The sequence below is a fragment of the Bradyrhizobium sp. SZCCHNR1043 genome (genome assembly GCF_032489675.1).
Lineage (GTDB): Bacteria > Pseudomonadota > Alphaproteobacteria > Rhizobiales > Xanthobacteraceae > Bradyrhizobium.
In genome coordinates, this window is sequence record NZ_JAUEYN010000004.1 from 340,735 (window position 1) to 456,077 (window position 115,343).

Consider the following 115,343-nt stretch of genomic DNA (forward strand, 5'->3'; position numbering starts at 1 on the left):
CTCGGGTTCTCCGGCAGCATGGCCAGCAGCGCCATGCCGGATCCGAGCATCACCAGGCCGATGCCGCCGAGCAGGCCGGCGGGAAAGCGGTCCGACAGCCGGCCGGCGATCGGCGCCATGATCGTCACGGCGAGCGGCCAGGGCGTCATGAAGAACCCGGTCTCGACCTGCGAGCGTTGGAGAATGTCCTCGAAGTAGAACGGCAGCGACACGAAGCCGAGGCCCTGGACCGAGAAGGAGCATACGGCGGTCGCCGCCGAGAGCGCGAACACGCCGCGGCGGAACAGGTCGATCGGCAGCATCGGCGCGGGATGATCGGCCTGGCGGCGGGCCAGGATGACGCCGAGCACGAGCGCTGCGACCAGCTCGGCCACCACCATGGCCGGCGTCGCGCCATGCGCGGCGCTGCCGATGCCGGTGATGAACAGGCCGAGGCAGAGCGCAGCGAGCCCGGCGCCGAGGAAGTCGAAGCCGTGGTCGGCGCGCGGCGTGCGCGGCAGCATCTTCAGGCCGATGGCAATCGCGATCAGGCCGAACGGCAGGTTGATCGCGAACAGCCAAGGCCACGAGCCGAGCGAGAGAATGGCGGAGGCGATGGTCGGTCCGAAGGTGAAGGAGATGCCGACGACGAGCGCGTTGTGGCCGAGACCGCGGCCGAGCATCTTGCCGGGATAGACGTAGCGCACCAGCGCGGTGTTGACGCTCATGATGCCGCTGGCGCCCAGGCCCTGCAACGCGCGGGCGACGACCAGGGTCGGTAGCGACCACGCCAGCGCGCAGCCGACCGAGGCCAGCGTGAACAGCAGGAGGCCGCCGAGATAGATGCGCTGATGGCCGACGATCTCGCCGAGCGCGCCGAGCGGCAATAGCGTCGCCACCAACGCGATCTGGTAGATGTTGACCACCCAGACCACCTCGGCCGGGGAGACGTGGAGATCGGCCGAGATCGACGGCAGCGCGATGTTGGCGATGGCGACGTCGAGCGAGGCCATCGACAGCGCCGTGAAGATCGCGGCGATCGCCCAGGGCCGCTTGCCAGGCGGCAGGCCGTCGGCCGTGCCGTTGCCGGCGAGCTTCGAAGCGTGGTGGCGGTTGGACATGGAGACCTTTGGGGACCTTCGGCTCGCGGGGCGCGTCCGGATCAGCATGTACACTCGAACAGACGGGCGCCCCAGCCGTCGCGGGCGCATGGCGGTATGCGCCCGGTCGCAAGGAACGGGTTGAAGCCGGCTACACGCCCGGCCGCGCCAACCGCTCGATCGTCTGGTTGTGCCGCGTCAACAGCTCGCAGGCGTGGCCGATCTGGCGGGCGCGCAGGGCCTGCAGGATCAGGCGGTGATCCTGGTTGGTGCGCGGACGCCAGCCGGCATTGCGCGCCATCGCCAGCACCAGCCGCGAATTCGCGAGGCGTAGTCCGTCGAGGCTCGCCAGCAGCCGCGGCATCGCGCAGGGCGTGACCAGCGCGCGGTGGAAGGCGCGGTTCGCTGTCTCGAACTCCTGAATGGTCTCGGCATTGTCGGCTTCGATCAGCGCGAGCTCGATCGCGGCGAGATGCGTCGGCGTATAGCGCGGCGCGGCATTGCGCAGCGCGATCACCTCGAGCGCTGTGCGCATCTCGACGATCTCCCTGGTCGACTTCGCATCCAGCGGCGCCACCCGCACGCCGCGTCGCGGTGCCGCGACCACCAGATAGAGCGCTTCGAGCTGCCGAAATGCCTCGCGCACCGGCACGTGGCTGGAGTTGAACTCGCGCGCGACGTGGTCCTGCCGCAACGGCGCGTCGGGCGGCAGCGCACCGCTGACGATGCGATCGGTGATGGCTTCGGCGATCCGCTGAGCGGTGGTGAGATTCTCGTCCGGCATAGTCATAGATTATCTATCGAAAAAACCAATGCAGCGGAAGCTCTCGTCCGATACGGTGCTCAAATACAGAGAAATCATAGATAATATCTATTATAATCTATAATTTGGTGTGGAGCGAGCATGATAGATCGAAGCGGTGCGGGCCCTGATCGAATGGTGGTTGGCAATGCCATCCGTCATGACTGGACCAGAGACGAGGCCGAGGCGCTCTACCGCCTGCCATTTCCGGACCTGATGTTCCTGGCGCAGTCGGCGCATCGTCGGCAGTTCGATCCCACCCGCGTCGAGACGGCGAGCCTGCTCAGCATCAAGACCGGCGGCTGCCCGGAGGATTGCGGCTACTGCTCGCAGAGCGCGCACTACGACACCGGGCTCAAGGCGACGAAGCTGCTGGATCGCGACGAGGTGGTCGCCACCGCGCGGCGTGCCAAGGCAGCGGGAGCCGAGCGCTTCTGCATGGCCGCGGCCTGGCGCAGTCCGAAGGACCGTGACCTCGATCAGGTCTGCGACATGGTCAGCGCAGTGAAGGGTCTCGGCATGGAGACCTGCGTCACGCTGGGCATGCTGACCCCGCCGCAGGCGGAGCGGCTCAAAGCGGCCGGGCTCGACTTCTACAATCACAATGTCGACACCTCGCCCGAATTCTACGACCGCATCATCACCACGCGCACGCTGCAGGACCGCATCGACACGCTCGCGCATGTGCGCCAGGCCGGCATCAAGGTGTGCTGCGGCGGCATCATCGGCATGGGCGAGGAGGTCGACGACCGTCTCGGCATGCTGGTGTTGCTGGCCAATCTCGATGAGCATCCCGACAGCGTACCGATCAACATGTGGAACGAGGTGAAGGGCGTGCCGGTCAACGACACGGCCGCGCGCCCCGATCCGATTGCGCTCGTGCGATTGATCGCGGTCGCGCGGATCCTGATGCCGGCCAGCGTGGTGCGGCTGTCCGCGGGCCGGCAATATATGAGCGACGAGCTGCAGAGCCTGTGCCTGCTCGCCGGCGCCAATTCCATCTTCATCGGCGACGTGCTGCTGACCACGGCCAATCCGCAAGCCGACCGCGACGCCGATCTGCTCGCGCGTCTCGGCATGACCTCGTCGCTGTCGGCGCGCCCGGCCGTGCCGGCCGCCGCCAGAGAGAGCGCGGACGCGCCGTCCCCAGCCTGATTCGAGCCTGATCGCGATCTCGGGGCGACCGCGCCCACGGAACTGCCTTGTCGTGCCCGGTCCACGCCTGCGGCTGACCGAAACAGAGCGGAGCCATGTCCATGCCGTCCGACAGATTGGCGATCTATTCCGACGGTCTGCAGAGACTCGCGGCCGATGACCGGTTGCGGCGCCTCAGTCCACGGGCCGGTCTCGATTTCTCCTCCAACGACTATCTCGGTCTCGCACAGGCTCCGCGGATGAAGCGCGCGGTCGCCGCGGCCATGGAGGCCGGCACGCCGGTCGGTGCCGGCGGCTCGCGCCTGCTGCGGGGCAATTGCGAGGAGCACGAACGGCTCGAGGCGGAAGCGGCGCGCTTCTTCGGTGCCGAGAGCGCGCTGTTCTTCGGCTCCGGCTACATGGCGAACTTCGCCGTGCTCACCACGCTGCCGCAGCGCGACGACCTGCTGGTGCTGGATGCGCTGGTTCATGCCAGCACCCATGAAGGCGCGCGCGCCGGCCGTGCCGAGACGTGCCAGTTCAGCCACAACAACGCCCAGTCGGCCGAGGACGCGATCCTGATCTGGCGCAGGGGCGGCGGGGTGGGCCGGCCCTGGATCATCGTCGAAAGCCTCTACAGCATGGATGGCGATCTCGCGCCGCTGGCGGATTTGATCGCGATCGCCGAGCGCCACGATGCCTTTCTGCTGATCGACGAGGCCCATGCGACCGGGGTCCATGGCGCGCAGGGCCGCGGTCTTGCCGCAGCCTACGAGGGACGCGAGAGCATCGTGACCGTTCACACCTGCGGCAAGGCGTTGGGCGTCGCCGGCGCGCTGGTCACCGCAAGCCGCGTGCTGTGCGACACGCTGATCAATCGCTGCCGCCCCTTCGTCTTCAGCACGGCGCCGTCGCCGCTGATGGCGGTGGCGGTGATGGAAGCGCTTGCGATCCTGCGCGAAGAGCCGGAGCGGCAGCGGAGGCTGGCGCAGCTCGTCGCCTTCGCCCATGGCGCGATCGCCGCGCGCTTCGGTGAAAGCTGGTCGCCGTCGCAGATCATTCCCTGCATCGTCGGTAACAATGCGCGCGCGATGAACCTGGCTGCAGCGCTGCAGGCGCGGGGCTTCGACGTCCGCGGCATCCGCCCGCCGACGGTGCCGCCGGGCACGGCGCGGCTCAGGCTGTCGCTGACCTTGAATATCGACGAGGCGGCCATCGCGGCGCTGCTCGATGCGCTCTCCGACGAGATCGGAGGGCTGCGGCCATGACGCTGCGCATCGTGGTCACCGGGACCGACACCGGGATCGGCAAGACGGTGTTCGCCGCCGGCCTCACGGCGCTGCTCGGTGCCTGCTATTGGAAGCCGGTCCAGGCCGGCCTTGCCGAGGAGACGGATGCCCGCCGTGTCCAGCGGCTCGCCGAACTCGCCGACGACCGCGTGTTGCCTGAAGCCTATCGGCTGGCCGAGCCGGCCTCGCCGCATCGCGCGGCGCGCCTCGCAGGCATCAGCATCGATCCGCTCCGCCTCCGTCCTCCGCAGGCCGTCGGCCAGCCTGTCGTGATCGAGGGGGCCGGCGGGGTCATGGTGCCGCTCGATTCCGGAACGCTCTATCTCGATGTCTTCGCGCGCTGGCAGCTCCCGGTCGTGCTCTGCGCGCGCACCAGTCTCGGCACGATCAATCACTCGCTGCTGTCGCTGGCGGCGCTGCGCAGTCGCGGCATCGACGTGCTCGGCATCGCCTTCATCGGCGACGGCCACGACGACAACGAAGATACGATCTGCCGGTTCGGCGAGGTGAGGCGCCTCGGCCGGTTGCCCTGGGTCACGCCGCTGACGGCGCGATCGCTGCAGCACGTGTTCGGTACTCAATTCCAGCGCACGGATTTCGAAGGATGACGCGCAACGCAGCCTCGCCGATCTGGCATCCCTTCACGCAGCATGCCCTCCAGCCCGAGATGACACCGGTCGTGCGCGGCGAGGGCGCCTATCTCTTCACCGCCGACGGCAGGCGGATCATCGATGCGATCGCGTCGTGGTGGGTGGTCACGCACGGCCATTGCCATCCGCATATCGTGCGCGCGATCCAGGATCAGGCCGAGCGGCTGGATCAGGTCATCTTCGCCGGTCATACCCATGAGCCGGCCGAGCAGGTTGCCGCCGGGCTGCTCGCGCTGGTGCCGCCGAGCCTCACGCACGTGTTCTTCTCCGACAGCGGCGCCACCAGCGTCGAGGTCGCGCTGAAGATGGCGCTCGGCTATTTCAGGAACATCGGCGAGTCGCGCACGCGCATCGTGGTAATGCAGCATTCCTATCACGGCGACACCATCGGCGCGATGTCGGTCGGCGCGCGCGGCGTGTTCAATGCGGCCTATGAGCCGCTGCTGTTCGACGTCGCCGTCGTCCCGTTTCCAGCGCAAGGCAGGGAACAGGCGACTCTGGATGCGCTCTCTACATTTTGCGAGAAGGACCGGCCGGCCGCCTTCATCGTCGAGCCCTTGGTGCTCGGCGCCGGCGGCATGCTGATGTATCCGGCCGCGGTGCTGCGCGAGATGCACCGGATCTGCAAGGCGTTCGGCGTGCTATTCATCGCCGACGAGGTGATGACCGGCTGGGGCCGCACCGGCACGTTGTTCGCCTGCGAGCAGGCGGACATCGCCCCCGATATCGCCTGCTACGCTAAAGGACTGACTGGAGGCGCGATGCCGCTTGCGGTTACGCTGTGCAGTCCCGCCATCTTCGAGGCGCACTATTCGACCGACCGCGCCTGCACGTTCTTTCACTCCAGCTCCTACACCGCCAATCCGATCGCCTGCGCGGCGGCGAGCGCCAATCTCGAACTGTTGCGGCAGCCGCAGACGCGCGCCCGGATCGCCGCCGTCGCGGCCGCGCAGGAGCGCTGCCTCGACCGCTTGCGTTACGACGAGCGATTTGCCGACCTGCGGCGCTGTGGCACCATCACCGCGCTCGATCTCCACGCCGACGAGCCCGGCTACCTCGCCGAGGTCGGCCCCAAGCTGCAAGCCTTCTTTCGCGACCGCGACGTCCTGCTGCGTCCGCTTGGCCACACGATCTACGTCATGCCGCCTTACTGCGTCACCGCCGGGGATGTCGAGACGGTCTATGCCGCCATCGACGAGGCCGTCGATCACGTGCTCTGAGGGGCTGTTCTGCGGACCGCGATTTGCGCTCCGCGATCCCGCGCACTAGCATCGTGCCAACGTCGTTGCGGAGGAAGCGGTCATGAACGCGCCGGTCAGCGGAGATGGCACCAAGGAGTGCAAGGAGGCCAGCGCAGCCGTGGGCGCGGCGCAGCAGGCTCTGCTGGAGGCGCTGCCGTTCGGCGACACCGCCGATTTCGATGATGCCGCCCGCGGCTTTCTCGGCACGATCGATCAGGCCAAGGTGGCGACGGCGCAGGGGCGCACCGTCTGGAGCCTCGCGCCTTACGGCTTCCTCGACGCGGAGCAGGCGCCGCCGACCGTCAATCCCAGTCTGTGGCGGCAGGCAAAGCTCAACATGCATCACGGCCTGTTCGAGGTCGTGCCCGGCGTGTACCAGGTGCGTGGGCTCGACATAGCCAACATGACGCTGATCGAGGGGGACACCGGCGTGATCGTGGTCGACACGCTGACCTCGATCGAGGGCGCGCAGGCTGCATTGGAACTGTACTACCAGCACCGCGGCGTCAGGCCGGTCACGGCGGTGATGTTCACGCATACCCACACCGATCATTGGGGCGGCGCGCGCGGCGTGGTCGACGACGATGCCCTGACCAGCGGCCGCGTGCCGCTGATCGCGCCGAACCTGTTCATCGAGCATGCGGTCTCCGAGAACATCATCGCCGGTCCTGCGATGCTGCGCCGGGCGCAATATCAGTTCGGGCCGCTGCTCGCGAAGGGTCCGAAGGGCCATGTCGATTGTGGGCTCGGCAAGACCATGGCGGCGGGGGCCGTTGCGCTGTTGCGGCCGACCGACCTGATCATGGCAACCGGTGACACCAGGACCATCGACGGTCTCACCTTCGAATTCCAGATGGCGCCGAACAGCGAGGCGCCGGCGGAGATGCATTTCTTCGTGCCGCGCTATCGCCTGTTGAACCTCGCGGAGAACTGCACGCACAACTTCCACAACCTGCTGCCGTTTCGCGGCGCCGACGTGCGCGACGCGCTGGCGTGGTCGAAATATCTCGGCGAGGCGCTGCAACTGTGGGGCGGCAAGGCGGAGGTGATGTGCGGCCAGCATCATTGGCCGATATGGGGCGCGAGCCGTGTCGACGGCATGATCCGCGAGCAGCGCGACCTCTACAAGTTTGCCCACGACCAGACGGTGCGGCTGATGAATCATGGCCTGACCGCAAGCGAGATCGCCGAGCAGATCAGGCTGCCCCGGAGCCTCGAAGGGGCATGGCATGCGCGCGGCTATTACGGCCACATCCGCCACAACGTGAAGGCGATCTACCAGAAATATCTCGGCTGGTATGATGCCAATCCGGTCAATCTCGATCCGCTGCCGCCGGTCGAGGCCGGCCGGAAATACGTCTCCTATATGGGCGGGGCCGAGGCGCTGCTGGCGCGGGCGAGCGCGGACTTTGCCAACGGCGAATTCCGCTTCGTCGCGCAGGCCGTGGGTCATCTCGTCTTCGCCGAGCCGGACAATGCCGAGGCGCGCGCGCTGCTGGCCGACACGCTGGAGCAGCTCGGCTATGCCGCCGAGAGTGCGACCTGGCGCAATGCCTATCTGTTCGGCGCGCAGGAGCTGCGCCAGGGTATGCCGGAGGTTCCGGCCCGGCCCGGCCTGCCGCGCGAGACGCTGGCGGCGCTGCGCACCGAGCAGCTATGGGACGTGCTCGGGGTCAGGCTGAACGGGCCCAAGGCGGAGGGCAAGCACATCGTGCTGAACTGGACGTTCACCGACACCGGCGAGCGCTTCGTGCTCACCTTGCAGAATTGTGCGCTGACCTATGCGGTCGGCGTGCAGGCGTCGACCGCCGATGCGGGGTTCACGCTGGCGCGTTCGACGCTTGATGCGGTCATTGCCAAGGCCACGAGCTTTCCGGAAGCGGTCGCCGCCGGAAAGATCAGCTTCGCGGGCAATCCGATGCGGCTGGCCGAGCTGATGTCGCTGATGGATGAGTTCCCGCGCATGTTCGAGATCGTCGAGCCGAAGCGAGGCGCCGTGACCTGAGTTGAGGCGGAGGCCGGGCTGCCGACTTGCCCGGCCTCCTCGTGCTATTCGGCGCTGCTGACCAGCCGGATGCGCGGCTTCGCGATGTCGATCAGGCTGCGATACGCGGCGAGATAATCGAGCGCCATGCGGCGCGCGGTGAAGCGGCGCTCGAACTGCTCGCGCACGCGGGCGCGGCTCAGGTCGGGCAGGCGATTGACGGCCGCGACCGCGCTGAGCTCGTCCTCGACGATGAAGCCGGTCACGCCGTCGTCGATCACTTCTGGAACCGAGCCGCGGTTGTAGGCGATCACGGGCGTGCCGCAGGCCATCGATTCGATCATCACGAGGCCGAACGGCTCCGGCCAATCGATCGGCAACAGCAGTCCGAGCGCGCCAGACAGGAACTCCGGCTTCTCACGATCGCCGATCTCGCCAATGAACTCGACGAGCGGATTGTCGTGGATCAAGGGACGGATCGTCTGCTCGTAATAGTCTTGGTCAGCGCGATCGACCTTGGCCGCGATCTTCAGCGGAATCCCGCAGCGCATGGCGATCTTGATGGCACGGTCGACACCCTTTTCCGGGGCGATGCGTCCGAGCACGGCGAGATAGCTCGGCGTCACCGGCTTGGGCATCAGGAGCGTTGCGGGCAGTCCATGCAGCACGGTGCGCACCCAGTTCGCATTCGGCACTGGCCGGCGCTGTGAGTCCGAGATCGAGACGACGGGAACATCCTTGAAGACCGAGAACACCGGCTGGTGCTCCGGAAGATCGAGCCTGCCGTGCAAGGTGGTCAGGAACGGTGTGGGTTGCCGGTGGAACAGGGAGAACGGGTAGTAGTCGAGGTGGAAGTGCAGAATGTCGAACTGTTCGTCGTCGCATTGCTGCCGGACGTTTTCGAGCATCACCATGTGCAGCGCGTTCGGATCCCTCACCGATCCGTCGAGGCGCAGAGCTTTCGGCCATGTCGGAGAGAGCTTCGCCGAGGTCTGAGAATCGCCGCTGGCGAATAGGGTGACGTCGTGTCCGAGGGCAACGAGCTCTTCGGTCAACCAATGAACGACCCGCTCAGTGCCGCCGTAGAGCTTCGGAGGCACGGCCTCCGTCAATGGAGCTATTTGCGCAATGCGCATCTCGTCGTCTCCTGTTCGTGACCGATCATGGATGAATCCCCAATGGCGCCGGCACTGCCACAGCGGGAACGTTGTCGCATGTGCGAAGTTCCATTCACGCGATCACTCTTTCTTCGACACAACGTGTTCCGCGCCGTCTTATTGATGCCATCCCCGCTCTCCAACGCTGCCCGCCGCGGCATCACCGGAGGGCAGGGTTGCGCTGCGAAGGCGCACGGAACCGGAGAAATGGTTCATCGTTCATCTGGCCCCATCAGGTGTCGCCACGACCTCGCTCATCAAGGGGAAGACCATGGATCAGCTTTCAGGCTACGCGCACCGACCCTTTCCCTTCGTGATGCGCTATCTGCGCAAGCGTCCCACCGCCCATCTCGTTATCCTGATGGCCGTCATCGGTGCGGTTGCCTGTTCGGTAGGCACGCAATATGGCGTGAAATCCCTCGTCGACAGCCTCTCCGCCGGGCCTGCGGGGGGCGGCAACGTCTGGGCCGCGTTCGTGCTGCTGATGGCGCTGATCGCGACCGACAACATTCTGTGGCGCGTCGCCAGCTGGATCGCGAGCTTCACCTTCGTCCGTGTCACCGGAGATCTCCGGCGCGACATCTTCCGTCATCTCACCGGGCATTCGCCGAGCTATTTCGGCGACCGTTTGCCCGGCATGTTGTCGAGCCGCATCACGGCGACGTCGAACGCCGTGTTCACCGTCGAGAACATGTTCGTCTGGAACGTCTTGCCGCCATGCCTCGCCACCGTCGCGGCGATCTGTCTGATCGGAACCGTGAGCGGCCCGATGGCCATCGGCCTGCTGCTGATCGCGGCGATGATGGTGGCGGCGATGTTCCGTCTGGCGGCAGCCGGCAAGCCGCTGCATGACGATTTCGCCGACAAGGCGGCCATGGTCGACGGCGAGATGGTCGACGTGATCTCGAACATGCCGCTGGTGCGCGCGTTCTGCGGCCTGCGCCACGAGCATGACCGATTCGATGCGACGGTCGACAGGGAGCTGGAGGCGCGCGGGCGCAGTCTTCGCTACCTCGAGAAGCTGCGCATTCTGCACGCGACGGTCACGATCGTGCTGACGGTCGCGCTGATGGCTTGGGCGATCTCGCTGTGGCAGCGGGGCGGGGCGACGACGGGCGACGTCGTGCTGGTCTGCACGCTCGGCCTCTGCATTCTCAACGCGACGCGCGATCTGGCGGTGGCGCTGGTCGACGTCACCCAGCACGTGGCGCGCATGAGCGAGGCGATCGCGACCCTGCTGCAGCCGCACGAGCTGCGCGATCACCCCGAGGCCGAGCCGCTGGTCAAGAGCGGTGCGGCCATCGCCTTCGACAACATCACCTTCCACTATCCAGGCGGCCACAAGCTGTTCGACAATTTCACGCTGCGCCTGCAGCCGGGCCAGCGCGTGGGCCTGGTCGGACAGTCCGGCGGCGGCAAGTCGAGCCTGTTCACGCTGCTGCAACGGTTCTATGATCCGCAAGCCGGGCACATCAGGATCGATGGTCAGGACATCGCCAAGGTCACCCAGCAGAGCCTGCGTGAGGCGATCTCGGTGGTTCCGCAGGACATCTCGCTGTTCCATCGCTCCATTCTGGAGAACATTCGCTACGGACGTCCGAGTGCGACCGACGACGAGGTGTTGCGGGCGGCGATCGCGGCGCGCTGCGACTTCGTCGAGACACTGCCGGAAGGACTGCAGACGATGGTCGGGGATCGCGGCGTCAAGCTGTCGGGCGGGCAGCGCCAGCGCATCGCGATCGCGCGGGCGTTCCTCAAGGACGCGCCGATCCTGCTGCTCGACGAAGCCACGGCTGCGCTCGACAGCGAGTCCGAGGAGGCCATCCGCGAGGCGTTGAGTCGGCTGATGCGCGGCCGCACCGTCATCGCGATCGCGCATCGGCTCGCGACCTTGCGGAATTTTGACCGCGTGGTGGTGCTGAAATCGGGCAGGATCATCGAGGACGGCGCACCCGACCGGCTGATGCAGGACGAGGGCCCGTATCGGGATCTCGTGACCCAGGAGATGAACCGGCTCGCCAAGTTCGCCGCCTGATCGTAGCGTCGGGTCGCGTCGAGAACGTGCACTCTCGGTTGTCTGGGCACTTCAACATCGCATGAGGCCAACATGTCCGCCGAAGTCGCAAGCACACTGTCGTCGATCACCCAGACGGACGAGCCCGCGGAGCAGCCGTTCTATATTCCCATGACGGGGCCGGCGTCCCGGCCGCGGCGCTCGCTCAAGCACGACGATACGTTCATCGTCCTCGACGGCCACGGCGACATCGGCGCCTCGGCCGGCGGACCGGACGGTCTCTTCAACGCTGATACGCGCTATCTCGCGCGGCTCGAATTGACGTTGGACGACGTTCAGCCCCTGCTGCTCGGCTCGAGCCTGCGCGACGACAACTCCGCGCTGACCGTCGATCTCACCAATCCCGACATCTACAGCCAGGGCCGCCTGGTGCTGCCGAAGGATATGCTGCACATCGTGCGCACGATCTTTCTGTGGCATGGCACGGCCTATCAGCGCATCGGGCTGCAGAACCATGGCGATCGCCAGGCCAGCTTCGATCTCAAGCTGACATTCGACAATGATTTTGCCGACCTTTTCGAGGTGCGAGGCACCGTGCGGCCGCGGCGCGGCATCAGCGCGAGCCGGCTGGTGGACCCGTCCGAGGTCGTCCTGCGCTATCGCGGCCTGGACAACGTCCTGCGCACCACCGACGTGAGCTTCGATCCGCGTCCGACGCATCTCACCGTCAATGCCGCAACCTATCATTTCGATCTTGCCCCGCAGGAATCGGCCTCGCTGTTCGTGGCCGTGATGTGCAACGCCAAGGCCGGCGAGCGGCCCCGGCGCTTCTTCCGCAGCCTGCTCGCCCATCGCCGCGAGATGCGCCGATGCACCGTAGGCGCCGCCAGCATCGAGACCTCCAACGACATCCTCAACGAGGTGCTGTGCCAGGCAGCGGCCGATCTGAACATCCTGATGACGGATACGCCGGAGGGGCGTTATCCCTATGCCGGCATTCCCTGGTATTCGACGACATTCGGTCGCGACGGGCTGATCACCGCGCTGCAGATGCTGTGGGTCGATCCGCGCATTGCCCGCGGCGTCCTGCGCCGGCTCGCCGTGCATCAGGCGCGCACGACCGATCCGCTGTCCGATGCCGAGCCCGGCAAGATCCTGCACGAGATGCGCGGCGGCGAGATGGCGGCGCTGCGTGAGGTGCCGTTCGGCTGCTATTATGGCAGCGTCGATTCCACGCCGCTGTTCGTGCTGCTCGCCGGCCTCTATATCGAGCGCACCGGCGACATCGACACCCTGAGGGAGCTATGGCCGGCGATCGAGCTGGCGTTGCGCTGGATCGACGGCCCCGGCGATCCCGATCGCGATGGCTTCGTGGAATATCAGCGCGCCTCCGAGCAGGGTCTCGCCAACCAGGGCTGGAAGGACTCCTACGACGCGGTGTTCCATGCCGATGGACGTCTCGCGGAAGGTTACATCGCGCTTGCGGAGGTGCAGGGCTATGTCTTTGCCGGCAAGCAGCTGGCGGCGCGTTGCGCCCGTCGGCTCGGCAAGGCCGAGATGGCGGACCGGCTCCAGGCCGAGGCCGCTGATCTCGCGGAACGGTTCGAGGACGCCTTCTGGTGCGAGGATCTGAACACCTATGCGCTCGCGCTCGACGGCCACAAGCAGCCCTGCCGCGTCCGGACGTCCAACGCCGGGCAGCTGCTGTTCAGCGGCATGGTGCGCGAGGATCGCGCCCGCAAGCTTGCCGCCGAACTGCTGCGGCCGCATTTCTTCTCGGGCTGGGGCATCCGCACCGTCGCCTGCGGCGAGCCGCGCTACAATCCGATGTCCTATCACGACGGATCGATCTGGCCGCACGACAATGCGCTGATCGCGCTCGGCCTGTCGCGCTATGGCCTGAAGCATGCGGTCGAGCAGGTGTTCGGCGGCCTGTTCGAAGCAGCGTCCTACATGGATCTGCGCCGGCTGCCGGAGCTGTTCTGCGGCTTCCGGCGCGAGAAGCATCGGGGCCCGACGCTCTATCCGGTGGCCTGCGCGCCGCAGGCCTGGGCCAGCGCAACCCCATTCACCTTGCTCGAAGCGGCGCTCGGGCTCGAGTTCGACGCCGCGCGCGGCGAGATCCGCCTGCGCAATCCGCGGCTGCCGGCGTTCCTGGACTGGGTGGTGCTGCGCGATCTCAGGCTCGGCAACTCGACGATCGACCTGCGGATTCGCCGCCATGGCGAGGACATCTCCATGGAGGTGCTGCGGCGGCGCGGTCAGATCCAGGTCTCGCTGGTGCTGGCGCAATGATGACGCTGAAACGCGCCCTCCGCCGAGCTGCTCGCAGCTGCCTCCTCATGCTGCCGCTGCTGATCGGTCTGCATGCGACTCATGGGCATGCGCAGCAGCCGTCGCCGACACCGCCTGCCAAGGATGCGGCGGCGCCCGCGAAAGAGCCGGCACCACCCCCTTCGGTCACGATCCTCGGCGCGCGCGATGCGCATGGCGTGCTCGGTCGCGACGTGCGCAGCTCGACCGGCGAGGACATGGGCCACATCGTCGACGTCATCGTCGATCTCACCGGCACGGTGCGCGCCGCGGTGATCGATTTCGGCGGCTTCCTCGGCGTCGGCAGCCGCAAGATCGTGGTCGACTGGACCGCGCTCGATTTCAAGCACATCGCCGAGAAGAGCGACCAGGTCACGCTCGACCTCACCAAGGAGCAGGTGAAGGCCGCGCCCGAATACAAGGAGGACAAGCCCGTCGTGGTGCTCGGCGCGTCCGGCAAGCTGTCTCCCTGGGATTTCGATCATTGAGTTGATGCGTGAGATTGCCGGTCCGGCCTGCGCGTGCAGCGGAACACGGTGGGGATGTTCTGTCCCGTCAGCCTCATGAGTTGAGATGAGTTGAGATGTGAGAGCCATGCCGATTGCACGGCCGTCGAGATCGCCTGACCGGGAGTCCGAGCCTGACGGCGCGGCAGAGGCGGGCGCGCGTCCGGATACCGGGGAGGATCATGGCCAGACTTCAAGACCAGCGCCGTCGCGGCAGAGCCTGCGCGGGCTGGACTGGTTCATCTTCTTCCTGGCCGACGTGCAGACCGGCTTCGGTCCCTTCATCGCGGTCTATCTGACGACGCAGAAATGGACGCAGGCGCAGATCGGCCTGGTGCTGTCGATCGGCGGCATCGTCGGGCTGATCGGGCAGATGCCGGGCGGCGCGATCATCGATGCGGCCAGATCCGAGCGCCGCGTCGCCGGCCTTGCCATCGCGGCCATCGGCGGCTGCGCGCTGGCCTATGCGGCTTGGCCGATCTTTCCCGTGGTCGCGGCTGCCGCAACGTTGCATGCGGCGGCGAGCTGCGTGCTGGGACCCGCGATCGCGGCGATCAGCCTCGGCCTGGTCGGGCCGCGCGGCATGGCGGAGCGGCTCGGCCGCAATGCGCGGTTCGCGTCGCTCGGCAATGGCGTGGCCGCGGCCGTGATGGGCACCTGCGGCTATCTGCTGTCCAGCCGCGCCGTGTTCCTGGTCACCTTCATTCTCGCCTTTCCGACGCTGATCGCGTTGTCGCGAGTCCGCGAGCGCGAGATCGACGTCGCGCGGGCGCACGGCCGGGCCGATCACGAGGACAAGGAGGTCGCGCGGCTGTCGAATCTGCTCGGCCTGTTGCGTCAGCGCGCGCTGCTCGTCTTCGCGCTCGGCGTGTTCCTGCTGCAACTCGCCAATGCGGCGATGCTGCCGCTGATGGCCGGCGTGGTGACGACGAAATCGAGCGAATGGGCGCCGATGCTGATCGCGTTCTGCATCGTGGTGCCGCAGGCGATCGTGGCGCTGACCTCGCCCTCGGTCGGCGCGGTGGCGCAGCAATGGGGCCGCAGGCCGCTGCTGATGCTGGGGTTTGCCGCGCTCGCGATGCGCGGCGCGCTGTTCGCGGTCGTGCACGATCCCTACGTGCTGGTGGCGGTGCAGATCTTCGACGGCGTCACCGCGGCCGTCTTCGCCGTCATGATTCCACTGACGGTGGCCGACGTCGCCTTCGGCAGCGGGCATTTCAATCTGGCGCAGGGAATTGTCGGGACAGCGTCGGGGATCGGCGGATCGCTGTCCACCGTCGTCGCCGGCTTCGCCAGCGACCGCTACGGCAGCGCCACCGCCTTCATGGGTCTGTCGGGCGCGGCGCTGACAGGTCTTCTTCTGATCGCGCTGCTGATGCCCGAGACCGGGCACCGCCGGCGCAGGGCGTGAACGGGCAGAACGCCTCAGGCGTCCATGCTGCGCAGGCGCTGGCGGTTGCGCAGCACGATCTGGCGGGCACCGGAGAAGCCGAGAACGCCCTGGCTGTGCAACTGCGACAGCGCGCGCGATACGGTCTCCAGGGTCAGGCCGAGATAGTCGCCGATATCGCGGCGGCACATCGGCAGCGCCATCATGCCAGCGACGGCGAGGCGGCGGTCCATCTCGAGCAGGAAGGTGGCGACGCGCTCCATCGCGGTCTTGCGGCCCAGCAGCAGCATGTGGTCCTCGGCATGGCGAAGATCGCCGGCCGTCATGGTCCAGAGCTTGCGGGCGACCGTGACGTCGACGCCTGCGGCCTGTTCGAGGCTGCGGCGTTTCACCAGGCGCACGGTGGTGTCGATGATGGCTTCGGCGGCGAGACGGTGCATGGAGCCGAATTCGAGGCCGAAAACGTCCCCTGGAAGATGGAAGGCGCCGATCTGGCGGCGGCCGTCGGAGAGCAGCTTGTAGCTGCGAACCGCGCCGGAGATCACCTGGTAGACGTACTCGGCCGGCTCATCCTCGCCATAGATCTCCTCGTCCTTCTTGTACGAGAACTCGCTGGCGATCAGCCCGGTGTGGCCGGTGATCTCGGCAAAGGGATTGGCCGCAGGAGAGGGGACGGTGTGGGGAACGTTGGTGCTGACGACCGAATTGATAATCGACTGATTGAGCATGACCATCTCCTTGCGGCGGATGGCGATGTGGTACACGGCGGCTCCCGTTAAGGACATTTCGCGCGATATCTTAAGGGGGGCCCCTTACGTAGATATACGTAGGCCGGCCGGGTCAGGAGACGCGCTGTGCGGTACCCGAATGGTCGTTGGCGATCGCTTTGCGGATCCGCTTCACCAGATTGTCGTCGAGCAGCGGCTTGAGCAGGAAATCCTGGATCCCGACGGCCGCCGCGCGCGCCGCAAGCCTGTCATCGTAATGGCCGGTGATCAGCACCACCGGAGCGGTGGCGCCCTGCTTACGCAACCGTTCGGCGAGCTCGACCCCGTTGATCTCCGGCATCTTGTAGTCGACCACGAAGCAGTCGACGGGCGCGTGGTCGGAGGCCTTGAGCAGCGCGGTGCCGCTGCGAAACGTGCGCACGTCGAAGCCGTCAGCCTCCAGCAGGAAGCGCAACGAGCCGAGGACGTCAGCATCGTCGTCGGCTACGTAGACCGTAAGTTTTGTGTGAGCCGACATCGCACGTGCCGCGAGAATGTGATGTTGAACCGAGGCACAACATAACACTCGATTCTGTCAAGGTATCTTGATCTAGCTCAATCCTTCAGCGCGCCTGCGCGCATCGCCAGGCGCACCAGCTCGGAGAGGCTGTTCGCTCCCATCTTGGTCATCACGTTGGCCCTGTAGACCTCGATGGTGCGCGGACTGATGTCGTATTCGCGCGCGATCAGCTTGTTGGAGAGCCCGGCCATCAGTCCATCCATCACCTGTCGCTCCCGGGGGCTCAGGCTGGCGACGCGTGCCAGGACATCCTGCGTGACCGATTCGTTCTTCGCGGCCGGCTCTGCCTGCTGGATGGCCGTTTCGATCATGGCAACCAATCGCTCGTCCTCGAACGGCTTCTCCAGAAAATCGACCGCGCCGAGCTTCATCGCCTCGACCGCGAGCGGCACGTCGCCATGGCCGGTCATCACCAGGATCGGAAAGCTGCTGCCGGCGGCCTTCATGCGCTTGAGCAGCTCGATGCCGTCGATGCCGGGCATCCGCACGTCCGAGACGACGCAGCCGAAAGGGAGCGTCGGCAGTCGGCCGAGGAAGACCTCCGCGTTCTCGAACAGCGTGACGTCGAAGCCTGATGAATCGAGCAGGAAGTTGAGCGAATCCCGCATCGCCTCGTCGTCGTCGATCACATAGACCTTGGCCCGTTCAGCCATCGTGCTCAACCCTGGTCGAGGCCGCCGGCAGGGTGAAGCGGAACGTCGCTCCGCCCGCCTCGTTGTTCTCGGCCCACATGCGCCCCCCGTGGGCCTCGATGATGGACCGGCTGATCGAGAGGCCGACTCCCATTCCAGTGTCCTTGGTGGTGAAGAAGGTCTTGAAGAGGTTGGGCATGACGTCGTCGTGGAATCCCGTTCCGGTATCGGAGACCGAGACCTCGATCAAGTCGTCGCCGAGTCTGCGATTTGTCGCACTGAGCTCGCGGCGGGCGGAATGAGACATCGCCTCGAGCGCATTGCGGAACAGATTGACCAGGACCTGCTGGATCTGGACCCGGTCGGCCAGCACGAGGTCGGCCTCCGGATTGAGCTGGAAGCGCAACTGGACGTTCTGCTCGCGGGCGCCGGAAAGGCCGAGCGCGCCGGCTTCCTCGATCAGCTTCGACAGGCTCTCGACCCGCTTCTCCGATTCGCCGCGCGAGACGAAGTCGCGCAGACGGCGGATGATCTGGCCGGCGCGAATCGCCTGCTCGGCGGCGCGGTCCATCGCGCTCTCGATCTTGGGCGTGTTCGGATCGCCGCTGCCGGCCAGCAGCCGGCGCGAGCCTTTCATGTAATTGCTGATCGCGGCGAGCGGCTGGTTCAGCTCATGCGCCAGCGCCGAGGCCATCTCGCCCATGGCGCTGAGGCGCGACACGTGGACCAGCTCCGACTGCAATTCGCGCAGCCGCGCCTGGGTCTGCTGATGCTCGGTGAGATCATGGGCGAAGCCGGTGAAATAGGGCTTGCCGCCGGACTGCATCTCGCCGATCGACAGATGCATCGGGAATGTCGTGCCGTCGCGGCGGCGGCCGGTCACGATACGGCCGATGCCGATGATACGGCGCTCGCGGCTGGCGTGGTAGCGGGTGAGGTAGCCGGCATGGCGGGAGCGGTCCGGCTCGGGCATCAATTCGCTGACGTCGAGGCCGACCGCCTCCGCCTCGGTGAGGCCGAACATGCGCTCCGCCGCGGAGCTGAAGAACTGGATCGTACCGCTGCCGTCGATCACGATCATCGCGTCCGGCACGGTGTCCAGGATCGAGCGGAAATGCTGCTCGCGCAGCCGCAGCGTCTCCTCCAGCCGCTTCTCCTGGTCGATGTCGAGGGCGATGCCGCGCAGACGGTGCGGTGTGCCGGCCTCGTCGGGGACCACGCCGGCAAGCACGCGAATCCAGTGGCCGCTGCCGGACATCTTGAACGACATGTCGAACCCGGTGCTCTGACGGCGCGAATCCTCGATCGCGGCCTCAACCGGCGCGCGATCCTCGGGCGCCAGCAGCGCCAGGAAGGAGCCGTAGGTCACCGGCTCGTCGGCCGCCACGCCGAACAGCTTCCGCGTCGTCACCGACCAGTAGAACTCGCCCGAGGCCAGATCGAGATCCCACGCGCCGAAGCCCAGCGTCCGAGCGTCGTCGGGTCTGGCGGATGCATCCGGGAAGGGTTGGGTGAAGCCGCGCAATTCGAAGCCTTTGATCGATTCGCCGTTGTTCGATTCGCCGTTATCGCCGCAGCCGGGAGGCCGACCACCGCGGTATCCTATACCAGATTGCGCCCCTGCAACCCGGCCCGACTTAAACTTTGGTTCGACAATTCAAGGCTTTCTCCGATCGTGGGCCGGGTTCCAACGGTGTCCTGCCGCCCGTGCTTTACCGCCGCACCTTGATCTATCTCATCACGGCAGGTGATTTCACCTCTAAGAGCTGCATGGAAGCAATGTTTGGAGAGACGGGATGACGTTCGCGACTGTGATGGTGAGCCTTGCGCTCAGTCAGCCGAATGAGGCCCGCCTTCAGGTCGCGGCCGACCTTGCGGCGCGCTTTGACGCGGGTGTCATCGGCGTGGCGGCTGCGGAATTCGCGCCGCCGCTCTACTTCACGACCGGCGAGCAGGCGCAGGATCTGATCGAGCAGGGCGAGGCCGCGCTGCGGAATCGACTGGCCGAGCTCGAACAGCAGTTCCGCACCGCCGTTGGTGACCGGGCTGCGTCGTTGAGCTGGCGCGGCGCTGTAGATTTTCCCGCGCGCCATGTGCTGGCGCAGGCCCGTGCCGCCGACATTCTCGTCACCGGCAGCGTGCCGCCCGGGATGTCCGATGCGTTCGCGGTCGCCAATCCCAAGGATCTCGTCATGCAGGCCGGGCGCCCGCTGCTCGTGGTGCCGGACAACGCCAGTTCGCTCGATCTTGGGACCGTGCTGGTGGCCTGGAAGGAGACATCGGAGGCGCGCCGGGCCCTGACCGATGCCCTGCCGCTGCTCGCCAAGGCGAGCGGCGTCGTGGTCGTCGAGATCCTGGAGAACACCTCGGAATATGACGCCTGCACAGCGCGTCTTGCGGACGTGGTCGCATGGCTCGGCCGTCACAAGATCGCCGCATCGGCGCGCGTCGCGGAGCCGGGGCAGGGACGGAACGTTGTGGCCACGCTCGACGCCGTCGCTGCCGATCTTTCGGCAGGCCTCGTGGTGGCCGGCGCCTATGGCCATTCCCGGTTCCGCGAGCTCGTGCTCGGCGGGGTTACCGAGCATCTGATGACGCGCAGTGAGCGTTGCGTTCTGCTGTCGCACTGAAATTCGACCCGCTCCATCCGAGAACAGGATTGCCGCCTTGTACAGATTTCTCGAGGAAACCGCCGGCAACTACATGACGCGCAACGTCACGACCGTGAGCCGGGAGACGACGATCCGCGAGCTCGGCGAGATGTTCGACCGCGACGATTTCAACACCTACCCCGTCGTCGAGAACGACGAGGTGATCGGCATCGTCACCAAGTTCGACGTGCTGAAATGCTTTGCCTTCACGCCGAATCAGATGCTGCCGCGCTACAGCGACCTGATGAACCGGACGGTCGCCGACGTGATGACGTCCGAGTTCATCTACGTCAGGCCGGATACGAAGCTGACGCGCGTGCTGCAGCTGATGGTCGAGCATCGCATCCGCAGCCTTCCCGTGACCGATGCCGACAACCGCGTGGTCGGGATCGTCGCCCGCGAGGACATCGTGCGAGCGCTGGCGGCTGCCGCCAAGGATTGAGCGCGGCGCGCTGAGTCCGAAGCCTGCTACGAACGTCTAATGACGGCCGGCATGCATTGCTGCATGCCGGCCGTCGCCGTGTCTGCGACCGAAACCGCGTCGTCGTGCAACACTCCGCCTGTTTACCGGCGAACCGGTCGCAAAGTTGATTTCGATCAATTCCACGTGTGAACGATTGTGGTTGCTGGGCTCGTGTTCTTTCAGCGAGATTCCGCATGAGCGCGTCCTCATCCACAAAATCCATGACCATCGGCGAAAGTGGCTTGTCGCTCACTTTTGCCGTCACCGCCTTCCTGTGCGTCTTCGCTGCGGCGAAGGCACTGGATACGGCCTTCGCGTTCCACGCCTCGCTCGCGGCTGCCGCCAGCGCGGCGTCCGTCTTCTTCATCCTCAACCGCTACTTCGAGCGCGGCGAGCTGCCTCCGCAGGAGATCAATGGTCGGCCGAACTACAATCTCGGTCCGATCAAGTTCGCCTCGTTCATGTCGATGTTCTGGGGCATCGCCGGCTTCACGGTCGGCCTCATCATCGCCTCGCAACTGGCCTGGCCCGCGCTGAACTTCGACCTGCCATGGACCAGCTTCGGCCGCCTGCGGCCGCTGCATACCTCGGCGGTGATCTTCGCCTTCGGCGGCAACGTGCTGCTGGCGACGTCGTTCTACGTCGTGCAGCGGACCTGCCGCGTGCGCCTCGCCGGCGATCTCGCGCCCTGGTTCGTGGTGATCGGCTACAACTTCTTCATCCTGATCGCGGGCACGGGCTATCTGCTCGGTGTCACCGAGGGCAAGGAGTACGCCGAGCCCGAATGGTACTCGGATCTTTGGCTGACGATCGTCTGGGTGGTCTACCTGCTGGTCTTCCTGACGACGATCATCAAGCGCAAGGAGCCGCACATCTTCGTGGCGAACTGGTTCTACCTTGCCTTCATCGTCACGATCGCGGTTCTGCACCTCGGCAACAACCCGGCGCTTCCGGTGTCGCTGTTCGGCTCCAAGTCCTACATCGCCTGGGGTGGCGTGCAGGATGCGATGTTCCAGTGGTGGTATGGCCACAACGCGGTCGGCTTCTTCCTGACCGCCGGCTTCCTCGCCATCATGTACTACTTCATCCCGAAGCGGGCGGAACGGCCGGTCTATTCCTACCGGCTGTCGATCATCCACTTCTGGGCGCTGATCTTCCTCTACATCTGGGCCGGCCCGCACCATCTGCATTATACGGCGCTGCCGGACTGGACGCAGACCCTGGGCATGACCTTCTCGATCATGCTGTGGATGCCCTCCTGGGGCGGCATGATCAACGGCCTGATGACCCTGTCGGGAGCGTGGGACAAGCTGCGGACGGACCCCGTGCTGCGCATGCTGGTCGTCTCGGTCGCCTTCTACGGCATGTCGACCTTCGAAGGTCCGATGATGTCGATCAAGGTGGTCAACTCGCTCAGCCATTACACCGACTGGACCATCGGTCACGTGCACTCCGGTGCGCTCGGCTGGGTCGGCTTCGTCTCCTTCGGCGCGCTGTACTGCCTGGTGCCGTGGATCTGGAACCGCAAGGGTCTCTATAGCCTCAAGCTCGTGAACTGGCACTTCTGGACGGCCACGCTGGGCATCGTGCTCTACATCTCCGCGATGTGGGTCTCGGGCATCCTGCAGGGTCTGATGTGGCGGTCCTACACGGCGCTCGGCTTCCTCGAATACTCGTTCATCGAGACCGTCGAGGCGATGCACCCCTTCTACATCATCCGTGCCGCTGGTGGCGCACTGTTCCTGATCGGCTCACTCATCATGGCCTACAATCTCTGGATGACGGTCCGTGTCGGTGAGGAAGAAGTTCAGTCGCCCGTCGCCCTTCAGCCGGCGGAGTGAGGTATCAACCATGTCTTTCTGGCAACGACACCAAGTCTTCGAGAAGAACTCGATCATCCTGGTCATCGGCATCCTGCTGGTGATCGCGATCGGCGGCCTCGTCGAGATCACTCCGCTCTTCTACCTGAAGAGCACGATCGAGGCGGTCGACGGCGTGCGTCCCTATACGCCGCTCGAGCTGGCCGGCCGCAACATCTACGTCCGCGAGGGCTGCTATCTCTGCCATTCGCAGATGGTTCGTCCGCTGCGCGACGAAGTGGAACGCTACGGCCACTTCTCGCTCGCCGCGGAGAGCATGTACGACCATCCGTTCCAGTGGGGCTCCAAGCGCACGGGTCCTGACCTTGCCCGCGTCGGCAACAAGTACTCCGACGACTGGCATGTCACCCACCTGACCAACCCGCGCGCCATCGTCCCGCAATCGATCATGCCCGGCTATCCCTTCCTGAAGGAGACCGAGCTGAACGCCGACAACGTCGCCGATCACCTGAAGACGCTGCGGGCGGTGGGTGTGCCCTACACCGACGACCAGATCGCCAACGCCGCCGCCGACCTCAAGGCGCAGGTCGATCCGGACGGTGCCGGTGCCGAGGCGCTCACCAAACGCTATCCGAAGGCGGTGGTGCGCAACTTCGACGGCAAGGCGGGTGCTCCGACCGAGATGGATGCGCTGGTTGCGTACCTGCAAATGCTCGGCACCTTGGTCGACTTCAAGATCTACAACGAAAAAGCCAATCTGCGCTGAGATCAGAGGCGAACATCATGAAGCCCATCATTGCAGTCGAAAACATCGCGTCGTCACTCGTGACGACGCTGTGGACCCCGATCTTCGTCGCGATCTTCATCGCGATCGTGACCTATGCCCTCTGGCCTCGCAACAAGGCCGCTTTCGACGAGGCGGCGAGCATGCCGTTGCGGGAGGATTAATTCATCATGGCTGACCATACCGAAGTCGACAGTGTCTCCGGCACCCCCACCACCGGCCACGCCTGGGACGGCATCAAGGAGCTCAACACCCCGCTGCCGCGGTGGTGGGTGATCACCTTCTACATCACCATCGTCTGGGCGATCGGCTACTGGATCGTGTATCCGGCCTGGCCGACCATCTCCAGCAACACTCAGGGCCTGTTCGGCTACTCGTCCCGTGCGGACGTGGCGGTCGAGCTTGCCAATCTCGAGAAGATCCGCGGCGCCAAGATGGCGGCGCTCGCGACCGCCTCGCTCGCCGACATCGAGAAGGATCCGGCGATGCTGGCCCTGGCGCGTGCCAAGGGCAAGACCGTGTTCGGCGACAACTGCGCCGCCTGCCACGGGACCGGCGCGGCCGGCGCCAAGGGCTTCCCGAACCTGAACGACGACGACTGGCTGTGGGGCGGCTCGCTGGAGCAGATCCAGCAGACCCTGCTGTACGGCGTGCGCTCGGGTCACCCGAAGACGCGTGAGGGCCAGATGCTCGCCTTCGGCAAGGACGGTGTCCTGAAGCCGGCTGAGATCGTCACGGTCGCCAACTACGTTCGGGAGCTGGCGGGCCTGCCGACCCGGCCGGGTTATGACGCCAAGGCCGGCGCCAAGGTCTTCGCCGAGAACTGCGCGGCCTGCCATGGCGACAACGCCAAGGGCAATCCGGACCTCGGGGCGCCGAACCTGACCGACAAGATCTGGCTCTACGGTTCCGACGAGGCGACCCTGATCGAGACCATCACCAACGGTCGCGCCGGTGTCATGCCGGCCTGGGAGGGCCGTCTCGACCCGACCACGATCAAGGCGATGGCCGTCTACGTCCACTCGCTGGGCGGAGGAAAGTAACGGAAATCCAACGGAACCTTTCCTTCAATTGAGCTGAATCAACTGCGCGGCCGGAGGTGGGAATACCTTCGGCCGCAACTGCGAGAAGACCCCCCAGCCATGACCCGCCAGCCATGAACCAGACGGTAAGACCGGACGACCTGAAGCCTCAGGACCTGCAGCCGGTGGACGATTACGGTCCGCTCTATGCCGCGCACAGGAAGGTCTATCCGCAGAGCGTCTCAGGAACCTTCCGCCGGATCAAATGGGGCCTGATGGGCTTCTGTCTCGGTGTCTATTATTTCCTGCCGTTCGTGCGCTGGAATCGCGGCTTCGGCGCGCCCGACCAGGCGGTGCTGATCGACTTCCCGAACCACCGCTTCTATTTCTTCTTCATCGAGCTATGGCCGCAGGAGGTGTACTACTTCACCGGCCTCCTGATCATCGCCGCCATCGGCCTGTTCCTGATGAACGCGATCGGCGGCCGCATCTGGTGCGGCTATCTGTGCCCACAGACAGTGTGGACCGACCTGTTCTACGCGGTGGAGCGCCTGATCGAGGGCGACCGCCGCGAGCGCATGAAGAAGGATGCCTCCAGCGACCCGATGAAGCTGGAGCGGATCTCGGAGCTCTTGCTCAAGCATTCGATCTGGCTGATGATCGCGTGGTGGACCGGCGGCGCCTGGGTGCTGTATTTCAGCGATGCGCCGACGCTCGTGAAGGATCTCATCACCTTCCAGGGGCCGATGCTCGCCTATGTCTGGATCGCGATCCTGACCGCGACGACCTACACGCTCGCCGGTTTCATGCGCGAGCAGGTCTGCGTGTATATGTGCCCGTGGCCGCGCATCCAGGCGGCACTGACCGATGAATGGGCGCTCAACGTCACCTACCGCTACGACCGCGGCGAGAGCCGCATGTCGGTCAAGAAGGCCGCCGAATTGCGCGCGCTCGGCCAGCCGGCCGGCGACTGTATCGATTGCAAGCAATGCGTGGCGGTGTGCCCGACCGGCATCGACATCCGCGACGGCGCCCAGATGGACTGCATCCAGTGCGGCCTCTGTATCGACGCCTGCGACACCGTCATGACCAAGATCGGCCGCCCGACGCGGCTGATCGGCTATGACAACGACATCAACATCCATCGCCGGCAGGAAGGCAAGCCGCCGATCTACAAGCTCGTGCGCCCGCGGACCATCGTCTATGCCGCGATCATCGCCGCGGTCGGCGGCGCCATGGCCTACAAGCTCGCGACCCGGTCGCTGCTCGAGGTCAACGTGCTGCACGATCGCAATCCGATTGCGATCAAGCTGTCCGACGGCTCGATCCGCAATGCCTATACGGTGCGCGTCCTCAATAAGCACGGCTTCGATCGCGTCATCGCCATCGACATCGAGGGGCCCGTCAATTCGACCGTTCACGTCGTCGGCGCCGACTCCGTCACGCCGGATCGACCGATGATCGTGGTCGGCCGCGACCAGACCGAGGAGCTGCGCCTCCTGGTGACTGCGCCCGAGGAGAGCAATCCTGCGAAGTCCATCCCGGTGAAGTTCCACGTGACGGATATCGGTCTTGGCGTCGTCGCCTCCGCCACCGACAATTTCGTCAGCCCGTAAGCTAGGAGCCTGTCAATGGCCAGCCGTTCCAATCCTTCTTTCCAGCTGACCGGAGGCATGGTGCTCGCGATGCTCCTTGCCTTCTTCGGGACCGTGATCGGCGTCAACGTCTACATGATGAAGATGGCGATCTCGACCTTGCCGGGCACCGAGGTCGACAGCGCCTACAGCGCGAGCCTCGGCTACGAAAAGGAGATCGCGGCGGCGCGCGCCCAGGAGGCGCGGCGCTGGCAGGTCGAGGCGCATATCGAGCGTGGCGCCGGAGGCGCCGCCATTCTGCAGGTCAACGCGCGCGACGCGAGCGGCAATCCCGTCTCGGGCCTGACCTTCCAGGGCCGGCTCGAGCGTCCCGCCGACAAGCGCGCGGATCAGGAGGTCGCGCTCGCCGAGGTCGGCATCGGCATCTATCGCGGCACGGCGGAGGCGATCGCGCCGGGCCAGTGGGACCTCGTGCTCGAAGGCGATTCCAGCGGCCGACGCCTGTTCATGTCGAAGAACCGCGTGCTGCTGAACTGAAGGGATTTCGATCATGCATGCGACGCGTGACTTCTCTCACTACGTCAAGGATCTCGGGGCAGGGCTGAAGCATATCGACCTCGCGGTCGAAGGCGTCAGCTGCGCCGGCTGCATGGCCAAGATCGAGCGCGGCCTCTCCGCGCTGCCCGACGTGACGCTGGCGCGCGTCAATCTCACCGACCGCCGCGTTGCGCTGGAATGGAAGCAGGGCACGCTCGATCCGGCCAAGTTCATCGATCGGCTCGCCGAGCTCGGCTACAAGGCCTATCCGTTCGAGAAGGCGAGTGCAGAAGCCACCGAGGCCGAGGAGTCGCGCTTCCTGCTGCGCTGCCTTGGCGTCGCGGCGTTCGCGACCATGAACGTGATGATGCTGTCGATCCCGGTCTGGTCCGGCAATGTCAGCGACATGCTGCCCGAGCAGCGCGACTTCTTCCACTGGTTGTCGGCCGTGATCGCGCTGCCGGCTGCGGCCTATGCCGGCCAGCCGTTCTTCCGCTCCGCCTGGCGTGCCTTGAAGACCGGTAACGTCAACATGGACGTGCCGATCTGCATCGGGGTGATCCTGGCCTTGGGCATGTCGATCGTCGAGACGTTTCATCACGCCGAGCACGCCTATTTCGACGCCGCGATCATGCTGCTGACCTTCCTGCTGGTCGGCCGCTATCTCGACCAGAACATGCGGCGGAAGACCCGCGCCGTCGCCGGCAATCTGGCCGCGCTGAAGGCGGAGACCGCGACCAAGTTCATCGGCCCCGACGAGATTTCGGAGGTGCCGGTCGCCGCCGTTCGCGCCGGCGATCTGGTGCTGCTGCGTCCCGGCGAGCGCTGCGCGGTCGACGGCGTGGTCGTCGAGGGCCGCTCCGAGATCGACCAGAGCCTGATCACCGGCGAGACGCTCTACGTGCCGGCCGAGCAGGGCACCGCGGTCTATGCGGGTTCGCTCAACATTTCCGGCACGCTGCGCGTCCGGGTCTCGGCCGCCGCCGAGGGCACCTTGCTCGCCGAGATCACGCGCCTGCTCGACAACGCGCTGCAGGCCCGCTCGCGCTACATGCGGCTGGCCGACCGCGCCTCGCGGCTGTATGCGCCGGTGGTGCATGCGACCGCAGCGCTCACCGTGCTCGGCTGGGTGCTGATGGGGGCGAGCTGGCACGACGCCATCGTCACCGGCATCGCCGTGCTGATCATCACCTGTCCCTGCGCCCTCGGGCTCGCGATTCCGACGGTGCAGACCGTGGCTTCTGGCGCGATGTTCAAGTCCGGCGTGCTGCTCAATGCGGGCGATGCGATCGAGCGCCTCGCCGAGGCCGATCACGTCATCTTCGACAAGACCGGCACCTTGACGCTGCCGGAGCTCGAGGTCGTCAACGCCGCCGACATTCCTGCAGACGTGTTCGCACTGGCCGGCCAGCTCGCGCTGTCGAGCCATCATCCGGTGGCGGCGGCGGTGGCCCAGGCTGCCAATGCGCGTTCGCCGCTGATGGGCGCGGTCGAGGAGCCGGGGCAGGGTGTCCGCGCCGTCGTCGACGGCGTCGAAATCAGGCTGGGGCGTCCGGCTTTCTGCGGCGCGGAGGCGCTGGTTGCGCAGACCAGCAGCGTCGATCCCGAGGCTTCGGTGGTTGCCTTCAGCCGCGGCGATAGCAAGTACCTGTTCTCGGTGCGCCAGGGCCTGCGCCCTGACGCCGCCAAGATCGTCGCCGGCCTGCAGCGGCGCGGCATCAAGGTCGAGATCCTCTCGGGCGATCGCGAGGCGGCGGTGGCCGCCGCCGCCATGGCGCTCGGCATCAACGAGTGGCGCGCGGGCGTGACGCCGGCCGACAAGATCGCGCGCATCGAGGAGCTGAAGCGGGCCGGGGTCAAGGTCATGATGGTCGGCGACGGCATGAACGATGCGCCGTCGCTCGCCGCCGCGCACGTTTCGATGTCGCCGATTTCGGCCGCGCATCTCAGCCAAGCCACCGCCGATCTCGTCTTTCTCGGTCGTCCCCTGGCGCCGGTGCTGGCTGCGATCGACTACGCGCGCAAGGCGCTGCATCTGATGCGGCAGAATCTATGGCTCGCGGTCGGCTATAACGTCCTGGCGGTGCCGCTTGCGATCAGCGGCGTCGTCACCCCGCTGATCGCGGCAGCCGCGATGTCCGGCTCATCGATCATCGTCATGCTGAATGCGCTGCGTGCCCGCAAGGTGGCTGGGGAGGCCGTGTCATGGAAGTGATGATCATTCTCGTTCCGCTCGCTTTGGCGCTCGGCCTTGCCGGTCTGGTCGGCTTTCTCTGGTCGCTGAAGAGCGGCCAGTACGACGATCTCGAAGGGGCGGCTTGGCGCGCGATCGCCGACGACGATGAGCAGGCCCCGCCGGCTCAATCCGAGCCCGCGCCGAGCCGGTCCTGAACGCCCGGCAGCGTCAGCCAACGCGCCAGACATCCCACGACCGCGAGCGCGGCGGCGATGCCTGCTCGGCGCACTTGCTGGCATATTCGATGGTCTCGCCCTGCTGAACGAGGATCAGCGTCGCTATCGATAGGCAGGCGCTATCACCGCGATTGGACAACGGCATTTCTCAAGCAGCGCAGGCCGCGCGTGCAATGCGAACGCCCGATGACGGGCGACGGCATTCATGAGGACGAGAGCCACGACCCGCCCGTGCAACATCCTGGAGCGCAGGCCCTGGTCGGGCGAGCACGATCCGCTCTCCGGCGAGGTGTTACGCGATTCGTCGGTGACGCTCGCAGCGGCTGCGGAGTAGAGGGGCCGATGAGCTGAGTCGATCCGATTAGTGCGGCATCTCGGCATTCCGATACCGCTCGGATCAACTCAGTTTAAGGGATTAGTCGCCATTCGTTCTTAATCATTATGGCGCGGCGGCGTCGCCGCGATCCTTGTTTGCCGACCGTGCGAAGACGTCGCCGGAGGGCCGCTGCGCAAGCGCGTATCGGCCGATGCGAGCGTGACCGGCCGGGCAGCGGTATTTGATTGGGATTGGCCAATGTCCGAACGCGCGGTGCTGCAGAATGAGACGGTTGAGCCGGAGACCGGTGCGGTCAGCCTCAAATGGAAGATTCTCGCCGGCAATCTGCTGACCGGCTTCTTCGCGATGGCCTTCGCCTTTGCGCTCGCATGGAGCGGGTGGGGCGACTTGCGCAAGCGCGAGCAGGCGGCACGGGTTCTGGACGCCTTCGAGCTGGCACTGAAGGTCAATGCGCAGATCCCGCTCGAGCGCGGCCAGTGGAATCTGCTCGCGGCGGCCGGGTCCGCCTCGGCGGATGATGTCGCCAAGCTCGACAAGGCCATCGCCACGACGGACGAGTCGCTGGTCCAGGCCAAGACCGCCGCGCAAGTAGCGGGACTGCCGACCACCAATCTCGATGCCGCAGCGACGACATTGCGCGGCGTCCGTTCCGCGGCGCGCAGCGCGGCACCGCTTCCGGCCGCGCAGCGTCCGGCGAACATCCAGGCGACGACCACGGATGGCCTCGGTCGCGCGGCCGAGTCTCTGAATGCCGCCATCGACGAGTCCGCGATCGAGCTGTCGCGGGCCGGCGGCGAGATCGAGAACCTGTTGCCGTCGGCCCAGCTTGCGCAATTGGCGCAATCGATGCGCACGATCAACGGCGCGCGCTCCGCCGTGTTGCGCTTCTTCATCCAGAACACCAGCTGGACCCCGGCGCGTCTTGCCGAGGTGACCGAGCAGAGCGGCCAGGTGACCCTGCTGTGGCAGCAGATCGAGCTCGCGGCGCGCAGCGTTCGCAATACGCCGGAAGTGTCCGCAGCGCTCGAGCACGTTCGCACGACCCTGATGGGCGCGGGCGAACAGCGCTACCGTCAGATCGTCACCGCGGGGCGCGACGGACAGCCGTCGCCGGTCACGGCGGAGGAGTGGGGCCGCTGGACGACGCCGATGCTGAACAACGTCATCGTGCTGCGCGATGCGGCGCTCAAGTCCGCGCATCAGGCTATCGATCAGGCCATTGGCGCGGCGCGGCTGCGGCTGTTCATCGCGCTCGGCGTTCTGCTGCTGGTGGCGATCGTGTCAGTCGCCGTGGTCATCGGCATCGTCCGTGGCGTCGTCGGCCCGCTGGTCGGACTGACCGGCGTGACCCTGCGGCTCGCCAATGGCGAGCTGAGCGCCGACATTCCGAACGAGTCCCGCAAGGACGAGATCGGCGCGATGGCGCGCGCCCTGAAGATCTTCAAGGACGCGCTGATCGCCAAAAAGGCCTCGGACGAGGCCGCGCAGCGCGACGCGCAGGCGCAGATCGATCGGGCCCGGCGGCTGGATGCGCTGACGCGCAACTTCGAGTCGACGATCGCCGACATCGTCAACACCGTGTCGTCGGCGGCCTCGGGCCTCGAAACGTCGGCGGATATGCTGACAAACACCGCCAACCGCTCGCAAGAGCTCAGCACGGTGGTGGCGGCTGCGTCGGAGGAAGCTTCCGCCAACGTTCAGTCGGTCGCCTCCGCCACCGAGGAGCTCTCCTCGTCGGTGACCGAGATCAGCCGTCAGGTCCAGGCGTCGGCGCGCATGGCCGGCGACGCCGTGCAGCAGGTGCGCCAGACCAATGGGCGCGTCGCAGAATTGTCGCAGGCCGCAGCCCGCATCGGCGACGTCGTCGAGCTCATCAACAGCATTGCCGGACAGACCAATCTCCTCGCACTCAACGCCACCATCGAGGCGGCGCGCGCGGGCGACGCCGGGCGCGGTTTCGCGGTGGTCGCGACCGAGGTCAAGGCGCTGGCCGAGCAGACGGCGAAGGCGACCGAGGAGATCTCGCAGCAGATCTCAGGCGTGCAGGCCGCGACGCAGGAATCGGTGAATTCGATCCAGGCGATCAGCTCGACGATCGAGCGGCTTGCCGAGATCGGCGCGGCCATTGCGGCGGCGGTCGAAGAGCAGGGGGCTGCGACGCAGGAAATCTCCCGCAACGTGCAGCAGGCCGCCCACGGCACCCAGCAGGTCTCGTCCAACATCACGGACGTGCAGCGCGGCGCCTCGCAGACCGGCTCGGCCTCCGCCGAGGTGCTGTCATCGGCCAAGTCGCTCGCCGGAGATTCCAACCGGCTCAAGCGCGAGGTCGGCAGCTTCCTGGAAGCGGTCCGCGCAGCGTAAGAAGCCCGCCTTTCAAGCGCACAAGAAAAAGCCCGGACGACGTCCGGGCTTTTGTTGTTTGACCGTAGCCCGGATGAGCGAAGCGATATCCGGGGCCTGTTCGACAGGACGAGATGAACCTGGATGTCGCTTCGCTCATCCGGGCTACGGGAGCGGGCTACGACGCCAGCATCTTCCGGTACAGCGCGTTGTAGCAGGCGGCCGACAGGTTCCAGCTGAAGGAGCGTGCCATCGCTGACAGCCGCATCTCGTTCAGCCGTTCGGTGCTGGTGAACGCCGAAAACGCGCGCTTCACCCCGCCGAGGAAGGATTCCGCCGACGGCTTCTCGAACAGGAATCCGGTCTCGCCATCGGTGATGGTCTCGGCGAGGCCGCCGGTCTGGTGGCCGATCGGCAGCGAGCCGAAGCGCTGGGCATACATCTGGCTCAGGCCGCAGGGCTCGAAGCGCGACGGCATCAGGGTGAAGTCGCTGCCGGCGAAGATGCGCCGCGCCTGCGCATCGTTGAAGCCAATGGCGACCCCGATCGCGTCCGGCCGGCGGCGGTGAGCCTCCAACAGCGCGCGCTCGATGGCGGGCTCGCCGGTGCCGGTGACCACGATCTGGCCGCCGGCGCCGACGATCTCGTCGGCGGCTTCCAGCACCAAGTCGATGCCCTTCTGATGGACGAGGCGCGCGACGATGCCGAACATCGGACCGCGCGACACGGCGAGGCCGAACTGTTTGCGGACGTAGTCGGCGTTGGCCTTCTTGCCCTTCCAGTCGCCGGCGGCGAAGGGCTGCGCCAGCTGCTGGCAGTAACGGGGATCCCAGCTCTCGTCGATGCCGTTGAGAATGCCGGTCAGCTCATGGGCATTGGAGCGCTGCCGGAGCAGGCCCTCCAGCCCGCAGCCGAGCTCGGGCGTCGTGATCTCCTGCGCATAGGTCGAGCTGACCGTGGTGAGATGCGACGCATAGACCAGGCCGCCCTTGAGAAAGGACAGCTTGTCGTAGAACTCCAGACCGTCGATGTGGAACGAGGATTCGGGGGCGCCGATCCGGCGCAGCGACTCGCGCGGGAACAGGCCCTGATAGGCGAGGTTGTGGATGGTCAGGATCGAGGGAACCTCGACCCCGCGCCATGCCAGATAGGCCGGCACCAATGCGGCCTGCCAATCGTTGGCGTGCACGAGATCAGCTGCCCAGTTCTCATCCAGCGTGCCCGCCGCCAGCTCGGCGGCGGCGGCGGCGAGACGGCCGAAGCGGATGTCGTTGTCCGCCCAGTCCTGCCCGTTCTCGTCGCCGTAAGGATTGCCCGGACGGTCATAGAGCTCGTCGCAGAGCAGGACGTAGACCGGCAGGCCGTCGCGGGTCGAAGACCGTCCCAGCGCGCAGGCTGGCATCTCTGCCAGAGGAGCGCATTGGCCGACGATCTCGATGTGAGTGAGTTGCTCGATCACGTCCCGGTAGCCGGGCAGCATGATCCTGACGTCGGTGTGTGAGCGTAGTGCCCGGGGAAGTGCCGCCGAAACGGCAGCCAGTCCGCCCACCCGGACGAAATCGTCCATTTCGGTCGTAACGAACAGAACCCGCAAGAGATGTCCTCGATCAAGCCCCATGTTCGTCCTATGCAAGAAAAGGTCCAAATTCAGTCGTGAAGAAAAGCGTCGCCCCACCGCGGCGGAAGGCCAAACGCTTTCGACATCGAATGGTTCGAACTAGACTCCCCGCGCACCGCATCCGATGGCTTACGCTTCGTGAATCGGCGAAGAGGAAGTGGATCATGCCGGCATCGGCGTGCGGAAAAGAGAACTCCACCAGGGAGCTGCGCTCGTGAGTCTAGTTGGAAACGATGAGAGCCGTTTGACAGGATGCTTCGCGGGGCTGCGCGTCCTGGATTTTTCGACCACGATCGCCGGCCCGCATTGTGCACGCATGCTTGCAGACATGGGTGCGGAGGTGATCAAGATCGAGTCAGCTGAAGGTGAAACGATGCGCATCCGGCCTCCGATGCGCGGCGGCTGCTCCACCGCCTTCGGTCAGCTCAACGTCGGCAAGAAGAGTGTCGTGCTCGATCTGAAATCGCGCGATGGCGGCGACGCGGTGCGTCGGCTCGTCACAGGTGCCGACATCCTGGTCGAGAATTTCCGCCCCGGCGTGATGCAGCGGCTCGGGCTCGACGATGCGACCTTGCGCAAATTGAACCCGCGGCTGATCTACTGTTCGATCTCCGGCTACGGCCAGACCGGCCCCTCGGCGGAACTCCCGGCCTATGCGCCGGTGATCCACGCGGCCTCGGGCTATTACATGGCGCATCTCGCCTACCAGCCCGGGCGCAGCCGGCCTGACTATTGCGGCATCTATCACGCCGACGTGGTGACGGGGACCTATGCCTTCGGCGCCATCGCCTCCGCCCTGTATCAGCGCGAGCGCACCGGCCGCGGCCAGCACATCGACTGCTCGATGCTGGAATCGATGCTGAGCCTGACCTTGAACGAGATCCAATGGTCGCAATTTCCCGTCGCGCAGCCGTCGCGGCCGACCTTTGGCCCGGCGGAGTGTCGCGACGGCTTCGTGATGATCGCCATCGCCAGCGAGAAGACGTTCCAGAACCTGATGACGGTGATCGGACATCCGGACTGGGTCGATGATCCCAGATTCGCAAAATATTCCGACCGGCGGGCAAACTGGGGCGCGCTGATGGATGGCGTCGAGGCTTGGTCGCGCCGGCTCAACGTCGCCCAATGCCTGGAGGCATTGAACGCGGGCGGCGTGCCCAGCTCGGCCTACCGCAGCGTGGCCGATGCGCTGGCTGATCCGCAGATCGCGCATCGTGGCGCGCTGGCCGACGTGGAGGATGCCGCCGGGACCTTCAAGGTCGTCAACCTGCCGTTCCGGATGTCGGAGGCAAAGGTTGCGGCGGGCCCGCGGGCTGCAAGCCTCGGAGAGCACACCGTGGAAATCCTGCGGGGGGCTGGCGTAAGCGACGCTGCAAAACCTTGAGCTCGTGAGCCAAACCGCTGCAGGGCTGCCATGACCGCACATGCTGCGCGCAGCCTTGCCGCTCCACGTGTTTCCAGCCAATGTCGCGATATCGCAAGAACAGTCCGGACCAGCCGGACGCGCTCATGCCGGGAGGAGGTCCAAGGCGACGTTGCCGCGCGCAGCCTCGCCGCTCGTCCCGTCGATGCGCCGTCCGGGCCCGCCCGCATCGGACTACGGGAGTGAAAGCATGAAGAGCTTCAAGGTCACCGATTTCAATGCACCGCTGACCGAGGTCGACGAGCCGACACCGCAGCCCTTCGGCAAACAGGTGCTGATCAAGGTGAAGGCGGCCGGCGTCTGCCATAGCGATCTGCACATCTGGGAAGGCGGCTATGATCTCGGCCACGGCCGCAAGCCGCTGTCCCTCAAGGATCGCGGCGTGTCGCTGCCGCGGACCATGGGCCATGAGAGCGCCGGTGAGATCGTGGCGTTCGGGCCCGAGGTCACCGAAGCCGAGAAGGGCGGGCTGAAGGTCGGCGACGTCGTGCTGGTCTATCCCTGGATCGGCTGCGGCAAATGCGCCACGTGCCTGGCCGGCGACGAGAACATGTGCCTGAAGCCGGCCTCGCTCGGCGTCTATTGCGACGGCGGCTATGCCGACCACATGACCGTGCCGCATCCGCGCCACCTGATCGACCTCAAGGGCCTCAATCCGGTGACGACCGCGCCCTACGCCTGCTCGGGCGTGACGACCTACAGCGCGCTCAAGAAGGTCGAGAAGGATTTCGACACGCCGATCGTGATCTTCGGCGCCGGCGGGCTCGGGCTGATGGCGCTGTCGCTGTTGAAGGCCATGGGCGGCAAGGGCGCGATCGTGGTCGATATCGACGCGCGCAAGCGCGAGGCCGCGTTGGCGGCCGGCGCGCTGGCGGCGGTCGACGGCAAGGCGCCGGATGCGCTCGAGCAATTGAACAAGGCCGCAGGCGAGCCGATCCGGGCCGTCATCGACCTGGTCGGCAATGCCGCCACCGCGCAGCTCGGCTTCGACTGCCTGACAAAGGGCGGCAAGCTGGTCATCGTCGGCCTGTTCGGCGGCGGTGCGCCGTGGGCGCTGCCGCTCATTCCGATCAAGGCGGTCACCATCCAGGGCAGCTATGTCGGCAATCTCCGCGAGACGAAGGAGCTGCTCGACCTGGTCCGCGCCAAGAACATCGCGCCGATCCCGGTGACGCCGATGCCGCTTGCCAAGGCCAACGATGCCCTGCGCGAGCTGCAGAAGGGCCAACTCGTCGGCCGCGCCGTGCTGACGCCGTAACTCCCAGCCACTTCCGTCATTGCGAGGAGCGAAGCGACGAAGCAATCCAGAGTCTCAACCTGAGCCCTGGATTGCGTCGCTTCGCTCGCAATGACCGAGCTAACTCACTCGTATTGTGAAGAAAACATGCCCTCCACCAACGCACTCCACATCGCAGTCCTTCCCGGCGACGGCATCGGGCCGGAGGTCATGGCGCCAGCGCTCGAGGTGCTGCGCAAGGTCGAGGAGAGGGCCGGCCTGTCGTTCCGTTTCACCGAGGCCCAGGCCGGCGCCACCAACTATCTTGCGACCGGGGTCTCGATCGCCGACGCCACGATCCGGCTGTGCGAGCAGGCCGACGCGATCCTGCTCGGCGCCTGCGGCCTGCCGTCGGTGCGCTATCCCGACAACACCGAGATCGCGCCGCAGATCGAGCTGCGCTTCCATTTCGATCTCTATGCCGGCGTGCGGCCGGCGCGGCTGATTCCGGGCGTGCCGAGCCCGATCGTCGGCGCCGCCGAGCACGGCATCGACTTCGTCGTCATCCGCGAGTCGACCGAGGGCCTGTTCGCCTCGATGGGCAAAGGTGTGGTGACACATGAGGAGGCGCGCGAGACGCTCGTTATCACCCGCAGGACGTCCGAGCGGCTCTTCAACTTCTCCTTCAAGCTCGCCGCCCGCCGCAAGGATCGCGGCCGCTCGGGGACATTAGCCTGCGTCGACAAGGCCAACGTCTTCAAGGCCTTCGCCTACTTCCGCAAGATTTTCGACGAGGTCGCTCAGCTTCATCCGGATGTGAAGGCAGATCATCTCTACGTCGATGCGTGCGCGTTGATGCTGGTGAAGCGCCCCTGGGATTTCGACGTCCTGGTCACCGAGAACATGTTCGGCGACATCCTCTCCGATCTCGCCGCCGGCCTCGTCGGCGGCATGGGCATGGCGCCCTCGGCCGACATCGGCGACCGCCATGCGGTGTTCCAGCCCTGCCACGGCACCGCGCCCGACATCATGGGGCAGGGCAAGGCCAACCCGACCGCGATGATCCTGTCGGCCGCGATGATGCTGGACTGGCTGGCGGACACCCATGGCATCGAGGGCGCAGCCGAAGCGGCCCAGCGGATCGAGCAGGCCGTCGACCAGGTCTATGCATCCGGCCTCAAGCCGTTCGAGTTCGGTGGCAATGCCGGCACGATCGACGTGACCAAGGCGGTGCTGGAGGCGCTTTAGAGCATGATCCGGAAAAGTGGGAACCGGTTTTCCGAAACGATCATGCTCAAACAATGAGAGATAGGATCATGATGCGTTTTCTTGGAAACGCATCATGATTTAATTAGCGTCCCTTGAAGGCCGGCTTGCGCTTCTCCATGAAGGCGCGGCGGCCCTCGCGGAAATCCTCCGAATCCATGCAGGCATCGCCAATCCGCTTGATCGCGGCTGTGTCGCGGCGGCTTTCGTCCTTCAGCACTTCGGCGATGGTGATCTTGGCGGCCTTAACCGCCAGCGGCGCATTGCCGGCAATGGTGCGGGCGATCTCCAGCGTGGCCGGCAGCAGCTCGTCGATGCTCATCATCCGATCGACGAGGCCGATCCGCAGCGCCTCCGCGGCATCGATCCGCAGGCCCGTATAGAGCAGCAGCCGCGCCTGCGACGGGCCGACCAGGGACACCAGATTGCGGAGACCGTCGTAACCGTAGGCGATGCCGAGCCTGGCGGCGGGGATGCCGAACTGGCTGTCCGCGGCGGCGAAGCGCATGTCGGTCAGCATCGCGATCTGCAGGCCGCCGCCGAGGCAGAAGCCGCGGATGCAGGCGATCGTCGGCTTCGGGTAGCCGGCGAGCAGCGCCCGCTGGGCGGCGCTTCGCTCGGCATAGGCCTCGGAGGCTGCGGCATTGTGGCGGCTCTGCTCGAACTGGCTGATGTCGGCGCCGGACACGAAGGCCTTGTCGCCGGCGCCGGTCAGCACCACGACCCGGATCGCCTCGTCGTCGCGCAGCGCCACCAGCGCCTGGCCGAGCCCCTCCCACATCTCCAGCGACATCGCATTGCGTTTGTCCGGGTTGTTGAAGGTGATGATGCCGACGCCATCGCCCGCTCTGGTCATGAGGATCTTGTCCCCGGCGAAGGTGGTGGGGAGCTCGGAGATGATCGGCATGGAGGGTCCGTCGGCAGGAGGGCAGGCGGCCGGCATCGTTCACCGCGCCGGTGACGGCGTCAATGTGGGTTCAGGACATGATGGGCAGGCAAGGGACGTCCGGGCCGATGCTCTCGACCTGTGCACGGATCGTCCAGGAGAGAACGCGAGCCCTTCACGATCAGCGTCGGCCGGACGGGACCGAAACGCCGGCATGCCGCCACTTCCTATGACGGCAGGGGAGCACGAAAAAATAAAGGCGACGAAGCCTCAGACCGCGCAGCGATCGCTGGGCGGACGAGAAGGGCCGGTGTGTCGGCCACGCCGATCGCTCGGCCTTGAGCCGAGGCAGTGAACTCGCCCGAGCTGGCAGATCGCCTGGCGCCCCCAAGTTGCGCCCTCGAGCGAAGATGGCCCATAACCATCACGGGCAGACCTGTCTGACGGATCAGACAGCCTTGCCTATTCTTCGTTCGCTGCGATCGATTCCATCAAGGATACCAGCTGACGTTGTACCGTCTGGTCCTTGATCTTGCTGTAGGCGCGCAGCAACCGCAGGCTGAAGGCGCTGTCCAGGAACAGGAGGCTCTCGACCTCACGGGCCTTGCTGTCGCCGTCGTAGAAGAACGTCACGGGCACGTCGAGCGCGGTGGCGATCTGCTGCAGACGCGCAGCGCCGACCCGGTTGACGCCCTTCTCGTACTTCTGGACCTGCTGGAAGCTCACGCCGAGCTTCTCGCCGAGCTCAGCCTGCGAGATCTTCTGCTCTACACGCCGCAGGCGAATCCGCTTGCCGAGCTCGATGTCGGGCTTGCCCGCACTGCGCTGCTTCATTTTCTTTGCCGCTGATTTGTTCATACTGATTTTACCGTCCTTCCATCGGAAAGCCCCCGAAAAGATGGGTCAGGGGTTCACCCATATATACTGTTTTAAGTTGCTGTGGATGGATGAATTCGTCCTTAAACCACGGGTATTTGCCAGGGTTAAAGGCCTCCACCAGCCAGTCGATCATGTGACGCACCCTAGGGATGCGTCCAGTGGTGGCATGGTAAGACAGCCAGATGTCGTAGGACCACTTGAGATCAACCTCAAGCGGTATGATCTTCCCGCCCAGGGCACTCGCGTAGGTTGGGAAGACTCCAATACCGGCGCCGTGCGCCACCGCCCAGTAATTGGCGCTCGAGACATTGGTGGTCATCGCGATCAGGTCCCGCTGCTCAAAACCGGGAAAGATGGTGGCGAAGGCGGCGTTGGCGGCGGCTTCGTCCGCCACCTGCAGAACCAAGCGATGTTTGACGAGATCGTCAATCGTCTTTGGGATGCCAAATATCTCCAGATATTTCTCGCTCGCAAAGCACATCAGGTGCATGCGGCCGAGCCGGACCAGCTTGACGTCGAGCGCCGCCGGCCGGGTGAGGTGGATGGCGACATCGGCCTCGTGACGCGACACATCGGCCGAGCGCATCGCGCAATAGAGGTCGACCATGACGTTGGGGAAGCTCTGCTGAAATTCGACCAGCCGGGGCGCCAGCCAGAACGTGCCGAGCCCCTCGGTCACCGCGACCCGGACCTCGCCCGACGCAGCGCCGGCGAGACCATCGCCCGCGCGCAGCAGCTCGAATGACGCGGCCTCCATGTGCTCGACGGCGGAGACCACCAGCGCGCCTTCGTCGGTCAGCCGAGCGCCGTGGACATCGCGCGTGAACAGCGTCGCGCCGATCTGCCGCTCGAAATCATCGATGCGCCGCCGTACGGCATTGATCGAGAGCGTCAGCCGCTCGGCCGCGGAGCGGAAGCTGCCGGCCCTGACAACCTCGAGGAAGATCCGCGCTGCATCCCAGTCGGTGAGACTTGCCAGCGCCGATTTGCTCACGGTTGACTTGGCCGGGGCGGTCCGGCCCGTCACAGTTCTTGCCGGCTTGCTCGCCGCTGCGCCCCTGGCGCCGCCACTCTCTCGGCTCAGTTCGATGCTCGATCCTGCCGCAGCAGACGAGTCGCCGTGCTCCCCTGGCGCCAGCGTCGCAGGGGTCTCGGCTAGGTCCTGGCGTTCCTTCTGAGGAACGCCCCGTTCCGCCGCAACGCGCATACAAGCTCTCTCCGCCTGCTAGAGTGATTCCGATAAATTACGGGCAAGACACGTTCGTGCCATGATTTGGTTGAGCGATCGAGGGTCGATGAGTCTGCTACCTTCAGTTCTCTGCAGCATGGTCTTACCGCCAGCAGACGCGCGGTCTGACACATCATGTAGGACAAGGACACGCTTAGCGCGAGTCGAATCTAAGATCGACGGTTTTTGCCTCGACCGCAATGAAATGGTATTCGAAGATGGTCCGTTGTCATGCTATCTTGATGAACGGATCGTGGCGCTGACTCATCGAATGCCGGGAAGCGGTGGCGTGTCTTCACCCTGCGTCATGCCAGGACTGAGCCGCATGGGCAAAGCGCAGGGGAGCAAGGACATGACGTATTTGGAAGCCATCCGCGAGTCGGGAGTTGCTCGGCTCCATCTCGTCGCACGCTAGAACGGAAACGACGCCTGTGGCCAATTCAGACGAACAAATGCTTGCAGTGCTTGCATCCCTGGAGCAGTGCCGCGCCATGCTCGCGGCAACGGGCAATCGCGAATCGGCACATTTGGTCTCGGTTGCCATCCTCGACCTGCGTATGAAGCTGAACCGTCTGAGCGAAGACGATCTGAAATCGCTCTGCGATGAGATGGTTCAAGCTGACAATCCCGACAAGCTGCGCGATGCGAAGCTGCAGCCGGGTCAGCGCCGGCCACCGTTGCTTCGAGTGGTGAAATAGCACAGTTCGATGTGCGCACAAGGGTGCATTTAGCGCATTTGTGATATGTCGTGATCCCACAGTGAGCGCGCACCGGCTCGCAGACGAGCCGGTTGGAACGAGGCGGACACTCCCATCGGGGCGGGGGACTTCGCCAATGAGGCCCCCGATCCGGGGATGTCGGGCTCTGTCCTCGCGAAAGCCCGCAGGCGGTGATCACCGGTGACCGCCGTAACTTCGGCACGTCTGTTGCGTATTCCCGGCATCGGCGGCAAGAAGCGTCGTGCCCCGGCTTGCGCCTGGAGGGGCGTATCGCGGGACTCGCATGATCCAGAACGTATCGATTCCGGCCGCGTTCATTGCTGGCCTGGTCAGTTTTCTTTCGCCCTGCGTGCTACCGCTGGTTCCGCCTTATCTGGTCTATCTCACCGGTGCCACGATCGAGCACATCGAGAGCGAGGAGCCTCCGGCCGCGTCGCGCCGCGCCGTGATGATCTCGGCTGCACTGTTCGTGCTGGGCTTCTCGACCGTGTTCGTGATGTTGGGGGCGAGCGCTTCGCTGATCGGCGGCCTTATCCGGGCCTGGTCGGAGCAGTTGTCCATTCTCGCCGGCATCGTCATCATCGTGATGGGCCTGCACTTCCTCGGCCTGACCCGGATCTCGTTCCTGATGCGCGAAGGTCGGCTGCCGATCCCCAAGCCGGTCGGCCTGTGGGGCGCCTACGTCATGGGGCTCGCCTTCGCCTTCGGCTGGACGCCGTGCATCGGGCCGATCCTGGCGGCGATCCTCTCGATCGCAGCCGCGGAGACGACAGTCGCCAAGGGGGCCGGGCTTCTTGCCGTCTATTCCGCCGGCCTCGGCATTCCGTTCCTGGTCGCGGCGTTCATGATCGAACAGTTCTCGGCGCTGTTCATCCGCATGCGTGGCCATCTCGTGAACATCGAGCGCGCGATGGGCGTGCTGATGATCGCCACCGGCATCGGCTTTCTCACCGGCGCGGTCTCGACCTTCAGCATCTGGCTGCTCGAGACGTTCCCGGCGCTGCAGAGGTTCGGCTGACGCGGCTCAATCGTCGAGCTTGCAGGTGATGGTGTAGACCACGCCCGGCGGCAGGAAGTCGACCGTGGCCTCGCCGCCGAGCTGATCGCGCGCGCTGCGCTCGATCAGGCGGGAGCCGAAGCCGCGCTGGATCGGCGCCGAGACCACCGGGCCGCCGGTTTCCTGCCACACCAGCCGCAGCCGTGCCGGCAGCTTCTTCGCCGCGTCGGCCGCGCTCGCCAGCTCCCAGGACAGATCGACCGTGCCGGTGTCGTCGGAGAGCGCACCATACTTGGCGGCGTTGGTTGCGATCTCGTGCACGATCATCGACAGCACCACGGCGAGCCGCGGCGACAGCGCCACCTTCGGGCCGGAGATCCTGATGCGGTCGGGCGTGTTGAGGCGGTAGGGCTTGAGCACGCGCTCGATCACGTCCTGCAGCTCAGAACCCTGCCATTTCTCCTTGCTGAGCAGATTGTGCGCCTCGGCGAGCGCGCCGAGCCGGCCCTCGAACTTCTCACGCTCATGGCGGCTGGCGCTGCGGAAGGTCTGCACCGCGATCGCCTGCAGGATCGCCAGCGTGTTCTTGACCCGGTGATTGAGCTCCTCGATCAGCAGGTCGTGCAGCATCTCGGCGCGCGCGATCGTCGTCGCCATCCGCACCGCGAAGGCCAGACCGATCGCCAGCATGATGCCGCCGAGCAGGCTGGTGACGGCGAGGTTGCGCCACAGCGGCGCCACAAGCGAATCCTCGGCGATGCCGGCGCCGATGGTCCATCCGGTGAGGGTGGAATGGGTGAAGCTCGACAGCAGCGGCACGCCCTCGAGCGATACGCTCGACAGCGTCGCCTCCTGCTCGCTGCGCATGCGATCAAACACCGAGGGCGAGGCCTGCTTGCCTATCGTGTCCGCCGGATTTGGCACGCGTGCGAATACGGTCGCCTTGCGGTCGAGCAGCGACAAGGTCCAGTCCGGGTTCGGCCGCTGCTTTTCCAGGATGGTCTGGAACATCTCGATCGGCGGGCTGAACGAGATGTCATAGACGACCTCGCCGTCGCGAAAGACGGGCACCTCGACGGTGACGATCAGGCTCTTCTTCACGACGCCGTAGAAAAGGTCGGAATATTGCGGCTGCCGGGTCTCGAACACGCGGCGGGTGATCTCGCGGTTGTTGCGCGTCGGCAGGTGAGCCGTATCCGTCGTCGCCGACGAGAACAGCTGGCGTCCGTTGCGGTCGGCGACCACGATCGTGCCGTTCTTGCCGTACTGCTCGAGGAAGCCCATCGCGATCGGCCGGAAGCGTTCGAAATCGCCGGTGGTCAGGGCATCGGTCAGCGCCAGCACCTGGACGCCGCCAGTCATGCGCTGCATTTCCGCATCGAGCGTCAGCCGGATGCTGCGCACCGTCTCCAGCACGCGCTGACGGGCGTCGCTGCGGTCCTGCATGTAGTTGTGCAAGACGATCCCGCCTGCGAACAGGATGAGCGGCAGCGTGGTCCCTGCGACCAGAAGAGCAAGCCGGATCGGCAGGGAGAGTTTTGGCACGGATGCCCCGTTTGAGCTGGCGCTGCTGATCGCCGTTGGGACTGACGCAGGCGGAGGTGCGTCGGGCGGAGGCGAACTTGTGCAGCGAGCGCATTTCAGGCTGGAGCGGCTGCCTCCGCAAGGGCTCGGCGGTTGCAACCGTTCACATGACTGTCAGCATAGGAGAGCGCGGCGTGCACGCCAAGCGCAACGCGCGGCGATCGCCGGTTCCCTGAGCGGCTCTACCGCCACAGCGCCTCTCCTAGACGTTGCTCTCGCTGATGGCCGCATACACCATCGTGCGTAGTTCGCGGCGGATCGGATAGGCGCTCGACGGCAGCACCTGGGTCATGAAGATCGTGATCAGCTCCTCGGCTGGATCGATCCAGAACGCGGTGGAGGCCGCACCGCCCCAGGCATATTCTCCGGCGCTGCCTGGAATGAGCGTCTTGGCCGTATCCATCGTCACCGAGAAGCCGAGACCGAAGCCGATGCCGTTATAGGCTGCTTCCGCGAACATCGAGCGCGACAGCGCCGGCAGGTCGACGCCGCCCGGCAGATGGTTCGAGGTCATCAGCTTCAGCGTCTTCGGGCCGAGCAGCCTGACCCCGCCGAGCTCGCCGCCATTGACCAGCGCGCGGCAGAACGTCAGATAGTCCGCCGTGGTCGAGCACAGACCGCCGCCGCCTGAGATGAAGTCGGGCGGGCTCAAGAAAGAGCTGGTGGCGGGATCGTCCTGCAAGGTCAGGCCGCCCTTGCGATCGGCGGCGTGGAACGACAAGGCGCCGCCGGCATCGGCCGAGTAGCACGCCGCCAGCCGGTGCGCCTTCGCGGCGGGGACGTGGAAGTCGGTGTCGTTCATGCCGAGCGGATCGAAGATGCGCTCTTTCAGCACTTGCTCGAACGGCTTGTCGGCGATCTTGCCGACGAGATAGCCGACCACGTCGGTGGAGACCGAGTAGTTCCAGGCTTCCCCCGGCGAGAACTCCAGCGGAATGCGCGACAGGTCGTCGATCATCGACTGCAACGTTCCTGCCTTTTCGACCGCGCCGATCTTCGCGTCGCGATACGCGGCATCGACGTTCGAGCGCTGCTGGAAGCCGTAGGTGAGGCCGGAGGTGTGGCGCAAGAGGTCGACGATCAGCATCGGCCGCGCCGGCGGCCGGCTGACAAAGGCCGGCGCGGTGCCGGCGACGAACACGCCCAGATTCTTCCACTCCGGAATGTATTTTGCGACCGGCTCGTCGAGCGCGACCTTGCCTTCCTCGACCAGCATCATGAAGGCGACCGAGGTGATCGGCTTGGTCATCGAATAGATGCGGTAGATCGTGTCGTCCCTGACCGGGACCTTGCGCTCGACGTCGGCATAGCCGAGCGAGCTCGCATGCACGATCTTGCCGCGGCGATAGACCATCAACTGCGTCCCGGGAAAGCGGCCGGCCTCGATATAGCGCTGCCGCAGATGGGCATCGATGCGATCGAGCGCGGCTTTCGACATGCCGACGGTTTCGGGCGAGGCGGGTGTCGGGGCGAGCATCGGGCGTCTCCGCTATGATCGGTTTCTGGCGGCCTGCGCGAGGATCGGCCGCACATGCCGTTTGTTCCGGGTGATAGCCGAAAAACGCGCCGCGTCCAATGGCAGGCCAGGGATGCGTCGTGTACCCTTTGCGCCGGGAGGAATTGGCAATGACACAATTCAACGAGGCCGAGCTCACGGAGGCCGTCGTCGCGAGCTTCGAAGGGACACCCGATCCGCGCGCGAAATTCCTGCTGCAGGAATTGGTGAAATCGCTGCACGATTACGTGCGCCGGACGGAGCTCACTTTCGACGAGTGGGCCGCCGCCATCGACTTTCTCACCCGCACCGGACAGACCTGCACCGCGAGCCGGCAGGAGTTCATCCTGCTGTCCGACGTGCTCGGCGTGTCGATGCTGGTCGACGCCATCAATCATCGCGACCGGGCAGGGGCGACGGAGACGACCGTGCTCGGCCCGTTCTACGTCGGCGAGCACAAGGTGACGCCCCACGGCACCGACATCTCGGCGGATCTCAAGGGCGAGAAGATGTTCGTCCAGGGACGGGTCACCGATCTGTCGGGTGCCCCGCTGGCAGGCGCCACGGTCGATGTCTGGCATGCCGACGACGAGGGCTTCTACGATTCGCAGCGGCCGTCCTACGCGAGCGATGGTCCGTCGTCGCGGGCGCGCTTCATCACCGATGCGGACGGTCGCTTTTTCTTCCGCACCATCCTGCCCTGCAGCTATCCGATCCCGACCGACGGTCCGGTGGGACAGATGATCCTGAGCACCAAACGCCATCCGATGCGGCCGGCTCATGTGCATTTCCTGGTGGACGCCAAGGGCTACGAGCCGCTGATCACCCACGTCTTCGTCGGCGGTGACGAATATCTCGACAGCGATGTCGTGTTTGGCGTCAAGAACGACCTCGTCGCCCAAGTGGAGCGGCGCAGCGACGCGGTGATGCCGGACGGCAAGCTGGCCGTCGGGCCATGGCACTTCATGACCTATGATTTCCGCATGAAGCCGGGAGCGGGCGCGGCGCCGAGACCGCTCGGCGCGATCGCGCCTGAACCCGCCTGAGCTGTGGCGGCCGGCAGGCCCGCCTACCAGCCGCCGTGGCGAGCCGCGAGCAGGATGACGACTGCGATCGCGAGCAGCGCAGTCGTTGCTTTCCAGAACAGCAGCGGATTGCGCTCGATCAGGGGCGTCCGGTTGCCGCCGATATAGGCGGGATTGGGGTGCCGAAGGTCGAAGACGAATTCGGAGAGGCTCTCGTAACGTTTGGCGGCGACGGGATGGACGGCGCGTCGAAGTGCGCCGTCGATCCAGAGGGGGACGGCCTGGTCATCGCCGGAGGCCGGCAGATAGCGGACCTTGCGAAACTGTGCCCGGGTTCTTGCGCGCGCCATCTGCGCGCCGTAGGGCAATCGCCCCGTCAGCATCTGGTAAGCGATGACCCCGAGTGAGAACTGATCGGACCATTCGGAGCCGCCCTCGCCGAGAAAATATTCCGGCGCCGTATACTGTTGGGTGCCGAGGATGCTGTCGTGGTCGGCAGCCGGGTCGGCCTCGACCACGCCGCTGACGCGCACCGATCCGAAATCGATGATCTTCACCGTTCGGGTCCGGTCGATCATGATGTTCTGCGGCCGCAGATCCTGGTGCAGCATTTCCTTTCGATGCAGCGCCTGCAGCCCCTTGGCGATCTGCTCGATGATGTCTCTGATGGCATCGAGATCGGCTTTGGGATGGTCGATCATCCATTGCGCCAAGGTCTGGCCTTCGACGAATTCGGTGACGACGTAGAGATGATCGCGGCGCCGCGTCGATGGGAAGGCCTTCAGCACATGCGGGTTATCGATCCGCCGCGCGATCCAGTCTTCCATCAGGAACCGTTTGAGATAGGCGCCGTCGCCGCGCAGGTCGATCGAAGGCACCTTGAGGGCGACGGCGAGCTCCGTCTCGACGTCGATGGCCAGATAGATGTGGCTGCGGCTGCTGGCATGGATCTCGCGCACGATCCGGTAGCCCTCGAAGATCGTCCGCGCGTCCAGCAGCGGCGCCGGCGGCAGCTGCTCGGCCTGGACCGGGATCTCGGCGGCATCGCCGGCGCCGAGTTCGTCGATCCGCACGATCTGGATCGTGAGATTGTCCGCACTGCCCTGCGCCAGTGCCTCAGCGACGATGATGCGGGCCGCCTGATCGAGGTCGTGGGAATTCTCCTTCAACACGTTGGCGACAAAACGCTTGCCCACGTGCTCGTGAACGCCGTCCGTCGCGAGCACGAAGATGTCGCCGCGCTCGATCCGAATGGCCTGATAGTCGATTTCGACCTCGGGATTGACCCCGAGCGCACGCCCCAGATAGCTCTGCTGCGACGAGATGATGACGCGATGATCGTCGGTGAGTTGCTCGAGCGAATGGCCTGCGGGGCGATAGATGCGACAATCGCCGATATGGAAGAGATGCGCCGTGGCCGCCTTGATCACGATCGCGCTGAGCGTGCAGACATAACCTTTGTCGCGATCATAGGCGTATTGGCTGGCTCTGGTCTGGGCGTAGAGCCAGGAGTTGGCCGCGGCGATCACGCGTCGCACCGAGGTCTTCACCGACCAGGCATCCGGCGTGCAGTAATAGTCGGTCAGGAAGCTCTTGACCGCCGACTCGCTCGCAATGTGGCTGACCTCGCTGCTGCTGATCCCGTCCGCGATCGCGATCGCGATGCCCTTCAGGCTGAGCGCCGGCTCATCGGGAATCAGAGCGCCGTGGAAGTCCTGGTTGCCCGGCTTCTGCCCTTTGTCGGAATGCGCTCCGATTGTGATCCGCAATGGCATTTGGGCTGTCGGGCGAAATGAAGGGAGCCCGACCTTACCGGGGCCGGGCTCTCCGAGGGAAACGGAATCAGGCCGCGGCGCGAGCTGCGATCTTGGCATCACGCTTCGGCTGCGTCCTGATGTGGGTGGCATAGAGCGTCAGGCCGGTGAACGAGAGGCCGCCGACGAGATTGCCGAGCACGGTCGGGATCTCGTTCCAGACCAGGTAGTCCATGATCGAGAACTTCGCATGGAGCATCAGCCCCGACGGGAACAGGAACATGTTCACCACCGAATGCTCGAACACCATGTAGAAGAAGACCAGGATCGGCATCCACATCGCCAGCACCTTGCCCGGGACCGTCGTCGAGATCATCGCGCCGACCACGCCGGTGGAGACCATCCAGTTGCACAGCATGCCGCGGATGAACAGCGTCGCCATTCCGGCCGCGCCATGCGCCGCGTAGCCGAGCGTCCGGCCTTCACCGATATTGCCGATCACAGCGCCGATCTTGTCCGGCTCCTGCGTGAAGCCGAACGTGGTCACGAATGCCATCATGAAGGCAACGGTCAGTGCTCCGGCGAAATTGCCGATGAAGACAAGTCCCCAGTTGCGCAGCACGCCTGCGATGGTCACGCCCGGACGTTTGTCGATCACGGCCAGCGGCGACAGCACGAACACACCCGTTAGCAGATCGAAGCCCAACAAATAGAGCATGCAGAAGCCGACCGGAAACAACAGGGCGCCGATGATCGGCTGGCCGGTGTTCACATTGATGGTGACGGCAAACCAGGCCGCGAGCGCCAGGATCGCGCCAGCCATGTAGGCGCGGATCACGGTGTCCCGGGTCGACATGAAGATCTTGGACTCGCCTGCGTCCACCATCTTGGTGACGAATTCTGAAGGCGCGAGATACGACATTCAAACGTCCTTTGCTTGCTCTCGGGAGTCGATTGCGCGCTGCCTTGCGAGAGGTTCTGGCTCTCGAGGGACATCGCCACGGGCAGGCGGATCGGATGTCGAATGCGGGAAGGGCGTCACGACGACCGCGCCGAGGAGACCTCGGTCGCGTGCGCGCATCCGTCCCGGAGATCAGCGCCATAGGCGTCGACAGTCCGGCGAACCGCAGTCATCGTTGACTTGCAGAACCAGAAGCAATGCGTGTGCCAAATTTGACGCCACCGAGAAAGTCAGTGATTTCAAGCGACTGCGCTGGAGTTTCTCTGCTGCAGCTGCCTGAAAGGGCTCTTTTGGTGCCCTGATGCTCACGGAACAATCTCTCCATGCTTATTTTGTGTGCGCCGCACACAAAGTGTGCGAATCGCAAATTTTGGATGCGGCCCGCTGCCTCTGATGGATTGTTGTGCAACGCTAAAGGGTTGAATTTGCCTGACAAATCCAAATCGGCGTGTTGGCACGAAGCTTGAAAGAGCGTGTCCGACGCCATCGATGCCGTCCGCGCAACCCTCATCCGAATCGTGACGCTGCCCCTTCCGAGGCCTCCTCGGAACGCGCCTTTGTGCGTGGTGCAGCGACCCGCAACGGACGGCCATTCACCATCGAGCGCTCTTCAGCCAAAGGACGACAGCACTCATGACGAAGACTGCCAATCCTGCTCGCCGCAACGGCCTCAGCCGTCGTCAGCTTCTCAAGGCCGGCGCAGGGACGGCTGCGCTGCTTGCAGCCGCGAAGCTGAACTTGCCGGGCGGAGCTTTCGCCCAAGGGGCGGGGCCGGAAGTCACCAGCGCCAAGCTCGGCTTCATCGCGCTCAGCGATGCCGGCCCGCTGTTCGTCGCCAAGGACAAGGGCCTGTTTGCGAAATACGGCATGCCTGATGTCGATGTGCAGAAGCAGGCCTCATGGGGCACGACCCGCGACAACCTCGTGCTCGGCTCCGAGGGCAACGGGATCGACGGCGCGCACATCCTCACGCCGATGCCGTATCTGATCTCGTCCGGCAAGGTGACGCAGAACAATCAGCCGACCCCGATGTACATCCTGGCGCGGCTCAATCTCGATGCGCAGTGCATCTCGGTCGGCAAGGAGTACGCCGACCTGAAGCTCGGTCTCGATACCGCGCCGTTCAAGGCCGCGCTGGAGAAGAAGAAGGCCTCCGGCAAGTCCGTGAAGGCAGCGATGACCTTCCCGGGCGGCACCCACGATCTCTGGATCCGCTATTGGCTCGCCGCCGGCGGCATCGATCCCGACAAGGACATCGAGACCATCGTGGTGCCGCCGCCGCAGATGGTGGCCAACATGAAGGTCGGCACCATGGACTGCTTCTGCGTCGGCGAGCCGTGGAATGCGCAGCTCGTCAACCAGGGCATCGGCTACACCGCCGTCACGACGGGCGAGATCTGGAACAAGCATCCCGAAAAATCCTTCGCGATGCGCGCCGCCTTTGTCGACAAATATCCGAAGGCCGCGAAGGCGTTGACGATGGCGGTGATGGAAGCCCAGCAGTGGGCCGACAAGATGGAGAACAAGCAGGAGCTCGCGACCATCATGGCCAAGCGGCAGTGGATCAACTGCCCGGTCGAGGACGTCGCCGGGCGCTCGGCCGGCAAGTTCGACTACGGCACCGGCAAGGTCGTCGAGAACTCGCCGCACATCATGAAGTACTGGAGCGACTTCGCATCCTATCCATTCCAGAGCCACGATCTCTGGTTCATCACCGAGGACATCCGGTGGGGCAAGTATGAGGCCGGCTTCGACGCCAAGTCGCTGATCGCCAAGGTCAACCGCGAGGACATCTGGCGCGAGGCCGCCAAGGAGATGAACGTCGCCGCCGCCGAGATTCCGACCTCCAAGTCGCGCGGCAAGGAGACCTTCTTCGATGGCAAGGTGTTCGATCCGGAAGATCCCACCGCCTACCTGAAGTCGCTGTCGATCAAGCGCGTCGACGCCTGATCAGGACTCTCGCCGCGCGCGGAAAGCGCGCGGCCCCTCTCATTGCACGGAGAAAGGTTTCCGATGTCCATGCCAGCGTTGAGCAACGATAGTGCTCCCCAGGTCGTGCCGACCGCGGCGGCGTCCACCTCGGCGTCCATCGTAACGATGACGCCCAAACAGCCGCCGAAGGCCGAGCGCTATGTAAAGATGGCACGTGAGGCCGCGGTGCGCGTGGTGCCGCCGCTGATCGTGCTGGCGCTGTTCCTGCTGATTTGGGAGCTGGTCTGCCGCCGGGCCGGCTCGGCGCTGCCGCCGCCCTCCCGGGTCTTCAGCGACACCCGGGAGCTGATCTTCGATCCGTTCTTCGATCATGGCGGCATCGACAAGGGCTTGTTCTGGCATCTCGAAGCCAGCCTCCGGCGCGTCGCCTTCGGCTACGCGATTGCCGTCGTCGTCGGCGTCGGTGTCGGCACGCTGATCGGCCAGTCGGTGTGGGCCATGCGCGGCCTCGATCCGATCTTCCAGGTGCTGCGCACGATCCCGCCGCTCGCCTGGCTGCCGCTGTCGCTGGCGGCCTTCCGCGACGGCCAGCCGTCGGCGATCTTCGTCATCTTCATCACCTCGGTGTGGCCGATCATCATCAACACCGCGGTCGGCATCCGCAACATTCCGCAGGACTACCGCAACGTCGCCGCGGTGGTGCAGCTCAATCCGCTGGAGTTCTTCGCCAAGATCATGATCCCGGCGGCCGCGCCCTACATCTTCACCGGCCTGCGCATCGGCATCGGCCTGTCGTGGCTCGCGATCGTCGCGGCCGAGATGCTGATCGGCGGCGTCGGCATCGGCTTCTTCATCTGGGACGCGTGGAACTCCTCGCATATCAGCGAGATCATTCTCGCGCTGTTCTATGTCGGCATCATCGGCTTCGTGCTCGACCGCATGATCGCGGTGGTCGGCAAGATCGTCACCCGCGGCACTGCGACGAATTGAGAGGTAGAGATCATGGCCTATCTGAAGCTCGACCACGTCGACAAGACCTTCACCCGCGGCACCGCTACCACCGAAGTGCTGAAGGACATCAACCTCTCGATCGAGAAGGGCGAGTACGTCTCGATCATCGGCCATTCCGGCTGCGGCAAGTCGACGATGCTCAACATCGTGGCGGGGCTCACCACGGCCACGACCGGCGGCGTGCTGCTGGAGGAGCGCGAGGTCAATTCGCCGGGACCTGACCGCGCGGTGGTGTTCCAGAACCACAGCCTGCTGCCCTGGCTCACGGTCTATGAGAACGTGCGGCTCGGCGTCGACAAGGTGTTCGCCAAGACCAAGACCCGGGCCGAGCGCGATGCCTGGACCATGCACAATCTGAACCTCGTGCAGATGGCCCATGCCAAGGACAAGCGTCCGAACGAGATCTCCGGCGGCATGAAGCAGCGCGTCGGCATTGCCCGTGCGCTCGCCATGGAGCCGAAGGTGCTGCTGCTCGACGAGCCGTTCGGCGCGCTCGATGCGCTGACCCGGGCGCATCTGCAGGATTCCGTGATGGCCCTGCATCAGAAGCTCGGCAACACCATCCTGATGATCACGCACGATGTCGACGAGGCCGTGTTGCTGTCCGACCGTATCGTGATGATGACCAACGGTCCGAGCGCACGGATCGGCGAGGTGCTCGAGGTCGCGCTGCCGCGTCCGCGCAAGCGGCTCGAGCTCGCGACCAACGCGACCTACGTGAAGTGCCGCCAGCGCGTGCTGGAATTCCTCTATGAGCGCCATCGCTACGTCGAGGCGGCGTGACGATTCGAACGCGGAGGACGGATCGAACCGCCCTCCGCCTCGGGCGACTAACGGGTTCTCGTCTCCATCATCGAAGGATTTCCCATGACGCCGTCTCAGATCGCATTGGTTCAGGACAGCTTTGCCAAGGTCGCGCCGATCTCCGACCAGGCCGCGGGCATCTTCTACGATCGCTTGTTCGAGGTCGCGCCGCAGGTGCGGCCGATGTTTCCAGACGATCTCACCGAGCAGCGCAAGAAGCTGATGGCGACGCTGGCGGTCGTCGTCAATGGATTGGCGAACTTGCCTGCGATCCTGCCAGCGGCAAGCGCGCTGGCCAAGCGCCACGTCGATTATGGTGCCAAGCCCGAGCACTATCCGGTGGTCGGCTCTGCGCTGCTGTGGACCCTGGAGAAGGGACTGGGCGAGGCCTGGACGCCCGAGGTCGCCGAGGCCTGGACCGCGGCCTATGGCACGCTGTCCGGCTTCATGATCGCGGAAGCCTACGGCAAGGCGCAGGCTGCGGAGTAGCATCGTTGAGTGAACCGCTCGTCATCGTCGGCAATGGCATGGCCGCTGCAAAGCTGGCCGAGGAGCTGTCGCAGACCGCGCTCGGCCGCTACGCGATCGCCGTCATCGGCGAGGAGCCGCGTCTGGCGTACAACCGCGTGCTGCTGTCGTCGGTGCTGGCCGGCGAGGCCGCGTCCCACGAGATCGAGCTCAAGCCAGCCACCTGGTGGCGCGAGCGCGGCGTGACGCTGAAATACGGTGCGCGCGCGACCGCCATCGATGTCGGCCGCCGCGAGCTCCAGATCGAGAACGATGAGAACGTGGCGTTCTCGCGCCTGGTCCTGGCCACCGGCTCGCTGCCGCTGCGGCTTCCCGTGCCCGGCGCCGATCTGCCGGGCGTGCATACGTTCCGTGACAGCCGCGATACCGACGTGCTGTTGGCGCTCGCGGCGAAGAAGGGGCGCGTGGTGGTCGTCGGCGGCGGCCTGCTCGGGCTGGAAGCGGCCTATGGCCTGGCGCGTGCCGGCGCCAGGGTGACGCTGTTGCATCTGATGGACCGGCTGATGGAGCGGCAGCTCGATGCGCCGGCGGCCGCGTTGCTGAAGGCGCTGGTGGCGCGCAAGGGGATCGAGGTTCTGCTCAATGCCAGCACCGCGGCCATCCATGGGGACGGGCGGGTCGAAGGAGTCGAACTGGCCGATGGACGGCGCCTCGCCACCGACGCCGTGATCTTCGCGGCCGGAATCCGGCCGAACGTTGCGCTGGCGAAAGAGGCGGGGCTCGCCGTCAACCGCGGCATCGTCGTCGATGACGCCATGCAGACCTCGGCCCCCGGCATCTTCGCGCTCGGCGAATGCGCCGAGCATCGCGGCACCTGTTATGGGCTGGTCGAGCCTGCCTACGAGCAGGCGCGGGTGCTGGCGCGACATCTGGCCGGCCGCCAGGCGGCCTATGGCGGCAGCGTCGTGTCGACCAACTTGAAAGTGTCCGGCGTATCCGTGTTCTCGGCGGGCGACTTCATCGGCGCCGAGGGCAGCGAGGCGATCGTGCTCAACGATGCCAAACGCGGCATCTACAAGAAGCTCGTCATCACGGAGGGGCGCCTCACCGGCGCCGTGCTGATCGGTGAGACTCAGGACGCGTTGTGGTATCGCGAGCTGATCCGGAGCCGCGAGCCGGTTGCAGCGATTCGGACGGCGATGATGTTCGGCCGCGCGGGCGCGCGGCCGCAGGCAGCGTGAGAAGGGGCCACGCACGACGATGACGACGGTCGATCCGAAGCTGCTGACGGTGCGCACTGCGTGTCCTTACTGTGGTGTCGGTTGTGGCGTGCTCGCCACGCCCGACGGCCGCGGCGGCGCTGCCATCTCCGGCGATCCGATGCACCCCGCCAATCTCGGCCGGCTTTGCTCCAAGGGCTCGGCGCTCGGCGAGACGCTCGGGCTCGAGAGCCGGCTGCTGTACCCGATGATCCGCTGCAAGGGCGGCATGCAGCGGGTGGCGTGGAGCGATGCGCTCGATCACGTCGCGACCCGCCTGAAGCACATCGTCGCCCGCGACGGCGAGGATGCGGTGGCGTTCTATCTCTCCGGCCAGATGCTGACCGAGGACTATTACGTCGCCAACAAGCTGATGAAAGGCTTTCTCGGCTCGGCCAATGTCGACACCAACTCGCGGCTGTGCATGGCCTCGTCGGTCGCCGGCCACCGCCGCGCCTTCGGCGCCGACACCGTGCCCGGCACCTATGAGGATCTCGATCAGGCCGATCTGCTGGTCTTCGTGGGCAGCAATGCCGCCTGGTGCCATCCGGTGCTGTATCAGCGCATGCTGGCCAACAAGCAGACGCGCGGCGCCAGGTTCGTGGTCATCGATCCACGTCGCACCGACACGTCGAGCGACGCCGATCTGTTCCTGGGATTGAAGCCTGGCACTGATGCGGCGCTGTTCTCCGGCCTGCTGGTGCATCTCGCCGACAGCGGTGCGCTCGATCACGACTACATCAACGCTCACACCAGCGGCTTCGACGAGACCCTGGCTCGCGCCCGCAGCCTCGCCGGCAGCGCCGCGGCGACCGCGCTCGCCACCGGCCTGTCCGAGGTCGACGTCGTCGCCTTCTTCAAGCTGTTCCGCGATACTCCCAAGGTCGTCACCCTCTATTCGCAGGGCGTCAACCAGTCGGCGCAGGGCACCGACAAGGTCAACGCGATCCTCAACTGCCATCTCGCGACGGCGCGCATCGGCAAGCCGGGCATGGGGCCGTTCTCGCTGACCGGCCAACCCAATGCGATGGGCGGCCGCGAGGTCGGCGGGCTCGCCAACCAGCTCGCGGCCCACATGGGCTTCACGCCGCCAGACATCGACCGCGTCCGCCGCTTCTGGAAGGCCAAGGACATCGCCACCCATGAGGGTCTCAAGGCGGTGCAGATGTTCGAGGCGATCGCGCGCGGCGAGATCAAGGCGTTGTGGGTGATCGGCACCAACCCCGCGGTGTCGCTGCCGGACGCCGATCTGGTCCGCGCCGCGCTCAAGAAGCTCGAGCTGTTCGTCGTGTCCGAGAACGTCCGCTCCAACGACACCGTCGATGCCGGCGTCCACGTGCTGCTGCCGGCGCAGGCCTGGGGCGAGAAGTCGGGCACGGTCACCAATTCCGAGCGCCGCATCTCGCGCCAGCGCGCCTTCCTTGCGCCGGCCGGCGAGGCCATGCCGGACTGGTGGATCCTGAGCGAGGTCGGCAAACGGCTCGGCCACGCGGGCGCCTTCAACTACAACTCTGCGGCCGACGTGTTCCGCGAGCATGCGGCATTGTCGGCGTTCGAGAACGACGGCACGCGCGATTTCGACATCGGCGCGCTGGCCTCGCTCACTGACGACGAATACGAGACGATGGCGCCGGTGCAATGGCCGGCGCGCGCGGGCAAGCCGCCCGAGCCGCGCTTTTTCGCCGACGGCGCCTTCTTCACCAACGACAGCAAAGCGCGCTTCGTCGCGCCGGAAGTGCCGGCGCTGCGCGGTGAGACCACCGCCGCCCGCCCGCTGCGCCTGAACACCGGGCGCATCCGCGACCAGTGGCACACGATGACGCGCACGGGCTTGAGCCCGCGGCTATCAGCGCATCTGCCGGAGCCGTTCGTCGAGGTGCATCCGGACGACGCGCTGAAATACGGCCTGATGCATGACGGCTTCGCCAAGGTGACGACCGAGCACGGCCAGTGCATCCTCAAGGTCGTGGTCAGCGAGCGCCAGCAGCGCGGCATGCTGTTCGCGCCGATCCATTGGAACGCCACCAACGCCTCGCATGGCCGCGTCGGCGCGCTGGTCGCCTCCCACACCGATCCGTTCTCCGGCCAGCCCGAGGCCAAGGCGACCCCGGCTGCGATCAGTTCTTATGAGTACGTATTCCGCGGCTTCATCCTGTCGCGCAACGAGCTCACGCTGCCGTCCAACCTGTGGTGGGCACGCGCGACGGTGCAGGGCGGCTTGGGCTATCTGTTCGCCGATAACGGCGATCTGTCGCGCTGGCCGGCCTGGTTCAAGGCGCGCGCCACCGACGACGTCACGGACTACATGGATGTCGGCGGCGGCGTCTATCGCGCCGCGTCGTTCGCCGGCGATCGCATCGAAACCTGTCTCTTCGTCGGCCCCGGCCATGATGCCGGCGACTGGAACGTCGTGAAGACGATGTTCGCCGCCGATCGCCTCGACGACGACCAGCGCCGCGTGCTGCTGTCCGGCCGCGCGCCCGACGGCGTCGGCGGCGGCCCGATCGTCTGCGCCTGCTTCGGCGTCGGCCGCGATACCATCTGCGACGCCATCGCCGGCGGCGCGCGCACGCCCGCCGCCATCGGTGCGCAGCTCAAGGCCGGCACCAATTGCGGCTCGTGCATTCCGGAGATGAAGCGGCTGATCGCGCAGACGGCCACGGACGCCCCGCCCATCGCGGCGGCGAGCTAGCCGAGAACACTGTCATTCCGGGGCGAGGCCAACGGCCTCGAACCCGGAATCTCGACATGGTGGAAATGAAACAGCGCAAGACGAGCTCGGGATTCCGGGTTCGACGCTGACGCGTCGAACCGGAATGACGTGGGTGTGGAGGCGCGTCAGATGCCTTGAGCAGGGAGGCACCCAATCGACGTCGTGCGCCTCATCCACTATGCTCCCGCGCATGAAGCACAAGACATTCGGAACCGGCGGAGCCAGCGTCTCCGTCATCGGGCAGGGCACCTGGTATCTCGACCACGCCGATCGCAGCCGCGCCATCGCCACGTTGCGGCGCGGCCTGGATCTCGGCATGAGCCACATCGATACCGCGGAGATGTATGGCGATGCCGAGCTGGTCATCGCCGAGGCCATCGCCGGCCGGCGTGACGACGTATTCCTGGTCTCGAAGGTGCTGCCAAGCAACGCCTCGCGCAAGGGCACCATCACCGCCTGCGAGCGCTCGCTGAAGCGGCTGAAGACCGACCGGCTCGACTGCTATCTCCTGCACTGGCCGGGCTCCTATCCGCTCGCGGAAACGGTGGCGGCGTTCGAGGAGCTCAAGGCCGCCGGCAAGATCGGGTCCTGGGGCGTCAGCAATTTCGACGTCGACGATCTCGATGAACTGCTGAAGGTCGCAGGCGAGGGCAAGATCGCCTGCAACCAGGTGCTCTACCATCTGCAGGAGCGCGCCATCGAGCACGCGGTGATCCCGTGGTGCGGCCAGCATGGCGTCGCCGTCGTCGCCTACTCGCCGTTCGGCCATGACGACTTTCCGGAACGCCGCAGCGCCGGCGGCGAGGTGCTGCAGCGCATCGCGGAGCAGCATGGCGCAACGCCGCGCCAGATCGCGCTCGCCTTCCTGACGCGGGCGTCGTCGCTGCTCGCGATCCCCAAGGCGTCGCGGCCCGAGCATGCCGAGCAGAATGCCGCGGCCGGCGACATCGAGCTGACCGCAGCCGAGATCGCCGCAATCGATCGCGCCTTTCCGCGCGGGCCGAAGCCGCGCGGGCTGCCCATGCTGTAATGCAGCATCACGGAAAATTACGGATGTTTGCTACTCCGGCGCGTGGCAACGCATAAGTGCTGCCCGCTTCGATGGGTTGTCGCGGCGTCGCGATTGGCGTTTTGTCGCCACTCACCGAATCGTCCCCGTTCCAAAACTCCCGAGTTCGACCGTGACCCCGCCACCGAGTGCGGCCGCAGCCGCGCGCCTCGACGACGTGCCGACCTCCGTGCAGGAGAAGCCGCAGGCCACGCGCAAGCGCGCGCCCGCGCGGGCCGACCGGCCGTTCCGCGGCATCGCGCTGATCCTGCTGTCGACCGTGTTCCTCGGCACCTCGGACGTCACAGCGAAATATCTCTCGAAGACGCTGCCCTCGATCGAGATCACCTGGATCCGCTTCGTCATATTCGCAGCGATCATGGTGCCGGCGATGATCCCGGGCTCGCCGCTGTTCGCGATGCGCACCGAGCGGCTCAAGTTCCAACTGCTGCGCGGCGTTGCGCTGCTCGGCTCGTCGCTGATGTTCATCACCGGTTTACGCTATCTGCCGATCGCCGAGGCTTCCGCCACCGGCTTCGTCGCGCCGCTGTTCGTCACCGCGTTGTCGATCGTGTTCCTCAGCGAGAAGGTCGGCCTGCGCCGCTGGATCGCGACCGCGGTCGGGTTGTTTGGCGTGCTGATCATTCTCCGCCCCGGCACCGGCGCGTTCCATCTCGCCGCCTTGTTCCCGATCGCCTCGGCCTTCGCCTGGGCCTGCACGCTGATCATGACGCGGATGATGAGCGGGCGTGAGCACGCCATCACGATCATGACCTATTCGTCGATCGCCGGCCTCTGCGTGCTCACGGCAATCGTGCCGTTCGTCTGGACCACGCCGTCCTGGCAGGACATCGGCTTCGGCGTGCTGGTCGGCGTCGCCTCGACCATGGGGCAGTGGATCGTCGTGCTGGCGTTCCGCTATGCCGACGCCTCGGTGCTGGCGCCGTTCTCCTACACCCAGCTCCTGTGGGTCAGCATCCTCGGCTTCCTGGTGTTCGGCGAGGTGCCGGACGTCTGGACCATTGTCGGCGCCGCCTTCATCGTCTCCAGCGGCCTCTACACCGCCCATCGCGAGCGCGTCCGCCGCTCGCAACTGCTGCAGGTCGCCGGCGAGAGCTCGCCGAATCCGTGAGCCCTCGCTCGCGCATCCCTGGCGAATACGGGGGTGTGAATTTTTGGGCGGATGCGTTGCGCGATCGCCACAACCGGTGCGAAACGCGTAATGATCTGAAATCATTGGAAAAACGCATTCGCATCCCGTCCCGACCACCAAGTCTGAGCTGCTAGGTCTTGGACTGCACGAGAACGTGCAGAGCAGGGCTTGGGAGTGTCGGAGTGGGGATGTCGGGCGACAACACGGCTGTCCGCTGGCGGGTTGGCGGATTGGTGCTCGTGGTCGGGCTCGGGCTGACGACGGCCGCGCAGGCGCAAACCGACTACACCTGGGGCGGTCCCGGCGCCACGACGACGACCTCCGACTACAATCTCTCGACCAACTGGGAGACCCCGCCGGCCGGCGCGCCGCCGGCATCGGGCGGCCAGGAGGCGCTGTTCGGGGCCACCGGCGCATCGACCATCACGGTCACCGCGCCGATCAATCCGGATTCCTGGATCTTCCTCAGCAACGCCCAGTCCTATTCGATCGGCGGCGCCGACGTGAATTTCGGCGTCGCCGGCTCCGGCTGGGGCTTCATCAACAACGCCAATTCCGGCCAGACCATCACCATCGGCAACAACCTCGGCGAGACCGTTGCCGGCGTGCGCGCCGAATTGCTCGGCAACAGCACCACCATCCTGCTCGGCACCAATTCCTACTCCGGCGGCACCTTCATCGGCAGCGTCGCGACCCTGCAGCTCGGCGATGCCACCCACACCGCCCGGATCGTCGGCGACGTGTCGAATTTCGGCATCTTCAACATCGTTAGGGCCGACACGTCCGGCATCGTCTCGCTCACCAATGATGGCGGCACCACCAACTTCCTCGGTGCGAGCTCCGCCGGCACGATGACGATCGTGAACCAGTCGATCGCCACGACCGCGTTCGGTGTCGCCGGCGGCACGGACACGGCCACGGCCGGCAGCGCCGTGATCACCAACCATCAGGGCCGTACGCTGTTCAACGCCAGTACCAGCGCCGGCAACGCGACGATCACGAACGACACGTTCAGCATGCTGGCGTTCGTCAATGCCGCCACGGCCGCCAATGCGGTCATCACCAATGGCGGCAATTCCTACGTGATGTTCGGGATCGGCTTCGGCAGCGACACCCCGTCGGCCGGCAATGCCACCATCACCAACAACATGAACGGCCAGGTCCAGTTCAACGCCCATTCCACCGCGGCGAACGCGACCGTCACCACCAATGACGGCGGCTCGACGCTGTTCTTCGATCACGCCAGCGCCGGCTCCGCCACGATCATCACCAATGATGGCGGCCGCACCCGCTTCCTCGACAATACGACCGGCGGCACCGCCCAGTTCGTCACCAATGGCACCGGCGTGGTCGATTTCTCCGGTAGCACGGGTGTCAATGGCGACGGCCGCATCACCGCCGGCTCGCTGGCGGGCTCCGGCAACTACTACATCGGCGCCTTCAACACGCTGGTGGTCGGCGGCAACAATCTCTCCACCGAGGTCTCCGGCGTGATCGGCGACACCGATCCTTGCGGGTGCGGCACCATCGGCCCAGGCTCGCTGACCAAGGTCGGCAGCGGCAAGCTGACATTGTCCGGCGTCAATACCTATACCGGCACGACCACGATCGACGGCGGCATCCTCGCCGTGAACGGCTCGATCGCCGGCAGCAATGTCGTGGTGAATTCCGGCGGCGCGCTCGGCGGCAACGGCATCGTCGGTAGCACGCTGGTCAATGGCGGCGCACTCGCGCCGGGCAATTCGATCGGGCTGCTCACCGTGCAGGGCAACCTCGTGTTCACGACGGCTGCGAGCTACATGGTCGAGGTATCCCCGGCCAATGCCGATCGGGTCAACGTGACGGGAACGGCGACGCTCGGCGGCGCCACCGTGCAGGCGAGTTTCGCGCCCGGCAGCTACGTCAACAAGCAGTACACGATCGTCAATGCGACCGGCGGCGTCAGCGGCACCTTCAATGCGCTGGTCAACACCAACCTGCCGGCCAATTTCACTTCTCGTCTGAGCTACGACGCCAACAACGTCTATCTGAACCTGACGCTTGGCTCGACCGGCACCAACAACACCAACCAGCAGAACGTCACGGACACCACGACCGGCTATTTCAATCGCACCGGCGGCATTCCGCTCGCCTTCGGCGCGCTGACCCCGGCCGGCCTGACGCAGGTCTCCGGCGAGATCGCCACCGCTCCGCAGCAGGCGATGTTCGACTCGATGAAGATCTTTCTTGGCCTGATGACCGATCCTTTCGTCGCCGGTCGCAGCGCGAACGCATCTAGTCCGGCTGCAGCGTTCGCCGACGCAGGGAAGGGCGCCGCGCCGCGCGATGCCTTCGCGCGCATGCAGGTGAAGGCCACACCGGCCCAGCGCTTCGATGAGCGCTGGAGCACCTGGGCCGCGCCGTTCGGCGGCGGCTCGTTCACCGATGGCAACGCCGCGCTCGGCTCGAACAACGCCACGATCCGCGAGGTCGGCTTGGCCGCCGGCGCCGATTACATCGTGTCGCCGAGCTGGCTGGCCGGCTTCGCGCTGTCCGGCGGCGGCACCAGCTTCGGCGTCAATGGCGGCGGCAGCGGCCGCTCCGACCTGTTCCAGGCTGGCGCCTTCGCCCGCTATCGCAACGGCCCGAATTATCTTGCCGCCGCGCTCGCCTATGGCTGGCACGACGTGACCACCGACCGCACCGTGACCGTCGCCGGCGTCGACCAGCTCCGCGCCCGCTTCAATGCGTCGGCCTATTCGGCCCGCCTCGAGGCCGGCCGCCGCTATGCCACGCCGTGGGGCGGGATCACGCCCTATCTCGGCGGCCAGGCGACGGCTTACGTGCTGCCGTCCTATGCCGAGCAGGTGCTCTCCGGCGCCGGGACCTTCGCGCTGACCTATGCCGGCAAGACCGTGACCGATGCGCGCATCGAGATCGGCGCGCGTTTCGACCGGGCTTTCGTGCTCGCCGATGGCGTGTTGTCGCTGCGCGGCCGCGCCGCCTGGGCGCACAATTTCAACCCGGATCGCACCATGACCGCCGGCTTCCAGCTGCTCCCGGGCACGAGTTTCGTCGTCAACGGCGCTGCGCAGTCGCGCGACCTTGCGCTGACCACGGCCTCGGCCGAAATGGCCTGGCGCAACGGCTGGTCGGCGGCTGTGACCTTCGAGGGCGAGTTCTCGTCCATCAGCCGCTCCTACGCCGGCAAGGGCGTGCTGCGCTACAGTTGGTGATTGCGCGACGTCGTGTGGCTTGGAGCCGGCGTGCACCGATGCTAGGGGTGCGCTGAGCAACAAGAACAACAGGGAGCACGACGCCATGATCAACCTGACGCCCGAGACCGTCCTGCCCGACGACGGCACCAGCGGGACGCTGGTCGGCCGGGTCTGGCGCCCCGACGTGGACGGACCGGCCGTGGTCGCGGTGCGCGATGACGGCGTTTATGACGTCACCTCGGCTTTCCCCACCGTCAGCGCCCTCTGCGAGCACGACGATCCGGCGGCGGCCCTGCGCGCGATGAAAGGCGAGCGCATCGGCGATCTCGCCGCCATCCTCGCCAACACGCCGCCGGATCGCCGCAATCCGGCCAAGCCGTGGCTGCTGGCGCCGGTCGATCTGCAGGTGCTGAAGGCCGCGGGTGTCACCTTCGCGATCTCGATGCTGGAGCGTGTCATCGAGGAGCGCGCGCGCGGCAACCCGGCCTCCGCCGAGGCGATCCGCAAGGAGGTGGTGCGTCTCGTCGGCGACGATTTCTCCAAGCTCAAGCCGGGCTCGGACCAGGCGATGCACCTGAAGCAGGTGCTGATCGAGCAGAACGCCTGGAGCCAGTATCTCGAGGTCGGCATCGGGCCCGATGCCGAGGTCTTCACCAAGGCGCCGACCTTGTCATCTGTCGGCACCGGCATGGATGCCGGGCTGCATCCGAAATCGACCTGGAACAATCCGGAGCCGGAGGTGGTGCTGGCGGTGTCGAGCCGCGGCCGCATCGTCGGCGCGATGCTCGGCAATGACGTCAACCTGCGCGACTTCGAGGGCCGCTCGGCGCTGCTGCTGTCAAAGGCCAAGGACAACAACGCCTCCTGTGCCATCGGCCCGCTGCTGCGGCTGTTCGACAAGAGCTTTTCGCTCGACGACGTCAGGCAAATGGATGTCGCGCTGACCGTGACCGGCAGCGACGGCTTCGTGCTCGACGGTCATTCCTCCATCAGCAAGATCAGCCGCGATCCGACCGATCTCGTCGCCCAGACCATCGGCGCCGTGCATCAATATCCCGACGGCTTCGCGCTGTTCCTCGGCACGATGTTCGCGCCCGTCAAGGACCGCGACGCGCCGGGCCAGGGTTTTACGCACAAGCGCGACGACATCGTCACCATTTCAGCGCCGCAGCTCGGCCGCCTCGTCAACCGCATGCGCAACAGCGACGAATGCGAGCCGTGGACTTTCGGCGTCGGTGCCTTGATGCGGAGTTTGGCGCGGCGCAAGCTGATCTGAGGCTTGCTTAGTCGTTATTCCGTCATGCCCGGGCTTGTCCCGGGCATCCACGTCCTCCCACGTATGCCGAATGACGTGGATGGCCGGGACAAGCCCGGCCATGACGACATGGAGATAGACGAGGACGGCGCTCTGGTCCTCGTATGCGGTCGCCCTGTTGCGGATACCCGGCCGCAGTCCTCACACGTGCCCCGACGCCATCTGCCCGGCGGCGCGGCGGGCGCGCTCCTGCAACTGCGTGGGATCGCCCAGCGCGGCACGCTCTCGCACCACCGACAATGCATGGTCGCGCTCGGCCGCCGCGCTGCGGCGCGGCTCGGGGCGGCGCAGGCCGAGATCATCCTCGATCGGATCCTTCGGCACCAGCGATAGCGCCCGCTCGAACGGATCGAGCGAAGCCTCACGGCCCTTGCCGCTGTCGCGGCTCGGCTCGGGCTCCGGCGGCCGCCGCGCCACCAGCGTCTTGATGCGTCCGATCAGGCCGGACGGCGCTTCCGGCGGAGCTGGGTCGAACGGATCGGCATAGAAGGTCGCGCCGGCCTTCTCGACCATGCCGGCGAGCGCGCTGACCATGCGCGGCGAGCCGCAGGCATAGACGACGTCGGAGGCGGTCAAGGTCGGCATGTGCGGCTCGATCCGTCCGGTGCGGATCGAGGGATGATTGATCGGGCCTTCCTCGACGGTCGGGATGATCGTGACGTTGGGCAGCCGCGCGAGCTGTGCCAGGATCGGCGTCATGTAGAGCTGCGGCAGCTTCTTGGCGCCGGCGATGATCACCATCGGCCGGCCGCGCTGCTCGCGCAGCGCCATCGCCGCGATCGCCCAGATCGGCGCAAAGCCGGTGCCGCTGCCGACGAGGATCAGCCGGCCGGTCCCGCCGGGGCGCAGGAACGCATGGCCGTAGGGCCCCTGGATGCGCAAGCGATGGCCGGGACGGATGCCGCTGCCGAGCGCCGTCGTCACGCGGCCGCCGCGCACGCGCTTGATGTTGAGATGGATGACGCGGCCGCCGATGCGGCCGTCGAACGAGGCGGTGGGGCTGTAGGCGCGCGCCGGATAGCCGTTGAAGGTGAACTTGAAGTACTGCCCCGGCAGATAGCTGATGCTCTTCTCCGGGGCGATCATCAGCTCCATGATGTCGGGCGCGACCTCGCGCAGGCCGACCAGGCGCGCCTTGCTGGTGTCGATCTCGGGCACGTCCTCCATCTCGACGTCGAGGTCGGACACGACGCGCGCCTGGCAGGCGTAGATCATGCCCTGCGTATGCGTCTCGCCGCACACCGTCTGGCCCTTGGAGACATGAACCATGCAGGTGCCGCAGGTGCCGGCGCGGCAGTCGAACGGAATCTCGACGCCGTTGGCCAGCGCGCCATCGAGCAGCACGTCACCCGCGCGGACGCGGAACTGGCGGCCCTTGACGGTGACGGTCCTGAAGTTCGACATGGTTCACTCCTCGATCGAATACGCTGTGACAATGTGGGCTGAAGGACGCCGCGGGATCACGCCCTGTCGGGTGAGACGCGGATGAGGTTCTTGTTGGCCGTGCTCTCGAACCGGCTCGACCAGTAGTTCGAGGCCATCACCGGCCGCTTCAGCCAGCTCACCTTCGGCGAGCGCAGCACCAGGAACCAGAAGAAGAACGGCGTCGTGACGAGGTGCGAGACCAGCGGAAACCAGTCCGGCAGCAGCGACGCCGGACCGGGCAGGCGATACCAATAGTAGGTGCTGACCGCCGTCGCGGCGAAGATGCGGTGCATCCGGGTGCGGGTGGCCGGCTTGTAGCGCAGCATGTGCTCGCCGATCCTGAACACGATGTAGCTGATGACGGCCGCGCCGAACGGCCAGACATAGGCAGTGATGATCTCGGCACTCCCGACCTGCTGCGGCGGATAATCCGGCACCTGGAACCAGCCCCAGACGAAGCCGGGAAAGCTGCCGATCAGGAAGTTGCCGAGGAACTGCTGCACCTTCGTCGGCACGCCCGCGGTCGGCGTCAGCTCCGGCGTCGAGTCCGGGCACGGATTGCTGCAGGCCTCGCAGATATTGCAGCGGGCGTTCTTGAAGGTGAGAGCGGGGTTGGTGCCGTACAGACGCTCGACGGGGTGGATCGGGCACAGCGAGGTGCACCAGCCCGAGCGCATCTCGAACACCGAGCCCATCGCGAACGCCATGACCGCAGCCGACAGCAGCATGAGCGCCGTCAACGGCCCGTCAACATTGAGTCCGATGCGCCGCATCGGCACGACGATGAAGAGCGAGGTTACGCTGATCACCGCTAAGGTCGCCGCGCCCCATTCCGGCATCCGGATGTTCTGCGAGATGCCCATCTTGTTCGGCAAGAGATGAAAGGTCGCCATCGGACAGATGTTGCGCCACAGGCCGGGCGAGATCGTCACCAGCGCCGGCGCGACCGGAATCAGCAGATTCCACATCAGGGCGATGCCGAGCGCAGGGAAGAACAGCAGCAGATTCACCAGCAGCACGCCGACGACCAGCATGACCGTCTGCATGGTCAGCCAGAATCGCCGCTCGGCCCGGCCGGTGCTGCGGCTGCCCGGCTGCGCGGCCGGCTGATACCTGGCGGGAGCCACCTGCACGGCCACGTGTGTGAGCGGCCGGGCCTCTCGACGGTGCGAAGCGTAGTCGTATTGGGACGAACGTTGAGCGCTGTTGTTTCGCATTGCTTTCCAGGACGCTGGTTACTTGGCACGGCGCGCTGGTGTGACGAGGCCGGGCCAGACGTGCTCGTCCGCCAGGCCTGTTAGTTCGCGTCATCAGCGCATGCTGTGCCGCGGAATCTGCCGACGAGATGTGGCGCTTTTTGACGGCCAATATGGACGTGTCTGGGCCATGCTGCGGTGGGCCTGCGGCCGTTTGATCTGGATCAAATCGAGGAGCATCAAGCATTTGATCTGGATCGAGGTTTGTTTTCGAGTGCGTTTGATCTGGATCAATGACGGCCTTCACCGTGACAGATCGCAGGCGCAATGAAGGCGCGTGTGCGTGGGATGCGGCATGCGAAAGCTGCCCGTCGGGCAAATCGGGGCGTGCGCGAGAAATCCTGTCCAGCCCTGTGCGGAAAAATAAATCGCTTGTCTATTTCGTAAAATCAGCATTAGAGTCCCGCCCGTTCCGTTGCGTCGGAGGGGACGTATCGCGGTCGTCATGGACGTCGGCAGCGGAATGCGATGGGCGTGTGTCGTTGCAGCGTGATCATTCGCGCGGACGAACAGCGATGCACGCACGGTCAAGTCGCGCGGTCCTGGCACCCCGATGCTGGTGTCCCGCGGCGGAGCGCGCAAAGCGCATCGTCGCGCACGGTGGCCAAAAGCCGGCGCACCGGGGAGAACGCGAAGCAGCCGTCAAAACCATCGCGCAGGGAGGGCCGGGCGTGTTCGGCCAGACCTGTGGTACCTGCCGCCTGCATTTTTTTTTCGCAGGCGGGCCACGGGCGCGGCCAGCGCCCGGCCTTCCCTGCGCCCTCTGTTGTCGAGGAGGGTGAAGCGATCAGCATAGCTCGGGCGCAACCCGCCGCGGGACTGCGAACGCATGTGGCGATAGATCGCCGGCGTTGGGGGACGAGCGCTCTCGCCCAGGATTCCAGTGTCGTCCCGGCGAACGCCGGGACACATAACCCCAGGGAGATGTTGTTGCGCACGATGTCGACCCAGTCTTTCTTCACAATAACTGCCGCGGAGTATGGGTCCCGGCGTTCGCCGGGACGACAGCTGAGATTGCTGAGGCAGCTGGCCTCACACCGGCAGCGCGATCGAATACTTCACCTGGCTCAGCGCAAAGCTACTTTCGATCGAGGCGATGCCGTCGAGACGAGTCAGCTTGGTTTTCAGGAACGCTTCATAGGAGGAGAGATCAGCCGCGACCACGCGCAGCAGGTAGTCGCGATTCCCCGTCATCAGATAGCACTCCAGCACCTCGGGCCAGGCCGAGATCGCCTTCTCGAACCGCTTCAGATCCTCCTCCTTCTGCCGCGCCAGCTTGATGGAGATGAAAACGGAGACGTGCAGCCCCAGCGCCTTCTGGTCGACGGTGGCGATGTAGCGGGTGATGACGCCGCGCTCCTCCAGCAGCTTGACGCGGCGGTGGCAGGGCGACACCGACAGTCCGACCTTGTCGGCGAGCTCCTGCATGGTGATGCGGCCGTCGGCCTGGAGATGGGCGAGGATCTTGCGGTCGATGGCGTCGAGGTCGGGCATTGGGATGGCATCCCTAGAAGTGGTGATCGGATGGAAAAATATCCCAATAATGGCCCATGATGCGCGAAAATTTGAGAATTATGGTCTCGTCGACAGGATTAGGCTTGCAGAATCCAAACAATCCCCCGGGAGCCGCGCCATGGCCACGCCATCCGCACCGTCAGACCGTCTCGACATGCTGAACGCGCTGGCCCGCAAGGCGCTGTGGCTGTCGTCCTGGACCATTCATCACGCCAACCACATCCGGCCGAATATTGACGGCCTCAAGGTCGGCGGCCACCAGGCCTCCTCGGCCTCGCTCGCGACCATCATGTCGGCGCTGTACTTCTCGGTGCTGCGCCCGGAGGACCGCGTCGCGGTGAAGCCGCATGCCAGCCCGGTGTTTCACGCCATCCAGTATCTGTTCGGCCGGCAGACCCGCGAGAAGCTGGAGAATTTCCGCGGCTTCAAGGGCGCGCAGTCCTATCCCTCGCGCACCAAGGACATCGACGACGTCGATTTCTCGACCGGCTCGGTCGGCCTCGGCGTCGCTCAGACGCTGTTCTCGTCGCTGGTGCAGGACTACGTCAAGGCGCATGGCTGGATGAAGGACCGCCGCGAAGGCCGCATGATCGCGCTGGTCGGCGATGCCGAGATGGACGAGGGCAACATCTTCGAGGCGCTGGCGGAGGGCTGGAAGCACGGCCTGCGCAACACCTGGTGGATCGTGGACTACAACCGCCAGAGCCTGGACGCCGTCGTGCGCGAAGGCCTGTGGGAGAAGTTCGAGACCATGTTCCGCAATTTCGGCTGGGACGTGGTGATCGTGAAATACGGCAAGCTGATGCGCGAGGCGTTCGCCGAGCCCGGCGGCGAGGCCTTGCGGCGCTGGATCGACAACTGCCCGAACGCGCTCTATGCGGCGCTGTGCTTCCAGGGCGGCGCCGCCTTCCGCAAGCACATCCAGGACGACATCGGCGATCAGGGCGACGTCACGCGGCTGCTCGACAAGCGCAGCGACGACGAGCTGCTGGCGCTGATGTCCAATCTCGGCGGCCACGACATGGCGAGCATGCTGGAGGCGTTCGAGTCCATCGATCACGACCGCCCGGTCTGCTTCATCGCCTACACGATCAAGGGTGTTGGCCTGCCGTTCCAGGGCCACAAGGACAATCACGCCGGCCTGATGACCGTCGCGCAGATGGAGAAATGGCGCGCCCAGCAGAACATCCGCCCCGGCCATGAGTGGGACAAGTTCGAAGGCCTGAAGCAGGACCCGGCAAAGCTGGAGGCGTTTCTCGCCGCCGTGCCGTTCAATCGCGACGGCCGCCGGCTTGACGATGCCGTGTTCGACGTGCCGGAGCGGCTGACCTTTACGGCCGCGGCGCAGATGTCGACGCAGCAGGGCTTTGGCCTGATCCTCAACGATCTCGCGCGCAGCGACACCGCGATGGCCTCGCGCATCGTGACGTCGTCGCCCGACGTCACCGTGTCGACCAATCTCGGCGCCTGGGTCAACCGCCGCGGCCTGTTCGCGCGCGCCGAGAAGGCCGACCTGTTCCGTAGCGAGAAGATCCCGTCGACCTTCAACTGGGCGGCATCGCCGAAGGGCCAGCACATCGAGCTCGGCATCGCCGAGATGAACCTGTTCATCATGGCCTCCGCGCTCGGCCTGTCGCACGCCATCAATGGCGCCCGGCTGCTGCCCGTGGTGACCTTGTACGATCCCTTCATCGAGCGCGGCCTCGATGCGCTGAACTACGCCTGCTATCAGGATGCGCGCTTCATGGTGGCGGCAACGCCGTCGGGCGTGACGCTGGCACCGGAAGGCGGCGCGCATCAGTCGATCGCAACGCCGCTGATCGGCATGGCGCAGGACGGGCTGTCGTCGTTCGAGCCGGCCTTCGTCGATGAGCTCGCCGCGATCATGAAATGGGGCTTTGCCCACATGCAGCGCGAGGCAGGCGAGGGCGGCTCGCTCTATCTGCGGCTATCGACGCGCACCATCGATCAGCCGCAGCGGATCATGACGCCGGAGCTGGAATCCGACATCGCCGCCGGCGCCTATTGGCTGCGCAAGCCGGGGCCGAATGCGGAGGTGATCGTCGCCTATACCGGCGCCCTTGCTCCAGAGGCGATCGAGGCGACCGGCCTGATCGGCGAATCCCGGCGCGACGTCGGCCTGCTCGCGATCACCTCGGCGGACCGGCTGCATGCGGGATGGACGGCGGCGCGCAGCCTGCGCCGGCATCGCCGCGGCGTGCAGCATCTCAGCCATATCGAGCAGTTGCTGGCGCCGCTGCCGCGCGACTGCGGCATCGTCACCGTGATCGACGGCCACCCGGCGACGCTCGGCTGGCTCGGGTCGGTGCGCGGCCATCGTGTCGAGGCGCTCGGCGTCGAAAAGTTCGGCCAGACCGGCACGATCGACGATCTCTATCGCCACAACGGCATGGATGCCAACGCGATCATCGATGCGGCCGAGAGCCTCACCGGCGCTCCGGTGCGGCATCGCAAGATGGCGGTGTGAGGGCGGGGGGAAGAGGGAGCTGAAAACAGCTGCGCCGTCTCCCCCACCTGGATGAAGGAGACGGCGTCGCAACTTGGAGCAAAAGGGCTAGGTGCTGAAAAGCTACGCAATAAAAACTGGCGAAGTCATTCGTTGTGAAATGTTTTCCAGCGTCCTTTCGAGATGCTGGGCTGTCTATGAAGGAGAGAGTAATCGGCACGACCGGGCCACGATGTGAAGCAGTTCACATGTTGAAAATGAATCTGCAGGACTGGGAATTCTGCCATCCGGAATGATCGCCGCAATCGCATTTGCTGCGATGCAAAATGGAGCGGCGACGAAACGCAGGTCCGTCGGCTTGCGCCGGTCGCGGCCTTGCTCCTATATCCGCGGGACGCAACCCCGGTCCCCGCATGTGGCGGGTTCATCCCGCGGATCGCGCGTGCCAGGATGCCGGCCGCGTGCTGCCGCCCCCTCCAGATGCTTCCACGTGAAGAGGTTTTCCGATGGTCAATCGCCTGCAATTCTACATCGACGGCGCCTGGGTCGATCCGGTCGTCAAGAAGTCCACGCCGGTCGTGAATCCGGCGACTGAAGAGGCGATGTACGAGGTTGCGCTGGGCTCCAAGGCCGATGTCGACAAGGCGGTCGCCGCCGCCAAGCGCGCCTTCGAGACGTTCTCGCAGACCTCGCGCGAGGAGCGCGTCGCGCTGTTCGAGAAGATCATCGCCGTCTACAAGGGCCGCATGAAGGAAATCGGTGCTGCCGTCTCCGACGAGATGGGCGCGCCGCTGCCGATGGCGGAGAAGCTGCAGGCGGGCGCCGGTCTCGGCCATCTGATGTCGACGCTCGATGTGCTGAAGAAATACGAGTTCGAGGAGACGCTGCCGGCGTCCGTGGTGGTGCGCGAGCCGGTCGGCGTTGTCGGCATGATCACGCCGTGGAACTGGCCGCTCAACCAGATCGCCTGCAAGGTCGCCCCGGCGCTGGCCGCGGGCTGCACCATGATCCTGAAGCCGTCGGAGTTCACCCCGACCTCGGCGCTGATCTTCGCCGAGATCCTGCACGAGGCCGGCGTGCCGAAGGGCGTGTTCAACCTGATCAACGGCCTCGGGCCGGAGGTCGGTGCCGCCATGAGCGAGCATCCGGACATCGACATGATCTCGTTCACCGGCTCGACCCGCGCCGGCATCGACGTCGCCAAGCGCGCCGCGCCGACCGTGAAGCGCGTCAGCCAGGAGCTCGGCGGCAAGTCGCCGAACGTGATCCTGGAGGGGGCCGATCTGGTCAAGGCGGTGACCGGCGGCGTCATGCACATGTTCAACAATTCCGGCCAGTCCTGCAACGCGCCGTCGCGCATGATCGTGCCCGCCGCGCGGATGAAGGAAGTGGCTGCCATCGCGAAGGGCGTTGCCGACAAGACCAAGGCCGGCGATCCCCGCGGCGAAGGCACCACGATCGGCCCGGTCGTCAATCGCGGCCAGTGGGACAAGATCCAGGCGCTGATCAACAAGGGCATCGAGGAGGGCGCGACCCTGGTCGCCGGCGGTCCCGGCCTGCCCGAGGGCGTCAACAAGGGCTTCTACGTGCGGCCGACGATCTTCGCCGACGTCAAGCCCGAGATGACGATCTCGCGCGAGGAGATCTTCGGGCCGGTGCTGGTCATCATCCCCGCCAAGGACGAGGCCGAGGCGGTCAAGATCGCCAACGACACGCCCTATGGTCTCGCCGGCTACGTCACCGCGCCGACGATCGAGAAGGCCCGCGAGGTCGGCCGCAAGATCCGCGCCGGCAACGTCAATCTGCAGGGCGTGCCCAACGACCGCACCGCGCCGTTCGGCGGCTACAAGCAGTCCGGCAACGGCCGCGAATGGGGCAAGTTCGGTCTCGAGGAATACCTCGAGGTCAAGGCGGTCGCAGGCTACAACGCGGCTTGATCGCGTGAGGGCGCGTAGGGTGGGCAAAGCGCAGCGTGCCCACCACTCACGCCGACAACGAAGCTGGTGGGCACGGCGCTCCGCGCCTTTGCCCACCCTACCAATTGGACACTCAGCCGCCCAGCGCGCCCTGCGTGTTGACGTAGAGCGCGTAGATCGACTGGCTGGCGGCCATGAACAGGCGGTTGCGCTTGAGGCCGCCAAAGCAGACGTTGGCGCAGCGCTCGGGCAGGGCGATGCGGCCGATCGGAGCTCCGTCAGGCGCGAACACCATGACGCCGTCGAGCTCAGGGCTGCCCATGCCCCAGCCGCACCAGAGATTGCCGTCGACGTCGCAGCGCATGCCGTCCGGCGTGCCCGGGCCGGCATCGATGTGGATGCGCTTGTTGGTAAGCTTGGTACCGTCGCCGGAGACGTCGTAGGCGAGGATCTTGCGGGTCGGCGCGCCGCGGGATTCGACGACGTAGAGGATGCTCTCGTCGGGCGAGAAGCACAGCCCGTTCGGTCCCAGCACGCCCTCGGCGACGATGGTCGCCCGGCCGGTGGTGCCGTCGATCCGGTACACGTTGGCGTCGATCTCGGGCTCGGCCTTGTAGCCCTCGTAATTGCCGAGCAGTCCGAAGGTCGGATCGGTGAACCAGATCGAGCCGTCGGATTTGACCACGACGTCGTTCGGCGAATTCAACCGCTTGCCGTCGAAGCTGTCGATCAGCACCGTGATCGAGCCGTCATATTCGGTGCGGGTGACGCGGCGGCCGCCATGCTCGCAGGTGACCAGCCGGCCCTGCCGGTCGCGGGTGTTGCCGTTGGCGAAGTTGGAGGGCTTGCGGAACACCGAGACCCCCCCGGTCTCCTCCTCCCATTTGAGGATGCGCTGGTTGGGAATGTCGCTGCACAAGAGATAGCGGCCGTCGCCGAACCACACCGGCCCTTCGGCCCAGCGCAGGCCCGTCGCCAGCCGCTCGACGGCCGACAATTTGAGCCAGTATTTCTCGAAGCGCGGATCGAGCGTCTGGATCGCCGGATCGGGATAGAAGGTGGCAGGGCGAAAGCCCTGGGCGTGAGCGTTTCCGTCGGACATCTGGCCGGTCCTGTTATTGCACCGTTACGATCTCTGCTATCATCCGCAAGCAATGACCGCAAACCTGCGGGCCGAACACGAGGGATGAAATGCCACATATCTTGATGACCGGAGCGAGCGGTGGAATCGGCACTTCCTTGCGGAAGCTGCTCCCGCCGATCTATCCGGACCTTCTGCTCAGCGATCTCCGACCGCCTGCCGATCTCTCCAGCCAGGAGACGTTCAAGGCGGCCGATCTTGCCGACCTCTCCCAGGTCGAAGCACTGTGCGATGGCATCGACGGCATCATCCATTTCGGCGGCTATTCGGTCGAAGGTCCATGGAATGACATCCTGCAGGCCAACATCATCGGCGGCTACAACCTGTTCGAGGCGGCTCGCCGCAAGGGCGTCAAGCGCGTGGTGTTCGCGTCGTCAAACCACGCGGTTGGTTTCTATCCGCGCCATCGCAAGATCGACAACGACGTGCAACCGCGTCCCGACGGCCGCTACGGCGTCAGCAAGGTGTTCGGCGAAGCGCTCGGCTCGCTCTATGCCGACAAGCACGGGCTGAAGGTGACGTGCATCCGCATCGGCAATTTCGGCGACAAGCCGCTCGACCGGCGCCGGCTGTCGATCTGGCTGAAGCCGGAGGATCTGGTCGAGCTCTGCCGCATCGGCCTCGAGCATCCGGACATTCATTTCGATGTGCTCTATGGCGCCTCGTTGAACGAGCGCGCCTGGTGGGACAATCAGCGCGCCTACGATCTCGGCTATCGCCCGACCGGCCGCGCCGAGGATTTCCGCGAGCATGCTTTTGCGGAGCAAGCCAAGCTGCCCGCCGATCCGATCGGCGACTACTTCCAGGGCGGCGCTTTCTGCACCACCGAGTTCGATGGCGACACCAGCCGGATCATCGACTGGGGGTAATTGGGCGTCGTCATTCCGGGGCGCGTCCGCAGGACGCGAACCCGGAATCTCGATGTGAGAGCGCAAGACAACTTCTGGATTCCTGGTTCGCGCTTCGCGCGCCCCGGAATGACGTTGAGAATGAAAGAAGAGAAGACCATGACCGATGGCCTGCGCAAGGGACTGACTGCCTACGGCGATGCCGGCTTCTCGCTGTTCCTGCGCAAGGCCTTCATCAAGGCCGCCGGCTATTCGGACGACGCGCTCGACCGGCCCATCGTCGGCATCACCAACACCTACAGCGACTACAACCCCTGCCATGGCAACGTGCCGCAGATCCTAGAAGCGGTGAAGCGCGGGGTCATGCTGTCCGGCGCGATGCCGTTCGTGTTTCCGACGATCTCGATCGCCGAGAGCTTCGCGCATCCGACCTCGATGTATCTGCGCAACCTGATGGCGATGGAAACCGAGGAGATGATCCGTGCCCAGCCGATGGATGCGGTTGTCGTCATCGGCGGCTGCGACAAGACCTTGCCGGCGCAGATCATGGCGGCGGTGTCGGCCGACCTGCCGACGGTGGTCATCCCCGTTGGTCCGATGGTGGTCGGTCATCACAAGGGCGAGGTGCTCGGCGCCTGCACCGATTGCCGCAGGCTGTGGGCGAAGTATCGCGCCGGCGAGATGGACGGCAGCGAGATCGAGGCGGTCAACGGCCGGCTGGCGCCGTCGGTCGGCACCTGCATGGTGATGGGAACGGCCTCGACGATGGCCTGCATCACCGAGGCCCTCGGATTGTCGCTGCCGATGAGCGCAACGATTCCGGCGCCGCATGCCGAGCGCTTCCGTTCGGCCGAAGCCAGCGGACGCGTCGCGGCCGAGATGGCCAAGGCCAAGGGGCCGAAACCGAGCGAGCTGCTGACGCCGGCCGCCTTCAAGAATGCGCAGGTGGTGCTGCAGGCAATCGGCGGCTCGACCAATGGCCTGGTGCATCTCACCGCGATCGCTGGCCGGACCCCGCACACAATCGATCTCGATGCATTCGACCGCATCGGCCGCGAGGTGCCGGTGCTGGTCGATCTCAAGCCATCCGGCGATCACTACATGGAGCATTTCCACCACGCCGGCGGCGTGCCGAAGCTGATGAAGCAGCTCGGTGATCTCATCGATCTCGATTGCCGCTCGATCACCGGCCAGTCGCTGCGCGACATCGTGGCCGCCGCCGAGGACGTGCCGGGGCAGGACGTGATCCGCTCGCGCGGTGACGCGATCAAGCCGGAGGGCGGGCTCGCGGTGCTGCGCGGCAATCTCGCGCCGCGCGGCGCGGTCATCAAGCATTCGGCGGCAAGCCCCAAGCTGCTGCAGCACACCGGGCGCGCCGTCGTGTTCGAGTCGATCGAGGACATGACCCTGCGGGTCGATGATCCCGATCTCGACGTCTCGGCGGACGACGTGCTGGTGCTGCGCAACGCCGGACCCAAAGGCGCGCCGGGCATGCCGGAGGCCGGCTATCTGCCGATCCCGAAGAAGCTCGCGCGCGGCGGCACCAAGGACATGGTGCGCATCTCCGATGCGCGCATGAGCGGCACCGCCTTTGGCACCATCGTCCTTCACATCACGCCGGAGTCCGCCGTCGGCGGGCCGCTGGCGCTGGTGCGGACCGACGACATGATCCGGCTCGACGTCGCCAAGCGCAGCATTGACCTGCTGGTCGACGACGCCGAGCTGGACCGGCGCCGAGCTGCGCTGAAGCAAGCCCCGACGCCGGAATGGGCGGAGCGCGGCTATGCGCACCTCTTTCATGAGACGATCCTGCAGGCCGACGACGGCTGCGATTTCGACTTCATGCGCCGGAAAGGGAAGGGGTGAGCGCAGTCCTACTTTCCTTTGCTGGTGAACCGCTTCACGGCGGCGCGGAATTCATCCGTGTGCATGCAGTTGATGATTGCGTCGCGCTCGGCGGCGAGCTGATCCTCGACCGCGCTGGTCGGTGCGCGATGGATCAGCGCCTTGGTCGCCGCGAGCCCAGCTGGCATGTTCTGCGCCAGCCGCGCAGCCAGCGCGTCGGTAGCTGCGACGAGCTCGGAGGCCGGGACGATTTTCGCGACCAGTCCCCATTCGTATGCCTGCGCCGCCGTGAAGCTGTCCTCGGCCAGGAATATCTGCAGCGCGCGCCGCACACCGACGGTCGTAATGACACCGACCGTGCCGCCGCCGTCGGGCGAGACGCCGAGCTTGGCATAGGCCGGCGTGAAGCGCGCATCCTCGGCCGCAATGCAGAGATCGGCCGCGAAGGCCAGCGACATCCCAGCACCGGCGGCGGAGCCGTGAACGCTGGCGAGCACGATCTTGTGCATGCGCCGCAGGCTCGCGATGAAGGCGTGGTAGTGGTGCAGCAGCTCGCTCACGACAGGCGTGATGGTGTCGGCCTCGGCGGCAGCGCCGATCGTCTGCAGGTCGCCGCCGGCGCAGAAGGCGCGGCCTTCGCCCTTGAGGACGAGCACCCGGATGGTCGGGTCCGCCTCGACCTGCGCCGCGAGCTGTTCCAGGCGCTGCGCGATGGCGAGGTTGATGGCGTTGAACGCTGCCGGTCGGTCCAGCGTGATGGTCGCGATCGGGCCGTCAATGCTCAGGCGAGCGGGGTCCGCGGCTGCGTCCGACATTCAATCCTCCCTTGCATGGTCGTTGCCGCATTTAAAGCGCACAGCAGGCCGGTGACAATGCCGGGGAAGTCTGCGACAACCCGGCTCGGCTGGCATGACGGGAGGTAAACCCGCAGCAGACATGGCGTGCAAACACGGGATATGGACAGAATGGGGCAGGACGCAGTGACGAAGGGACCGGTTGTGATCGTGGGTGCGGGGCATGCGGGTTTCCAGCTCGCGACCTCGCTGCGTCAGGCAGGCTTTGCCGATCCCATTCACCTGATCAACGACGAGCCGCATCTGCCGTATCAGCGCCCGCCGCTGTCGAAGGCGTATCTGAAGGGCACCGGCGGTCCCGAAACCTTGATGTTTCGGCCGCAGAAGTTCTATGCGGACCAGACCATCGATCTCGTCTATGATCGTGCCGTCTCTGTTCAGCGCGATCAGCGCAAGGTGTTGCTCGCCTCCGGCAGGACGCTCGACTATGGGCACCTCGTGTTCGCGACCGGTGCGCGCAACCGCCTGCTCGACATTCCCAATGCCAGCCTCCCGGCGGTCCGTTACTTGCGCATCCTCGACGACAGCGAAGCGCTCAGGACCTTGCTGGGCGATGCCAAGCGGGTCGTCGTGATCGGCGCCGGCTTCATCGGTCTCGAATTCGCGGCGACCGCACGCATCAAAGGGCTCGAGGTCGACGTGCTCGAGCTCGGCGCGCGGGTGATGGCGCGGGCCGTGACCGCCGAGATCTCGGACTACTTCCAGAGGCAGCATGCGGAAGCCGGCGTGCGCATCCATCTCGGCGTGCAGGCCACCAGCATCGAGGCCGACGGCAACAAGGTCACCGGCGTCAGCCTCAGCGATGGTCGGCACATCCCCGCTGACCTCGTCGTGGTCGGCGTCGGCGTGCTGCCGAATGTCGAGCTCGCCGCCGAGGCTGGATTGCAGGCCGTCTCCGGCATCGTTGTCGACGAATATCTGCTCACCAGCGATCCGCACATCTCGGCCATCGGCGACTGCGCCCTGTTCGTCAGCCAGCGCTTCGGCGGCACGCTGCGGCTGGAGTCGGTGCAGAACGCCACCGATCATGCCCGCTGCGTCGCGGCGCGGCTGACGGGCGACGTCAAGCCCTATGACGGACAGCCGTGGTTCTGGAGCGACCAGGGCAACGACAAGCTCCAGATCGCGGGGCTCACCACCGGCTATGATCAGGTGGTGCTGCGCGGTGATCCCACGCAAAAGGCATTCTCCGCATTCTGTTACAAAGAGGGCAGGCTGGTCGGCATCGAGTCCGTCAACCGTGCCGGCGACCATATGTTCGGCCGCAAGTTGCTTGCTGCGGGCGGCACCTTGGATGCAGCCAAAGCCGCTGATCCCAGCTTCGATCTGAAGAGCGCTCTCGCTTAGAGCAGCGCGCGCACCTCCTCTGCGGTCGGCATCGAAGGGCCGGCACCCATCCGCTGCACCGAGATCGATGCGGCGATGTTGGCATAGCCGATCGCATCCGCGATCGCCGCGCCCTGCGACAGCCGCGCGGCGAGCGCGCCGACGAAGCAGTCGCCGGCGCCGGTGGTGTCGACGGCCTTGACCGCGCGGCCTTCGACCAGCCGGGCCTCGGCGCCAGAAACCGCGACCGCGCCACGCGCGCCGAGCGTGACGCAGACCGTCTGGTCGTCGCGAGGCTTGAGCGCGCGAACCGCCTCATTCACCTGCTGCGGCGTCGGCGCGTTGCCGAGTTCGATCCCGGCCAGGAAACTGAGCTCGGTTTCGTTCAGCACGAGCACATCGACCAGCGCGAACAGCGTGCTGTCGAAGGCGCTCGCCGGGGCGGGGTTGAGGATCGTGGTGGCGCCGGCCGTTTTGGCACGCTGGAAGTACGCGGTAATGGTCGCCTGCGGAATTTCGAACTGGCTGACGGCCACGTCTCCCGAGCCAAGAGACACCTGCGCCACATCGTCGGCGCTGACCTCGGCGTTGGTGCCTGATATCACCACGATCGTGTTGTCGGCTTGTGCGAGCGTGATGATCGCCGTTCCGGTCGACGCGCCCGCGCTGTCCTTCACGGCGGTGAGATCGATGCCCTGAGCCGTGAGAAATGCGCGCAACTGCTCGCCGAAGGCGTCGCGGCCGAGCCGGCCGATCAGCGCCGTCGGCGCGCCGAGCTTGGCTGCGGCGACCGCCTGGTTCGCTCCCTTGCCGCCGGGAAAGTACATCACCGACCGGCCGGCGACGGTCTCGCCGATGCGCGGATGGCGCTCGGCCGTCGCCACCACATCCATGTTGATGCTGCCGGCGACGACGACCCGCCCCATCCGCTTGCTCCCCACAACCGCTAGACGCGCGCCTCGAATTCCTGCCTGACCAGCTCGATGTCGGCGAGGGTCGGCAGGCCGGCCTCGTTGCCGAGCTTCTGGATCTTGAACGTCGAGGCCGCGCGCGCGAACTCGAAATGCTCCTTCCAGCCCTTCGCCGGATTGGCGAGGTACGAATACACATAGGCGCCGTGGAAGACGTCGCCGGCGCCGTTGGTGTCGATCACGCGCTCGCGCGGGATCGGATAGGCCGGCAGCGTATGCACGGCGCCGACCTCGTCATACCAGAGCAGGCCCTTCTCGCCCTGGGTGACGCCGCCAATGCGGCAGCCGCGGCTCTTCAGGTAGTCGAGCATCTTCTCCGGCGTGAGATCCATCTGCTCGCACAGCCGCTCGGCCACGATCGCGACGTCGATATATTCCAGGAGCTCATGGGTGTTGGCGCGCAGGCCGCCACCGTCGAGCGAGGTCAGGACGCCGGCCTCGCGGCACAGCTTGGCATAATGCAACGCGGCGTCGGGCTGGTGGCCATCGACATGCAGCGCCCGGCAATTGCCGAGATTGAGCAGCGGGAACGGGTGGATATGCGCATCGTCGCGGCAACGCACGATCGCGCGCTTGCCGTCCTTCGGCATGATGAAGGACAGCGAGGAGGCATTGACCTTCCGGGGGTGGACGGAGATGCCGTATTTCGCGGTCATGTCCTGGAACATCCGCCCGAGCCAGTCATTCGCGACGGTGGCGATCAGGTCGGGCACGATGCCGAGCTTGGCGCAGCAAAATGCCGCAGTCACCGCATTGCCGCCGAACGAGACGGCATAGTCGGAGGCCACGTGCTTCTCGTCCCCCGTCGGCATGTGGTCGGTGATGAACGTCACGTCGATGTAGGTCTGTCCGATGAAGAGGGCCTGCATTGCCATTTCTGTCTCACTAAGGGGTGATTGCGGCCCCGGCGCCGCAGATTAGCAAGCGGTCAAAGCGGATCAACGCTGAAATTCTTCGTCAAATCGTCACCATGGTGGTTGAGATCGGCCCTCTGCTACCGGTGGCCCCCTGCCGCCGGCGCTCGGGTCGCGCTATGGTTGCCGGCCTGCAGAAACGCAGATTCGGGAGTGGAATATGACTGTCTATGCGGGTCCGGTCTTCGAGATGGCCACCAATCAGTTCAACGTGATCGCCGACCATCTTGGCATCCCAGCCGACGAGCGGGACCGGCTTCTCTTGCCGAAGCGGGCGATCACCGTCTCGTGTCCGATCCACAAGGATGACGGCACGATCGCGGTCTATGAAGGCTACCGGGTCCAGCACCTCCTGACCATGGGACCGACCAAGGGCGGCACGCGCTTTGCTCCCACCGTCGACATCGGCGAGGTGGCGGCGCTGGCGATCTGGATGAGCTGGAAGTGCGCCCTCGTCGGGTTGCCTTATGGCGGCGCCAAGGGTGGCGTCAACGTCGATCTGTCCAAGCTGTCCCGGCGCGAGCTCGAATCGCTGTCCCGCCGCTACATGCAGGAGATGATCCCCTTCGTCGGCCCGCATACCGACGTGATGGCGCCCGACATGGGCACCAACGAGCAGGTGATGGCGTGGTTCATGGACACGTATTCCATGTACCAGGGGCAGACGGTGATGGAGATCGTGACCGGCAAGCCGGTGTTCTCCGGCGGCACCTTGGGTCGCCGCGAGGCGACCGGCCGCGGCGTCGCCCATGTGTCGAGGCGGGTGATGGATGAGCTGGGCATCGACCCGACCAAGTCCACCGCGGTCGTGCAGGGCTTTGGCAATGTCGGCTCCTATGCCGCGCTCGGCTTCCACCAGATGGGCATGAAGGTGATTGCGGTCAGCGATCACACCGGCGCCCTCCATGATCCCCGTGGTCTCGACATCCCGGCCTTGATGGCGCACGCCGCCAGGCACGGCAGCATTGCCGGCTTCTCCACCGAGCTCGCCTTCGATCCGCGGGAGATCCTGACCCTGGCCTGCGACATCCTCGTGCCGGCGGCTGTCGAGCGCGTGATCGACGCCAAGGTGGCGGCGAACCTGAAATGCCGCGTCATTGCGGAAGCCGCCAATGGCCCGACCACGCCGGATGCCGATCTGGTGCTCGACCAGCGCCGCAACGAGATCTTCCTCATTCCCGACATTCTCTGCAATTCCGGCGGCGTCATCGTCAGCTATTTCGAATGGGTGCAGGATCTGCAGCAGCTGTTCTGGGAGGAAGAGGAGGTGATGCGCAGGGAGTACCAGATCCTCGACCGTGCCTTCGAGCGCATGCTGACGCGCGGCAAGGCCGACGGCATCTCCCACCGGACCGCGGCGATGGCGATCGGCGTGGAGAAGGTGCGTGCCGCCAAGAACTCGCGAGGGCTGTTTCCGTGATCACCGGCCTCGACCACGTCGTCGTCCTGCTGCAGGACGTCCAGGCCGGCAGCGCCGCCTTCGAGACGCTGCTGGCGCGCAAGCCGTCCTGGCAGAATTCGGGCGAGGGCGCCGACCGCGTCCTGTTCACGCTCGACAATATGAGCCTGGAGCTGATGGCCCCGATGGGCCAGAGCGTGGCGGCCGACCGCATCCGCAACGTCATCAAGATCTGGGGCGAGGGGCTCGCCAGCATCTGCTTTGCCACCAACGACATCGCCAAGATGCATCGCAGATTGGAGCGCGTGGCGCTGAAGCCGGACCCGATCACCGAGGTCGAGAACACCGATCGCGTCTCGGGCCAGACGCTGCATTGGAAGCGCACCCGCGCCATGACCGATCTCACGCGTGGCGTGCGCATGTTCTTCCTCGAGCTTGCCGAGCCGCGCCCGCCGTCCGCCAAGACCGCCGATACGGCCATGCTCGGCCTCGACCATATCGTGATCTCGACCGAGGATCCCGAACGCGCCGCCGCGCTCTACGGCGCGCGGCTCGGGCTCGACATGGCGCTCGACCGCAGCCATCAGGAATGGGGGCAGTTGATGTTCTTCCGCTGCGGCGACCTGATCGTCGAGGTGGTGAAGCGGCCGGTCGCCGGCAACGACAAGGCCCATGACAAGCTGTGGGGCCTGAGCTGGCGTGTCGCCGACATCGAGGCGACGCGCGCGCGGCTGCTCGCCGCCGGCCTGCAGGTCTCCGAGCCGCGCGCCGGCCGCAAGCCGGGCACGCGGGTGATGAGCCTCTACAGCGGCACCTGCGGCATCCACACGCTGATCCTCGAGAAGACCCCGCGCGCGGCGGCGTGAGGTCGAAGCCGAGCCGACGGATGCCCAGGCGATCGACTATCAAGCCCATGTGAACGCGCTGGATGCTGCGCGGAGTGTCGGTGTGAGTCACTTCGTGCTGCTGTCCGCCATCTGCGTGCAGAAGCCGGTGCTGGCGTTTCAGAAGGCCAAGCTGGCGTTCGAAGCGCATCTGCCGGAGCAGGGGCTGACCTACTCGATCGTCCGCCCGACCGTTGAGTCCCGTCTGTCTCCCCGTCATTGCGAGGAGCGAAGCGACGAAGCAATCCAGAGTCGCGTGCGCGGCCCTGGATTGCTTCGCTTCGCTCGCAATGACGATGGTGAGAGTTGTGTCGGGGCGGTGAGACCTAAGCTGACGGAAGTGAGACATGAAGGTCCCATCTCGCGGCGCGTTTTCGCGTCCGAGCTTTGCTGATCGTCCTGCCCTCCTTGGGAAGAGGGCACGGGGAATGCCGGGCGCTGGCCGCACCCATGGCCCGCCTGCGAAAAAAATGCAGGCGGCAGGAACCACAGGTTCAGCCGAGTACACCCGGCATTCCCCGCGCGATGGTTTGACGGCTGCTTCGCGTTCTCCCCGGTGCGCCGAGCTTTCTGGCCACCGTTGCCCGCGCGACGCGTGAGCGCCAACGCAGGCGTAATACCAGCATCGGGGTATCAGGACCACGCGACTTGACCGTGCGCATCGCTGCCGTTCGTCGGCGCAGGGATCACCCACGCTGCAGCACCAACACGCCCACCGCATCCCGCACTCGACGTTCGTGACGACCGCGAAGCGCCCCTCTTGTGAGGCGGGACGGGAGAACGTATACATCAATTCTGAAAAAAAGAAAGAGATTTTTCGAGGAGTGGGTGTCGGCCGGAGCGGGCGAGTATCGCCTTCTTTATGTAGCCGGTCAGACTTTCCGACAGCAGCGCGTAGGGCGGATGAGCGAAGCGTAATCCGCCGCGCCGGCAGCAGTGAACATGCATGTCACAACGCGTCGCTTGAGCGCTGGTTGTGACCGGCGAGGAGATATCGCTGATGAAATGCGGGTCTTTCGACAGCACCCGGCCGTGTCAGCGGCGGATTACGCTTCGCTCATCCGCCCTACAAATCACAGACTGAGGTGCTCCGGTCACTCCGCACAACGTGATCCTCGCCTCAGCCGACCACGCAAGGCACGTTCATGAATCCCCGAAACCGCACCCGTCCGCCGCGCACCGGCACGCCGTCCAACTGGTAGTTCGGAAACCTCTTCACGAAGCGCGCGATCGCCACCGTGCCCTCCAGTCTTGCCAGCGCCATCCCTGCGCATTGGTGGGCGCCGGTGCCGAAGGCGAGGTGGCGGCTGGCGAGGCGGGTGATGTCGAAGCGTTCGGGATCGTCGAACTGGGCGGGATCGCGGTTGGCTGCGCCGATGCACAGCGTGACGGAGGTGCCGGGCTCGAGCGTGATGTCGCCGAGCGTGACCGGCTCGGTCGTCATGCGGTTGCCGAGCTGGTTCGAGCTCTCGTAGCGCAGGATTTCCTCGACGGCGGTGCGGATCAGGTTGGGGGTCTCGATCAGCCTCTCGCGCTCGGCCGGATGCTGGCACAGCAGGACGAGGCCGTTGCCGATCAAATTGGTGGTGGTCTCGTGTCCGGCATTGAGCAGGAAGATGCAATTGTGCAGGAGCTCCTTTTCGCTCAGCCGCTCGCCGTCGGCCTCGCCCTGGATCAGGCGCGTCAGCACGTCGCGCTCCGGATTGCCGGGTGCCGCGCGGCGGCGTGCGACCAGCGTTTCCAGATAGGCGAGGAAATCGCCGACCGCCTGGTTGCCGCGGGCAAGCTGCTCGCGCGTCAGCACCGGCTCCAGCGCGCCGAGGATGGCAAGCGACCAGTCGCGCAAGGGGCCGCGCTCCTCGTGCGGCACGCCGAGCAGGTTGCCGATGACCTCGATCGGGATCGCCGCGGCGAAATCCTCGATCAGCTCGAATCTGTCCTTCGCTGCAATCCGGTCCAGGAGCCCATCGACGAGCGCAATCAGAGCGGGCTCCATCTCGGCGATCGCCCGCGGCGACAGCGCGCCCATGATCAGGCGGCGCACCCGCGTGTGCGCCGGGGGATCGTTGAACACGAGGCTCGTCGTGTGGTGCTCGTAGAGCAGCGTGTCGCCATATTTCGGCGCGAACTCGCGCTTCTTGTCGGACGAGAACGTCTTCGTGGCCTTGTAGGCGGTGACGAGATCGTCGTAGCGGGTGAGGAAATAGGAGCCGCTGCGGAGGCGCTTGACCGGCGCATGCTGGCGCAGCGCGCGGTAGGTCGGGTAGGGATCGGCGTAGAACTCAGGCGTCAGGCGCTCGAGATCGAACTGGCTGGCGAGCGCTGCGTCGTCGGTCATCGATGGTCCTCCCGTCCGAGTCTCGTTTGTTGCTGCGACCGTCGCACGGTCGGCAGCAGAAGAAAATGCGCCACCCGGCAGCGCCGGGCACCGAGGGCAGGATCGGACCGCCCGCCCTGCCGCAGATCCGCCGCTTTCAGAGGTATAGAATTGCCTTTGGCAACGGTGAAATCCCGCCAGCGATTTCAGGGACTTGGCTGCCAAACCCTGCTGCGCCGCGGCATCTTTCTTGACATAGATCAAGTGAGTATTTACTCACGGCCGATGTCCACTTTGCGCATGACAAGCGATCTCCGCAGGCAGCTGATCCTCGGTGCAGCCAAGCGCTGCTTCGCGCGTCATGGCTATGCCGGCACCACGACCAAGAGCGTGGCTGCCGCGGCGGCGATCTCGGAAGCGCTGCTGTTCAAGCATTTCCCCTCCAAGGCGGCGCTGTATGCGGAGATCCTCACCGAGGAGTGCGAGACCGATCCGGATTTCGAGGTGCTGCTCAGCCAGGAACCTTCGACCGCGACGCTGGTCATGCTGATGGCCGGGATGGTCCGGCATTTCCTCGGCATTGCCGACGGCCCCAATGAGGAAGAAGAGCAGCGGCTGCGGCTGATGGCGTCGAGCCATCTCGATGATGGCGAATTCGCAAGGCTGCTGTATGCGAAGATCGATGATCTCATCGGCGCCAAGTTCGTTGACTCGCTGGTGACAGCCGTTGCCTCCGGTGACGCCGTGCGCTTAGTGGCCGCGCCCCGCGACCTGTTCTGGTTCGCGCATCACACCGTGTTGATGGCGGCATTGACGCGGCTTCCATCCGTTCCATGTGTGCCGTATGGAACTGCGGCGAGCCTGGAGCGCCAGCTCAGCGAATTCATCCTGCGCGGCATCGGACTGACCGACGCCGCCATTGCGTGCTACCTCGATCACGAATTGTCGCAACCTCCGGTCCGGCCGGCGACGGCAGAAAGTGCATGACATGAACATTGCGACCGAACCCAAGCTCTCCGGAAAGCCGGTCGACGACAAGCCGCGCAAGCGCACCCGCCCGGTGCTGTGGTTCATCGTGATCGGCGGCCTGCTCGCGGCGCTGGTCGGCGGCCTCGTGTGGTTCAACATGTTCCGCGACAAGATGATCGCGCAGTTCTTCGCCAATATGAAGCCGCCGCCGATCAGCGTCACCGTCGCGACCGCGAGCCCGGAGACCGTGCCGAACCTGCTGACGGCCGTCGGCGATCTCGCCGCCGTGCACCAGGTCAACGTGACCTCGGACGTCAGCGGCCGCATCACCGACATCATGTTCACCCCGGGCTCCACGGTGAAGCAGGGCGCGCCGCTGGTGCAGCTCTATGACGCGCCGGATCAGGGCGATCTCGCCAACTACAAGGCCCAGGTGACCGTGGCGCAATTGTCGCTCGATCGCGCCAAGCAACTGGCGTCGCGCCAGTTCGGGCCGCAGGCGACCGTCGACCAGGCCCAGGCCGCCTACGACCAGGCCCAGGCCGGCATCGCCAAGACCGAGGCGCTGATCGCGCAGAAGCTGGTGCGCGCGCCGTTCGACGGCGATCTCGGCGTCCGCAAGGTCGAGGTCGGCCAGTATCTCAGCGCCGGCACGCAGATCGTGTCGCTGACCGATCTGTCGGAGCTGTGGGTGAACTTCACCGTGACGGAGAAGGACAGCGGCCAGCTCAAGGTCGGCCAGACCGTCCGCATCGGCGTCGATGCCTATCCGGGCCGGACCTTCGAAGGCAAGATCACCACGATCGAGCCGCAGATCGCGACCGACACCCGCAACATCCGCGTGCAGGCGACGATCGCCAATCCGGAGCGCATCCTGAAGCCGGGCATGTTCGCCACCGCCACCGTGGTGCTGCCGGAGAAGCCGCCGGTGCTGACGGTGCCGGAGACCGCGGTCGACTACACGCTCTATGGCGACTCGGTGTTCGTGATCAACGAGAAGAAGACCGACGACGGCAAGACCGCGCTGACGGCCGACCGGATCTATGTGCAGACCGGAGATCGCATCAATGGCCGCGCGGTGATCCTGAAGGGCCTGAAGGAGGGCGATCGCGTCGTCGCCGTCGGCCAGCTCAAGATCCAGTCCGGCGCTGCCGTCGCGATCTCGACCGATCCGCCGCCGCCGGTGCCGGCGAAGCCGCCGCGCTACTGAGCGAGCCTCTGAGCCAATGTCGGGCCGCCGCCATGAGGCGGCCCGCCCGCACCTCACCCGCCTCCTGCTGACGAGATTGCCGCGATGCGTTTCACCGATATCTTCATCAAGCGCCCGGTGCTGTCGGTCGTCGTCAGCCTGCTCATCCTGCTGCTCGGCCTGCGCGCGGCGTTCGAGCTGCCGATCCGGCAATATCCGAAGCTGTCCAACACGGTCGTCAACGTTACGACCGTCTATCCCGGCGCCTCTGCCGACCTCATCCAGGGCTTCATCACGACGCCGCTGGAGCAGGCGGTCGCGTCCGCCGAGGGCGTCGACTACATCACCTCGTCCTCGGTGCAGGGCACCAGCACGATCCAGGTCTTCATCAAGCTCAACTTCGATCCGAACCAGGCGCTCACCGAGGTGCTCGCCAAGGTCAACTCGGTCCGCTACCTCATCCCGAAGGAATCCAACGATCCGATCGTGACCAAGACCACGGGGCAGACGACGTCGGTGATGTATCTCGGCTTCTCCAGCGAGGAGCTGTCGGGATCGGCGATCTCGGACTATCTGACGCGCGTGGTGCAGCCGGTGCTGTCGACGGTCGACGGCGTCGCTGCGGCCAACATTCTCGGCGGCCAGACCTTCGCGATGCGGATCTGGCTGAACCCCGAGAAGATGGCCGGCCGCAACGTGTCGCCGACGGATGTCGCGGCGGCGATCGCGGCCAACAACTTCCAGTCCGCGGCCGGCCAGGCCAAGGGCTACTTCATCGTCTCCAACATCACGACGAATACCGGCCTGACCGACGTCAACCAGTTCAAGCGGATGATCGTCAAGGCCAAGGACGGCGGCTTCGTCCGCATGGAGGACATCGCCACCGTCGAGCTCGCGGCGCAGAGCACCGATGCCAGTGTCGCCTTCAGCGGCGAGCGCGCGATCTTCATCGGCGTCGACGCGACGCCGCAGGGCAACCCGCTCAACATCGTCAAGGGTGTGCGCGCGCTGTTCCCCGACCTCGAGCGCAACCTGCCGCCATCGATGAAGATGAAGGTGGCCTATGATTCCACCAAGTTCATCCAGTCCTCGATCGACGAGGTCGAGCATACGCTCGGCGAAGCGGTGCTGATCGTCATCGTCGTGATCTTTTTGTTCCTGGCGTCGCTGCGCTCGGTCATCATCCCCGTGGTGACCATCCCGCTGTCGCTGATCGGCGTCTGCACGATGATGCTGGCGTTCGGCTTCAGCATCAATCTGTTGACGCTGCTGGCCATGGTGCTGGCGATCGGCCTCGTCGTCGACGACGCCATCGTCGTGGTGGAGAACATCCACCGCCATCTGGAGGAGGGCAAGGCGCCGGTGCAGGCTGCATTGCAGGGCGCGCGCGAGATCGTCGGTCCGGTCATCTCGATGACCATCACGCTGGCGGCGGTGTATGCGCCGATCGGCTTCCTCGGCGGTCTGACCGGCTCGCTATTCCGTGAGTTCGCCTTCACGCTCGCCGGCTCCGTCATCGTGTCGGGAGTCATTGCTTTGACGCTGTCGCCGATGATGTGCTCGGTGCTGCTGAAGAGCGCCGATGAGGGCCGCTTCGCGCGCCTCGTCAACCGGGTGTTCGGCGCGATGACGCGCTGGTACGGCCGCCGGCTCGACCGCTCGCTCGACTACCGGCCGGTGACCGCGCTGTTCGCGCTGACGATCCTCGGCCTGGTCGGCTTCCTCTACATGCACACCTCGAAGGAGCTGGCGCCGGAGGAGGATCAGGGCATCGTGTTCTCGATCACCAAGGCGCCGAAATACGCCAACATCGACTACATCAACTTCTACACCGACAAGGTCGACAAGGCGTTCGCGAAGTTCCCCGAGACCGACCTTCGCTTCGTTCTGAACGGCATCCTCGGCCCGCAGGGCGGCTTTGCCGGCATGCTGCTCAAGCCCTGGGACGAGCGCACGCGCTCCTCGATCAAGCTGAAGCCGCTGGTGCAGGCGGAGCTGTCGAAGATCGAGGGCATCAACGCCTTCGCCTTCAACCTGCCGGCGCTGCCGGGCGGCCCCGGCGGTCTGCCGGTGCAGATGGTGATTAGCTCGACCAGCGGCTTCCAGGCGGTCTATGAGCAGATGGCCAAGCTGAAGGACGCCGCGCGCAAGAGCGGAATGTTCATCGTCTCCGACAGCGACCTCGAGTTCAACCAGCCGGTGGTCAAGGTCTGGATCAATCGCAGCAAGGCGAGCGATCTCGGCATCACCATGCAGTCGATCGGCAACACGCTCGCGGTGCTGCTCGGCGGCAACTACATCAACCGCTTCAACCTCGAAGGCCGCTCCTATCAGGTGATCCCGCAGGTGCCGCGCGACAAGCGGCTGTCGCCGGAATCGCTGTCGGGCTACTATGTCGCGACCGCCGCCGGCCAGCAGGTGCCGCTGTCGACGGTGGTCAACATCGAGACCGCGACCGACCCGAACTCGCTGACGCATTTCAACCAGCTCAACTCGGCGACCTTCTCCGCCGTGCCGATGCCCGGCGTCACGGTCGGGCAGGCCGTCGACTTCCTGGAGAAGCAGGCCAAGAACCTGCCGTCCGGCTTCAGCCACGATTATCTCGCCGACGCCCGTCAATACGTCCAGGAAGGCAACCAGCTCGCCATCACCTTCGGCTTCGCGCTGATCATCATCTTCCTGGTGCTGGCGGCGCAGTTCGAGAGCCTGCGCGATCCGTTCGTCATCATGATCAGCGTGCCCATGGCGATCGTCGGCGCCTTGATCCCGCTGTTCTTCGGCCTCGCGACCATGAACATCTACACCCAGGTCGGCCTGCTGACGCTGGTCGGCCTGATCACCAAGCACGGCATCCTGATGGTGGAGTTCGCCAACGAGCTGCAACTCAACGAGGGGATGGACCGCCGCACCGCCATCGAGACGTCCGCGCGCATCCGCCTGCGGCCGATCCTGATGACGACGGCGGCGATGGTCACCGGCTTGATCCCGCTCTTGACCGCGACCGGTGCCGGCGCCGCCAGCCGCTTCTCGATCGGCCTCGTCGTCGTCGCCGGCATGTCGATCGGCACGCTGTTCACGCTGTTCGTGCTGCCGGCCGTCTACACCGTCATCGCCACCGACCACCAGGCCGCCGCCAAGTCGCAGCGCGCCCGGCAGATCGCCCAGTTCGACGCCGAGACCGACCACGCGCTGAAGGCGACGTGAGCAGTTTCTTTGGGTTGCTGAAGATCAACGGCGGCTGCTCCTGGCAGTCGCCGTTTTTGTCGGGCCGTCTCTTACTCCCCTTACTGTCGTCACGGCCGGCGGCGCCCGCCGCGGCGCTCAGCACAGCGGCCTCTTAAAGAACAGATGGTCGAGCAGGATCAGCAGAGCGGCGATGCAGATGATGATGAAAAACGCGAAGGCGTAGTGCAAGGACCGATGGAAGTGCGCGCGATAGGCGCGGGAATATTCGTCGGCAGTCACACGGCGGAGCGTGAACCAGCCGCGCCATTCCGGTGCATGGCTCGCCATCAAGACCCGCTCGCGAAACGCCAGCGCCCAGTATACGACGCCAGCCCCCATGTCGACGATCGTCAACAATCGCAGGAGATCCTCAGCCATTCGAGCTAGCATGGAGAGACCTCGCTCACTGCTCCTGCTGCGGATCGAGCGCGTCGCGCAGGCCGTCGCCGAGGAGGTTGAGCGACAGCACGACGAGGAAGATCGCAAGCCCCGGCCAGATCGCCATCCATGGCGCGTTGGTGAGGAAGCGCTGGGCGGCGTTGAGCATGCTGCCCCAGGACGGCGCCGGCGGCTGCTGGCCCAACCCCAGGAACGAGAGCGCGGCCTCGGCGATGATGGCGGCGGCGACCGACAAGGTCGCCTGCACCAGCAGCGCCGGCATGATGTTCGGCAGGATGTGCCTGACCGCGATCTGCAGGTCGGTGTCGCCGACGCTGCGCGCGGCTTCGACATATTCCTCGACCTTGACGCTCATCACCTCGCCGCGGGTCAGCCGGACGAAGATCGGTGTTGCCGAGATGCCGATCGCGATCATGGCATTGCCGAGGCTCGGCCCCAGGAACGCCGCCAGTGCGATCGCCAGGATCAGGAACGGGCAGGCCAGCATCGCGTCGGTGACGCGGCTGATCAGGGCATCGATGAAGCCGCCGCGGTAGCCTGCGAGCATGCCGATGGGGACGCCGATCGCCAGCGCAATGGCGACGGAGATCGCACCGGCCAGCAGCGAGGCCCGCGCGCCGTAGATGACGCGGGCCAATACGTCGCGGCCGAGATCGTCGGTGCCGAACCAATGCGCCGCCGACGGCGCCTTGCGCACCAGCGCCCAGCTCGTCTTGATGGGATCGGCGGGCGCCACCAGCGGCGCAAGCACGGCGAGCAGGACGAAGACCGTGATCAGGCCGAGCCCGACCATGGCACCCTTGCGCTTGACGAGGCGGCGCAGGGTGCGCTGCATCGGCCGTTCGAGCGGGGCGAGGGCGCGGGCTCCGTGCGGAGCTGACAGGATCGTCTCGGCCATGTCAGCTCCTCAGCCGCGGGTTGACGAGGACATAGGCGAGATCGGCGACCAGGTTCAGCATGATGTAGACGGTGGCGGTGACCAGCACGACACCCTGCACCACCGCGTAGTCGCGATTGAACACGGCATCGACGATCAGCTTGCCGAAGCCGGGGATCGAGAAGATCTGCTCGGTCAGCACCGCGCCGGACAACAGCGTGCCGAGCTCGAGCGCGCCCAGCGTGATGACCGGCGTCAAGGCGTTGCGCAGCGCATGGCCGAGGATGACCTGGCGTTCGGAGATGCCCTTGGCGCGCGCGGTGCGGATGTAGTCGCTGCTCAGAACCTGCAGCATCGCGCTGCGGGTGTGGCGCATCAGGATCGCGGCGATGGCATTGCCGAGCACGAAGGCCGGCATGATGGTGGCGGCGAGGCTGGCCCGCCAGTCCTCGGCGGGCGAGACGTAACCGGAGGCGGGGAGCCAGCCGAGCTGGATCGAGAACAGGAAGATCAGCATGATGCCGAGCCAGAAATTCGGCGTCGAGATGCCCCACAGCGCAAACAGGTTTGCGGCATAGTCCCAGGCCGTCCCGCGCTTCACGGCGGAAATGATGCCGGCGGGAATGCCGATCAGGAACGCGATCACGATCGCCATCGACGCGAGCTGCAGGGTCACCGGCAGCTTCTGCAGGATGAGATCGCGCACCGGCATCTTGATGCGCAGCGACTCGCCGAAATCGCCCGAGAGCACGCCCTTGATCCAGTAGCCGTACTGAACCGGAAGCGGCTGGTCGAGGCGATACTGCTTGCGGATCTGCTCGATCACCGCGGGATCGCGCTCCTCGCCGGCCATCACCAGCGCGGGGTCGCCGGGCAGGAGTTGCTGCAGCGAGAAGATGAGGATGGAGACGAAGATCAGCGTCGGGATGATCTGGCCGAGGCGGCGCGCGAGGAAGGTCAGCATGATCAGCTCTTCCTGCGGCGCTGAAGATGTCGGCCGTCGGATGCAGGTCGCGCCTCCTGCGTTCCCTCCCCCCTTGTGGGGGAGGGACAGGGAGGGGGGTACCCCACGGGAGGTCGGAGTTCGTGGCACCCCCCACCCCGGCCCTCCCCCACAAGGGGGGAGGGAGCGGAGTGAGTTCGGTGTGCCGGCAACGGCCTCGTGCAGCGATGATACGTTCGATCAAATGCCGGTCGCGCTCCTAGCGTTCCCTCCCCCACAAGGGGGGAGGGAGCAGAGGGAGTTCGCCGCGTCGGCTGCGCGTCCCGGCGAACAGAGGCCACCCGACCGCTCATTTCAGCTTCAGCCCGACCACGCGCACCAGGCCGTCCGGCATCTGCTTGTAGCCTTCGAGCTTCTTTGTGTGGGCGATCAGGATACGGCGGTGATAGAGGTAGAGGATCGGCTCATCCTCGATCTCGAGCTTCGTCAGTTTCTCGTAGAGCGCCTTGCGCTGGGCCATGTCGGTCACGAGCCGCGCGTCGCTGAGCGCCTTGTCGGCCTCGGCGTTGGCCCAGACGCTGTAGTTCTGCGGCGCGTTGCGGTGCAGGAACACGTAGCTGTTGCCGTCGGGATCGATGCGGCCGCTCCATGACAGCATGAAGGCCTGATAGTCGCCGGCCTCGGCCTGCTTCAGCGAGGTCGCCAACTCGGTGACCCGGATCTTCAGGTCAAAGCCGGCCTCGGCAGCCATCGACTGCACGACCTGGGCGGCGGCCTCGGTCTCGGCGCCCTTCGGCACCATGAAGTCGACCGCGACCGGCGGCGTGACGCCGGCCTCCTTCAGCAGCGCCTTGGCCTTCTCGACATCGCGAGCACGGACCGGGAAGGCCTTCTGATAGTAGGGATGCGAGGGATTGACCCACTGGTTACCCGGCATGAACTCGCCGTTGAAGACGACTTGGTTGAGCGCCTCGCGATCGATCGAGAGGTCGAGCGCCTGCCGCACCTTGGCGGACTGGCTGAGCGGACCCTTGGCCTTGTCCTTGCCGATGTTGAGCGTGATGCCCTGATAGCCGAGCTCGATCGCCGTCGAGAGCGCGAGCCTGGAATCGGCGCGCACGTCCTTGATGTCGGTGGCGAGCACGCGCTCGATCAGGTCGAGCGCGCCGGATTTCAGGTTCGCCAGCCGCACGGTGGCGTCGACGATCGGCTGGTAGACGATCCTGTCGATGAACACGTTGTCCTTGTTCCAGTAGTCGGCGAACTTCTCGAATACGATCTTGTCCTGCTGGACACGTTCGACGAACTTGTACGGACCGGCGCACACCGGATGCAGGCCGAACTTGTCGCCGGCCTCTTTCGCGGCCTTCGGCGACACCATCATGCCGGCGCGGTCGGTGAGCTGGGCGATCAGCGGCGAGAACGGCGCCTTCAGGACGAGCTTGATCGTCAGGGGATCGACGACGTCGACATGATCGAGCGACGCCAGCTCGGGCTTGCGGAACGAGCCGGGGAAGGTGAGGTGGCGGTCGAGCGAGAATTTCGCGGCCTCAGCGTCGAACGGCTCGCCGTCGTGAAATTTCACGCCGGGCCGCAGCTTGATGATGACCTCCTTGCCGTCGGCCGAGCTCTCCTGCGACAGTGCGAGCTGCGGCACGATGTTCAGCTTCTCGTCGATGTCGAACAGCTTGTCGCAGGTCGCGGCGAACACGATGCGGCCGACATAGGTGCGGGCCATGGTCGGATCGAGAACGTCGGGGTCCTCGGCAAGGCCGATGCGCAAGGTGGTCTGCGCCTGCGCGACCGGCCCCCAAGAGGCCACGACAACGGCCGCGACCGCGGCCAAGCACCAGTTCCTCATCATCCGATGTCCCTCACGCGAATGCAGCCTGCGTTGTTGCACTATCAATACCAACCCCGATCACGTGCCATGCTTCCGGCTTGGTCATGTCTGGTTCGCGAGCGCGGCGGCGATGCCGGCATCAATCGTGGCGCGATCCGTGATCCCTGCAGGATTGTCGCGCGTCGGCATGAACTGCCGGAATACGGCCCAATGCTTGCGGCTGACGCTCTCCAGTCGTTCGAGCTCTGCCAGCGGATCGGGGTGATCGTCGACGCGCAGATCGAGCTCGGACCATTCCTCCTTGCCGTGGACGAGGAGGGCAGCGGACTGTTTGCCGCGCTTGTCGCCGCCGGCGGCCTCGCCGGCCTTCATGGCGGCGATCAGGCGTAGGGCGAGGGGCAGAGCGCTGTTGGCGAGAAAGGCGTTCGCGGTCTCGTTCAGCACTTGTGGGCCGGCCAGCATGTTGCCGGCAATTGAAAAGCCCCGGCCTTCGAGATGGCCGCACCAATCGATGCAGTCGCGGCCGGTGTGGGCGGCAATCTGGCCGTTGCGATCGAGGATGTGGAGCTGGCGGCTCTCGCGGCCGGGATCGGCAGATGTCAGCAGTTGCACGATCTCGCGCGGATGCCGGCCGTCGCGCAGCAGCGTGACGCCGTCGATGCCGTAATAGGGATTGACCAGCGCCTGGGTGGCGATGCCGCCGTGGCCGGCGACGATGAAGGGCACGCGCGCGCCGACGGCGAAGAAGCGGGTGGCGACGGCGATGCCGATCTGGCCGGTGAGATCGTCCTTGGCAATGATCGACCAGGTCATCGTCGCGTCGCTCTCTTATCGTCCGGCCGCGTAACCCTGCATGCCCCGCGGATTGGCAGCGGCGCGGCGGCGGCGGCCCACGCGGGAGGCCGCGGTGAGGCGGCCCTCCGACCAGTCGGGGCCGACTTCGACCACATGGCCGCGGCGGCGCAGCTCCTCGACGGTCGCCTTGGGCACGCGGCCCTCGACCACGAGCACGCCGGGGCGCGCGGTGCGCGGCCAGAACGAGATCGGGAAATGCTCGGAGTGCCACGCCGGCGCGTCGATCGACTCTTGCAGGTTCATGCCGGCATGGACGTGGCGCAGGAAGAACTGCGTGTTCCACTGGTCCTGCTGGTCGCCGCCGGGCGAGCCCCAGGCGACGTAGGGCTCGCCGTCGCGCAGCGCCATGGTCGGCGACAGCGTGGTGCGCGGCCGCTTGCCCGGCACCAGCGCGGCTGGATGATCCTCCTCCAGCCAGAACATCTGCGCGCGAGTCCCCAGGCAGAAGCCGAGCTCGGGGATGACCGGCGATGATTGCAGCCAGCCGCCGGACGGCGTGGCCGAGATCATGTTGCCTTGGGAATCGATGATGTCGAAATGCACGGTGTCGCCGCGCACCTCGCCGAAGCGGCCGACGGTCGGCTCGCCCGAGCCCATTGCGCCGACGGCCTCGCGGTGGCCTTGGGCCTCGCGCAGCTTCACCTTGGCGCCGTAGCCGTCGAGCGTGCCGGGACGCAGCTCGAGCGAGGCCTTGTCGGTGATCAGCTTGCGCCGCTCGTCGTTGTAGGCATCGGACAGCAGCGTGCCGATCGGGATGTCGGCAAACTTCGGATCGCCGTAGAATGCCTCGCGGTCAGCGAACGCAAGCTTCGCCGCTTCGATCTGCCAATGGATGAAGTCGGGTCCGGTCGGATCGAGGCCGTCGAGCGCAAAGCCCTTGAGCAGTGCGAGCTGCTGCAGCAGCACCGGGCCCTGGCTCCAGACGCCGGCCTTGCACACGGTGTAGCGGCCGTAGTCGTAGGTCGGCGGCACCTCGATGGTCGGCTGCCAGCGCGCCATGTCGTCGGCCGTGAGCACGCCCTTATGGCGCGAACCCGAGACGTCCATCACTTCCTGCGTCCGGCAGAAGCGGTCGATCGCCTCGGCGACGAAGCCCTGCGACCAGGCCTTGCGCGCGCGCTCGATCTGCGCGTCGCGATCAGCACCCGCGCTTTCGCCTTCACTCAGGATGCGCGCGTAGGTTTCCGCGAGCTGTGGATTGGTGAACAGCGTGCCCGGCCTCGGCACCTCGCCATTGGGCAGATAGAGCGCGGCCGAGGTCGGCCAATGCGTCTTGAACAGCTGCTCGACGGTCTGGATCGTCGCGGAGACGCGCTCGACCAGCGGATAGCCGTCGCGCGCGTAGGATATCGCCGGTTCCAGCACGTCGCGCAGCCGCATCGTGCCATAGTCGCGCAGCAGCAGCATCCAGGACTCGAAGGTGCCGGGCACGCAGGCCGCGAGCAGGCCGGTGCCGGGCACCATGTCGAGGCCCTCGCGCTTGTAGTGCGCAATGGTGGCGCCTGATGGCGCCGGGCCCTGGCCGCAGATGACCTCGGTGCGTCCGCGTCTGACGTCGTGCAGGATGATCGGCACGTCGCCGCCGGGACCGTTCAGATGCGGCTCCACCACCTGCAGGGTGAAGGCCGCCGCGACGCCGGCATCGAAGGCGTTGCCGCCGCGCTCCAGCATCGCCATGCCGACGGCGGTGGCCAGCCAGTGCGTCGAGGTGACGACGCCGAAGGTGCCGTCGATCTCGGGGCGGGTCGTGAAGGGATCGGGGTTGATGAAGCTCATTGCTGGCTTTGCCTATCCTATCGAGTCGCCGTCATTGCGAGCGAAAGCGAAGCAATCCAGGACCGTGGATGACGCCCTGGATTGCTTCGTCGCTTCGCTCCCCGCAATGACGACCCATTCAAATTTCGCCTCATCGCTCATCACAACTCAGGCCGGCACAGCGGCTGCAGCCGGCTGGTTCACCGCATGGCAGGCAACGCCGCCGATCAGCTCGGGCGCCTGCTGCCGGCACAGATCGAATGCAAGGGGACAGCGTGGGTTGAAGGTGCAGCCCGGAGGCGGGTTGATCGGGTTCGGGATCTCGCCCTTGACCGGAATGCGCTGGCGGCCGGACATCGACAGGTCCGGCACTGCGCCGAGCAGCATCTTGGTGTAGGGCATGCGCGGATCGCTGAACAGCGTGCGGCCGTCCGCGATCTCGACGATGCGGCCGAGATACATCACGCCGATGCGGCTCGCCATGTGGCGCACGACCGCGAGATTGTGGCTGATGAACAGATAGGTCAGGCCGAACTTGTCCTGCAGGTCGCGCATCAGATTGAGGATCTGCGCCTGCACGGAGACGTCGAGCGCCGAGGTCGGCTCGTCGCAGACGATGAACTCGGCCTCCGAGGCGAGCGCGCGCGCGATGGCGATGCGCTGGCGCTGGCCGCCGGAGAATTCGTGCGGAAACTTCTGGCCGTCGTCGGGATGCAGGCCGACCAGGGTCAGCAGCTCGCCGACGCGGTCCTTGATCTGGCGCTCACCCTCGATGATGTCAAAGGCGCGGATCGGCTCGGCGATGATGCTATCGACGCGGAAGCGCGGATTGAGGCTCGCGTAAGGATCCTGAAACACCATCTGGATGCGGCGGCGCAGCGTGCGCCGCACCTGGGCCTGGCGCGCATCGCTCATCGACACGTCGTCGATGATCACCTCGCCCGACGTCGGCGCCAGCAGCCCGACCACCATGCGCGCGACCGTGGTCTTGCCCGAGCCGGATTCACCGACCAGCGCGAAGGTCTCGCCCTTCCTGATGCCGAAGCTGACGCCGTCGACCGCCTTCAGGAACTCCTGCGGCTGACGCTCGATCACGCGGTTGAGCCAGGGTTTCGAGACGTCGAACACCCGGCGCAGGTTCTTGACCTCGACGAAATCGGTCATGCCGCGGTCTCCGTCGCGCGATTATAGAGGTGACAGGCGACGGCCTGCGTGCCCTGGCGCAGCGGCTCCGGCCGGTCGACGCGGCAGCGGTCGAAGGCGAAGCTGCAGCGCGGATTGAACGAGCAGCCGGGCGGGATCGCGGACAGTCGCGGCATCGAGCCTGGGATCTGCACCAGCCGCTTCTCCTCGCCCGCGAGTGTCGGGATCGCACCCATCAGGCCCTTGGCATAGGGGTGCAGCGGGTTCTGGATCACCTCCTGCACCGGGCCGATCTCGGCCACGCGGCCGGCATACATCACCGCGACGCGGTCGCAGGTCTCGGCGATCACGCCCATGTCGTGGGTCACCAGCATCACGGCGGTGCCGTGGTCGCGGCCGAGCCGCTTGATCAGCGAGATGATCTGCGCCTGCACGGAAACGTCGAGCGCGGTGGTCGGCTCGTCGGCGATGATCAGCTCCGGCTCGGCGCACAGCGCCAGCGCGATCACGACGCGCTGGCGCATGCCGCCGGAGAATTCGTGCGGATAGCCGTCGATGCGCTTCTCGGGCGCCGATATGCCGACCTCGGCGAGCAGGTCGATGGCGCGCTTGCGCGCCTGCTGCTCGGTGAGGTTGGTGTGGGTCCTGATGGTCTCGATGATCTGGTCGCCGACGCGATACAGCGGATTGAGCGAGGTCAGCGGATCCTGGAAGATCATGCCGATGCGCTTGCCGCGCACCTTGCGCATCTCCTCCGGCGGCAGGTTGTCGATCCGCAGGCCGGAGAGCTGGATCTCGCCGCCGGAGATGCGGCCCGGGGGATCGATCAGGCCGATCACGGCGAGGCCGGTGACGGATTTGCCGGCACCGGATTCGCCGACGACGCCGAGCACCTCGCCCTTGGCGATGTCGTAGGAGACGCCGTCGATCGCGCGCAGGGTGCCGCGCCGGGTCGCGAACTCGACCTGCAGGTTGCGCACGGACAGAACGGGGGCGGTCATGAGCTCAAGCCTTGGAAGGACGCATTCACGCGGGTCACCGCAGTTTCGGGTTGAGGGCGTCGCGCAGCCAGTCGCCGAGCAGGTTGATGGCGAGGATCAGTCCGGCCAAAGCGATGCCGGGGAAGGCGACGATCCACCATTCGCCGGCGAACAGATAGTTGTTGCCGATCCGGATCAGGGTCCCGAGCGAGGGCATCGTTTCGGGCATGCCCGAGCCGAGGAACGACAAGGTCGCCTCGGTGATGATCGCCAGCGCCAGGTTGATGGTGGCGATCACCAGCACGGGACCGGTGGTGTTGGGCAGCACGTGGCGCAGCATGATGACCGGCGCGGGCAGGCCGATCAGCTGAGCTGCGGCGACGTAGTCCTTGTTCTTCTCGACCAGCACTGAGCTCCGCACCGTGCGCGCATATTGCACCCAGAAGGAGAGGCCGATCGCCAGCACGAGCACGACCAGCATGCTGAGCCAGTCCAGCCGGTTGCCGGACACCGACTTGGCGATGCCGTTGACCAGCAAAGCGATCAGGATCGGCGGAAAGGTGAGCTGGACGTCGGCGATGCGCATGATCACGGTGTCGACCCGGCCGCCGAAATAGCCCGCGATCAGGCCGAGGCCGATGCCGAGCGCGCCGGAAAAGGCGACGCCGAGAACGCCGACCAGGAGCGAAATCCGCAGGCCGTAGAGGATGGCCGAGAGCACGTCGCGACCCTGCTCGTCGGTGCCGAGCAAAAACGGGCTCTGTCCGTCGGCGGTCCATAGCGGCGAAATCCGCGAGTTCAACAGCTGCAATTGGGCCGGGTCGAACGGGTTCTGCGGCGACAGCAGCGGCGCGAAGATCGCCAGCAGGAAGAACAACAGCGTGATCACGGCCGCGGCGACCGTCAGCTTGGAGCGGCGGAAGGAATAGAACAGGTCGCTCGCAAGCGCACGCTTCAGCCATCCGTCGGCGCGCGGCGTCTCGACGGGCGTGGGGTGGGGAAGGGCTGCGTCGCTCATGATCAGGCCGGCCGGCTGATGGTCGCGCGCAGGCGCGGATCGACCACGGTGTAGAGGATATCAACCACGAGATTGATGGTGACGAAGATCAGCGACACCATCATCAGGTAGGCCGCCATGATCGGAATGTCGACGTTCTGCACCGCCTGCACGAACAACAGGCCCATTCCCGGCCATTGGAACACCTGCTCGGTGATGATCGAGAACGCGATCACCGAGCCGAACTGCAGGCCGACCACGGTGATCACCGGCACCAGCGTGTTGCGCAGCGCATGGCCGAAATGAATCGCGCGCGTGGTCAGCCCGCGGGCGCGGGCGAAGCGGATGTAGTCGGTGCGCAGCACCTCGAGCATCTCGGCGCGGACCAGCCGCATGATCAAGGTCATCTGGAACAGGCCGAGCGTGATCGAGGGCATGATCAGCGCCTTCCAGCCTGAGACGGTGAACAGGCCTGATGTCCACCAGCCGAGCCTGACGGTGTCGCCGCGGCCGAACGACGGCAGCCAGCCCAGCGTGACCGAGAACAGATAGATCAGGAGGATGCCGATCAGGAAGGTCGGCAAGGAGATGCCGATCAGCGATACCATCTGGAACAGCTTGGCGAGCAGGGAGTCGCGGTGCAGCGCCGAGAACACGCCCATCAGGATGCCGAAGAACAGCGCCAGGATCGTCGCGCAGATCGCGAGCTCCAGCGTCGCCGGCATGCGCTCCTTGAGCAGATCGGAGACCGGCTGCCGGAACTGATAGGAGACGCCGAACTTGAACTGCGCCGCGTCGAACAGATAACGGCCGAACTGGACGATGAAGGGATCGTCGAGGCCGAGCGACTGGCGGATGCTGGCCCGTTCCGCGGCCGACGCGTCGATCGGCACGATCTGGCTCACCGGATCTCCGGCGAAGCGGAACATGGCGAACGCGATGATTCCGACGGCGATCATGACGCCGATGGCCTGAATTGCTCGGCGAAGCGCGAAGGCGAGCATCTGATCCTTTCAGATCCTTCGAGATGCGGCGGCGCGTAGCACTTGCCGCAGGAAATGAAAAGTCCCGAAAAGCAGTTCTGCTTTCCGGGACTAGTCGTTGCGTGTGGACTACTCGGTCTTGGTGGCGAGGAACAGCAGCACGGCGTTGTCGGCGCGCAGCGGGATCTTCACCTTCTTCGAGACGCCCCAGGCCACCGCCTGCTGATGCAGCGGGATGTAGCCGTAATCCTTGATGCCGATCTCGAAGGCCTGCTTGATCAACTGATCGCGCTTGGCGGTATCGGTCTCGACCAGGACCTTGTCGGTCAGAGCGTCGAACTCCTTGTTGCAGTAATTGCCGAGATTGGCTTCGCCGCGGGTGGCGTCCTTGGCGTCGTCACGGCAGCCCATGATGTCGTGCATCACGTTGTGGGCGTCCATCGACGACGGCGTCCAGCCGAGCAGGAAGAACGACGTGTTGTAGCCGCCGGGCTTCAGCACCTTGGCGAAGTACTGCGCCTTGGGCTGCGCATTCAGGTTCACCTTGACCCCGATGCGCGCGAGCATGCCGACGACGGCCTGGCAGATCGCGGCGTCGTTGACGTAGCGGTCGTTGGGGCAGTCCATGCCGACCTCGAAGCCGTCGGGATAGCCGGCCTCCGTCAGCAGCTTCTTGGCCGCGTCGGGATCGTATTTCGGCCGCGTGAACTCCTTCGACAGCGCATAGAGCTGCGGCGCGATCATCAGCGCCGACGGCGTCGACAGGCCGCGCATGACGCGGGTCTTGATCAGCTCGATGTCGATGGCCTTGTAGAAGGCCTCGCGGACGCGGATGTCCTTGAACGGGTTCTTGCCCTTGACGTTGGAGTAGAGCAGCTCGTCACGGGTCTCGTCCATGCCGAGAAAGATCGTGCGCAGCTCGGGCCCCTTCAGGACCTGGGCGTTCGGGCTCGAATCGACGCGGCCGATGTCCTGCACCGGAACCGGCTCGATGATGTCGACCTCGCCGGACAGCAGCGCGGCGACGCGCGTGGCGTCGGAGGCGATGGTGGTGAACACGATCTCCTTCAGATTGTGCTCGGGCTTGCCCCACCAGTTCGGATTGACCTTGAACACGGTCTTCACACCGGGCTGATGGCTCTCGATGATGAAGGGGCCGGTGCCGTTCTCATGCAGCGCGGCGTAGCTCGGCGTGGTTGCCGACACCGGCGTCGGCGCGACCGAGTTGTTGTCCTCGCACCACTTCTTGCTCATGATGTACCACGTATCCCATTGCGAGATCAGGATGGGATTGGGGGCATCGAGCTTCACGTCGACGGTGTAGTCGTCGACCTTGATGAATTTTGCGTCCGGCGGAACGTTGGAGAGGAAGTTGGAGCCGGTGGCGCGGACGCGATCGGCGGAGAAGATCACGTCGTCGGCGGTGAAGGGTTCGCCATTGTGGAACTTGACGCCCTTGCGCAGATGGAAGCGCCAGCGGGTCGGCTCGGGCGTTTCCCAGCTCTCGGCCAGCGCGGGGACGATCTTCAGGTCCTTGTCGCGCGCGGTCAGTCCCTCATAGACGTGGGCATGGTGCGCAATCGTGGTCGATTCCTTGAAGGTATAGGGATCGAGCGACTTCAGGGTGCCCTGGTTGGCGTAGCGCAGGGTCTGGGCCGAGGCCGGCATGACGGCGAGGCCGAATGCGACCGCTGCCGCGATGAGCAGGGATTTGCGTCCCGACATATGTTCAAATTCTCCGCGTTTGACGCTTGTTTTCTCGGCAGGCGCGATTGTGTCCGGCCTGCCTTGCTTCGAAGTTCGTGATTTCTGCAGCGCCTCTTGCACGAACTTCAAGAAGCAACAAGACGCCGGGCGATATGCTTGCAAGTCTGATGCCGCGCCGGAATGAACTGATCCCGTTGGCTCTGGCCTGGCGGTGCGCCGTACGACCCGCGGCAGATCGATCCGAATATGTTGCCAGAGTTCAGCGGCGGCACACAAGTGCAGTTTGTTTAAGCCTAAACGATATGGTTATCCCCCGCCGCCGCTGTGCGGCGCACGCGAGAGGCGGCGTCCGGGATGGGGCGGAAGGCTCCGGATTGACCATGTCCCGGGAATTGCGCACCTGCAGCAACGCGCCGCTTGCTAGAGGGGGGGCGGCGCGGTGATACTGACACCCCCTGCCGCGAGTCCGGGATGGGCGTTCCTGGTGAAGGGAGCCCGGCCCGGGGCTCGCGTCGGGATGGTTCGAACAGCGGAGCGGACATGAAAGTCAATATCGAGATCGATTGCACACCGCTCGAAGCGCGGCAGTTTTTCGGACTTCCCGATGTCGGTCCGATGCAGGCCGCGGTCATGGACCGGCTGCAGAACCAGATGACGAGCAACATCGACAAGCTGACGCCCGAAGCCATCATGCAGAGCTGGTTCACCTTCGATCCCCGCCTGGCCGAACGGTTTCAGGACCTGATGCTGACCATGACGGGCCTCGGCGGCAGCCGCTCGAACGACAAGAAGTCGGCCTGACGCGGCCGGCGGCTGCGCGGGTTTCGCTTGTGCGGAACTCCGAAGAGAAGCGGCGTGACGTCACGGCATGGAGCGGGCTCCACGCCGACGCCGAAGACCGGTCGAAAAATGCCGGCTGAACAGCTTCAGGGGAGGATGCATGACCGATCCGTCTTGGATGCCGGCGCTGCAGTTCGCGACGACCAACGGCATCCGCATGGGCTATTACGAGGCGGGCCCCGTCAGCGACCGGCCACCGATGATCCTCTGTCACGGCTGGCCGGAACTGGCCTTTTCCTGGCGGCATCAGATCAAGGCGCTGGCCGAGGCCGGCATCCGCGTCATCGCACCCGATCAGCGCGGCTATGGCGCGACAGACCGGCCGGAGCCGGTCGAGGCCTATGATCTCGAGCATCTCACCGCCGACCTCGTCGGTCTGCTCGATCACCTGAAGATCGACAAGGCGATCTTCGTCGGTCACGACTGGGGCGGCTTCGTCGTCTGGCAGATGCCGCTGCGCTATCCGCAGCGTGTCGCCGGCGTCGTCGGCATCAACACGCCGCATCTGCCACGCGCGCCCGCTGATCCCATTGCCATCATGCGTAAGCGGTTCGGCGACATGATGTACATCGTGCAGTTCCAGGATCCCGCACGCGAGCCGGATCGCATCTTCGGCAGCCGCGTCGCGGAGACCTTCGATGCCTTCATGCGCAAGCCGCTGCCGCGCAGCGATGCGCCGCCGACGGAGCCGCCGGCCGGCTGGATCGCAGCCTCGCCATCGCTCAACCTGGCGTTCCCACAGATGATCGCGGCCTATGACGCCGCCAAGGACATGCGGCAGCCGATCCTGTCGGAGGCGGAGAAGCAGGTGTTCGTCGACACCTTCACACGCACCGGCTTCACCGGCGGCATCAACTGGTATCGCAACATGACACGGAACTGGCAGCGCTCGGAAGGGCTCGATCATACGGTGCGGGTGCCGGCACTGATGATCATGGCGGAGAACGACGCCGTGCTGCCGCCCTCGGCCGCTGACGGCATGGAGAAGCTGGTGCCGGACCTGGAGAAACATCTCGTCCGCGACAGCGGCCATTGGACGCAGCAGGAGCAGCCCGCGGAGGTCAGCGCCAAGCTGATCGAATGGCGGCGGCGACGGTTCGGTTGAAGAACGGCCGAGGCAGATTGCACGTCCGAGTGAGAGGCTGCGGCCGAGCCAAACAACAAACAACAACAGGTGTCGTCAAGCCTGCCGACGCAGCGCGTCGGCTCTCCTAAGCCGCCTGCGCATTCGCGCCGTGCGCGTGCTCGGCGATCGCGTCGATGATCTGCGGCCACATCGGCCGCGGAGTGGCGTGGCCCATGCCGTCGATCATCAGGAGCTTGGCATTTGGAATCGACTCCGCGGTGTCCTTGCCGGCGGTGGGATGGACCAGCGGGTCGACCTTGCCGTGGATCACGAGTGTCGGCGCCGTCACCAGATGCAGCCGCGGCTTGCGGCTGCCGGAGGCCAGGATCGCGCGCAACTGACGTCCGACGCCGGCGGGATTGATGCCGCGCGCGAAGCAGCGTTCGGCGAGCGCCACGTCACTTGCCTCGTCCTCGGGAAATGAGCCGACGCGCAGCGCCTTCCAGGTCTTCTGGAAGCGCTTGATGTACTCGTCCTTGGTCTTCGGCGGCGGCGCCATCAGCAGCATCGCGACCTCGCGCGTCGGCGGCGGGATGCGCGGATTGCCGGTCGTCGACATGATCGACGTCAGCGAGCGCACGCGATGCGGAAAGGAGATCGCGATCTCCTGCGCGATCATGCCGCCCATCGAGGCGCCGACCAGATGCACCGACTTGATGTCGAGCGCGTCCATCAGGCCGACCGTGTCCTTGGCCATGTCGAGCAGCTTGTAGGGTGCGGAGACGGGAATGTTGAAGAAGCGCAGCTTGATCAGCTCGAACGGCGTCAACCGGCGACCGCCATGCAGCTTGCTCGACTGGCCGATGTCGCGGTTGTCGAAGCGGATCACGCGGAAGCCGCGGCTTGCGAGCTGTTCGCAGAACTCATCATACCAGATGATCATCTGCCCGCCGAGGCCCATGATCAACACGAGGGGAGGGGCAGCCGGGTCGCCGAAGATCTCATAGCAGATGTCGATACCGTTGGCGCGCACAGTCTGCGGCAGCTGATGAGCAGTTGCAGTCACTTGATCCCTCGTTCAAAGCCTTGGAACCCTCTATGGCATGGGTCTGTTGCTTGAGAGAAGCAAACTACAAGTTCTCCCGCACCGCAACGAAGGCATGCTATGAGAGATTGTGTTTGAGTCTTGTGTTGGTCTGAAGGAGCGTGCCGATGGCGAACAAATCCGGCGACCCGATCGCATTCTGGCAGCAGATGGTCGGTGAGATGCAGAGGAGCTTCAGCGCCTTCACGCGGCTGCGCCCGATGGGCGTGACGCCCCGTCCATCCTCCAATGATCCCGCAACTGGTTCAGGAAACGGACAGAAGCCCATGGTCGATCTGATGGAAAACTACTTCGCCGGCATGAACGTGCCGAGCCGTGGTCAGCTCACCGCCTTGAATGAGCGGCTCGCCTCCATCGAGGGCGAGCTGGCGGAGACACGGGCGCTGTTGAAGGAGCTGCTGGCTTCCACACAGGTGCCTGCGAAGGCGCCCGCCGATCCCGCTCCGCAGTTGAACGAGATCAAGAGCATGCTCGATTCGCTTCTCTCCGCGTCCAAGGCGGCCGCGCCAGTCGTGGCGCCGCCGCGCGACGTCACGCCGGACTTGAAGGGGATCAAGGACTTGCTCAACGAGCTTCTTGCCGCAACCAAGGCTCCGCAACCGGCGGCAAAACCCGCCGTCGACGTCACGCCCCAGTTGAGCGAGATCAAAGCATTGCTCGACCAGGCGCTGAACGCTGCCAAAATACCCGATCCGTCACCGACTGTCGCGATCGAGGCAGAGTTGCGCGAGATCCGGGCCATGCTCGACACGATGAAGCCGTCGCAGCCGGTCGACGCCGCGCCCAAGGCTGATGATGCGGCTCCAAAGCCGGCCGAGCCGGCCCGGTCGGGGAAGAACCGCAACAAGAAGCACGGCGGCGCCCCTGCCGAGCACTGAGGGTCGCCCGAACGCCCCGACTTGCGCGGGGCGCTCTGAGGTGGCGAGTCCTTACCTCTTATCCCAAGATGGTGCATTGCAACATTTATGTTGCGACGCACCATTCGGAATGATATAGCTGAGCCACTCCGGTTTCATAAGGGACGGAGTGAGCCCATAGCTCAGAACCATTGAGGATGGAGACAGCCATGACCACCGAGACCAATACCGTGTTCGACACCGTCAAGGATGCCTTTGCACCGGTGACCGACGCGTTCAAGAACCTGCAGACGATGGAAGTGCCGGAGTCCGCGCGGGAGTTCGTCAAGAAGACCGCGTCGACCGCCAAGGAGCGCGCTGCGGAGGCCCTCGCTGGCTCCGAGAAGGTGACGTCGGCGATCGAGACCGCTGTGTTCGACGGCGTGACCGAGGCCGGCAAGATCAGCCGCAACATTCAGCAGGCGCTGTATCAGGACACCGAGGCCTTCTTCGACGGCATCGACCGGCTGGCGTCCGCCAAGTCGATCAGCGAGGCCGTTCAGATCCAGGGTGAGCTGGCCCGTGCCCGTGGCGAGGCGCTCGTCGCGCGCGCCAAGTCGACCAGCGAGTATGTCGGCAAGCTCGTCACCGAGGGTGCCAAGCTCGCCCAGGAGAACATGGCCAAGGCCTACAACAAGACCGCCTGAGCGCGTCTCGCGCGTCAGACGATCAACCTGCAAGGCCCGCATCGTGCGGGCCTTTTCTTTTGCGATCGGGTGAAACCGGCTAAAGCCTTCGCCATGCCGCAGCCGCTGTCCCGGATCGTCCATCAGCTCAAGAGCGAGCCGTCGCGCACGGGGTCGCTGATCATCACCGTGTTCGGCGACGCCATCGTGCCGCGGGGCGGCAGCGTTTGGCTCGGCACCTTGCTCGCCTTCTTCGAAGGGCTGGCCATCGACGGCGGCGTGGTGCGCACGGCGATGTCGCGGCTGACGGCGGAAGGCTGGTTCGAGCGCACCAGAATAGGCCGCAACAGCTTCTATCGCCTGACCCGTCGCGGCGAGCAGACCTTCGCCGGTGCCACCCGCCACATCTACGATTCGCCGCCGACGGAATGGAACGGCAGCTTCGAACTGCTGCTCATCGGCAGCGCCGATGATCGCGAGCAGGCGCGCGCCGCCCTGCGCGATGCCGGTTTCGGCAGCCCGCTGCCCGGCGTGTTCGTGGCCCCCGCGAGCATCGCCGTCCCTGACGCTGTGGAGGGTGCCATCCGCCTGCAGGCGTCGGCCGGCTCCGACATGGCACGGCGGCTGGTGGCCGAGAGTTGGGCGCTGGAGCGGACGGCGGAGGCGTACCGCAAGTTCACCGCCTCCTTTGCGCCGCTCAAGGACAGCATCGCGCGCGGCGAGGCGCTCTCCGCCGGCCAGGCCTTCACCGCGCGGATCCTGCTGATCCACCACTACCGGCGCATCGTGCTGCGCGATCCGCTGCTGCCGGCCGAGTTGCTGCCGGGGAATTGGCCGGGACGGCAGGCCCGGGCGCTGTGTGGCGAGATCTATCGGTTGCTGCTGCCGGGTTCCGAGCGCTGGCTCGACGCCCATGCGACCAACGATCAGGGCCCGTTGCCGGAGGCCGGCGCGGCGCTGCAGCGGCGTTTCGCCGACGTGCATGAGGCACCCTGATATATTACAGAATTCGATTGCACGGATAAAATATCGTTATATATTGGCGGCAACCAAGTCCTGGGAGGACGCCGCCGCATGTACACGCAGGCGCTCAATTCGCCCGAGGAGGGCAGCTTCGCCGAGGACGCTGGACGCGCCTCGCGCTTTCAGGCCCGCATCGATGCCGAGGAGCGCATCGAGCCCAATGACTGGATGCCGTCGGCCTATCGCAAGACGCTGATCCGGCAGATCTCCCAACACGCCCATTCCGAAATCGTCGGCATGCTGCCCGAGGGCAACTGGATCACGCGCGCGCCGAGCCTGCGCCGCAAGGCGGCGTTGCTCGCCAAGGTCCAGGACGAATGCGGCCATGGGCTGTATCTCTACGCCGCCGCCGAGACGCTCGGCGCCTCGCGCGAGGAGCTGGTCGATGCGATGCTGGCCGGCAAGGCGAAGTACTCCTCGATCTTCAACTATCCCACCCTGACCTGGGCGGATATCGGTGTGATCGGCTGGCTGGTCGACGGCGCCGCGATCATGAACCAGATTCCGTTGTGCCGCTGCTCCTATGGTCCCTATGCGCGCGCGATGATCCGCGTCTGCAAGGAGGAATCGTTCCATCAGCGGCAGGGCTACGAGATCATGCTGACGCTCTGCCGCGGCACCGCCGAGCAGAAGGCGATGGCGCAGGATGCGCTGAACAGGTGGTGGTGGCCGGTGCTGATGATGTTCGGCCCGCCCGACCAGGCCAGCCAGCACAGCGACACCTCGACGAAGTGGAAGATCAAGCGCTTCTCGAATGACGAGCTGCGCCAGAAGTTCATCGATGCCACCGTGCCGCAGGCGCAGTATCTTGGGCTCACCATTCCTGATCCCGAGATGAAGCAGGACGAGCAGGGCCATTGGCGCCACGGCCCGATCGACTGGAACGAGTTCAAGCAGGTGCTGGCCGGTAACGGCCCGTGCAACCGCGACCGGATGGCGGCGCGCCGCAAGGCGCATGCCGACGGCGCCTGGGTGCGCGAGGCCGCCGCGGCCTATGCAGAGAAGCGCGCGCGGCGCCAGATGGCGCAAGCGGCCGAATAGCAGGGAGATCGAAATGGCGACGCCGAACACGCCGTTGTGGGAGGTCTTCATCCGCAGCCGCAACGGGCTCGCGCACAAGCATTGCGGCTCGCTGCATGCGCCGGATGCGACCATGGCGCTGCAGGCCGCGCGCGACATCTACACCCGCCGCGGCGAGGGTCTGTCGATCTGGGTGGTGCCGTCGAGCGCGATCACCGCGTCCGATCCCGCCGACAAGGGCATGATGTTCGAGCCGGCGGAGTCGAAGATCTATCGCCACCCGACGTTCTACGAGGTGCCCGAGGAAGTCGGGCATATGTGATCGGCTGAGGATCTCAGCCGTCGTCATTGCGAGCGCAGCGAAGCAATCCAGACTGCCTGCTCGGATGAATCCCTGGATTGCTTCGCTGCGCCCGCAATGACGGAGTTCGTGGCGGGCTGATCGGATCACAACCATGACCGCACCCTCGATCACCGTCTCCGAAACGCCGCTGGTGCTCTACACCTTGCGCCGCGCCGACGATGCGCTGATCCTCGGCCATCGCCTCTCCGAATGGTGCGGCCATGCGCCGATGCTGGAAGAGGACATGGCGCTGTCCAACATGGCGCTCGACCTGATCGGCCAGGCGCGCGAGCTCTATGGCTACGCCGCCAAGGTCGAGGGCTGCGACAACGACGAGGACAAGCTCGCTTATCTCCGCGACGTCAGACAGTACCGTAACCTGCTGCTGGTCGAACGCCCGAATGGTGACTTCGCGCATACGATGGTGCGCCAGCTCTTCTACGCGGCGTTCGCCGATCTCTATTGGCGGGGCATGATGGGCTCCACCGATGCGACGCTGGCGGCGATCGCGGCCAAGTCTGAGAAGGAATGCGCCTATCATCTGCGCCATGCCAGCGAATGGGTGATCCGGCTCGGTGACGGCACCGACGAAAGCCACCGCCGCGGGCAGGCTGCGATCGACGATCTCTGGGCCTATACGGGAGAGATGTTCAGTGTCGACGATGCGGAGCGCGGCCTGATCGATGCCGGCATCGCGATCGATCCGACGATGCTGCTGCCGGAATGGCTGTCGATCGTCTCGCATGTCGCGCGTGAGGCGACCTTGGTGCTGCCGGAGAACGACTGGATGCAGCAGGGCGGCCGCGACGGGCGTCACAGCGAGCATCTCGGCCATCTCCTCAGCGAGCTGCAATACATGCAGCGCAGCTTCCCCGGTGCGTCGTGGTAGTCGCCGAATTGAGCCCGGCTGAGCTGCGCCAGCGTGCCTGGGAGGCGGCGGCGTCGGTGGTCGATCCGGAAATCCCGGTGCTGACGATCGACGATCTCGGCGTGCTGCGCGAGGTCGAGGTGGTCGGGGAACGGGTCGACGTCGCGATCACGCCGACCTATTCCGGTTGCCCGGCGATGAACATGATCGCGCTCGAGATCGAGCTGGCGCTGGAGCGAGCCGGCTTCCGCGAGGCCAGCGTGCGCACTGTGCTGTCGCCGGCCTGGACCACGGACTGGATGAGCGAGCAGGGTCGCCGCAAGTTGCGGGAGTACGGCATCGCGCCGCCGCAGCCGTCGAGCGGCCGGCGCGCGCTGTTTGGCGTGGCCGAGGTTGCGTGTCCGCAATGCGGATCCGTCGACACCGAGCAACTCGCCGAGTTCGGCTCGACCTCGTGCAAGGCGCTGTGGCGCTGCAGATCGTGCCGCGAGCCGTTCGATTATTTCAAGTGCCACTGATGCCACAGCCGTCATTGCGAGCGAAGCGAAGCAATCCAGGGCCACGCCCGGAGCCCTGGATTGCTTCGTCGCTTCGCTCCTCGCAATGACGGGAGGATGAACCCGATGTCGACAACGCCACGCTTCCATCGTCTCGCCGTCCGTGACCTGCGCCGGGAGGCGCCCGATGCGGTGTCGCTGACCTTTGCGATTCCGAACGAGCTTGCCGATGACTATCGCTTCGCGCCAGGGCAATACCTCACGCTCAAGACCACGCTCGGCGGCGAGGAGGTCCGGCGCTCCTATTCGATCTGCTCCGGTCCCGATGACGACGAGATCCGGATCGCCGTGAAGCGTGTCGATGGCGGCGCATTCTCCAGCTTCGTCACCGACGAATTGAGGCGCGGCGACGAGATCGACGTCATGACGCCGACCGGCCGTTTTGGCGTGGCACTGCAGCCTGAGGCCGCGCGGACTCACGTCGGCCTTGCCGCCGGCTCCGGGATCACGCCGATCCTCTCGATCGTGAAAGCCGTGCTGGCGCGGGAGCCGCACAGCCGCTTCTTCCTGTTCTACGGCAACCGCACCACCGCAGGCATGCTGTTCCGCGAACAGCTCGAGGAGCTGAAGGATCGCTTCCTCGACCGCTTCTCGGTGTTCCACGTCATCTCCGGTGAGGAGCAGGATCTGCCGATCCTGCACGGCCGGCTCGACGGCGAGAAGGTGCGCGTGCTGCTGCGTTCGCTGGTGCCGGCCGAGAGCATCGATCATATCTTCATCTGCGGCCCCACCGGCATGAGCGAGGACATCGCGGCCACCTGCCGCGCGCTCGGCATCGCTGACGAGCGCGTCCATGTCGAGCGCTTCGTCTCGGGCGCCGGCGGCAAGCCGCGGCCGAAAGCTGTTGTGCCTGATACGGCGCCCCCCAAGGCGATCGCCGCGCTGATCATCGACGGCAAGCGCCGCGAGGTCCCGGTCGCCGACGGCGAGGCCATTCTCGACGCCGCGCTTCGCGCCGGTGTGGACTTGCCCTTCGCCTGCAAGGGCGGCATGTGCTCGACCTGCCGCGCCAAGCTGGTGGAGGGGAGAGCGGAGATGGAGCTGAACTACTCGCTGGAGCCATGGGAGCTGCAGGCTGGCTTTGTGCTCACGTGCCAGGCCAGGCCGGTGACGGAGCGCGTGGTGGTGGACTACGATCATGTGTGAGGTAGTGGCCGCGAAATTTCGACTGCTGATCGAGGCTGATGTGAGCACGCTCGCTCGGCTCGCTCGCTGCACCTCGCCCCGCTTGCGGGGAGAGGTCGGATTGCATCGTTAGATGCAATCCGGGTGAGGGGACTCTCCGCGAGTTCGGTGCGTGGAGAGTCCCCCTCACCCCAACCCTCTCCCCGCAGGCGGGGCGAGGGAGCTCACTGTCATCGGCGCTCAACCTCGATTCATCTCTGAACGGCTACCCCACCGGCCGCTTGTCCTTGATCCGTTTCGCCTTGCCGGCCGAGCGCTCCAGCGTGTCGGGCGGGACGACTTTCACCTTTGCCGTGAGGCCGATGGTGTTCTTGATGTGGATGGAGATGCGCTCGGCATGCGCGCCGAGGCCGGTCTCGTCCCAATGCTCCGGTCGCGACTCCGCGTAGATCGTCAGCTCGTCCATGCGGCCCTCGCGCGTCAGCTCCAACATGAAATGGCCGCCGCACCATTCGGTCGACAGCAGGATCTCCTCGATCTGTGACGGGAACAGGTTGACGCCGCGCAGGATGATCATGTCATCGGAGCGGCCCGTGACCTTCTCCATCCGTCGCATGCCCGGCCGCGCGGTGCCCGGCAGCAGCCGGGTCAGATCGCGGGTGCGATAGCGGATGACGGGGAAGGCCTCCTTGGTCAACGAGGTGAACACCAGTTCGCCCATCTCGCCGTCGGGCAGCACCTTGCCGGTGTCGGGATCGACGATCTCCGGATAGAAGTGATCCTCCCAGATGTGCAGTCCGTCCTTGGTTTCCAGGCATTCCTGCGCCACGCCAGGGCCGATCACCTCGGACAGGCCGTAGATGTCGGTGGCATCCATCGCAAATGCGTCCTCGATCTCGGCGCGCATTGCATTGGTCCATGGCTCGGCGCCGAAGATGCCGATCCTGAGCGAACTCTGCCGCGGATCGAGGCCCTGACGCTTGAACTCGTCGAGGATTGCCAGCATGTAGCTTGGCGTCACGGTGATGATGTCAGGGCGGAAATCATTGATCAGCTGCACCTGCCGCTCGGTCATGCCGCCGGAGATCGGCACCACCGTGCAGCCGAGCTGCTCGGCGCCGTAGTGGACGCCGAGGCCGCCGGTGAACAGGCCGTAGCCATAGGCGTTGTGGATGATCATGCCGCTGCGGCCGCCGGCGGCGCGGATCGAGCGTGCCATCACGGCCGACCAGGTCGCGATGTCGTTGCGGGTATAGCCGACCACGATCGGCTTGCCGGTCGTGCCCGAGGAGGCGTGCACCCGTACCAGTTGCTCGCGCGGCACGGCGAACATGTTGAACGGGTAATTGTCGCGCAGGTCGGTCTTCACCGTGAACGGAAACTTGCCCAGATCGGCAAGCTCGCGGAAATCCGACGGATGCACGCCGGCCTTGTCGAAAGCCTGGCGGTAATGGGCGACGTTGTCGTAGGCGTGCTTGAGCGACCAGGCGAGCCGGCGGGTCTGCAGCGCCATGATCTCGTCGCGCGAGGCCCGCTCGGTTTCGTCCATCTCGGGAACGTAGCTGCCGGTCGATTGAAGCTTGGTCGATGTCATGGTCAGGTCCTCCGGCGGGGGCGCGGGGCGATAGGGAAGCGGATCAGCTCGCGGCGGCCGGGACCAGCGTGCCGCCGATGCTGCGCGAATGGCCGCGGAATTCGGCGATCACCGTGTCGCCTGCCGTAACGCGGACATCATAGATGCCGGAGCGCCCGCTGCGCGACACCTCGTGCGCGCGGGCAAGCAGAACGTCGCCGAGCTTGCCGGGGCGGATGAAGCTGATGCTGCCCTGTGCGGCCACGGTGCGGTCGTTGTGCGAGTTGCAGGCGAATGCGAAGGCGGAATCGGCCAGCGTGAAGATGAAGCCGCCATGGGCGATGCCATGGCCGTTGACCATGTGAGGCTGCACTTGCATCTGCAGGGTGGCGCGTCCGGGGCCGATCTCGACGATGTGCATGCCGAGCCCCTGGCTGGCGCGATCATCCTGCCACATCGCGTCGGCGCAGGCGCGGGCGAGAGCGTCGGGGGAAAGTGTCGCCACGCCGCTCACCGTGCGGCCTCCATGCATGCGCGATGCGTCGGCCACCCCTGAGGATGCGTTTCTGAAATCACGGCGTTCTCTCCCGTCGATGCTTGTTGGAACAAGCATTCTCATCTAGTTAGGTGCGACATCGTGGCAAATATTCTGCGCGCGTCAAGCGAAAGCGCTGCCTGCGCAACGCGCGTGTTGTCCGCAACCGGAAGGATTCCTGAACGTGCCCGAAGCCGCCAATCTGGCCGTGATGGCCGGTCTCATGATCGGCCTGATCTATGGCGTGGTCGGGCTGCTCAGCGGCTTCTGCATGATGAGCAGCCTGCGCGGCTGGTGGGCCGACGGCGACCGCCGGCTGGTGCGAACTTTCGCCCTGGCGATGGGCATCGCCATCGTCGCCACACAGCTGCTCGCGGCCAACGGGGCCGTCGATCTCGGCAAGTCGATCTATCTGCAGCCGACCTTCTCGGTGCCGCTGATGCTCTTGGGCGGTGTCCTGTTCGGCTACGGCATGGTGCTCGCCAACGGTTGCGGCTCGCGCGCGCTGGTGCTGCTCGGCCGCGGCAATTTGCGCTCCTTCGTCGTGGTGACGGTGCTGGCGATCGCAGCGGAGATGACGTTGAAGGGCCTGATCGCGCCGTTGCGCATCGCGCTGATGCAGGCCTCGCAGACCACGGCCGCGGCGACATCGCTTCCTGCGCTGCTGTCGGCCGGCGGCCTGCACGGTGCGCCAGCGCGCCTCTTGCCGGCGCTCGCGCTCGGCAGCGTGTTGATCGTGTTCGCCTTCGCGCATGCGCCGTTCCGGCGCGCACCGGGGCAGATGCTCGCCGGTCTCGTCGTCGGCCTGCTGGTCGCGGCCGGATGGTTTGCGACCGGCTATCTCGGCGCCGATGAGTTCAATCCGGTGCCGGTGGGCTCGCTCACCTTCGTCGCGCCGATCGCCGACGGCCTGCAATATGTGATGCTGTCGACCGGCTCGACGGTGAACTTCGGCATTGCAACGGTCGCTGGCGTGCTGGCGGGGAGTCTCGTGACGGCGCTGGTCACGCGCCGCTTCAAGCTCGAAGGTTTTCACTCGCCGAATCACATGCTGCGCTCGGTTGGCGGCGCCGCGCTGATGGGCATCGGCGGCGTGATGGCGCTGGGCTGCTCGGTCGGGCAGGGGCTCACGGGACTCTCCACTTTGGCGCTGCCATCGTTCGTTGCCATCACCGGCATTTTCATCGGCACGGCCGCAGGCCTGCGCGGCGCCTTGCGCGTGCGGCCGCTGAAGATGGAGCCGGAAGCGGCGCGTTAGCTCAGTCCGTCGCACGCGTGACGATGCGGATCTCCGACGTCAGCGTCCGGTGCACCGGGCACTTGTCGGCGATCTCCATCAGCTTCCTGCGCTGCTCCTCATCGAGCGCGCCGTCCATGTGGATCTCGCGCTCGAGCTGATCGATCAGCCCGACCTTGGTCTCGCACGCCGCGCA

Annotated in this window: 98 protein-coding genes and 1 pseudogene (2 of these 99 only partly in view); 59 read left to right on the top strand and 40 right to left on the bottom strand. The window is 65.8% G+C overall.

The features are described 5' to 3' along the window. A protein-coding gene (locus tag QX039_RS09185) for an MFS transporter (RefSeq protein WP_315737134.1) crosses the window boundary here: on the bottom strand, positions 1-1,100 show its 5' portion. It extends 301 nt beyond the left edge of the window; 1,100 of the gene's 1,401 nt are visible here — the first part of the coding sequence; the start codon lies at positions 1,098-1,100; the stop codon falls past the left edge of the window. A gap of 130 nt (positions 1,101-1,230) precedes the next feature. Continuing rightward, on the bottom strand, positions 1,231-1,863 hold the full coding sequence (locus QX039_RS09190) for a GntR family transcriptional regulator (RefSeq protein ID WP_315737704.1): 633 nt from the start codon (positions 1,861-1,863) through the stop codon (positions 1,231-1,233). A gap of 120 nt (positions 1,864-1,983) precedes the next feature. Here QX039_RS09190 and bioB point away from each other — a divergent pair, with 120 nt between their 5' ends. From bioB to QX039_RS09215, 5 genes are all read left to right on the top strand, one after another. Next, on the top strand, positions 1,984-3,036 hold the full coding sequence (gene bioB, locus QX039_RS09195) for a biotin synthase BioB (protein WP_315737135.1): 1,053 nt from the start codon (positions 1,984-1,986) through the stop codon (positions 3,034-3,036). Between the two features lie 101 nt (positions 3,037-3,137). Then, a complete protein-coding gene (locus QX039_RS09200; RefSeq protein WP_315737705.1) occupies positions 3,138-4,283 on the top strand; it encodes an 8-amino-7-oxononanoate synthase in 1,146 nt (381 codons plus the stop codon). Next, positions 4,280-4,912 carry a dethiobiotin synthase gene (gene bioD, locus QX039_RS09205; RefSeq protein ID WP_315737136.1) on the top strand — a complete coding sequence of 211 codons (633 nt, stop codon included), beginning with the start codon at positions 4,280-4,282 and terminating at the stop codon, positions 4,910-4,912. Before QX039_RS09200 ends, bioD begins: the two co-directional genes overlap by 4 nt. After that, complete coding sequence (locus tag QX039_RS09210) at positions 4,909-6,174, top strand: adenosylmethionine--8-amino-7-oxononanoate transaminase (protein WP_315737137.1); 1,266 nt, start codon at positions 4,909-4,911, stop codon at positions 6,172-6,174. Before bioD ends, QX039_RS09210 begins: the two co-directional genes overlap by 4 nt. Positions 6,175-6,256: 82 nt before the next feature. Next, positions 6,257-8,200, top strand: a complete 1,944-nt coding sequence (locus QX039_RS09215; protein ID WP_315737138.1) for an alkyl/aryl-sulfatase — start codon at positions 6,257-6,259, stop codon at positions 8,198-8,200. A gap of 44 nt (positions 8,201-8,244) precedes the next feature. Here the strand turns inward: QX039_RS09215 and QX039_RS09220 are convergent, their stop codons facing one another. Beyond that, positions 8,245-9,315, bottom strand: a complete 1,071-nt coding sequence (locus QX039_RS09220) for a glycosyltransferase family 4 protein (protein ID WP_315737139.1) — start codon at positions 9,313-9,315, stop codon at positions 8,245-8,247. A gap of 292 nt (positions 9,316-9,607) precedes the next feature. On the opposite strand from QX039_RS09220, the gene QX039_RS09225 reads away from it, so the two are divergent. From QX039_RS09225 to QX039_RS09240, 4 genes are all read left to right on the top strand, one after another. Beyond that, the gene (locus tag QX039_RS09225; RefSeq protein ID WP_315737140.1) at positions 9,608-11,371 is read left to right on the top strand and encodes an ABC transporter ATP-binding protein; all 1,764 of its coding nucleotides are present in this window, start codon (positions 9,608-9,610) and stop codon (positions 11,369-11,371) included. A gap of 72 nt (positions 11,372-11,443) precedes the next feature. Next, entirely contained in the window at positions 11,444-13,645 is a 2,202-nt protein-coding gene (locus QX039_RS09230; protein ID WP_315737141.1) for an amylo-alpha-1,6-glucosidase, read from the top strand. 47 nt (positions 13,646-13,692) lie between these two features. Further along, positions 13,693-14,151 carry a PRC-barrel domain-containing protein gene (locus QX039_RS09235; RefSeq protein WP_315737142.1) on the top strand — a complete coding sequence of 153 codons (459 nt, stop codon included), beginning with the start codon at positions 13,693-13,695 and terminating at the stop codon, positions 14,149-14,151. A 106-nt stretch (positions 14,152-14,257) separates the two neighbouring features. Next, positions 14,258-15,580, top strand: a complete 1,323-nt coding sequence (locus QX039_RS09240) for an MFS transporter (RefSeq protein ID WP_315772437.1) — start codon at positions 14,258-14,260, stop codon at positions 15,578-15,580. A gap of 14 nt (positions 15,581-15,594) precedes the next feature. On the opposite strand, the gene QX039_RS09245 is transcribed toward QX039_RS09240, so the two are convergent. The 4 genes from QX039_RS09245 to fixL form a co-directional block, all read right to left on the bottom strand. Further along, the gene (locus tag QX039_RS09245; protein WP_315737706.1) at positions 15,595-16,287 is read right to left on the bottom strand and encodes a helix-turn-helix domain-containing protein; all 693 of its coding nucleotides are present in this window, start codon (positions 16,285-16,287) and stop codon (positions 15,595-15,597) included. 112 nt (positions 16,288-16,399) lie between these two features. Continuing rightward, the gene (locus tag QX039_RS09250) at positions 16,400-16,804 is read right to left on the bottom strand and encodes a response regulator (RefSeq protein WP_315737144.1); all 405 of its coding nucleotides are present in this window, start codon (positions 16,802-16,804) and stop codon (positions 16,400-16,402) included. Positions 16,805-16,881: 77 nt separating this feature from the next. Next, the gene (gene fixJ / locus QX039_RS09255; RefSeq protein ID WP_315772439.1) at positions 16,882-17,499 is read right to left on the bottom strand and encodes a response regulator FixJ; all 618 of its coding nucleotides are present in this window, start codon (positions 17,497-17,499) and stop codon (positions 16,882-16,884) included. Continuing rightward, entirely contained in the window at positions 17,492-19,003 is a 1,512-nt protein-coding gene (gene fixL / locus QX039_RS09260; protein ID WP_409998883.1) for a sensor protein FixL, read from the bottom strand. Before fixL ends, fixJ begins: the two co-directional genes overlap by 8 nt. 271 nt (positions 19,004-19,274) lie before the next feature. Between fixL and QX039_RS09265 the strand changes: the two genes are divergently transcribed. The 12 genes from QX039_RS09265 to QX039_RS09320 all read left to right on the top strand — a co-directional run bounded on the left by QX039_RS09265 (position 19,275) and on the right by QX039_RS09320 (position 31,460). Further along, the gene (locus QX039_RS09265) at positions 19,275-20,108 is read left to right on the top strand and encodes a universal stress protein (protein WP_315772441.1); all 834 of its coding nucleotides are present in this window, start codon (positions 19,275-19,277) and stop codon (positions 20,106-20,108) included. A 37-nt stretch (positions 20,109-20,145) separates the two neighbouring features. After that, positions 20,146-20,571, top strand: a complete 426-nt coding sequence (locus QX039_RS09270) for an HPP family protein (protein ID WP_315737147.1) — start codon at positions 20,146-20,148, stop codon at positions 20,569-20,571. Positions 20,572-20,786: 215 nt separating this feature from the next. Next, a complete protein-coding gene (gene ccoN / locus QX039_RS09275) occupies positions 20,787-22,433 on the top strand; it encodes a cytochrome-c oxidase, cbb3-type subunit I (RefSeq protein WP_315737148.1) in 1,647 nt (548 codons plus the stop codon). Positions 22,434-22,443: 10 nt separating this feature from the next. Continuing rightward, entirely contained in the window at positions 22,444-23,178 is a 735-nt protein-coding gene (gene ccoO, locus QX039_RS09280; RefSeq protein WP_172236801.1) for a cytochrome-c oxidase, cbb3-type subunit II, read from the top strand. A gap of 17 nt (positions 23,179-23,195) precedes the next feature. Further along, on the top strand, positions 23,196-23,360 hold the full coding sequence (locus QX039_RS09285) for a cbb3-type cytochrome c oxidase subunit 3 (protein WP_315715702.1): 165 nt from the start codon (positions 23,196-23,198) through the stop codon (positions 23,358-23,360). Positions 23,361-23,366: 6 nt separating this feature from the next. Further along, entirely contained in the window at positions 23,367-24,239 is an 873-nt protein-coding gene (gene ccoP / locus QX039_RS09290) for a cytochrome-c oxidase, cbb3-type subunit III (RefSeq protein ID WP_315758486.1), read from the top strand. Between the two features lie 113 nt (positions 24,240-24,352). Continuing rightward, positions 24,353-25,834: a cytochrome c oxidase accessory protein CcoG gene (gene ccoG / locus QX039_RS09295; protein WP_315772442.1), complete on the top strand. Its 1,482-nt coding sequence runs from the start codon at positions 24,353-24,355 to the stop codon at positions 25,832-25,834. Between the two features lie 15 nt (positions 25,835-25,849). After that, positions 25,850-26,350, top strand: coding sequence for a FixH family protein (locus QX039_RS09300; protein ID WP_315737152.1), 501 nt, complete (start codon positions 25,850-25,852; stop codon positions 26,348-26,350). Between the two features lie 13 nt (positions 26,351-26,363). Next, positions 26,364-28,565 (top strand): cation-translocating P-type ATPase, encoded by a 2,202-nt coding sequence (locus tag QX039_RS09305; RefSeq protein ID WP_315772444.1) that lies wholly within the window; start codon positions 26,364-26,366, stop codon positions 28,563-28,565. Next, on the top strand, positions 28,556-28,741 hold the full coding sequence (gene ccoS, locus QX039_RS09310) for a cbb3-type cytochrome oxidase assembly protein CcoS (RefSeq protein ID WP_315737154.1): 186 nt from the start codon (positions 28,556-28,558) through the stop codon (positions 28,739-28,741). The genes QX039_RS09305 and ccoS overlap by 10 nt, the downstream gene beginning before the upstream one ends. Before the next feature lie 226 nt (positions 28,742-28,967). Further along, on the top strand, positions 28,968-29,096 hold the full coding sequence (locus QX039_RS09315) for a hypothetical protein (RefSeq protein ID WP_315737155.1): 129 nt from the start codon (positions 28,968-28,970) through the stop codon (positions 29,094-29,096). Between the two features lie 240 nt (positions 29,097-29,336). Next, positions 29,337-31,460 carry a HAMP domain-containing methyl-accepting chemotaxis protein gene (locus QX039_RS09320; RefSeq protein ID WP_315737156.1) on the top strand — a complete coding sequence of 708 codons (2,124 nt, stop codon included), beginning with the start codon at positions 29,337-29,339 and terminating at the stop codon, positions 31,458-31,460. A gap of 157 nt (positions 31,461-31,617) precedes the next feature. Here the strand turns inward: QX039_RS09320 and glgA are convergent, their stop codons facing one another. Continuing rightward, positions 31,618-33,033, bottom strand: a complete 1,416-nt coding sequence (gene glgA / locus QX039_RS09325) for a glycogen synthase GlgA (protein ID WP_315737157.1) — start codon at positions 33,031-33,033, stop codon at positions 31,618-31,620. A gap of 340 nt (positions 33,034-33,373) precedes the next feature. On the opposite strand from glgA, the gene QX039_RS09330 reads away from it, so the two are divergent. From QX039_RS09330 to QX039_RS09340, 3 genes are all read left to right on the top strand, one after another. After that, positions 33,374-34,441, top strand: coding sequence for a CaiB/BaiF CoA transferase family protein (locus tag QX039_RS09330; RefSeq protein WP_409998884.1), 1,068 nt, complete (start codon positions 33,374-33,376; stop codon positions 34,439-34,441). A 229-nt stretch (positions 34,442-34,670) separates the two neighbouring features. Continuing rightward, positions 34,671-35,738, top strand: a complete 1,068-nt coding sequence (locus tag QX039_RS09335; protein ID WP_315737158.1) for an alcohol dehydrogenase — start codon at positions 34,671-34,673, stop codon at positions 35,736-35,738. Between the two features lie 126 nt (positions 35,739-35,864). Then, positions 35,865-36,944 carry an isocitrate/isopropylmalate dehydrogenase family protein gene (locus tag QX039_RS09340; RefSeq protein WP_315737159.1) on the top strand — a complete coding sequence of 360 codons (1,080 nt, stop codon included), beginning with the start codon at positions 35,865-35,867 and terminating at the stop codon, positions 36,942-36,944. A gap of 103 nt (positions 36,945-37,047) precedes the next feature. Here QX039_RS09340 and QX039_RS09345 read toward each other — a convergent pair whose 3' ends face one another. The 3 genes from QX039_RS09345 to QX039_RS09355 all read right to left on the bottom strand — a co-directional run bounded on the left by QX039_RS09345 (position 37,048) and on the right by QX039_RS09355 (position 39,934). Further along, positions 37,048-37,869 (bottom strand): enoyl-CoA hydratase, encoded by an 822-nt coding sequence (locus tag QX039_RS09345; protein ID WP_315737160.1) that lies wholly within the window; start codon positions 37,867-37,869, stop codon positions 37,048-37,050. A 441-nt stretch (positions 37,870-38,310) separates the two neighbouring features. Then, positions 38,311-38,706 (bottom strand): helix-turn-helix domain-containing protein, encoded by a 396-nt coding sequence (locus QX039_RS09350; RefSeq protein ID WP_015668220.1) that lies wholly within the window; start codon positions 38,704-38,706, stop codon positions 38,311-38,313. Between the two features lie 7 nt (positions 38,707-38,713). Continuing rightward, positions 38,714-39,934, bottom strand: coding sequence for a LysR family transcriptional regulator (locus QX039_RS09355; RefSeq protein ID WP_315737161.1), 1,221 nt, complete (start codon positions 39,932-39,934; stop codon positions 38,714-38,716). Between the two features lie 407 nt (positions 39,935-40,341). Between QX039_RS09355 and QX039_RS09360 the strand changes: the two genes are divergently transcribed. Continuing rightward, positions 40,342-40,653 carry a hypothetical protein gene (locus QX039_RS09360; RefSeq protein ID WP_315758505.1) on the top strand — a complete coding sequence of 104 codons (312 nt, stop codon included), beginning with the start codon at positions 40,342-40,344 and terminating at the stop codon, positions 40,651-40,653. Between the two features lie 304 nt (positions 40,654-40,957). After that, positions 40,958-41,692, top strand: a complete 735-nt coding sequence (locus tag QX039_RS09365) for a cytochrome c biogenesis CcdA family protein (protein WP_315737162.1) — start codon at positions 40,958-40,960, stop codon at positions 41,690-41,692. Between the two features lie 6 nt (positions 41,693-41,698). Here QX039_RS09365 and QX039_RS09370 read toward each other — a convergent pair whose 3' ends face one another. Beyond that, positions 41,699-43,216 (bottom strand): sensor histidine kinase, encoded by a 1,518-nt coding sequence (locus tag QX039_RS09370; RefSeq protein ID WP_315737163.1) that lies wholly within the window; start codon positions 43,214-43,216, stop codon positions 41,699-41,701. 241 nt (positions 43,217-43,457) lie between these two features. Next, entirely contained in the window at positions 43,458-44,732 is a 1,275-nt protein-coding gene (locus tag QX039_RS09375; RefSeq protein WP_315737164.1) for a serine hydrolase domain-containing protein, read from the bottom strand. Between the two features lie 149 nt (positions 44,733-44,881). Here QX039_RS09375 and QX039_RS09380 point away from each other — a divergent pair, with 149 nt between their 5' ends. After that, complete coding sequence (locus QX039_RS09380; RefSeq protein WP_315737165.1) at positions 44,882-45,796, top strand: intradiol ring-cleavage dioxygenase; 915 nt, start codon at positions 44,882-44,884, stop codon at positions 45,794-45,796. Positions 45,797-45,819: 23 nt separating this feature from the next. Here the strand turns inward: QX039_RS09380 and QX039_RS09385 are convergent, their stop codons facing one another. The 3 genes from QX039_RS09385 to QX039_RS09395 form a co-directional block, all read right to left on the bottom strand. Next, positions 45,820-47,550 (bottom strand): bifunctional protein-serine/threonine kinase/phosphatase, encoded by a 1,731-nt coding sequence (locus tag QX039_RS09385; RefSeq protein ID WP_315737166.1) that lies wholly within the window; start codon positions 47,548-47,550, stop codon positions 45,820-45,822. A gap of 67 nt (positions 47,551-47,617) precedes the next feature. Next, the gene (locus tag QX039_RS09390; protein ID WP_315737167.1) at positions 47,618-48,451 is read right to left on the bottom strand and encodes a formate/nitrite transporter family protein; all 834 of its coding nucleotides are present in this window, start codon (positions 48,449-48,451) and stop codon (positions 47,618-47,620) included. Positions 48,452-48,659: 208 nt separating this feature from the next. Then, complete coding sequence (locus QX039_RS09395) at positions 48,660-48,977, bottom strand: hypothetical protein (protein WP_315737168.1); 318 nt, start codon at positions 48,975-48,977, stop codon at positions 48,660-48,662. A gap of 146 nt (positions 48,978-49,123) precedes the next feature. Here QX039_RS09395 and QX039_RS09400 point away from each other — a divergent pair, with 146 nt between their 5' ends. The 10 genes from QX039_RS09400 (at position 49,124) to QX039_RS09445 (ending at position 63,351) form a co-directional block, all read left to right on the top strand. After that, positions 49,124-50,440 carry a CmpA/NrtA family ABC transporter substrate-binding protein gene (locus tag QX039_RS09400; RefSeq protein ID WP_315737169.1) on the top strand — a complete coding sequence of 439 codons (1,317 nt, stop codon included), beginning with the start codon at positions 49,124-49,126 and terminating at the stop codon, positions 50,438-50,440. Between the two features lie 63 nt (positions 50,441-50,503). After that, complete coding sequence (ntrB, locus tag QX039_RS09405; RefSeq protein WP_315737170.1) at positions 50,504-51,412, top strand: nitrate ABC transporter permease; 909 nt, start codon at positions 50,504-50,506, stop codon at positions 51,410-51,412. 12 nt (positions 51,413-51,424) lie between these two features. Continuing rightward, the gene (locus QX039_RS09410; RefSeq protein WP_315737171.1) at positions 51,425-52,216 is read left to right on the top strand and encodes an ABC transporter ATP-binding protein; all 792 of its coding nucleotides are present in this window, start codon (positions 51,425-51,427) and stop codon (positions 52,214-52,216) included. Between the two features lie 84 nt (positions 52,217-52,300). Then, positions 52,301-52,726, top strand: coding sequence for a globin family protein (locus QX039_RS09415; protein WP_315737172.1), 426 nt, complete (start codon positions 52,301-52,303; stop codon positions 52,724-52,726). A 5-nt stretch (positions 52,727-52,731) separates the two neighbouring features. Beyond that, a complete protein-coding gene (locus tag QX039_RS09420) occupies positions 52,732-53,946 on the top strand; it encodes an NAD(P)/FAD-dependent oxidoreductase (protein WP_315737173.1) in 1,215 nt (404 codons plus the stop codon). A gap of 19 nt (positions 53,947-53,965) precedes the next feature. Next, the gene (locus QX039_RS09425; protein ID WP_315737174.1) at positions 53,966-56,656 is read left to right on the top strand and encodes a molybdopterin-dependent oxidoreductase; all 2,691 of its coding nucleotides are present in this window, start codon (positions 53,966-53,968) and stop codon (positions 56,654-56,656) included. Positions 56,657-56,867: 211 nt separating this feature from the next. Continuing rightward, complete coding sequence (locus QX039_RS09430; protein ID WP_315737175.1) at positions 56,868-57,707, top strand: aldo/keto reductase; 840 nt, start codon at positions 56,868-56,870, stop codon at positions 57,705-57,707. 196 nt (positions 57,708-57,903) lie between these two features. Beyond that, positions 57,904-58,857: a DMT family transporter gene (locus QX039_RS09435; RefSeq protein WP_315737709.1), complete on the top strand. Its 954-nt coding sequence runs from the start codon at positions 57,904-57,906 to the stop codon at positions 58,855-58,857. Between the two features lie 209 nt (positions 58,858-59,066). After that, complete coding sequence (locus QX039_RS09440) at positions 59,067-62,093, top strand: autotransporter domain-containing protein (protein ID WP_315772446.1); 3,027 nt, start codon at positions 59,067-59,069, stop codon at positions 62,091-62,093. Between the two features lie 85 nt (positions 62,094-62,178). Beyond that, entirely contained in the window at positions 62,179-63,351 is a 1,173-nt protein-coding gene (locus QX039_RS09445; RefSeq protein ID WP_315772448.1) for a fumarylacetoacetate hydrolase family protein, read from the top strand. A 180-nt stretch (positions 63,352-63,531) separates the two neighbouring features. Here the strand turns inward: QX039_RS09445 and QX039_RS09450 are convergent, their stop codons facing one another. The 3 genes from QX039_RS09450 to QX039_RS09460 all read right to left on the bottom strand — a co-directional run bounded on the left by QX039_RS09450 (position 63,532) and on the right by QX039_RS09460 (position 67,565). After that, positions 63,532-64,794 (bottom strand): 2Fe-2S iron-sulfur cluster-binding protein, encoded by a 1,263-nt coding sequence (locus QX039_RS09450; protein WP_315737178.1) that lies wholly within the window; start codon positions 64,792-64,794, stop codon positions 63,532-63,534. Between the two features lie 56 nt (positions 64,795-64,850). Continuing rightward, entirely contained in the window at positions 64,851-65,954 is a 1,104-nt protein-coding gene (locus tag QX039_RS09455; RefSeq protein ID WP_315737179.1) for a ferredoxin, read from the bottom strand. Between the two features lie 1,149 nt (positions 65,955-67,103). After that, positions 67,104-67,565, bottom strand: coding sequence for an Lrp/AsnC family transcriptional regulator (locus tag QX039_RS09460; protein ID WP_315737180.1), 462 nt, complete (start codon positions 67,563-67,565; stop codon positions 67,104-67,106). A gap of 139 nt (positions 67,566-67,704) precedes the next feature. Here QX039_RS09460 and QX039_RS09465 point away from each other — a divergent pair, with 139 nt between their 5' ends. Both QX039_RS09465 and QX039_RS09470 read left to right on the top strand, forming a co-directional pair. Further along, on the top strand, positions 67,705-70,074 hold the full coding sequence (locus tag QX039_RS09465) for a transketolase (RefSeq protein ID WP_315737181.1): 2,370 nt from the start codon (positions 67,705-67,707) through the stop codon (positions 70,072-70,074). A 485-nt stretch (positions 70,075-70,559) separates the two neighbouring features. Next, positions 70,560-71,990 carry an aldehyde dehydrogenase family protein gene (locus QX039_RS09470; RefSeq protein ID WP_315772449.1) on the top strand — a complete coding sequence of 477 codons (1,431 nt, stop codon included), beginning with the start codon at positions 70,560-70,562 and terminating at the stop codon, positions 71,988-71,990. A 112-nt stretch (positions 71,991-72,102) separates the two neighbouring features. On the opposite strand, the gene QX039_RS09475 is transcribed toward QX039_RS09470, so the two are convergent. Next, entirely contained in the window at positions 72,103-73,071 is a 969-nt protein-coding gene (locus QX039_RS09475; RefSeq protein WP_315772450.1) for an SMP-30/gluconolactonase/LRE family protein, read from the bottom strand. Positions 73,072-73,160: 89 nt separating this feature from the next. On the opposite strand from QX039_RS09475, the gene QX039_RS09480 reads away from it, so the two are divergent. Together QX039_RS09480 and QX039_RS09485 are read left to right on the top strand one after the other, a co-directional pair. Continuing rightward, complete coding sequence (locus QX039_RS09480; protein ID WP_315737184.1) at positions 73,161-73,979, top strand: NAD(P)-dependent oxidoreductase; 819 nt, start codon at positions 73,161-73,163, stop codon at positions 73,977-73,979. A gap of 138 nt (positions 73,980-74,117) precedes the next feature. Then, on the top strand, positions 74,118-75,824 hold the full coding sequence (locus QX039_RS09485) for an IlvD/Edd family dehydratase (protein WP_315772563.1): 1,707 nt from the start codon (positions 74,118-74,120) through the stop codon (positions 75,822-75,824). Between the two features lie 8 nt (positions 75,825-75,832). Here QX039_RS09485 and QX039_RS09490 read toward each other — a convergent pair whose 3' ends face one another. After that, positions 75,833-76,618, bottom strand: a complete 786-nt coding sequence (locus tag QX039_RS09490) for an enoyl-CoA hydratase/isomerase family protein (protein ID WP_315772451.1) — start codon at positions 76,616-76,618, stop codon at positions 75,833-75,835. A gap of 150 nt (positions 76,619-76,768) precedes the next feature. Between QX039_RS09490 and QX039_RS09495 the strand changes: the two genes are divergently transcribed. Beyond that, positions 76,769-78,004 carry an NAD(P)/FAD-dependent oxidoreductase gene (locus QX039_RS09495; RefSeq protein ID WP_315772452.1) on the top strand — a complete coding sequence of 412 codons (1,236 nt, stop codon included), beginning with the start codon at positions 76,769-76,771 and terminating at the stop codon, positions 78,002-78,004. Here the strand turns inward: QX039_RS09495 and rbsK are convergent. Both rbsK and QX039_RS09505 read right to left on the bottom strand, forming a co-directional pair. Further along, positions 78,001-78,909 carry a ribokinase gene (gene rbsK / locus QX039_RS09500; protein ID WP_315772454.1) on the bottom strand — a complete coding sequence of 303 codons (909 nt, stop codon included), beginning with the start codon at positions 78,907-78,909 and terminating at the stop codon, positions 78,001-78,003. The two genes, QX039_RS09495 and rbsK, sit on opposite strands and share 4 nt — an antisense overlap. Positions 78,910-78,929: 20 nt before the next feature. After that, positions 78,930-79,823 (bottom strand): sugar kinase, encoded by an 894-nt coding sequence (locus QX039_RS09505; protein WP_315737711.1) that lies wholly within the window; start codon positions 79,821-79,823, stop codon positions 78,930-78,932. A gap of 205 nt (positions 79,824-80,028) precedes the next feature. Here QX039_RS09505 and QX039_RS09510 point away from each other — a divergent pair, with 205 nt between their 5' ends. From QX039_RS09510 to QX039_RS09520, 3 genes and pseudogenes are all read left to right on the top strand, one after another. After that, on the top strand, positions 80,029-81,288 hold the full coding sequence (locus tag QX039_RS09510) for a Glu/Leu/Phe/Val dehydrogenase (RefSeq protein WP_315737188.1): 1,260 nt from the start codon (positions 80,029-80,031) through the stop codon (positions 81,286-81,288). After that, positions 81,285-82,133 carry a VOC family protein gene (locus tag QX039_RS09515; RefSeq protein WP_315737189.1) on the top strand — a complete coding sequence of 283 codons (849 nt, stop codon included), beginning with the start codon at positions 81,285-81,287 and terminating at the stop codon, positions 82,131-82,133. The genes QX039_RS09510 and QX039_RS09515 overlap by 4 nt, the downstream gene beginning before the upstream one ends. A 13-nt stretch (positions 82,134-82,146) precedes the next feature. Further along, positions 82,147-82,344 (top strand): annotated as a pseudogene (locus QX039_RS09520) (NAD(P)H-binding protein); the annotation flags it as partial. Between the two features lie 596 nt (positions 82,345-82,940). On the opposite strand, the gene QX039_RS09525 reads toward QX039_RS09520, so the two are convergent. After that, positions 82,941-83,177, bottom strand: a complete 237-nt coding sequence (locus tag QX039_RS09525; protein ID WP_315737190.1) for a hypothetical protein — start codon at positions 83,175-83,177, stop codon at positions 82,941-82,943. A gap of 94 nt (positions 83,178-83,271) precedes the next feature. Beyond that, the gene (locus QX039_RS09530; protein WP_315737191.1) at positions 83,272-84,489 is read right to left on the bottom strand and encodes a cytochrome P450; all 1,218 of its coding nucleotides are present in this window, start codon (positions 84,487-84,489) and stop codon (positions 83,272-83,274) included. A gap of 279 nt (positions 84,490-84,768) precedes the next feature. Between QX039_RS09530 and QX039_RS09535 the strand changes: the two genes are divergently transcribed. The 3 genes from QX039_RS09535 to QX039_RS09545 all read left to right on the top strand — a co-directional run bounded on the left by QX039_RS09535 (position 84,769) and on the right by QX039_RS09545 (position 89,830). After that, positions 84,769-85,455, top strand: a complete 687-nt coding sequence (locus QX039_RS09535) for a helix-turn-helix domain-containing protein (RefSeq protein WP_315737712.1) — start codon at positions 84,769-84,771, stop codon at positions 85,453-85,455. A 1-nt stretch (position 85,456) separates the two neighbouring features. Continuing rightward, positions 85,457-86,647, top strand: coding sequence for an efflux RND transporter periplasmic adaptor subunit (locus QX039_RS09540; protein WP_315737192.1), 1,191 nt, complete (start codon positions 85,457-85,459; stop codon positions 86,645-86,647). Between the two features lie 84 nt (positions 86,648-86,731). Beyond that, positions 86,732-89,830, top strand: a complete 3,099-nt coding sequence (locus QX039_RS09545) for a MexW/MexI family multidrug efflux RND transporter permease subunit (protein ID WP_315737193.1) — start codon at positions 86,732-86,734, stop codon at positions 89,828-89,830. 117 nt (positions 89,831-89,947) lie between these two features. Here QX039_RS09545 and QX039_RS09550 read toward each other — a convergent pair whose 3' ends face one another. From QX039_RS09550 to QX039_RS09600, 11 genes are all read right to left on the bottom strand, one after another. Next, positions 89,948-90,229, bottom strand: coding sequence for a hypothetical protein (locus QX039_RS09550; RefSeq protein WP_315737194.1), 282 nt, complete (start codon positions 90,227-90,229; stop codon positions 89,948-89,950). Between the two features lie 25 nt (positions 90,230-90,254). Continuing rightward, positions 90,255-91,085 (bottom strand): ABC transporter permease, encoded by an 831-nt coding sequence (locus QX039_RS09555; RefSeq protein WP_315737713.1) that lies wholly within the window; start codon positions 91,083-91,085, stop codon positions 90,255-90,257. A gap of 64 nt (positions 91,086-91,149) precedes the next feature. Further along, positions 91,150-92,091: an ABC transporter permease gene (locus tag QX039_RS09560; protein WP_315737195.1), complete on the bottom strand. Its 942-nt coding sequence runs from the start codon at positions 92,089-92,091 to the stop codon at positions 91,150-91,152. Between the two features lie 328 nt (positions 92,092-92,419). Then, complete coding sequence (locus QX039_RS09565; protein WP_315772564.1) at positions 92,420-93,931, bottom strand: ABC transporter substrate-binding protein; 1,512 nt, start codon at positions 93,929-93,931, stop codon at positions 92,420-92,422. An 84-nt stretch (positions 93,932-94,015) separates the two neighbouring features. Beyond that, positions 94,016-94,726, bottom strand: a complete 711-nt coding sequence (locus tag QX039_RS09570; protein ID WP_315737197.1) for a DUF1028 domain-containing protein — start codon at positions 94,724-94,726, stop codon at positions 94,016-94,018. A 15-nt stretch (positions 94,727-94,741) separates the two neighbouring features. Further along, positions 94,742-96,544, bottom strand: a complete 1,803-nt coding sequence (locus tag QX039_RS09575) for a gamma-glutamyltransferase family protein (RefSeq protein ID WP_315772457.1) — start codon at positions 96,542-96,544, stop codon at positions 94,742-94,744. 147 nt (positions 96,545-96,691) lie between these two features. Then, a complete protein-coding gene (locus tag QX039_RS09580; protein WP_315772458.1) occupies positions 96,692-97,687 on the bottom strand; it encodes an oligopeptide/dipeptide ABC transporter ATP-binding protein in 996 nt (331 codons plus the stop codon). After that, complete coding sequence (locus tag QX039_RS09585; protein WP_315772460.1) at positions 97,684-98,667, bottom strand: ABC transporter ATP-binding protein; 984 nt, start codon at positions 98,665-98,667, stop codon at positions 97,684-97,686. Before QX039_RS09585 ends, QX039_RS09580 begins: the two co-directional genes overlap by 4 nt. A 34-nt stretch (positions 98,668-98,701) precedes the next feature. Next, complete coding sequence (locus QX039_RS09590) at positions 98,702-99,664, bottom strand: ABC transporter permease (protein ID WP_315772462.1); 963 nt, start codon at positions 99,662-99,664, stop codon at positions 98,702-98,704. A gap of 2 nt (positions 99,665-99,666) precedes the next feature. Further along, complete coding sequence (locus QX039_RS09595; RefSeq protein WP_315737202.1) at positions 99,667-100,647, bottom strand: ABC transporter permease; 981 nt, start codon at positions 100,645-100,647, stop codon at positions 99,667-99,669. A 108-nt stretch (positions 100,648-100,755) separates the two neighbouring features. Next, the gene (locus QX039_RS09600; protein ID WP_315737203.1) at positions 100,756-102,351 is read right to left on the bottom strand and encodes an ABC transporter substrate-binding protein; all 1,596 of its coding nucleotides are present in this window, start codon (positions 102,349-102,351) and stop codon (positions 100,756-100,758) included. A gap of 522 nt (positions 102,352-102,873) precedes the next feature. Between QX039_RS09600 and QX039_RS09605 the strand changes: the two genes are divergently transcribed. Both QX039_RS09605 and QX039_RS09610 read left to right on the top strand, forming a co-directional pair. After that, positions 102,874-103,134, top strand: coding sequence for a DUF6489 family protein (locus QX039_RS09605; RefSeq protein ID WP_315715763.1), 261 nt, complete (start codon positions 102,874-102,876; stop codon positions 103,132-103,134). A 139-nt stretch (positions 103,135-103,273) separates the two neighbouring features. Continuing rightward, the gene (locus QX039_RS09610) at positions 103,274-104,278 is read left to right on the top strand and encodes an alpha/beta hydrolase (RefSeq protein WP_315772464.1); all 1,005 of its coding nucleotides are present in this window, start codon (positions 103,274-103,276) and stop codon (positions 104,276-104,278) included. A gap of 106 nt (positions 104,279-104,384) precedes the next feature. On the opposite strand, the gene QX039_RS09615 is transcribed toward QX039_RS09610, so the two are convergent. Beyond that, complete coding sequence (locus QX039_RS09615) at positions 104,385-105,305, bottom strand: alpha/beta hydrolase (protein ID WP_315772466.1); 921 nt, start codon at positions 105,303-105,305, stop codon at positions 104,385-104,387. 146 nt (positions 105,306-105,451) lie between these two features. On the opposite strand from QX039_RS09615, the gene QX039_RS09620 reads away from it, so the two are divergent. From QX039_RS09620 to paaE, 8 genes are all read left to right on the top strand, one after another. Beyond that, entirely contained in the window at positions 105,452-106,222 is a 771-nt protein-coding gene (locus QX039_RS09620) for a hypothetical protein (RefSeq protein WP_315772468.1), read from the top strand. 188 nt (positions 106,223-106,410) lie between these two features. After that, the gene (locus QX039_RS09625; RefSeq protein WP_315715766.1) at positions 106,411-106,887 is read left to right on the top strand and encodes a phasin; all 477 of its coding nucleotides are present in this window, start codon (positions 106,411-106,413) and stop codon (positions 106,885-106,887) included. A 93-nt stretch (positions 106,888-106,980) separates the two neighbouring features. Beyond that, positions 106,981-107,862: a phenylacetic acid degradation operon negative regulatory protein PaaX gene (gene paaX, locus QX039_RS09630; RefSeq protein WP_315772470.1), complete on the top strand. Its 882-nt coding sequence runs from the start codon at positions 106,981-106,983 to the stop codon at positions 107,860-107,862. Positions 107,863-107,940: 78 nt separating this feature from the next. Continuing rightward, complete coding sequence (gene paaA / locus QX039_RS09635) at positions 107,941-108,930, top strand: 1,2-phenylacetyl-CoA epoxidase subunit PaaA (protein ID WP_315772472.1); 990 nt, start codon at positions 107,941-107,943, stop codon at positions 108,928-108,930. A gap of 13 nt (positions 108,931-108,943) precedes the next feature. After that, positions 108,944-109,231: a 1,2-phenylacetyl-CoA epoxidase subunit PaaB gene (gene paaB, locus QX039_RS09640; protein ID WP_315737209.1), complete on the top strand. Its 288-nt coding sequence runs from the start codon at positions 108,944-108,946 to the stop codon at positions 109,229-109,231. A gap of 133 nt (positions 109,232-109,364) precedes the next feature. Next, the gene (gene paaC / locus QX039_RS09645) at positions 109,365-110,141 is read left to right on the top strand and encodes a 1,2-phenylacetyl-CoA epoxidase subunit PaaC (protein ID WP_315772473.1); all 777 of its coding nucleotides are present in this window, start codon (positions 109,365-109,367) and stop codon (positions 110,139-110,141) included. After that, the gene (gene paaD, locus QX039_RS09650; RefSeq protein WP_315772475.1) at positions 110,135-110,638 is read left to right on the top strand and encodes a 1,2-phenylacetyl-CoA epoxidase subunit PaaD; all 504 of its coding nucleotides are present in this window, start codon (positions 110,135-110,137) and stop codon (positions 110,636-110,638) included. The genes paaC and paaD overlap by 7 nt, the downstream gene beginning before the upstream one ends. A 105-nt stretch (positions 110,639-110,743) precedes the next feature. After that, a complete protein-coding gene (gene paaE, locus QX039_RS09655; RefSeq protein ID WP_315772477.1) occupies positions 110,744-111,823 on the top strand; it encodes a 1,2-phenylacetyl-CoA epoxidase subunit PaaE in 1,080 nt (359 codons plus the stop codon). A 244-nt stretch (positions 111,824-112,067) separates the two neighbouring features. Here the strand turns inward: paaE and paaK are convergent, their stop codons facing one another. Both paaK and paaI read right to left on the bottom strand, forming a co-directional pair. Next, positions 112,068-113,396 carry a phenylacetate--CoA ligase PaaK gene (paaK, locus tag QX039_RS09660; protein WP_315737213.1) on the bottom strand — a complete coding sequence of 443 codons (1,329 nt, stop codon included), beginning with the start codon at positions 113,394-113,396 and terminating at the stop codon, positions 112,068-112,070. Positions 113,397-113,439: 43 nt separating this feature from the next. Then, positions 113,440-113,907 carry a hydroxyphenylacetyl-CoA thioesterase PaaI gene (gene paaI, locus QX039_RS09665; protein WP_409998887.1) on the bottom strand — a complete coding sequence of 156 codons (468 nt, stop codon included), beginning with the start codon at positions 113,905-113,907 and terminating at the stop codon, positions 113,440-113,442. Positions 113,908-114,121: 214 nt separating this feature from the next. On the opposite strand from paaI, the gene QX039_RS09670 reads away from it, so the two are divergent. After that, entirely contained in the window at positions 114,122-115,168 is a 1,047-nt protein-coding gene (locus QX039_RS09670) for a YeeE/YedE family protein (protein WP_315772566.1), read from the top strand. Position 115,169: 1 nt separating this feature from the next. Here the strand turns inward: QX039_RS09670 and QX039_RS09675 are convergent, their stop codons facing one another. Then, on the bottom strand, positions 115,170-115,343 hold the end of the coding sequence (locus QX039_RS09675) for a bifunctional alpha/beta hydrolase/OsmC family protein (protein WP_315772479.1). 1,044 nt of this gene lie beyond the right edge of the window; 174 of the gene's 1,218 nt are visible here — the last part of the coding sequence; its start codon lies off the right edge, out of view — the gene reads right to left on this strand; its stop codon occupies positions 115,170-115,172.

What these genes read in the sequence shown, in the direction of transcription:
- QX039_RS09190 (WP_315737704.1), bottom strand. Translation starts at nt 1,863, where the DNA reads ATGCCGGACGAGAATCTCACCACCGCTCAGCGGATCGCCGAAGCCATC.
- bioB (WP_315737135.1), top strand. Translation starts at nt 1,984, where the DNA reads ATGATAGATCGAAGCGGTGCGGGCCCTGATCGAATGGTGGTTGGCAAT.
- QX039_RS09200 (WP_315737705.1), top strand. Translation starts at nt 3,138, where the DNA reads ATGCCGTCCGACAGATTGGCGATCTATTCCGACGGTCTGCAGAGACTC.
- bioD (WP_315737136.1), top strand. Translation starts at nt 4,280, where the DNA reads ATGACGCTGCGCATCGTGGTCACCGGGACCGACACCGGGATCGGCAAG.
- QX039_RS09210 (WP_315737137.1), top strand. Translation starts at nt 4,909, where the DNA reads ATGACGCGCAACGCAGCCTCGCCGATCTGGCATCCCTTCACGCAGCAT.
- QX039_RS09215 (WP_315737138.1), top strand. Translation starts at nt 6,257, where the DNA reads ATGAACGCGCCGGTCAGCGGAGATGGCACCAAGGAGTGCAAGGAGGCC.
- QX039_RS09220 (WP_315737139.1), bottom strand. Translation starts at nt 9,315, where the DNA reads ATGCGCATTGCGCAAATAGCTCCATTGACGGAGGCCGTGCCTCCGAAG.
- QX039_RS09225 (WP_315737140.1), top strand. Translation starts at nt 9,608, where the DNA reads ATGGATCAGCTTTCAGGCTACGCGCACCGACCCTTTCCCTTCGTGATG.
- QX039_RS09230 (WP_315737141.1), top strand. Translation starts at nt 11,444, where the DNA reads ATGTCCGCCGAAGTCGCAAGCACACTGTCGTCGATCACCCAGACGGAC.
- QX039_RS09235 (WP_315737142.1), top strand. Translation starts at nt 13,693, where the DNA reads ATGCTGCCGCTGCTGATCGGTCTGCATGCGACTCATGGGCATGCGCAG.
- QX039_RS09240 (WP_315772437.1), top strand. Translation starts at nt 14,258, where the DNA reads ATGCCGATTGCACGGCCGTCGAGATCGCCTGACCGGGAGTCCGAGCCT.
- QX039_RS09245 (WP_315737706.1), bottom strand. Translation starts at nt 16,287, where the DNA reads ATGCTCAATCAGTCGATTATCAATTCGGTCGTCAGCACCAACGTTCCC.
- QX039_RS09250 (WP_315737144.1), bottom strand. Translation starts at nt 16,804, where the DNA reads ATGTCGGCTCACACAAAACTTACGGTCTACGTAGCCGACGACGATGCT.
- fixJ (WP_315772439.1), bottom strand. Translation starts at nt 17,499, where the DNA reads ATGGCTGAACGGGCCAAGGTCTATGTGATCGACGACGACGAGGCGATG.
- QX039_RS09265 (WP_315772441.1), top strand. Translation starts at nt 19,275, where the DNA reads ATGACGTTCGCGACTGTGATGGTGAGCCTTGCGCTCAGTCAGCCGAAT.
- ccoN (WP_315737148.1), top strand. Translation starts at nt 20,787, where the DNA reads ATGAGCGCGTCCTCATCCACAAAATCCATGACCATCGGCGAAAGTGGC.
- ccoO (WP_172236801.1), top strand. Translation starts at nt 22,444, where the DNA reads ATGTCTTTCTGGCAACGACACCAAGTCTTCGAGAAGAACTCGATCATC.
- QX039_RS09285 (WP_315715702.1), top strand. Translation starts at nt 23,196, where the DNA reads ATGAAGCCCATCATTGCAGTCGAAAACATCGCGTCGTCACTCGTGACG.
- ccoP (WP_315758486.1), top strand. Translation starts at nt 23,367, where the DNA reads ATGGCTGACCATACCGAAGTCGACAGTGTCTCCGGCACCCCCACCACC.
- ccoG (WP_315772442.1), top strand. Translation starts at nt 24,353, where the DNA reads ATGAACCAGACGGTAAGACCGGACGACCTGAAGCCTCAGGACCTGCAG.
- QX039_RS09300 (WP_315737152.1), top strand. Translation starts at nt 25,850, where the DNA reads ATGGCCAGCCGTTCCAATCCTTCTTTCCAGCTGACCGGAGGCATGGTG.
- QX039_RS09305 (WP_315772444.1), top strand. Translation starts at nt 26,364, where the DNA reads ATGCATGCGACGCGTGACTTCTCTCACTACGTCAAGGATCTCGGGGCA.
- ccoS (WP_315737154.1), top strand. Translation starts at nt 28,556, where the DNA reads ATGGAAGTGATGATCATTCTCGTTCCGCTCGCTTTGGCGCTCGGCCTT.
- QX039_RS09315 (WP_315737155.1), top strand. Translation starts at nt 28,968, where the DNA reads ATGAGGACGAGAGCCACGACCCGCCCGTGCAACATCCTGGAGCGCAGG.
- QX039_RS09320 (WP_315737156.1), top strand. Translation starts at nt 29,337, where the DNA reads ATGTCCGAACGCGCGGTGCTGCAGAATGAGACGGTTGAGCCGGAGACC.
- QX039_RS09330 (WP_409998884.1), top strand. Translation starts at nt 33,374, where the DNA reads ATGCTTGCAGACATGGGTGCGGAGGTGATCAAGATCGAGTCAGCTGAA.
- QX039_RS09335 (WP_315737158.1), top strand. Translation starts at nt 34,671, where the DNA reads ATGAAGAGCTTCAAGGTCACCGATTTCAATGCACCGCTGACCGAGGTC.
- QX039_RS09340 (WP_315737159.1), top strand. Translation starts at nt 35,865, where the DNA reads ATGCCCTCCACCAACGCACTCCACATCGCAGTCCTTCCCGGCGACGGC.
- QX039_RS09345 (WP_315737160.1), bottom strand. Translation starts at nt 37,869, where the DNA reads ATGCCGATCATCTCCGAGCTCCCCACCACCTTCGCCGGGGACAAGATC.
- QX039_RS09350 (WP_015668220.1), bottom strand. Translation starts at nt 38,706, where the DNA reads ATGAACAAATCAGCGGCAAAGAAAATGAAGCAGCGCAGTGCGGGCAAG.
- QX039_RS09355 (WP_315737161.1), bottom strand. Translation starts at nt 39,934, where the DNA reads ATGCGCGTTGCGGCGGAACGGGGCGTTCCTCAGAAGGAACGCCAGGAC.
- QX039_RS09365 (WP_315737162.1), top strand. Translation starts at nt 40,958, where the DNA reads ATGATCCAGAACGTATCGATTCCGGCCGCGTTCATTGCTGGCCTGGTC.
- QX039_RS09375 (WP_315737164.1), bottom strand. Translation starts at nt 44,732, where the DNA reads ATGCTCGCCCCGACACCCGCCTCGCCCGAAACCGTCGGCATGTCGAAA.
- QX039_RS09380 (WP_315737165.1), top strand. Translation starts at nt 44,882, where the DNA reads ATGACACAATTCAACGAGGCCGAGCTCACGGAGGCCGTCGTCGCGAGC.
- QX039_RS09385 (WP_315737166.1), bottom strand. Translation starts at nt 47,550, where the DNA reads ATGCCATTGCGGATCACAATCGGAGCGCATTCCGACAAAGGGCAGAAG.
- QX039_RS09390 (WP_315737167.1), bottom strand. Translation starts at nt 48,451, where the DNA reads ATGTCGTATCTCGCGCCTTCAGAATTCGTCACCAAGATGGTGGACGCA.
- QX039_RS09395 (WP_315737168.1), bottom strand. Translation starts at nt 48,977, where the DNA reads ATGGCGTCGGACACGCTCTTTCAAGCTTCGTGCCAACACGCCGATTTG.
- QX039_RS09400 (WP_315737169.1), top strand. Translation starts at nt 49,124, where the DNA reads ATGACGAAGACTGCCAATCCTGCTCGCCGCAACGGCCTCAGCCGTCGT.
- ntrB (WP_315737170.1), top strand. Translation starts at nt 50,504, where the DNA reads ATGTCCATGCCAGCGTTGAGCAACGATAGTGCTCCCCAGGTCGTGCCG.
- QX039_RS09410 (WP_315737171.1), top strand. Translation starts at nt 51,425, where the DNA reads ATGGCCTATCTGAAGCTCGACCACGTCGACAAGACCTTCACCCGCGGC.
- QX039_RS09415 (WP_315737172.1), top strand. Translation starts at nt 52,301, where the DNA reads ATGACGCCGTCTCAGATCGCATTGGTTCAGGACAGCTTTGCCAAGGTC.
- QX039_RS09425 (WP_315737174.1), top strand. Translation starts at nt 53,966, where the DNA reads ATGACGACGGTCGATCCGAAGCTGCTGACGGTGCGCACTGCGTGTCCT.
- QX039_RS09430 (WP_315737175.1), top strand. Translation starts at nt 56,868, where the DNA reads ATGAAGCACAAGACATTCGGAACCGGCGGAGCCAGCGTCTCCGTCATC.
- QX039_RS09440 (WP_315772446.1), top strand. Translation starts at nt 59,067, where the DNA reads ATGTCGGGCGACAACACGGCTGTCCGCTGGCGGGTTGGCGGATTGGTG.
- QX039_RS09445 (WP_315772448.1), top strand. Translation starts at nt 62,179, where the DNA reads ATGATCAACCTGACGCCCGAGACCGTCCTGCCCGACGACGGCACCAGC.
- QX039_RS09450 (WP_315737178.1), bottom strand. Translation starts at nt 64,794, where the DNA reads ATGTCGAACTTCAGGACCGTCACCGTCAAGGGCCGCCAGTTCCGCGTC.
- QX039_RS09460 (WP_315737180.1), bottom strand. Translation starts at nt 67,565, where the DNA reads ATGCCCGACCTCGACGCCATCGACCGCAAGATCCTCGCCCATCTCCAG.
- QX039_RS09465 (WP_315737181.1), top strand. Translation starts at nt 67,705, where the DNA reads ATGGCCACGCCATCCGCACCGTCAGACCGTCTCGACATGCTGAACGCG.
- QX039_RS09470 (WP_315772449.1), top strand. Translation starts at nt 70,560, where the DNA reads ATGGTCAATCGCCTGCAATTCTACATCGACGGCGCCTGGGTCGATCCG.
- QX039_RS09475 (WP_315772450.1), bottom strand. Translation starts at nt 73,071, where the DNA reads ATGTCCGACGGAAACGCTCACGCCCAGGGCTTTCGCCCTGCCACCTTC.
- QX039_RS09480 (WP_315737184.1), top strand. Translation starts at nt 73,161, where the DNA reads ATGCCACATATCTTGATGACCGGAGCGAGCGGTGGAATCGGCACTTCC.
- QX039_RS09485 (WP_315772563.1), top strand. Translation starts at nt 74,118, where the DNA reads ATGACCGATGGCCTGCGCAAGGGACTGACTGCCTACGGCGATGCCGGC.
- QX039_RS09490 (WP_315772451.1), bottom strand. Translation starts at nt 76,618, where the DNA reads ATGTCGGACGCAGCCGCGGACCCCGCTCGCCTGAGCATTGACGGCCCG.
- QX039_RS09495 (WP_315772452.1), top strand. Translation starts at nt 76,769, where the DNA reads ATGGGGCAGGACGCAGTGACGAAGGGACCGGTTGTGATCGTGGGTGCG.
- rbsK (WP_315772454.1), bottom strand. Translation starts at nt 78,909, where the DNA reads ATGGGGCGGGTCGTCGTCGCCGGCAGCATCAACATGGATGTGGTGGCG.
- QX039_RS09505 (WP_315737711.1), bottom strand. Translation starts at nt 79,823, where the DNA reads ATGCAGGCCCTCTTCATCGGACAGACCTACATCGACGTGACGTTCATC.
- QX039_RS09510 (WP_315737188.1), top strand. Translation starts at nt 80,029, where the DNA reads ATGACTGTCTATGCGGGTCCGGTCTTCGAGATGGCCACCAATCAGTTC.
- QX039_RS09530 (WP_315737191.1), bottom strand. Translation starts at nt 84,489, where the DNA reads ATGACCGACGACGCAGCGCTCGCCAGCCAGTTCGATCTCGAGCGCCTG.
- QX039_RS09535 (WP_315737712.1), top strand. Translation starts at nt 84,769, where the DNA reads ATGACAAGCGATCTCCGCAGGCAGCTGATCCTCGGTGCAGCCAAGCGC.
- QX039_RS09540 (WP_315737192.1), top strand. Translation starts at nt 85,457, where the DNA reads ATGAACATTGCGACCGAACCCAAGCTCTCCGGAAAGCCGGTCGACGAC.
- QX039_RS09545 (WP_315737193.1), top strand. Translation starts at nt 86,732, where the DNA reads ATGCGTTTCACCGATATCTTCATCAAGCGCCCGGTGCTGTCGGTCGTC.
- QX039_RS09550 (WP_315737194.1), bottom strand. Translation starts at nt 90,229, where the DNA reads ATGGCTGAGGATCTCCTGCGATTGTTGACGATCGTCGACATGGGGGCT.
- QX039_RS09555 (WP_315737713.1), bottom strand. Translation starts at nt 91,085, where the DNA reads ATGCAGCGCACCCTGCGCCGCCTCGTCAAGCGCAAGGGTGCCATGGTC.
- QX039_RS09560 (WP_315737195.1), bottom strand. Translation starts at nt 92,091, where the DNA reads ATGCTGACCTTCCTCGCGCGCCGCCTCGGCCAGATCATCCCGACGCTG.
- QX039_RS09565 (WP_315772564.1), bottom strand. Translation starts at nt 93,931, where the DNA reads ATGAGGAACTGGTGCTTGGCCGCGGTCGCGGCCGTTGTCGTGGCCTCT.
- QX039_RS09570 (WP_315737197.1), bottom strand. Translation starts at nt 94,726, where the DNA reads ATGACCTGGTCGATCATTGCCAAGGACGATCTCACCGGCCAGATCGGC.
- QX039_RS09575 (WP_315772457.1), bottom strand. Translation starts at nt 96,544, where the DNA reads ATGAGCTTCATCAACCCCGATCCCTTCACGACCCGCCCCGAGATCGAC.
- QX039_RS09580 (WP_315772458.1), bottom strand. Translation starts at nt 97,687, where the DNA reads ATGACCGATTTCGTCGAGGTCAAGAACCTGCGCCGGGTGTTCGACGTC.
- QX039_RS09585 (WP_315772460.1), bottom strand. Translation starts at nt 98,667, where the DNA reads ATGACCGCCCCCGTTCTGTCCGTGCGCAACCTGCAGGTCGAGTTCGCG.
- QX039_RS09590 (WP_315772462.1), bottom strand. Translation starts at nt 99,664, where the DNA reads ATGAGCGACGCAGCCCTTCCCCACCCCACGCCCGTCGAGACGCCGCGC.
- QX039_RS09595 (WP_315737202.1), bottom strand. Translation starts at nt 100,647, where the DNA reads ATGCTCGCCTTCGCGCTTCGCCGAGCAATTCAGGCCATCGGCGTCATG.
- QX039_RS09600 (WP_315737203.1), bottom strand. Translation starts at nt 102,351, where the DNA reads ATGTCGGGACGCAAATCCCTGCTCATCGCGGCAGCGGTCGCATTCGGC.
- QX039_RS09605 (WP_315715763.1), top strand. Translation starts at nt 102,874, where the DNA reads ATGAAAGTCAATATCGAGATCGATTGCACACCGCTCGAAGCGCGGCAG.
- QX039_RS09610 (WP_315772464.1), top strand. Translation starts at nt 103,274, where the DNA reads ATGACCGATCCGTCTTGGATGCCGGCGCTGCAGTTCGCGACGACCAAC.
- QX039_RS09620 (WP_315772468.1), top strand. Translation starts at nt 105,452, where the DNA reads ATGGCGAACAAATCCGGCGACCCGATCGCATTCTGGCAGCAGATGGTC.
- QX039_RS09625 (WP_315715766.1), top strand. Translation starts at nt 106,411, where the DNA reads ATGACCACCGAGACCAATACCGTGTTCGACACCGTCAAGGATGCCTTT.
- paaX (WP_315772470.1), top strand. Translation starts at nt 106,981, where the DNA reads ATGCCGCAGCCGCTGTCCCGGATCGTCCATCAGCTCAAGAGCGAGCCG.
- paaA (WP_315772472.1), top strand. Translation starts at nt 107,941, where the DNA reads ATGTACACGCAGGCGCTCAATTCGCCCGAGGAGGGCAGCTTCGCCGAG.
- paaB (WP_315737209.1), top strand. Translation starts at nt 108,944, where the DNA reads ATGGCGACGCCGAACACGCCGTTGTGGGAGGTCTTCATCCGCAGCCGC.
- paaC (WP_315772473.1), top strand. Translation starts at nt 109,365, where the DNA reads ATGACCGCACCCTCGATCACCGTCTCCGAAACGCCGCTGGTGCTCTAC.
- paaE (WP_315772477.1), top strand. Translation starts at nt 110,744, where the DNA reads ATGTCGACAACGCCACGCTTCCATCGTCTCGCCGTCCGTGACCTGCGC.
- paaK (WP_315737213.1), bottom strand. Translation starts at nt 113,396, where the DNA reads ATGACATCGACCAAGCTTCAATCGACCGGCAGCTACGTTCCCGAGATG.
- paaI (WP_409998887.1), bottom strand. Translation starts at nt 113,907, where the DNA reads ATGCATGGAGGCCGCACGGTGAGCGGCGTGGCGACACTTTCCCCCGAC.
- QX039_RS09670 (WP_315772566.1), top strand. Translation starts at nt 114,122, where the DNA reads ATGGCCGGTCTCATGATCGGCCTGATCTATGGCGTGGTCGGGCTGCTC.